Source organism: Brevundimonas sp. (assembly GCF_965279155.1).
Classification (GTDB): domain Bacteria; phylum Pseudomonadota; class Alphaproteobacteria; order Caulobacterales; family Caulobacteraceae; genus Brevundimonas.
Genome location: NZ_OZ257138.1, coordinates 3,106,157 through 3,215,697, shown reverse-complemented (window position 1 = coordinate 3,215,697; position 109,541 = coordinate 3,106,157). Strand labels below are relative to the sequence as shown.

At 66.4% G+C, this 109,541-nt stretch carries 119 protein-coding genes (2 of these 119 running past the window's edge); 62 read left to right on the top strand and 57 right to left on the bottom strand.

The window, feature by feature from the left end:
* The 4 genes from ACQY72_RS15640 to ACQY72_RS15625 all read left to right on the top strand — a co-directional run.
* On the top strand, positions 1–912 hold the 3' portion of the coding sequence (locus tag ACQY72_RS15640; protein WP_428154711.1) for a flagellar basal body P-ring protein FlgI. Its footprint begins 210 nt before the window's first position; 912 of the gene's 1,122 nt are visible here — the last part of the coding sequence; its start codon lies off the left edge, out of view; it ends in the stop codon at positions 910–912.
* A gap of 2 nt (positions 913–914) precedes the next feature.
* On the top strand, positions 915–1,217 hold the full coding sequence (locus ACQY72_RS15635) for a rod-binding protein (RefSeq protein WP_428154710.1): 303 nt from the start codon (positions 915–917) through the stop codon (positions 1,215–1,217).
* Positions 1,214–1,651 (top strand): flagellar basal-body protein FlbY, encoded by a 438-nt coding sequence (locus tag ACQY72_RS15630; protein WP_428154709.1) that lies wholly within the window; start codon positions 1,214–1,216, stop codon positions 1,649–1,651. Before ACQY72_RS15635 ends, ACQY72_RS15630 begins: the two co-directional genes overlap by 4 nt.
* A gap of 117 nt (positions 1,652–1,768) precedes the next feature.
* Complete coding sequence (locus ACQY72_RS15625) at positions 1,769–3,346, top strand: EAL domain-containing protein (RefSeq protein ID WP_428154708.1); 1,578 nt, start codon at positions 1,769–1,771, stop codon at positions 3,344–3,346.
* A gap of 13 nt (positions 3,347–3,359) precedes the next feature.
* Here the strand turns inward: ACQY72_RS15625 and ACQY72_RS15620 are convergent, their stop codons facing one another.
* On the bottom strand, positions 3,360–4,970 hold the full coding sequence (locus tag ACQY72_RS15620; RefSeq protein WP_428154707.1) for an ABC-F family ATP-binding cassette domain-containing protein: 1,611 nt from the start codon (positions 4,968–4,970) through the stop codon (positions 3,360–3,362).
* A gap of 175 nt (positions 4,971–5,145) precedes the next feature.
* On the opposite strand from ACQY72_RS15620, the gene ACQY72_RS15615 reads away from it, so the two are divergent.
* Positions 5,146–5,580, top strand: a complete 435-nt coding sequence (locus ACQY72_RS15615) for a hypothetical protein (RefSeq protein WP_428154706.1) — start codon at positions 5,146–5,148, stop codon at positions 5,578–5,580.
* Between the two features lie 25 nt (positions 5,581–5,605).
* A complete protein-coding gene (locus ACQY72_RS15610) occupies positions 5,606–6,100 on the top strand; it encodes a group III truncated hemoglobin (protein ID WP_428154705.1) in 495 nt (164 codons plus the stop codon).
* A 1-nt stretch (position 6,101) separates the two neighbouring features.
* On the opposite strand, the gene ACQY72_RS15605 is transcribed toward ACQY72_RS15610, so the two are convergent.
* A complete protein-coding gene (locus ACQY72_RS15605; RefSeq protein ID WP_428154703.1) occupies positions 6,102–6,389 on the bottom strand; it encodes a type II toxin-antitoxin system RelE/ParE family toxin in 288 nt (95 codons plus the stop codon).
* On the bottom strand, positions 6,386–6,673 hold the full coding sequence (locus ACQY72_RS15600) for a hypothetical protein (protein ID WP_428154701.1): 288 nt from the start codon (positions 6,671–6,673) through the stop codon (positions 6,386–6,388). Before ACQY72_RS15600 ends, ACQY72_RS15605 begins: the two co-directional genes overlap by 4 nt.
* A 132-nt stretch (positions 6,674–6,805) precedes the next feature.
* Between ACQY72_RS15600 and uvrA the strand changes: the two genes are divergently transcribed.
* Positions 6,806–9,751, top strand: coding sequence for an excinuclease ABC subunit UvrA (gene uvrA / locus ACQY72_RS15595; protein ID WP_428154700.1), 2,946 nt, complete (start codon positions 6,806–6,808; stop codon positions 9,749–9,751).
* Positions 9,752–9,803: 52 nt separating this feature from the next.
* Here the strand turns inward: uvrA and ACQY72_RS15590 are convergent, their stop codons facing one another.
* From ACQY72_RS15590 to flgK, 9 genes are all read right to left on the bottom strand, one after another.
* Positions 9,804–10,685, bottom strand: coding sequence for a hypothetical protein (locus tag ACQY72_RS15590; RefSeq protein ID WP_428154699.1), 882 nt, complete (start codon positions 10,683–10,685; stop codon positions 9,804–9,806).
* Positions 10,686–10,768: 83 nt separating this feature from the next.
* The gene (locus tag ACQY72_RS15585; protein WP_428154698.1) at positions 10,769–11,422 is read right to left on the bottom strand and encodes an ABC-type transport auxiliary lipoprotein family protein; all 654 of its coding nucleotides are present in this window, start codon (positions 11,420–11,422) and stop codon (positions 10,769–10,771) included.
* Positions 11,419–12,357, bottom strand: a complete 939-nt coding sequence (locus ACQY72_RS15580; protein WP_426016216.1) for an MlaD family protein — start codon at positions 12,355–12,357, stop codon at positions 11,419–11,421. The genes ACQY72_RS15585 and ACQY72_RS15580 overlap by 4 nt, the downstream gene beginning before the upstream one ends.
* Before the next feature lie 12 nt (positions 12,358–12,369).
* A complete protein-coding gene (locus ACQY72_RS15575) occupies positions 12,370–13,158 on the bottom strand; it encodes an ABC transporter ATP-binding protein (RefSeq protein ID WP_428154697.1) in 789 nt (262 codons plus the stop codon).
* The gene (locus tag ACQY72_RS15570; protein WP_428154696.1) at positions 13,155–14,270 is read right to left on the bottom strand and encodes an MlaE family ABC transporter permease; all 1,116 of its coding nucleotides are present in this window, start codon (positions 14,268–14,270) and stop codon (positions 13,155–13,157) included. Before ACQY72_RS15570 ends, ACQY72_RS15575 begins: the two co-directional genes overlap by 4 nt.
* Before the next feature lie 230 nt (positions 14,271–14,500).
* The gene (locus tag ACQY72_RS15565; protein ID WP_428154694.1) at positions 14,501–16,063 is read right to left on the bottom strand and encodes a UdgX family uracil-DNA binding protein; all 1,563 of its coding nucleotides are present in this window, start codon (positions 16,061–16,063) and stop codon (positions 14,501–14,503) included.
* Entirely contained in the window at positions 16,063–17,301 is a 1,239-nt protein-coding gene (locus tag ACQY72_RS15560) for a putative DNA modification/repair radical SAM protein (RefSeq protein WP_428154693.1), read from the bottom strand. Before ACQY72_RS15560 ends, ACQY72_RS15565 begins: the two co-directional genes overlap by 1 nt.
* A 66-nt stretch (positions 17,302–17,367) precedes the next feature.
* Complete coding sequence (locus ACQY72_RS15555) at positions 17,368–18,333, bottom strand: flagellin (protein ID WP_428154692.1); 966 nt, start codon at positions 18,331–18,333, stop codon at positions 17,368–17,370.
* Positions 18,330–20,429 (bottom strand): flagellar hook-associated protein FlgK, encoded by a 2,100-nt coding sequence (gene flgK / locus ACQY72_RS15550; protein ID WP_428154690.1) that lies wholly within the window; start codon positions 20,427–20,429, stop codon positions 18,330–18,332. Before flgK ends, ACQY72_RS15555 begins: the two co-directional genes overlap by 4 nt.
* A 417-nt stretch (positions 20,430–20,846) precedes the next feature.
* On the opposite strand from flgK, the gene ACQY72_RS15545 reads away from it, so the two are divergent.
* The 10 genes from ACQY72_RS15545 to ACQY72_RS15500 all read left to right on the top strand — a co-directional run bounded on the left by ACQY72_RS15545 (position 20,847) and on the right by ACQY72_RS15500 (position 33,126).
* The gene (locus ACQY72_RS15545) at positions 20,847–22,820 is read left to right on the top strand and encodes a flagellar hook-length control protein FliK (RefSeq protein ID WP_428154688.1); all 1,974 of its coding nucleotides are present in this window, start codon (positions 20,847–20,849) and stop codon (positions 22,818–22,820) included.
* Between the two features lie 4 nt (positions 22,821–22,824).
* A complete protein-coding gene (locus ACQY72_RS15540; protein WP_428154687.1) occupies positions 22,825–23,553 on the top strand; it encodes a flagellar hook assembly protein FlgD in 729 nt (242 codons plus the stop codon).
* 48 nt (positions 23,554–23,601) lie between these two features.
* Positions 23,602–25,362 (top strand): flagellar hook protein FlgE, encoded by a 1,761-nt coding sequence (gene flgE, locus ACQY72_RS15535; RefSeq protein WP_372694509.1) that lies wholly within the window; start codon positions 23,602–23,604, stop codon positions 25,360–25,362.
* A gap of 172 nt (positions 25,363–25,534) precedes the next feature.
* Entirely contained in the window at positions 25,535–25,819 is a 285-nt protein-coding gene (locus tag ACQY72_RS15530; RefSeq protein ID WP_026108337.1) for a DUF1153 domain-containing protein, read from the top strand.
* Positions 25,820–25,911: 92 nt separating this feature from the next.
* Positions 25,912–26,166: a ribbon-helix-helix domain-containing protein gene (locus ACQY72_RS15525; protein ID WP_428154685.1), complete on the top strand. Its 255-nt coding sequence runs from the start codon at positions 25,912–25,914 to the stop codon at positions 26,164–26,166.
* Positions 26,163–26,489, top strand: a complete 327-nt coding sequence (locus ACQY72_RS15520; protein ID WP_428154683.1) for a type II toxin-antitoxin system RelE/ParE family toxin — start codon at positions 26,163–26,165, stop codon at positions 26,487–26,489. Before ACQY72_RS15525 ends, ACQY72_RS15520 begins: the two co-directional genes overlap by 4 nt.
* 30 nt (positions 26,490–26,519) lie before the next feature.
* Entirely contained in the window at positions 26,520–27,731 is a 1,212-nt protein-coding gene (gene mnmA, locus ACQY72_RS15515) for a tRNA 2-thiouridine(34) synthase MnmA (protein WP_428154681.1), read from the top strand.
* An 85-nt stretch (positions 27,732–27,816) separates the two neighbouring features.
* Positions 27,817–29,742 carry an alpha/beta fold hydrolase gene (locus ACQY72_RS15510; RefSeq protein ID WP_428154679.1) on the top strand — a complete coding sequence of 642 codons (1,926 nt, stop codon included), beginning with the start codon at positions 27,817–27,819 and terminating at the stop codon, positions 29,740–29,742.
* 197 nt (positions 29,743–29,939) lie between these two features.
* Entirely contained in the window at positions 29,940–32,282 is a 2,343-nt protein-coding gene (locus ACQY72_RS15505; protein ID WP_428154677.1) for a TonB-dependent receptor, read from the top strand.
* A 154-nt stretch (positions 32,283–32,436) separates the two neighbouring features.
* Complete coding sequence (locus ACQY72_RS15500; protein ID WP_428154675.1) at positions 32,437–33,126, top strand: response regulator; 690 nt, start codon at positions 32,437–32,439, stop codon at positions 33,124–33,126.
* 6 nt (positions 33,127–33,132) lie between these two features.
* On the opposite strand, the gene ACQY72_RS15495 is transcribed toward ACQY72_RS15500, so the two are convergent.
* From ACQY72_RS15495 to ACQY72_RS15480, 4 genes are all read right to left on the bottom strand, one after another.
* Positions 33,133–33,480, bottom strand: coding sequence for a VOC family protein (locus tag ACQY72_RS15495; protein WP_428154673.1), 348 nt, complete (start codon positions 33,478–33,480; stop codon positions 33,133–33,135).
* A gap of 58 nt (positions 33,481–33,538) precedes the next feature.
* Positions 33,539–34,240 carry a helix-turn-helix transcriptional regulator gene (locus tag ACQY72_RS15490; RefSeq protein ID WP_428154672.1) on the bottom strand — a complete coding sequence of 234 codons (702 nt, stop codon included), beginning with the start codon at positions 34,238–34,240 and terminating at the stop codon, positions 33,539–33,541.
* 85 nt (positions 34,241–34,325) lie between these two features.
* Positions 34,326–34,571, bottom strand: coding sequence for a hypothetical protein (locus ACQY72_RS15485; RefSeq protein WP_428154670.1), 246 nt, complete (start codon positions 34,569–34,571; stop codon positions 34,326–34,328).
* An 18-nt stretch (positions 34,572–34,589) separates the two neighbouring features.
* Positions 34,590–35,078 (bottom strand): winged helix-turn-helix transcriptional regulator, encoded by a 489-nt coding sequence (locus ACQY72_RS15480; protein ID WP_135195212.1) that lies wholly within the window; start codon positions 35,076–35,078, stop codon positions 34,590–34,592.
* A 179-nt stretch (positions 35,079–35,257) separates the two neighbouring features.
* Here ACQY72_RS15480 and ACQY72_RS15475 point away from each other — a divergent pair, with 179 nt between their 5' ends.
* Complete coding sequence (locus ACQY72_RS15475) at positions 35,258–36,106, top strand: thioesterase family protein (RefSeq protein WP_428154669.1); 849 nt, start codon at positions 35,258–35,260, stop codon at positions 36,104–36,106.
* A 56-nt stretch (positions 36,107–36,162) separates the two neighbouring features.
* A complete protein-coding gene (locus ACQY72_RS15470) occupies positions 36,163–36,441 on the top strand; it encodes a hypothetical protein (RefSeq protein WP_428154668.1) in 279 nt (92 codons plus the stop codon).
* A 1-nt stretch (position 36,442) separates the two neighbouring features.
* Here ACQY72_RS15470 and ACQY72_RS15465 read toward each other — a convergent pair whose 3' ends face one another.
* Genes ACQY72_RS15465 through queC form a run of 3 tightly spaced genes read right to left on the bottom strand, consistent with a single transcriptional unit; the run spans position 36,443 to position 38,162 of the window.
* Entirely contained in the window at positions 36,443–36,811 is a 369-nt protein-coding gene (locus ACQY72_RS15465; RefSeq protein WP_428154666.1) for a 6-pyruvoyl trahydropterin synthase family protein, read from the bottom strand.
* Positions 36,811–37,446 (bottom strand): 7-carboxy-7-deazaguanine synthase, encoded by a 636-nt coding sequence (gene queE / locus ACQY72_RS15460; RefSeq protein WP_428156725.1) that lies wholly within the window; start codon positions 37,444–37,446, stop codon positions 36,811–36,813. The genes ACQY72_RS15465 and queE overlap by 1 nt, the downstream gene beginning before the upstream one ends.
* Positions 37,443–38,162 carry a 7-cyano-7-deazaguanine synthase QueC gene (gene queC / locus ACQY72_RS15455; protein ID WP_428154665.1) on the bottom strand — a complete coding sequence of 240 codons (720 nt, stop codon included), beginning with the start codon at positions 38,160–38,162 and terminating at the stop codon, positions 37,443–37,445. Before queC ends, queE begins: the two co-directional genes overlap by 4 nt.
* Before the next feature lie 199 nt (positions 38,163–38,361).
* Between queC and ACQY72_RS15450 the strand changes: the two genes are divergently transcribed.
* Positions 38,362–39,999, top strand: coding sequence for a response regulator (locus tag ACQY72_RS15450; RefSeq protein ID WP_428154663.1), 1,638 nt, complete (start codon positions 38,362–38,364; stop codon positions 39,997–39,999).
* 3 nt (positions 40,000–40,002) lie between these two features.
* Here the strand turns inward: ACQY72_RS15450 and ACQY72_RS15445 are convergent, their stop codons facing one another.
* A complete protein-coding gene (locus ACQY72_RS15445; RefSeq protein ID WP_428154661.1) occupies positions 40,003–41,034 on the bottom strand; it encodes a ligase-associated DNA damage response exonuclease in 1,032 nt (343 codons plus the stop codon).
* A gap of 84 nt (positions 41,035–41,118) precedes the next feature.
* Between ACQY72_RS15445 and ACQY72_RS15440 the strand changes: the two genes are divergently transcribed.
* The 5 genes from ACQY72_RS15440 (at position 41,119) to ACQY72_RS15420 (ending at position 43,701) form a co-directional block, all read left to right on the top strand.
* Positions 41,119–41,571, top strand: coding sequence for a PaaI family thioesterase (locus ACQY72_RS15440; RefSeq protein WP_428154660.1), 453 nt, complete (start codon positions 41,119–41,121; stop codon positions 41,569–41,571).
* Complete coding sequence (locus tag ACQY72_RS15435; RefSeq protein WP_428154658.1) at positions 41,568–41,963, top strand: PaaI family thioesterase; 396 nt, start codon at positions 41,568–41,570, stop codon at positions 41,961–41,963. The genes ACQY72_RS15440 and ACQY72_RS15435 overlap by 4 nt, the downstream gene beginning before the upstream one ends.
* 174 nt (positions 41,964–42,137) lie before the next feature.
* Positions 42,138–42,488 carry a hypothetical protein gene (locus tag ACQY72_RS15430; RefSeq protein WP_428154657.1) on the top strand — a complete coding sequence of 117 codons (351 nt, stop codon included), beginning with the start codon at positions 42,138–42,140 and terminating at the stop codon, positions 42,486–42,488.
* A 91-nt stretch (positions 42,489–42,579) separates the two neighbouring features.
* Entirely contained in the window at positions 42,580–43,023 is a 444-nt protein-coding gene (locus ACQY72_RS15425; RefSeq protein WP_428154656.1) for a hypothetical protein, read from the top strand.
* Between the two features lie 42 nt (positions 43,024–43,065).
* Positions 43,066–43,701 (top strand): S24 family peptidase, encoded by a 636-nt coding sequence (locus tag ACQY72_RS15420; RefSeq protein ID WP_428154654.1) that lies wholly within the window; start codon positions 43,066–43,068, stop codon positions 43,699–43,701.
* A gap of 63 nt (positions 43,702–43,764) precedes the next feature.
* Here ACQY72_RS15420 and ACQY72_RS15415 read toward each other — a convergent pair whose 3' ends face one another.
* From ACQY72_RS15415 to ACQY72_RS15390, 6 genes are all read right to left on the bottom strand, one after another.
* Entirely contained in the window at positions 43,765–44,238 is a 474-nt protein-coding gene (locus ACQY72_RS15415) for an SH3 domain-containing protein (protein WP_428154652.1), read from the bottom strand.
* Positions 44,239–44,332: 94 nt separating this feature from the next.
* A complete protein-coding gene (locus tag ACQY72_RS15410; RefSeq protein WP_428154651.1) occupies positions 44,333–44,704 on the bottom strand; it encodes a hypothetical protein in 372 nt (123 codons plus the stop codon).
* Between the two features lie 61 nt (positions 44,705–44,765).
* On the bottom strand, positions 44,766–46,448 hold the full coding sequence (locus ACQY72_RS15405) for a lysine--tRNA ligase (protein WP_428154649.1): 1,683 nt from the start codon (positions 46,446–46,448) through the stop codon (positions 44,766–44,768).
* Between the two features lie 52 nt (positions 46,449–46,500).
* Complete coding sequence (locus tag ACQY72_RS15400; RefSeq protein ID WP_428154647.1) at positions 46,501–46,857, bottom strand: RidA family protein; 357 nt, start codon at positions 46,855–46,857, stop codon at positions 46,501–46,503.
* 61 nt (positions 46,858–46,918) lie between these two features.
* Positions 46,919–47,395 carry a hypothetical protein gene (locus ACQY72_RS15395; protein ID WP_428154646.1) on the bottom strand — a complete coding sequence of 159 codons (477 nt, stop codon included), beginning with the start codon at positions 47,393–47,395 and terminating at the stop codon, positions 46,919–46,921.
* 30 nt (positions 47,396–47,425) lie between these two features.
* A complete protein-coding gene (locus ACQY72_RS15390; RefSeq protein ID WP_428154644.1) occupies positions 47,426–47,875 on the bottom strand; it encodes an Lrp/AsnC family transcriptional regulator in 450 nt (149 codons plus the stop codon).
* A gap of 132 nt (positions 47,876–48,007) precedes the next feature.
* Here ACQY72_RS15390 and ACQY72_RS15385 point away from each other — a divergent pair, with 132 nt between their 5' ends.
* A complete protein-coding gene (locus ACQY72_RS15385; protein ID WP_428154642.1) occupies positions 48,008–49,294 on the top strand; it encodes a D-amino acid dehydrogenase in 1,287 nt (428 codons plus the stop codon).
* 289 nt (positions 49,295–49,583) lie between these two features.
* Positions 49,584–50,669, top strand: a complete 1,086-nt coding sequence (gene queA / locus ACQY72_RS15380; protein ID WP_428154641.1) for a tRNA preQ1(34) S-adenosylmethionine ribosyltransferase-isomerase QueA — start codon at positions 49,584–49,586, stop codon at positions 50,667–50,669.
* A 7-nt stretch (positions 50,670–50,676) separates the two neighbouring features.
* Here the strand turns inward: queA and pdxH are convergent, their stop codons facing one another.
* Positions 50,677–51,351 (bottom strand): pyridoxamine 5'-phosphate oxidase, encoded by a 675-nt coding sequence (pdxH, locus tag ACQY72_RS15375; protein ID WP_428154640.1) that lies wholly within the window; start codon positions 51,349–51,351, stop codon positions 50,677–50,679.
* A 109-nt stretch (positions 51,352–51,460) separates the two neighbouring features.
* On the opposite strand from pdxH, the gene ACQY72_RS15370 reads away from it, so the two are divergent.
* From ACQY72_RS15370 to ACQY72_RS15360, 3 genes are all read left to right on the top strand, one after another.
* Complete coding sequence (locus ACQY72_RS15370) at positions 51,461–52,195, top strand: DnaJ C-terminal domain-containing protein (protein ID WP_428154639.1); 735 nt, start codon at positions 51,461–51,463, stop codon at positions 52,193–52,195.
* A gap of 8 nt (positions 52,196–52,203) precedes the next feature.
* The gene (aroC, locus tag ACQY72_RS15365; protein WP_428154637.1) at positions 52,204–53,289 is read left to right on the top strand and encodes a chorismate synthase; all 1,086 of its coding nucleotides are present in this window, start codon (positions 52,204–52,206) and stop codon (positions 53,287–53,289) included.
* Between the two features lie 246 nt (positions 53,290–53,535).
* On the top strand, positions 53,536–53,877 hold the full coding sequence (locus tag ACQY72_RS15360; protein WP_428154636.1) for a VOC family protein: 342 nt from the start codon (positions 53,536–53,538) through the stop codon (positions 53,875–53,877).
* 4 nt (positions 53,878–53,881) lie between these two features.
* On the opposite strand, the gene ACQY72_RS15355 is transcribed toward ACQY72_RS15360, so the two are convergent.
* From ACQY72_RS15355 to thiE, 3 genes are all read right to left on the bottom strand, one after another.
* A complete protein-coding gene (locus ACQY72_RS15355; RefSeq protein ID WP_428154635.1) occupies positions 53,882–54,733 on the bottom strand; it encodes a hypothetical protein in 852 nt (283 codons plus the stop codon).
* Positions 54,734–54,776: 43 nt separating this feature from the next.
* Positions 54,777–56,462, bottom strand: a complete 1,686-nt coding sequence (locus tag ACQY72_RS15350) for an ATP-binding protein (protein ID WP_428154634.1) — start codon at positions 56,460–56,462, stop codon at positions 54,777–54,779.
* 63 nt (positions 56,463–56,525) lie between these two features.
* Complete coding sequence (gene thiE, locus ACQY72_RS15345) at positions 56,526–57,179, bottom strand: thiamine phosphate synthase (RefSeq protein WP_428154633.1); 654 nt, start codon at positions 57,177–57,179, stop codon at positions 56,526–56,528.
* A gap of 119 nt (positions 57,180–57,298) precedes the next feature.
* On the opposite strand from thiE, the gene ACQY72_RS15340 reads away from it, so the two are divergent.
* From ACQY72_RS15340 to ACQY72_RS15315, 6 genes are all read left to right on the top strand, one after another.
* Positions 57,299–57,484: a (2Fe-2S)-binding protein gene (locus tag ACQY72_RS15340; RefSeq protein WP_135195182.1), complete on the top strand. Its 186-nt coding sequence runs from the start codon at positions 57,299–57,301 to the stop codon at positions 57,482–57,484.
* Between the two features lie 143 nt (positions 57,485–57,627).
* Complete coding sequence (gene bfr, locus ACQY72_RS15335) at positions 57,628–58,128, top strand: bacterioferritin (protein WP_135195181.1); 501 nt, start codon at positions 57,628–57,630, stop codon at positions 58,126–58,128.
* A 69-nt stretch (positions 58,129–58,197) separates the two neighbouring features.
* The gene (locus ACQY72_RS15330; protein WP_428154631.1) at positions 58,198–58,758 is read left to right on the top strand and encodes a tryptophan-rich sensory protein; all 561 of its coding nucleotides are present in this window, start codon (positions 58,198–58,200) and stop codon (positions 58,756–58,758) included.
* A 99-nt stretch (positions 58,759–58,857) separates the two neighbouring features.
* Positions 58,858–59,424 carry an elongation factor P gene (gene efp, locus ACQY72_RS15325; RefSeq protein WP_346496470.1) on the top strand — a complete coding sequence of 189 codons (567 nt, stop codon included), beginning with the start codon at positions 58,858–58,860 and terminating at the stop codon, positions 59,422–59,424.
* Between the two features lie 103 nt (positions 59,425–59,527).
* Positions 59,528–60,334, top strand: a complete 807-nt coding sequence (locus ACQY72_RS15320) for an inositol monophosphatase family protein (RefSeq protein ID WP_428154629.1) — start codon at positions 59,528–59,530, stop codon at positions 60,332–60,334.
* Positions 60,335–60,555: 221 nt separating this feature from the next.
* Complete coding sequence (locus ACQY72_RS15315; protein WP_428154627.1) at positions 60,556–61,584, top strand: glycerophosphodiester phosphodiesterase; 1,029 nt, start codon at positions 60,556–60,558, stop codon at positions 61,582–61,584.
* 13 nt (positions 61,585–61,597) lie between these two features.
* On the opposite strand, the gene ACQY72_RS15310 is transcribed toward ACQY72_RS15315, so the two are convergent.
* Positions 61,598–63,469: an ABC transporter transmembrane domain-containing protein gene (locus ACQY72_RS15310; RefSeq protein WP_428154626.1), complete on the bottom strand. Its 1,872-nt coding sequence runs from the start codon at positions 63,467–63,469 to the stop codon at positions 61,598–61,600.
* A gap of 134 nt (positions 63,470–63,603) precedes the next feature.
* Between ACQY72_RS15310 and rpmE the strand changes: the two genes are divergently transcribed.
* Both rpmE and ACQY72_RS15300 read left to right on the top strand, forming a co-directional pair.
* Entirely contained in the window at positions 63,604–63,828 is a 225-nt protein-coding gene (rpmE, locus tag ACQY72_RS15305; RefSeq protein WP_267516044.1) for a 50S ribosomal protein L31, read from the top strand.
* Positions 63,829–63,988: 160 nt separating this feature from the next.
* Positions 63,989–65,551: a L,D-transpeptidase family protein gene (locus ACQY72_RS15300; RefSeq protein WP_428154625.1), complete on the top strand. Its 1,563-nt coding sequence runs from the start codon at positions 63,989–63,991 to the stop codon at positions 65,549–65,551.
* Between the two features lie 8 nt (positions 65,552–65,559).
* On the opposite strand, the gene ACQY72_RS15295 is transcribed toward ACQY72_RS15300, so the two are convergent.
* Together ACQY72_RS15295 and ACQY72_RS15290 are read right to left on the bottom strand one after the other, a co-directional pair.
* Complete coding sequence (locus tag ACQY72_RS15295; RefSeq protein WP_372693396.1) at positions 65,560–66,060, bottom strand: DUF1465 family protein; 501 nt, start codon at positions 66,058–66,060, stop codon at positions 65,560–65,562.
* A gap of 109 nt (positions 66,061–66,169) precedes the next feature.
* Positions 66,170–66,373: a DUF1192 domain-containing protein gene (locus ACQY72_RS15290; protein WP_372693397.1), complete on the bottom strand. Its 204-nt coding sequence runs from the start codon at positions 66,371–66,373 to the stop codon at positions 66,170–66,172.
* Positions 66,374–66,460: 87 nt separating this feature from the next.
* On the opposite strand from ACQY72_RS15290, the gene ACQY72_RS15285 reads away from it, so the two are divergent.
* Complete coding sequence (locus ACQY72_RS15285) at positions 66,461–67,432, top strand: NAD(P)H-quinone oxidoreductase (protein ID WP_428154624.1); 972 nt, start codon at positions 66,461–66,463, stop codon at positions 67,430–67,432.
* A 3-nt stretch (positions 67,433–67,435) separates the two neighbouring features.
* On the opposite strand, the gene ACQY72_RS15280 is transcribed toward ACQY72_RS15285, so the two are convergent.
* Entirely contained in the window at positions 67,436–68,083 is a 648-nt protein-coding gene (locus ACQY72_RS15280; protein WP_428154623.1) for a beta/gamma crystallin-related protein, read from the bottom strand.
* A 220-nt stretch (positions 68,084–68,303) separates the two neighbouring features.
* Between ACQY72_RS15280 and ACQY72_RS15275 the strand changes: the two genes are divergently transcribed.
* Positions 68,304–68,969, top strand: coding sequence for a DUF1013 domain-containing protein (locus ACQY72_RS15275; RefSeq protein ID WP_135195170.1), 666 nt, complete (start codon positions 68,304–68,306; stop codon positions 68,967–68,969).
* Positions 68,970–69,043: 74 nt separating this feature from the next.
* Here the strand turns inward: ACQY72_RS15275 and ACQY72_RS15270 are convergent, their stop codons facing one another.
* Positions 69,044–69,217, bottom strand: coding sequence for a YdcH family protein (locus ACQY72_RS15270; RefSeq protein ID WP_159845273.1), 174 nt, complete (start codon positions 69,215–69,217; stop codon positions 69,044–69,046).
* Between the two features lie 115 nt (positions 69,218–69,332).
* Between ACQY72_RS15270 and ACQY72_RS15265 the strand changes: the two genes are divergently transcribed.
* The 7 genes from ACQY72_RS15265 to ACQY72_RS15235 all read left to right on the top strand — a co-directional run bounded on the left by ACQY72_RS15265 (position 69,333) and on the right by ACQY72_RS15235 (position 74,291).
* Positions 69,333–69,932, top strand: coding sequence for a UbiX family flavin prenyltransferase (locus ACQY72_RS15265; protein WP_428154621.1), 600 nt, complete (start codon positions 69,333–69,335; stop codon positions 69,930–69,932).
* A complete protein-coding gene (locus tag ACQY72_RS15260; RefSeq protein WP_428154619.1) occupies positions 69,932–70,396 on the top strand; it encodes a TIGR02444 family protein in 465 nt (154 codons plus the stop codon). The genes ACQY72_RS15265 and ACQY72_RS15260 overlap by 1 nt, the downstream gene beginning before the upstream one ends.
* A 35-nt stretch (positions 70,397–70,431) precedes the next feature.
* The gene (locus ACQY72_RS15255; RefSeq protein WP_159845282.1) at positions 70,432–70,656 is read left to right on the top strand and encodes a YdcH family protein; all 225 of its coding nucleotides are present in this window, start codon (positions 70,432–70,434) and stop codon (positions 70,654–70,656) included.
* A gap of 169 nt (positions 70,657–70,825) precedes the next feature.
* Positions 70,826–71,467 (top strand): M23 family metallopeptidase, encoded by a 642-nt coding sequence (locus tag ACQY72_RS15250; protein WP_428154617.1) that lies wholly within the window; start codon positions 70,826–70,828, stop codon positions 71,465–71,467.
* A gap of 87 nt (positions 71,468–71,554) precedes the next feature.
* On the top strand, positions 71,555–71,902 hold the full coding sequence (locus tag ACQY72_RS15245; RefSeq protein ID WP_428154616.1) for a DUF3060 domain-containing protein: 348 nt from the start codon (positions 71,555–71,557) through the stop codon (positions 71,900–71,902).
* An 86-nt stretch (positions 71,903–71,988) separates the two neighbouring features.
* Positions 71,989–72,936, top strand: a complete 948-nt coding sequence (locus tag ACQY72_RS15240) for an ABC transporter ATP-binding protein (RefSeq protein WP_428154614.1) — start codon at positions 71,989–71,991, stop codon at positions 72,934–72,936.
* Positions 72,933–74,291 carry an ABC transporter permease gene (locus tag ACQY72_RS15235; RefSeq protein ID WP_428154613.1) on the top strand — a complete coding sequence of 453 codons (1,359 nt, stop codon included), beginning with the start codon at positions 72,933–72,935 and terminating at the stop codon, positions 74,289–74,291. Before ACQY72_RS15240 ends, ACQY72_RS15235 begins: the two co-directional genes overlap by 4 nt.
* Positions 74,292–74,617: 326 nt before the next feature.
* On the opposite strand, the gene rpsU is transcribed toward ACQY72_RS15235, so the two are convergent.
* The gene (gene rpsU, locus ACQY72_RS15230) at positions 74,618–74,878 is read right to left on the bottom strand and encodes a 30S ribosomal protein S21 (protein WP_135195633.1); all 261 of its coding nucleotides are present in this window, start codon (positions 74,876–74,878) and stop codon (positions 74,618–74,620) included.
* A gap of 187 nt (positions 74,879–75,065) precedes the next feature.
* Here rpsU and ACQY72_RS15225 point away from each other — a divergent pair, with 187 nt between their 5' ends.
* On the top strand, positions 75,066–75,713 hold the full coding sequence (locus ACQY72_RS15225) for a COQ9 family protein (protein ID WP_428154611.1): 648 nt from the start codon (positions 75,066–75,068) through the stop codon (positions 75,711–75,713).
* 315 nt (positions 75,714–76,028) lie between these two features.
* On the opposite strand, the gene ACQY72_RS15220 is transcribed toward ACQY72_RS15225, so the two are convergent.
* Together ACQY72_RS15220 and purE are read right to left on the bottom strand one after the other, a co-directional pair.
* Positions 76,029–77,102 (bottom strand): 5-(carboxyamino)imidazole ribonucleotide synthase, encoded by a 1,074-nt coding sequence (locus ACQY72_RS15220; RefSeq protein ID WP_428154609.1) that lies wholly within the window; start codon positions 77,100–77,102, stop codon positions 76,029–76,031.
* Positions 77,103–77,594, bottom strand: a complete 492-nt coding sequence (purE, locus tag ACQY72_RS15215; protein ID WP_372693407.1) for a 5-(carboxyamino)imidazole ribonucleotide mutase — start codon at positions 77,592–77,594, stop codon at positions 77,103–77,105.
* 184 nt (positions 77,595–77,778) lie between these two features.
* Here purE and ACQY72_RS15210 point away from each other — a divergent pair, with 184 nt between their 5' ends.
* Positions 77,779–78,342, top strand: coding sequence for a GGDEF domain-containing protein (locus tag ACQY72_RS15210; RefSeq protein WP_428154607.1), 564 nt, complete (start codon positions 77,779–77,781; stop codon positions 78,340–78,342).
* 22 nt (positions 78,343–78,364) lie between these two features.
* Here the strand turns inward: ACQY72_RS15210 and ACQY72_RS15205 are convergent, their stop codons facing one another.
* From ACQY72_RS15205 to ACQY72_RS15195, 3 genes are all read right to left on the bottom strand, one after another.
* Entirely contained in the window at positions 78,365–80,167 is a 1,803-nt protein-coding gene (locus ACQY72_RS15205) for an autotransporter domain-containing protein (protein ID WP_428154606.1), read from the bottom strand.
* 116 nt (positions 80,168–80,283) lie between these two features.
* The gene (gene serA / locus ACQY72_RS15200) at positions 80,284–82,176 is read right to left on the bottom strand and encodes a phosphoglycerate dehydrogenase (RefSeq protein ID WP_428154604.1); all 1,893 of its coding nucleotides are present in this window, start codon (positions 82,174–82,176) and stop codon (positions 80,284–80,286) included.
* Between the two features lie 121 nt (positions 82,177–82,297).
* A complete protein-coding gene (locus ACQY72_RS15195; RefSeq protein ID WP_428154603.1) occupies positions 82,298–82,837 on the bottom strand; it encodes a hypothetical protein in 540 nt (179 codons plus the stop codon).
* Positions 82,838–83,061: 224 nt separating this feature from the next.
* Here ACQY72_RS15195 and ACQY72_RS15190 point away from each other — a divergent pair, with 224 nt between their 5' ends.
* The 3 genes from ACQY72_RS15190 to ACQY72_RS15180 are packed head-to-tail and all read left to right on the top strand — an operon-like array spanning position 83,062 to position 84,603.
* A complete protein-coding gene (locus ACQY72_RS15190; RefSeq protein WP_428154602.1) occupies positions 83,062–83,985 on the top strand; it encodes an Hsp33 family molecular chaperone in 924 nt (307 codons plus the stop codon).
* A gap of 40 nt (positions 83,986–84,025) precedes the next feature.
* Positions 84,026–84,307 (top strand): hypothetical protein, encoded by a 282-nt coding sequence (locus tag ACQY72_RS15185; RefSeq protein ID WP_428154601.1) that lies wholly within the window; start codon positions 84,026–84,028, stop codon positions 84,305–84,307.
* Positions 84,304–84,603 carry a type II toxin-antitoxin system RelE/ParE family toxin gene (locus ACQY72_RS15180; protein WP_428154600.1) on the top strand — a complete coding sequence of 100 codons (300 nt, stop codon included), beginning with the start codon at positions 84,304–84,306 and terminating at the stop codon, positions 84,601–84,603. Before ACQY72_RS15185 ends, ACQY72_RS15180 begins: the two co-directional genes overlap by 4 nt.
* A 4-nt stretch (positions 84,604–84,607) precedes the next feature.
* Here the strand turns inward: ACQY72_RS15180 and phoB are convergent, their stop codons facing one another.
* The 6 genes from phoB to ACQY72_RS15150 form a co-directional block, all read right to left on the bottom strand.
* A complete protein-coding gene (gene phoB / locus ACQY72_RS15175; RefSeq protein ID WP_135195153.1) occupies positions 84,608–85,300 on the bottom strand; it encodes a phosphate regulon transcriptional regulator PhoB in 693 nt (230 codons plus the stop codon).
* Positions 85,301–85,320: 20 nt separating this feature from the next.
* Positions 85,321–86,046 (bottom strand): phosphate signaling complex protein PhoU, encoded by a 726-nt coding sequence (phoU, locus tag ACQY72_RS15170; protein ID WP_346496427.1) that lies wholly within the window; start codon positions 86,044–86,046, stop codon positions 85,321–85,323.
* 4 nt (positions 86,047–86,050) lie between these two features.
* Positions 86,051–87,001 carry a phosphate ABC transporter ATP-binding protein PstB gene (gene pstB / locus ACQY72_RS15165; protein ID WP_428154598.1) on the bottom strand — a complete coding sequence of 317 codons (951 nt, stop codon included), beginning with the start codon at positions 86,999–87,001 and terminating at the stop codon, positions 86,051–86,053.
* Between the two features lie 4 nt (positions 87,002–87,005).
* Positions 87,006–88,310 carry a phosphate ABC transporter permease PstA gene (gene pstA / locus ACQY72_RS15160; RefSeq protein WP_428154596.1) on the bottom strand — a complete coding sequence of 435 codons (1,305 nt, stop codon included), beginning with the start codon at positions 88,308–88,310 and terminating at the stop codon, positions 87,006–87,008.
* Entirely contained in the window at positions 88,303–89,733 is a 1,431-nt protein-coding gene (gene pstC / locus ACQY72_RS15155; protein WP_428154594.1) for a phosphate ABC transporter permease subunit PstC, read from the bottom strand. The genes pstA and pstC overlap by 8 nt, the downstream gene beginning before the upstream one ends.
* A 140-nt stretch (positions 89,734–89,873) precedes the next feature.
* The gene (locus ACQY72_RS15150; protein ID WP_428154592.1) at positions 89,874–91,271 is read right to left on the bottom strand and encodes an ATP-binding protein; all 1,398 of its coding nucleotides are present in this window, start codon (positions 91,269–91,271) and stop codon (positions 89,874–89,876) included.
* Between the two features lie 146 nt (positions 91,272–91,417).
* On the opposite strand from ACQY72_RS15150, the gene ACQY72_RS15145 reads away from it, so the two are divergent.
* The 7 genes from ACQY72_RS15145 (at position 91,418) to ychF (ending at position 97,478) form a co-directional block, all read left to right on the top strand.
* The gene (locus tag ACQY72_RS15145) at positions 91,418–93,706 is read left to right on the top strand and encodes an ATP-binding protein (RefSeq protein WP_428154590.1); all 2,289 of its coding nucleotides are present in this window, start codon (positions 91,418–91,420) and stop codon (positions 93,704–93,706) included.
* A gap of 133 nt (positions 93,707–93,839) precedes the next feature.
* Entirely contained in the window at positions 93,840–94,481 is a 642-nt protein-coding gene (locus ACQY72_RS15140; RefSeq protein WP_372693418.1) for a 50S ribosomal protein L25/general stress protein Ctc, read from the top strand.
* Positions 94,482–94,584: 103 nt separating this feature from the next.
* Entirely contained in the window at positions 94,585–94,824 is a 240-nt protein-coding gene (locus ACQY72_RS15135; protein ID WP_428154588.1) for an antitoxin MazE-like protein, read from the top strand.
* Positions 94,821–95,147, top strand: a complete 327-nt coding sequence (locus ACQY72_RS15130) for a type II toxin-antitoxin system PemK/MazF family toxin (protein WP_428154586.1) — start codon at positions 94,821–94,823, stop codon at positions 95,145–95,147. The genes ACQY72_RS15135 and ACQY72_RS15130 overlap by 4 nt, the downstream gene beginning before the upstream one ends.
* Positions 95,144–95,764: an aminoacyl-tRNA hydrolase gene (gene pth / locus ACQY72_RS15125; RefSeq protein ID WP_428154584.1), complete on the top strand. Its 621-nt coding sequence runs from the start codon at positions 95,144–95,146 to the stop codon at positions 95,762–95,764. Before ACQY72_RS15130 ends, pth begins: the two co-directional genes overlap by 4 nt.
* 52 nt (positions 95,765–95,816) lie before the next feature.
* Positions 95,817–96,314, top strand: a complete 498-nt coding sequence (locus ACQY72_RS15120; protein ID WP_428154582.1) for a copper chaperone PCu(A)C — start codon at positions 95,817–95,819, stop codon at positions 96,312–96,314.
* 69 nt (positions 96,315–96,383) lie between these two features.
* The gene (ychF, locus tag ACQY72_RS15115; RefSeq protein WP_428154580.1) at positions 96,384–97,478 is read left to right on the top strand and encodes a redox-regulated ATPase YchF; all 1,095 of its coding nucleotides are present in this window, start codon (positions 96,384–96,386) and stop codon (positions 97,476–97,478) included.
* Here ychF and ACQY72_RS15110 read toward each other — a convergent pair.
* Positions 97,471–97,989 carry a hypothetical protein gene (locus ACQY72_RS15110; protein WP_428154578.1) on the bottom strand — a complete coding sequence of 173 codons (519 nt, stop codon included), beginning with the start codon at positions 97,987–97,989 and terminating at the stop codon, positions 97,471–97,473. The two genes, ychF and ACQY72_RS15110, sit on opposite strands and share 8 nt — an antisense overlap.
* A gap of 132 nt (positions 97,990–98,121) precedes the next feature.
* Between ACQY72_RS15110 and ACQY72_RS15105 the strand changes: the two genes are divergently transcribed.
* Together ACQY72_RS15105 and ACQY72_RS15100 are read left to right on the top strand one after the other, a co-directional pair.
* The gene (locus ACQY72_RS15105; RefSeq protein WP_428154576.1) at positions 98,122–100,332 is read left to right on the top strand and encodes a TonB-dependent hemoglobin/transferrin/lactoferrin family receptor; all 2,211 of its coding nucleotides are present in this window, start codon (positions 98,122–98,124) and stop codon (positions 100,330–100,332) included.
* Between the two features lie 39 nt (positions 100,333–100,371).
* A complete protein-coding gene (locus ACQY72_RS15100) occupies positions 100,372–101,349 on the top strand; it encodes a DUF6607 family protein (protein WP_428154574.1) in 978 nt (325 codons plus the stop codon).
* A 59-nt stretch (positions 101,350–101,408) separates the two neighbouring features.
* Here the strand turns inward: ACQY72_RS15100 and ACQY72_RS15095 are convergent, their stop codons facing one another.
* Both ACQY72_RS15095 and ACQY72_RS15090 read right to left on the bottom strand, forming a co-directional pair.
* A complete protein-coding gene (locus tag ACQY72_RS15095) occupies positions 101,409–102,842 on the bottom strand; it encodes a hypothetical protein (RefSeq protein ID WP_428154572.1) in 1,434 nt (477 codons plus the stop codon).
* A gap of 72 nt (positions 102,843–102,914) precedes the next feature.
* A complete protein-coding gene (locus ACQY72_RS15090; protein ID WP_428154571.1) occupies positions 102,915–103,904 on the bottom strand; it encodes a helix-turn-helix transcriptional regulator in 990 nt (329 codons plus the stop codon).
* Between the two features lie 91 nt (positions 103,905–103,995).
* On the opposite strand from ACQY72_RS15090, the gene ACQY72_RS15085 reads away from it, so the two are divergent.
* Complete coding sequence (locus ACQY72_RS15085) at positions 103,996–104,235, top strand: hypothetical protein (RefSeq protein WP_428154569.1); 240 nt, start codon at positions 103,996–103,998, stop codon at positions 104,233–104,235.
* A 4-nt stretch (positions 104,236–104,239) separates the two neighbouring features.
* Here the strand turns inward: ACQY72_RS15085 and ACQY72_RS15080 are convergent, their stop codons facing one another.
* The 7 genes from ACQY72_RS15080 to ACQY72_RS15050 form a co-directional block, all read right to left on the bottom strand.
* Entirely contained in the window at positions 104,240–105,346 is a 1,107-nt protein-coding gene (locus tag ACQY72_RS15080) for an acyltransferase family protein (protein ID WP_428154567.1), read from the bottom strand.
* 217 nt (positions 105,347–105,563) lie between these two features.
* On the bottom strand, positions 105,564–106,985 hold the full coding sequence (locus tag ACQY72_RS15075; protein WP_428154566.1) for an NAD(P)(+) transhydrogenase (Re/Si-specific) subunit beta: 1,422 nt from the start codon (positions 106,983–106,985) through the stop codon (positions 105,564–105,566).
* Positions 106,986–106,998: 13 nt separating this feature from the next.
* Positions 106,999–107,265 carry a hypothetical protein gene (locus tag ACQY72_RS15070; RefSeq protein ID WP_372693433.1) on the bottom strand — a complete coding sequence of 89 codons (267 nt, stop codon included), beginning with the start codon at positions 107,263–107,265 and terminating at the stop codon, positions 106,999–107,001.
* Complete coding sequence (locus tag ACQY72_RS15065) at positions 107,262–107,612, bottom strand: NAD(P) transhydrogenase subunit alpha (protein ID WP_428154564.1); 351 nt, start codon at positions 107,610–107,612, stop codon at positions 107,262–107,264. The genes ACQY72_RS15070 and ACQY72_RS15065 overlap by 4 nt, the downstream gene beginning before the upstream one ends.
* A 2-nt stretch (positions 107,613–107,614) precedes the next feature.
* Entirely contained in the window at positions 107,615–108,091 is a 477-nt protein-coding gene (locus ACQY72_RS15060) for a hypothetical protein (protein ID WP_428154562.1), read from the bottom strand.
* Positions 108,088–109,221 carry a Re/Si-specific NAD(P)(+) transhydrogenase subunit alpha gene (locus tag ACQY72_RS15055; protein WP_428154560.1) on the bottom strand — a complete coding sequence of 378 codons (1,134 nt, stop codon included), beginning with the start codon at positions 109,219–109,221 and terminating at the stop codon, positions 108,088–108,090. The genes ACQY72_RS15060 and ACQY72_RS15055 overlap by 4 nt, the downstream gene beginning before the upstream one ends.
* Positions 109,222–109,360: 139 nt before the next feature.
* Positions 109,361–109,541 carry the 3' portion of an aa3-type cytochrome c oxidase subunit IV gene (locus tag ACQY72_RS15050; protein ID WP_428154558.1) on the bottom strand. 92 nt of this gene lie beyond the right edge of the window, so only the last 181 of its 273 coding nucleotides appear in the window; its start codon lies beyond the right edge, outside the window; it ends in the stop codon at positions 109,361–109,363.

The window sequence follows — 109,541 nt, the reverse complement described above, 5'->3', positions numbered from 1 at the left end:
CAGTCGCTGGAAGGCATGACCGAGCGTCTGGGCGTAAACATCCGCGGCGCCAACGCCAACACCAAGAATATGGCCGCCGTCATGGTCACCGCCGACCTGCCGGCCTTCGCCACGCCCGGCTCGCGCGTCGATGTGTCGGTCGCCTCCATGTGCGACGCCAAGAGCCTGCTGGGCGGTTCGCTGGTCGTCACCAGTCTGCAGGGCGCGGATGGTCAGGTCTATGCGGTGGCCCAGGGGTCGGTTCAGACCGGAGCCGTCTCGGCCTCCGGTGGATCGGGTTCCTCGGTCACGCGCGGCGTGCCGACTGCCGGCCGGATCGCCTCCGGCGCGGTGGTCGAACGCGAGACCGGCTTCCAGATGGCCAATATGAACGAGGTGCGCCTGAACCTGCGCAACCCCGATTTCACCACCGCCCAGCGTGTCGCCGCCGTGGTGAACGCCGCCTACCCCGGTTCGGCCCTGGCCGAGAACGGGACCGTGGTCGCCCTGCGCGCGCCGGGGGAACTGGGCATGGCAGGCTTCATCAGCCGGATCGAGAACCTGGCCGTCAGCGTCGACACGCCGGCCAAGGTCATCATCGACGAGGTCAACGGCGTCATCGTCATGGGCGACGCGGTACGCGTCTCTCGGGTGGCCATCGCCCAGGGTAATCTGACCATCTCGGTGGACGAACAGCCGATCGTCAGCCAACCCGCGCCTTTCAGCCAGGGCCAGACCGCCGTCGTGCCCTCTACTCAGGTCAGCGTCGAAGAGGACTTGGGCACCCAGATGCGGATGGTCGGGGGCGGGGCCAACCTGTCCACCCTGGTCAACGGCCTGAACGCCCTGGGCGTCAGCCCGCGCGACATGATCAGCATTCTTCAGGCCATCAAGGCCGCCGGCGCCCTTCAGGCCGACATCGAGGTGATGTGAGCATGAGCGATCTGACCGTCTCCCCCGATCTGTTGCGGCCCGCTGCGGCCGCGCCCACGGCGCCGAACCGCGACAAGATCGAGGAAACCGCCAAGGCCTTCGAGGCCACCTTCATCTCGCAGATGCTGAAGCCGATGTTCGAGGGCATTTCGACCGACGGCCTGTTCGGCGGCGGCCAGGGCGAGGCGACATGGCGCAGCTTCATGCTGGACGAAATGGCCAAGAGCACGGTCAAGGCCGGCGGCATCGGCCTGAGCAACACCGTCATGGCCGAAATGCTGAAGATGCAGGAGGGCAAACAATGAGCGATATGGAACTGGCCCAGGCGCGCGTGCGCCAACTGACCGCGCTGACGCTGCGCCTGACCGAGCGACTGGAGGCCGAGACTTTCGCCTTCGCCGACGGCCGCCCCCAGGACGTGGCCTCGGGCCTGGCCGAAACCCAGGAGATGGCCAATCTCTATCGTCGCGATTCCGCTCACGTAAAGGCGAACCCGGCCTTGCTGAGCGGCGCGCCGCTGGATGACCGCAAGACCCTGATCGACGCCACCCGCGAATTCGACGCCGTGCTGAGCCGCCATGGTCGCGCCGTCGACGCCGCGCGCCAGATTTCCGAGGGCCTCGTCCGCGCCATTGCGGCAGAGGTCACCGCCGCCCGCACGCCGGCCTCCGCCTATGCCGCCGACGGCCGCGCGGCGCTGGGCGATGGACGCGCCGTCGCCATCAACCGGATGGCTTGAATTCCTTTGGTTGCAGAGAAATCTCTCTGAGGTTTTATCGATATCGCAAATGCGGTTCGAGCCTGCGCCTAAGGATTATTGCCTATTTTTTAAGCGACTGCGTGTCAGCATGCTTTCATGACGCTGACCACTCGCCTGCTAGGTTTGGCCTTCGCATCCGCCGACACATTGGTGGAGGTGGACCCGAAGGGCGTTGTCTCCTTTGCGATCGGCGCCGGGGCTGTGGCAGGCGAGGACGCCGGGGCGACCTGGACCGGCCGACCGCTGCTCGATCTGTTGCACGAGGGCGCATCCACACTGACGGCCTTGGGCAAGATGAAGTCCGGCGTCCGCATTCCCTCCACGTCCATTCTCGTGGCGGCAGGACCCGACCGCGTGCGTCGCGCCACGTTCCGGGCCTTCGTCCTGCCGCAGATGGCACCTGCCGTGTCCTGCGCCATATCCTATGAAGGCCCGGCCTTCGCGCTCGAAGATCTTGAAACCCGCCCTCTGCTGGAGGCGGAAGAATTCCTGGCCGACGCCGGGCGGGTGCTTGAGGCCAACACGGACCTGGCCCTGTCCTTCCTGGACATTCGCGGTCTGGAGAATGTCAGCGGCGAAGCCGCCAACCGTCTGAACCGCCGCATCGAGGCGACCCTGCAATCGGCGGCCATCGACGGTTCGGGCGCGGCCCAGCTGACCGGCGTGCGTTTCGCCCTGCTGCGTCCCGCCAACGACCGTCGTGACATCGCCGCCGAGATCATCGAGGCCGGCCGCGCCGAAGGTCTGTCGCTCGGCGCCGAAGCCTTCAGTTCGCCCGTGCCGCCCGGATCGGATTCGCTGTGCGTGCTTCGCGCCATGCGGTTCGCCATCGAGGGTTGCCTCAAGGGCGATGGCCTGATCAATCCGCAGATCGCCTTCGCGGACTCGCTGAAACGCACCTTCCGCGACGCCGAGACCTTCCGCAGCCTGGTCAAGTCGCGCGAGTTCCAGGTCCACTATCAGCCCATCGTCCACCTCGACTCCCGCGCCGTCCACCACTTCGAGGCCCTGACCCGCTTCAACGGAAATACCGGCCCGGCAGACGCCATCCGCATGGCCGAGGAACTGGATCTGATCGAGTCCTTCGATCTGGCCGTCGCGGAAAAGGTGCTGAAACGGATGCGTCAGTCGGGCGCCGGCCTGCTGAAGATGGCGATCAACGTCTCCGGCGCCTCGTTGGGCGACGACACCTATGTCGAACAGCTTCTACGCATGACCGCCGGCGCGCCAGAGGAACGCCGACGCCTGATGGTGGAAGTCACCGAGACCTCGGCCCTCGCCGACATCGAGGCCGCCGACCGTCGCCTGGCCGCCCTGCGCGAAGCCGGCATCAAGGTCTGTATCGACGATTTCGGCGCGGGCGCCGCCGCCTTCGACTATCTGCGAAAGCTCTCGGTCGATGCGGTCAAGATCGACGGCGCCATCGTGCGCGACATCCAGACGGACGAACGGTCCAAGGCCATGTTGCACAGCATCGTGGAGCTGTGCCGCTCGATGAAGCTGGAAACCATCGCAGAAATGATAGAAACCGACGGCGTCGCCGCCGAACTGAAGGCCGCAGGCGTCGAATACGGCCAGGGCTGGTTGTTCGGCCGCGCCGAGGCCGAACCGCGCACACAGCTCACCAGCCCCTCGATGGTCCGCCGCAAGGGCGCCGTCGAGGCCTGGGGCTGATCGCCTAAGCCTGTCACAGGACGACGGTGCGCGTGACCTCCAGCGCGGCCAGAAAGTCCGCATCGTGGCTGACGACGACCAGCGCCCCGTCATAGGCGGTCAGCGCCGCCTCCACGGCGGCGACGGCGTCCAGGTCCAGATGGTTCGTCGGCTCGTCCAGCACCAGCAGTTGCGGCGGCGTCGCGCCGGTCATGACGCACGCCAGGGCCGCCCTCAGCCGTTCGCCGCCTGAAAGGTCGCCGACCCGGCGCTGGGCCGCCGTATTGCGAAACAGGAACCGCGCCAGCGCCGCCTGGGCGTCGTTGACGCTCCCTTGCGGGTTCAGCCGCCGCCACGCCTCGACCAGCGTCTCGTCCGGCTTCAGGATCGCCGCCTCCTGATCCAGCAGAACCGCCCGCACCGGCCGCTCGACGGACCCCGCCGTCGGCTCCAGATCGCCTGTGATCAGCCGCAACAAGGTCGTCTTGCCCGCCCCGTTCGCCCCGGTCACCGCGACCCTCTCCGGCCCGACCAGCCTGAGGTCGATCGGCCCGACGATGGTCCGCCCCTCGGGCGTCGTCCATGACGCTTGATCCAGCATCAGCACCGTTCGCCCGCTCGCCAATCCCGTCGTCGGCATGGGGATGGCCAGCGCCCGCGTGCGCTCCACCCGCTCCTGCGCCGCCGCTAGCACGCCCTGCGCCGCCTCGGCCTGTCGCGTGGCCAGCAGCCGGTCGCGCCCGCCGCTGTTCTCGGCCCGCTCGGCCCGTGCGCCCAGCAGGATTTTGGGCAGGTCGCCCTTGGCCGCCTTGCGCCGCCCCGCCGCGTCGCGCTTCACCTTGGTTTCCGTTCGCCTCTGCGCCTCGGCGCCCGCCCGCGCGACATCGCGCTCGGCCTCGATCAGACCGCGCTCCGCCGCCTCGCGGTCGGCCGCCTTGCGCGCGACATACAGGTCATAGCCGCCGCCGTAGATCGCCACGCCAAGGCCCGACACCTCCACGATCCGGTCCATCCGACGCAACAGGTTGCGGTCATGGCTGACCACCACGGCCCCGCCGTCCCAGCGCCCGATCACCTCCGCGACCAGCGCCCGCGCCTCCACGTCCAGATGATTGGTCGGCTCGTCCAGCAGGATCAGATCCGGCCGAGCCAGCATCAGGCCCGCCAACCTCAACCGCGTCTGCTCGCCCCCGCTCAGGCTGGTGGTCAGTCGATCCAGCGCCACCCCGGACAGCCCCACGGCAGCCAGAGCCTCGCCCAGCCGCACCTCCAGCGTCCAGTCGGCCTCAGCCAGATCGTCGGCCGTCCCCTCGCCGTCCAGCACCCGCGCAATGATGGCCAGGTCTTCTGCGACGCCCAAGGTCTGCGCCGCCGTCTCGTTCGGCGCAGGGTCGTAACGCTGATCCAGCACACCGACCGAGCCGGCGCGCGCCACCGCGCCCTCGGCCGGCGTCGCAGCGCCCGATATAAGGCGCAGGAGCGTGCTCTTGCCCGCGCCATTGCGGCCGACGACGCCCGTGCGTTCGTCGCCGAACGTCAGGCTCAGATTATCGAATAGGGTTACGCCGTCAGGCGTCCTAGCGGCGACCTTGTCGAGTGTCGCGCGTGCGGACGGGGACGCGTTTTGGCTTGGGCTGGTTGGCATTGAGGATCACGAGCAGCATGGCGGACAGGGCGGAACCGGTGGCCAGTGCGATGATCATGATCGTCAAACCTTCTGCAAAACGCGTCAGAACAAGGAGGATGGGTCGTAATCCCGCAATGCGCAAGCCTGGTGTCGAACACGGCCGCGTGAGAAGCTTGGCCGTCAGGAGACATCCATGAAGCCCCTCGCCGCTCTCGCCCTGCTTTCCACCCTGACTTCTGCCGCCTGCGCCACCGCGCCCGATGCCCTGCCCGCGCCTCCAAACTACGCCGCTGTTCCGACCCAGGATCCGACGCCGAACGCCCGTCTCTACGCCGCCTGCCTTGAACAGGCCGCAGCCGCTGGCGCCTATCGCCGCACCGATGACGGGCGCGGCGCCGAGTTCCTGCTGTTCACCTGCACCGGCGCGCCGGCCGCCGCCTTCGCGACTGCCCTTATCCTCTGGAGCGACAGGATCGGCTCGGTGTTCCAGCGCGACGGCCGCACCTTCCGCTCCACCGCCAAGGTCCAAGGTGATCTGTTCGGCGTGGATGCCTGCTCCACCGATGCAGCGGGCACCGATCCCGTCTGCATCCTGTCCTTCAACGCCGGCGATTTCCTCGACCAATAGGCTCGCTCCGGCTAGACGGGCCGCTATGGAAAGCCGTTTCCGCATCGACGATCCCGCCGGCGCCGCCGCCCGCCGCGAGGCCGCCGTCCAGCGCCTGCGTGACGAGACCGGCATAGACGAGGCCATGATCGACGCCCTGGTCGAAGGCTTCTACGCCCGCGTCCGCGACGACGCCCTGATCGGGCCGATCTTCGCCGCCCGCATCGCCGACTGGGCGCCGCACCTGGCGCAGATGAAGTTGTTCTGGTCGTCAATCGCGCTCTCGACCGGCGTCTATCAGGGCCGGCCGATGCCCAAACACCTGCCCCTGCCCATAGACGCACGCCACTTCGACCGCTGGCTGGAGCTGTTCGTCGAGACCGCCTGCGCCCTGTGCCCGCCTGTCGCCGCCAATCACTTCATCGAACGCGCCCGCCGCATCGCCGAAAGCCTGGAACTGGGGATCGCAACAGCCAACGGAGTGATCCTGGCCAAGGGCGAGCGGTTCGCGCGGCCGGCGCAGGTCTGGACGCCAGAATAGGTCAGGCCCGCCAGTTTTCACGAGAGTGGAAGATATGCGAGACGACCACCCGCCGCGCCTCGACCCGATAGATGATGACATAGGCGCCGTCGCCGAACGGCGTCTTAAGTCGCCGGTCCCTATCGTCAATCTTCTGGCCCCTGTCCGGCATATCGGACAGCGATCGCAGCGCTGCCTTCAACACCGCCCGCATTCGCTCGACGGCAGAAGGCGCCGCTTCGGCCAGAAAAGATGTCAGTCGCAGAAGATCCCGTTCCGCAGACGGGAGCACGACGACGACGAACTTCAACGCGCCTTCGCGCGCAGCTTCTCATCCAGGGCGGCGTCAAAAGCGGCCAACGCATCTTCCAGCGGAATGGTCACTCCCGTCCGCTCATATTCCGCCCAGCGTTCGGCGTCCTCCGCGACCCAAGCCGCCGGATATTCGCTGACGCCTGTGATGCTGATATCGCCGATTACGCCTTCCAGCGCTTTCAAGGCATAGGCCGTCGGCTCCACGCCCGCCGCCTCGGCCGCAGCCTTCAGCCGGCGCGCCTGATCTGCGTTCAGATGGATGTCGAAACCATCGGCCATGCCGCGACGATAACCCAGCCCGTCTAGCGCTGCAATGTTCCCACATTGTTCTTGCTTCAATCCTACGATTCATCCCCATATAGCGATGTCGCGCCGGACCCGACCGGCCCTCCTCCGCGTTCTCCGGACAGCATGACCGAAAAGCATAACTTCATCCGCGTTCGCGGCGCCCGCGAGCATAATCTCAAGGGCGTGGACCTCGATATTCCGCGCGAGCAGTTGGTGGTGATGACCGGCCTGTCGGGCTCGGGCAAGTCGTCGCTGGCGTTCGACACCATCTATGCCGAGGGGCAGCGGCGCTACGTCGAGAGCCTGTCGGCCTATGCGCGCCAGTTCCTGGAGCTGATGGGCAAGCCGGACGTGGATTTGATCGAAGGCTTGTCGCCGGCCATTTCCATCGAACAGAAGACGACGTCCAAGAACCCCCGCTCGACCGTCGGAACGGTGACGGAAATCCACGACTACATGCGTCTGCTGTGGGCGCGGGTCGGCGTGCCCTATTCGCCGGCCACCGGCCTGCCGATCGAGAGCCAGACCGTCAGCCAGATGGTCGACAAGCTGGTCGCCCTGCCGGATGGCGAACGCATCTTGCTGCTCGCTCCCGTCGTTCGCGGCCGCAAGGGCGAGTACAAGAAGGAGATCGCCGAATGGCAGCGCCAGGGCTTCCAGCGCCTGAAGATCGACGGGCAGTTCTATCCGATCGACGAGGCGCCGACGCTGGACAAGAAGTTCAAGCACGACATCGACATCGTCGTGGACCGGATCGTCACCAAGCCTGACCAGGAAGCCCGCTACGCCGACAGCCTGCAGACTGCGCTGGGTCTGGCCGACGGCATCGCCAACGCCGAGTGGGCGAGCACAGCCGAGGGCGAAACGGCGCCGCGCAGCCTGCTGTTCTCCGAACGGTTCGCCTGTCCGGTCTCCGGCTTCACGATCAGCGAGATCGAGCCGCGGCTGTTTTCATTCAACAATCCATTCGGCGCCTGCCCGGTCTGCGACGGCTTGGGGGTCAAGCTGGCCTTCGACGCCGGCCTGGTGATCCCGGATCGCGACAAGACCCTGCACAAGGGCGCCGTCGCCCCTTGGGCGCGCGGCCCCTCGCCGCTTTATACCCAGACGCTTCAGTCGCTGAGCCGCCACTACGGCTTCTCGATGGACGTGGCATGGCGCGAACTTCCGGCTCAGGCGCACAAGGCGATTCTGTACGGAACAGGCGCCGAGAAAATCAAATTCACCTACGACGACAACGCCCGCAAATACGAGGTCTCAAAGCCGTTCGAGGGCGTGCTGCCGAACCTTGAACGTCGCTGGCGTGAGACGGACAGCGCCTGGGTGCGCGAGGAACTGGCCCGCTATCAGTCCGAGACGCCGTGCGACGCCTGCCACGGCAAGCGGCTGAAGCCCGAGGCCTTGGCGGTCAAGGTGGGCGCGCAGGACATCGCCGACATCTCCACCCTGTCGATCAAGAAGGCCTACGACTGGGTCCAGGCCCTGCCCGAGGCGTTGAGCGACAAGCAGATGGAGATCGGCCGGCGCATCCTGAAGGAGATCGGCGACCGGCTGCGGTTCCTCAACAACGTCGGCCTCGACTATCTGTCTCTGTCCCGCGCATCCGGCACCCTGTCGGGTGGCGAGAGCCAGCGCATCCGCCTGGCGTCCCAGATCGGCTCGGGCCTGACAGGCGTCCTTTATGTGCTGGACGAACCCTCCATCGGTCTGCACCAGCGCGACAACACGCGCCTGCTGGAAAGCCTGAAGGGGCTGCGCGACCTGGGCAACTCCGTCCTCGTCGTCGAGCATGACGAGGAGGCTATCCTGACCGCCGACTATGTCATCGACATGGGACCGGCCGCCGGCATCCATGGCGGTGAAGTCTGCGCCGAAGGCACGCCGGCCGAGGTCATGGCCAATCCCAAGTCCCTGACCGGCAAATATCTGACCGGCGAACGTGAGATCGAGATCCCCGTCGACGGCCGTCGCCCCATCGACCGCAAGCGAATGCTGAAGATCAGCGGCGCCAGCGGCAACAACCTGAAGAGCGTCACCGGGGAGATTCCCGTCGGGGTCTTCACCTGCATCACCGGCGTGTCCGGCGGCGGCAAATCAACCTTCACCATCGAGACCCTGTACAAGGCCGCCGCGCGCCGCCTGAACAATGCGTCCGAGGCTCCCGCCCCCTTCGACCGGATCGAAGGGCTGGAGCATTTCGACAAGGTCATCGACATCGATCAGTCGCCGATCGGCCGCACGCCGCGCTCGAACCCGGCGACCTACACCGGCGCCTTCGGCCCCATCCGCGACTGGTACGCCGGCCTGCCGGAATCCAAGGCGCGCGGCTACGGTCCCGGCCGGTTCAGCTTCAACGTCAAGGGCGGCCGCTGCGAGGCGTGTCAGGGCGACGGCGTCATCAAGATCGAGATGCACTTCCTGCCCGACGTCTATGTCACCTGCGACGTCTGCAAGGGCAAACGCTACAATCGCGAAACGCTGGAGATCGTGTTCAAGGGCAAGTCCATCTCGGACGTGCTGGACATGACGGTCGAGGAGGCCGCGACCTTCTTCAAGGCCGTGCCGCCGATCCGCGACAAGATGCTGACGCTGGAACGGGTGGGCCTGGGCTACGTCAAGGTGGGCCAGCCGGCGACCACCCTGTCGGGCGGCGAGGCCCAGCGGGTCAAGCTGTCCAAGGAACTGTCGAAACGGGCCACCGGACGGACCCTGTATATCCTCGACGAGCCGACAACCGGCCTGCACTTCGAGGACACCCGCAAACTGTTGGAGGTGCTTCAGGAGCTGGTCGAGGCCGGCAACACCATCGTGGTGATCGAGCACAATCTGGATGTCATCAAGGTCGCCGACTATCTGCTCGACTTCGGCCCCGAAGGCGGCGACGGCGGCGGCGAGATCGTCGCGGTCGGCACGCCCGAACAGGTGGCGGACAACAGCGCCAGCTGGACCGGCAAATACCTCAAGGAGGTGCTGGACCGGCATGAAACCCGGCGCAAGGCGCGGGTCGCGACCTTGGGCGGATCGGTCGGCGAGCCGGCCAGGAAGAAGCGAGCAAAGGCCTCGGCCTAGCCAATGGCCCATCCATCGCCGCCGGACATGGGCGGCGATGGATGAGGAAGGCTCAGCGCGTCTTCAACGCCGCCCAAGCCGCCGAGAACGGGGCGTAGAGCACGGCCAGTTGCAGCGCCGAGAGGAAGGCGTTGACGACCGACGAGACCAGAAGGGCCGGCCAGGCCTGGGCCAGGATTTGCATCGTGCCGACGCCGTCGAATCGGGCCAGGGTCTGGATCCCCCCGGTCATCAGGTCGGTCGCCGCTCCGATGATCATGCCCAGGATGCTGACGATCAGGGACATGATGACCGCGATCACAGCCATGCCCAGCAGTGACCAGAAATGGCCCTTGGTGGCGCCGAAGGATTCGAACAGCGTGATCTTGCGGCGATCCACTGTCATCGGCACGGCCAGGCTGAACTTGATCGCCAGCCAGACGATCAGGGCGAAGACGGCGAAGACCAGCAGCACGCCCGCCAGGATCAGCAGCGGCTGACCCGATGCCGAACCGAAGCCGATGGCGGCGCCCACCAAGGCCATGCCCACGCCGGAGGCGAGACCCACGATGATGCTGACCAGCAGGCTGACGACCAGCACGCGCAACTCGTCCATGCCCACGCGGACATAGCCCCAGCGCGACTCATCAGGACGCAGGACCGACCGGGCGACGGCGGCGCTCAGCACCGTCCCGATCAACAGCCCGGCCGGGGCCGCCCAGGCCAGCGCGCCGGCATAGACCTGACCCAGGGCCTGAAAGTCCGCCATCGACGGATTGGCCGACTGTTCCAACGCCTCGCCCGCCGCCATCAGTGCCGCCCATTTGTCGGCGCCCAGGCCGAACATGACGACATACATCAGCAGATAAACGAGGCCCCAGGCCAAGGCCACGACCGGATGACGACGAACGACCCGAAAGCCTTCGAAGGCGGCGTCGGTGGCGGAAAAACTCATGACAACTCCGGGTCAGATTCGGAGCCAGCCTAGCGCATCCGCACGCCTGCGTCCTGCGGCCCTGAATGAAGGCCGACCGGCCGTCAGTTGGCGGAGCTGATGGTCCAGTCGGCGATCTGGGTATTGATGTCGCGCGTGGCGGTATCGAACGCCGCCACGATGGCCGACACGCGATTGTCGCCAGCCGGCTGGGTCACGGTGAAGACGCGTTCGACCGAACGCCCTTCCTCAGGGCGAATGGTCCCGCCGGACGCGGCGCGCCGTTCAGGCGTGGAGCGCAGCTGCGCGCGCGCCGTCACCACCACGTCCGGCACGGCGCCCGGCGCGGCGTAACGCGCCTCGAACGTCGTGACGGTCACCTGCAGCACAAGGGGCGGCGTGCCGGCTTCGCGACGGCCCAGCACGCGGATCCGGTCGGCGCGGTTGGCGAAGGCGGCCTTCAGGCTGTCGTCGAACAGGGTCGAGGCCGGCGACACCCACCGCGCCCCGCCGATATAGGCCGTCTCCAGACCTGTGACGCCCAGGATGCGGTCATCGCCGGTCGCCTGCGGAAACTCGATGCGGCGGATCGAAACCGTCAGTGGCGCGGGCGTGTCGCCCTCGGCCGACGGCGCCTCGACCGGCAGGCCGAACCGATAATTCTGCACCGGATCCGGGCTCGACAGAAGGGCGCACCCGCTGAGAGCGGTCAGGACGGCCGCCAAGGCGGCCATTCGAAGGACAGGACGAAGGATCACGGCTGCACCTCCAGCTCTTTGGATTGGGGACGACCGATGAAATCGCGCGGGCTGGCGCGGACATCGTCGATCAGGGACTGCAGCGAACGGGTGGCGTCCTGCAGTTCTTCGATCGTGCCGGACAGTTGCGGCAGGCTGTTGGTGGTGAAGTCGCCCAGCGGACGCTCCAACCCGCTGATCGACCGGTTGGCCGATGCGATGGCCGTGCGGGCCTCCGCCGTCGCCGAGTTGATGTTGGCGATGGCCTGGCGACCGTCGGTGTTGATGATCTGACGCGTGTCCACGGCCAAGGCCTGATATTCCTTCACCGCAGCGTTAGCGTTGGTCACGGCCTCTTCCAACTGCTGGAAGATGGCTTTGCGAGCTTCAAGCTCGGTCGTCAGGGATTCCACATTCTTCACGCTGGTCGAGAAGCTGCGGATATTGTCGTCGGACATGACGCGGTTTATCCGGTTCAGCGCATCCACCGTCTGGGCCAGTACCGTGCCCGAACCGCTCAACAGTTCGGCGATGGGCGATGGCTGGCTTTGCAGCACCGGCACGACATTGTCGGGATACTGTTCCTTCAGCAGGGCGCTGTTGGGCGAACCGGCGGTGATCTGGATGTAGTTCAGGCCAGTGATGCCCTGCGGCTCCAGCTGGGCGCGCGAGGTGACGCGCACCGGCGTGGTACCGTCTACGCGAACCCGGGCGATGACCTGATCGCCGCGCTTGGTATCGATGTTCAGGTCCGTGACCTCGCCGACGCGGATGCCGTTGAAATGCACCTCGCCGCCTTCCGACAGGCCGTTCACCGGCCCGTAGAAGACGATGTCGTACATGTCGTAGTCGCTGTTGAACTGAAGCCTGGCCAGCCAGATGGTGAACACGGCCAGCGCCGCCAGAAGGCAGACGGTGGCGATCCCGACCGCGGCGTAATGTGCGTCTCTTTCCATAGTCGGCTCTCCTCAGGCCGCCGTCTTGGTGGCTGCGCGACCGCGCGGCCCCAGGAAGTATTCCTTGATCCACGGATGGTCAGAGCGTTCCAGCTCCTGCACCGTGGCTTTTTCCACGACCCGCTTGTCCGCCAGCACCGCCACCTTGTCACAGATGGCGTACAGCGTATCGAGGTCGTGGGTGATCATGAAGACGGACAGACCCAGGTCGTCCGCCAGTTGCCGGATCAGCTCGTCGAACGCCGCCGCCCCGATGGGATCCAAACCCGCCGTCGGTTCGTCCAGGAAGACCAGTTCCGGGTCCAGCGCCAGCGCCCGCGCCAGGCCGGCGCGCTTCTTCATCCCGCCCGACAGTTCGGCGGGCTTCAGGTGATGATGCTCAGGCTTCAGACCCACCATGGCGATCTTCAGCTCGGCCAGCTCATAGATCACCGCCTTGGGCAGTTTGGTGTGCTCGACCAGGGGCGAGGCGACGTTCTCCAGCACGCTCAGCGACGAGAACAGCGCGCCCTGCTGGAACAGGATGCCGGTGCGGCGTTCGATGTCCGCCGACTGATCGTCGGTCAGGGTCGCGCGGTCGTAGCCCAGCACCTTGACCGACCCGCCCTCGGGCTCCTTCAAGCCGATGATAGTGTTCAGCAGCACGGTCTTGCCCGCGCCCGATCCGCCGACCACGCCCATGACTTCACCGCGCACCAGATCGAGGTCCAGGTTCTCGTGGATGGTTCGATCGCCGAACTGGCTCAGCAGGCCGCGCACCTCGATCAGATTTTCCGTCTCGGCCTTGGGGGCGTCGGTCATATGTTCAGCTCCAGGAAGACCAGAGCGAACACGGCGTCCAGCAGGATGATGGCGAAGATCGCCTGCACCACGGCGGCCGTCACGCGGCGCCCCAGGCTCTCGACATCGCCGGCGACCGACATGCCCTGACGGCAGCCGATGGCGGCGATGACCAGGGCGAAGACTGGCGCCTTCACCAGGCCGACCATCATGTGCTGGGCCATGGTCCCATCCTCGACCAGGCGTTGGAAGAAGAAGGCGGGGCCGAGGTTCAGCGAGGTCCAGCACACCACAAGGCCGCCCATCAGACCGCCGATCATCCCCATGAAGGTCAGCAGCGGCAGCATCAGCACCAGGGACGCCACGCGCGGGATCACCAGGGCCTGGAACGGATTGACGCCCATGACCTGCATGGCGTCGACTTCCTGGTTCATCCGCATGGACCCGATCTCGGCCGCGAATGCGGATGCTGATCGCCCCGCCAGCAGGACCGAGGCGATCACCACCGCGAACTCGCGGAACATGGCCACGCCGATCAGTTGCACCGCAAAAACCTGGGCGCCGAAGTCGGTCAGCAGGTCCACGCCGATGAAGGCGACCACCGCCCCGATGAAGAAGTTGGTGATCATGACGATGGGAATGGCGTCCAACCCAGCCCGCTCGGCCTGACTGACCCAGGCGGGCCAACGGATGCCGCCGGGGTGTTTGGCGGCCTCGACCACCGCCGCCATCAGCCGCCCCAGGAAGGCCAGCGACAGCATGGCCTCGGCGCCGAAATCATAGACGCCCCGGCCGATCTTGGCGAAGGTTCGGATGAAGGCGCTGGGCTGCTTGGGGGCTGGGGCGCTCTCGCGCTCCAGCAGCTCGATCATGTGATAGATGCGGCCGGCCTCGGGCCGATCCTTCCACTGGCTTTTGGACAGACGACCGCTGGAGGCCTGCACTAGGGCCAGGGCGCCGGCCGTGTCGAACCGGCCCAGATCGGCGGTGTCGATGCTGGCGATTTCGCGGCCTTCCAGGTCGCGGCTCAACTCGGTCGGCAGACGGCCGAGCGCCGTCGTCGTCCAGTCGCCGGACAGGCGCAGGTTCGCCGCACCGTCTGCATCCACGATTTCATACTGAGGCTGGCTCATCGGGCCTCGAACGACCGGTCGGACATCGCGATCTTCCCCAAGCCGCCTCTCCAGGCAGCCAAAATCCCTACCGCGCTAATGGTCAAGCCGGCAGACGATGTCAACGCGCGATGACATTCGCGCGGATGTTTGTCGTTCGACCGTGTCGAGACCGCCTCCCCCATTCAATATTCCCCAACCGTCACGCTGACGCTGATGCCAAACGCGGCCGAACGGGATTCGTTCTCGGATCAATCCATACGAAGCCGAACCGCGACCAGATCGTCGATGAACAGCCGACGCGCCTGAGCTTTGGCCTCCGCATCGGGCAGGCGCAGCAAATAGGAGGGGTGGACGGTCATGACCGCGCTCGATCCATCCTCCAGCGCGATCGGCGCGCCGCGTTCCTGCATCACGGCGGGCTTGCGCCCCAACAGCGCCAGACCGGCCGTCGCGCCCAAGGCCAGCACCACCCTGGGCTTGATCAACCGCCGCTCTGCGTCCAGCCACCAACGGCAGGCCTGGACCTCGCCCGCATTCGGCGTCTTGTGCAGACGGCGCTTGCCGCGCGGCTCGTGCTTGAAGTGTTTGACGGCGTTGGTGACATAGACGTCGGATCGGTCGATGCCCGCCTCGGCCAAGGCGGCGTCCAGCACCTGGCCCGCCGGCCCGATGAAGGCGCGGCCGGCCAGATCCTCCTGATCGCCCGGTTGTTCGCCGACGATCATCAACCGCGCCGTCGCCGGTCCCTCGCCGCACACCCCTTGAGTCGCATCGCGATACAGGGGGCAACGGCGGCAGGCCTGAACGCCGTTCACCACATCTGTCAGGCTGTCAGGCACGGCCTCTGCGTCCGGCCGCGCGGCATGGAGGTCAGGCGCCGTCAGGCGCGCGAAACGGGGATTGGGTTCGGGCGCAGGCGCGGCGACCATGGTCTCGGTGCGAACCGACGAGGCGGCGATCAGCTCCGGGATCAGCTCGGCCTCGGGCAGGTTCTTCCAATAGGACTTGGCCATCTCGCCCTGCATGGTCTTCACCTTCAGGCGCGCAGGATTGAAGGTCGAGGCGTAGTAGGTCTTCCAGAAATCCTCGATCTCGTCCTCAGCCGGCGCCATGTCGCGCGTCGCGGGCGGGCCGAACCGCAGGGTCCCGCCGTCCCAGAAGGCCGAGCCGTCCGGCGTCAGGATCGACCACCGCATCGTCGTGAACCGCCGCTGAAAGAAGGGCGCGGTCTTTTCCAGCACCCGGTGCGGCGGCTCGAACCACGCCACCCAGGCCTCGCCGCGATCATCGTGAACCTGACGAAAGCGCACGAAGGCCTTCATCTTGTGCGACGCCCGGCTGACGTTCTTGGCCCGCTCCAACGCGTCGGCCACGTCGCGGTCTGAGATCACCTTGATCAGGTCGGGCTCGTCCCGCAGCCGCCACAGCAGGCGATACATCAGATCGAACCGGTCGACGGATCGGTGCAGGATCAGGCTCTGGGCCAGATCCACGAAGGCGGCAGGGACGGTGAACTCTTTTTCTATCCGCTCATCCCCGCGAAAGCGGGGACCCAGATCTTTGGGAGTTGCCCTCTCCGCGCATGTCCCGCTGCCGATTCCAGCCATCGTGCTTCGCGACAGCACTGGGTCCCCGCTTTCGCGGGGATGAGCGGAATGGGGTGTATCGAACAACCCGCCTTGAGCAGCAGACAGCCCGCCGCGCACGACGAACCGCGCCGCCGCCGGCTCCACCCCAGCCAACCGGAACGCCCGCGCCGCCTTGCGCCAGCCGTCGAAGTCCGTTTCGCCGTCCAGCATCGCCGTCGCCATCAGAACAGGCTCAACTGCTCGGGCGTGCGGCTGGTCACGCGCGCCCTCAGGTCCGCTGCATCGGTCAGCCCGCCCGGTGTCCAGTCTAGCGCCGTGATGAACGGCCGGATCTTGGCCACCGACCGCGTCAGCCGCCCGACATCCTCAAGCCGCAAGGTCCGATAGCGCCGGACCGATACGATCCGGTCCACCGCCTTCACCCCCAGCCCCGGCACCCGCAGCAGCATCTCGCGCGGCGCGCGGTTCACATCGACCGGAAACTGCTCGCGCTTGTTCAGCGCCCAGGCCAGTTTGGGATCGACGGCCAGGTCCAGCATGCCGTCCGACGCCCCCTCGCCGATCTCTGGCGCGGAAAAGCCGTAGAACCGCATCAGCCAATCGGCCTGGTACAGTCGATGCTCGCGCATCAGCGGCGGCTTGGACAGGGGCAGGATGGCGCTGGAATCCGGGATCGGGCTGAAGGCCGAATAATAGACCCGCCGCAATCCATAGCCGCCATACAGCGACGCGCTGCGGTCCAGGATTTCGGTATCCGGGGCGCCGTCGGCGCCGATGATCAACTGGGTGCTCTGGCCGCCCGGCGCGAACTTGGGCGGCTTGATCTTGTCGCGCTTGCCCGGCTTGGCCGCCTCGACGCCCAACCGCACCTGGCTCATCGCCTTCTTGATGACGCCGACGTCCTTTTGCGGGGCAAGTCGGGCCAGGGCCTCGTCGCGCGACAGTTCGATATTGGCCGACAGACGGTCGGCGTACAGGCCCGCCATCTCCACCAGCTTGGGATCGGCCTCGGGGATCAGCTTCAGATGGATATAGCCGCGGAAGTCGTGAACCTCACGCAGGGTCTTGGCCACCAGAACCAGCTGTTCCATCGTATAATCGCCGGATCGAATGATGCCCGACGACAGGAACAGTCCTTCGATATAGTTCCGTTTGTAGAAGTTCAGCGTCAGATCGACGACCTCGTCCACGTCGAACCGCGCCCGCTCCACGTTCGACGACACGCGATTGATGCAATAGGCGCAGTCGTAGATGCAGAAGTTGGTGAGCAGGATCTTCAGCAGGCTGATGCACCGCCCGTCCGGCGTATAGGCGTGGCAGATGCCCATTCCCTCGGTCGAACCAATCCCCTTGCCGCCAACCGAGTTCCGTTTCGACGTTCCCGACGACGAACACGAGGCGTCGTACTTCGCCGCATCAGCGAGAACGGACAGTTTTCGACGCAGATCGAGACGAGCCATTGTTCATGATACGTTCTCAGATCATAAACGGTCCAGCGTCGCCGTTATCTTTTTCGAAAAGGCCGTTTAGCGCAGCAGATTCAACAGCGACGTATTCTTCAGCGAGTTGATGATCTGGGCCGAGGCCTCGATCGCGACCTGGGCCATCTGCAGGTCGGTGATCGCGCGCGCAGGATCATAGCCGGACTTGTCTTGCATCATCTTCTGCAAGGCCGTTTTCTGGTTCTCCTGCGAGTCCAGCGCCGCTTCTACATGGTTCTGCATCAGGCCGTTCTTGGCCGTCTGATTGGTCAGGCCGACGTTCGCCTTGTCCAGTTCGCCCAGCTGCGCCTTCAGGAAGGCGGTGACGTCGGCGTTCGGTTGTCCGGTCAGGGTTCCAGCCCCGGCCGGCGTATAGGTCACCCCGCCCACTGTCACTGGCGTACCGTTCTGGAAGGCCTGGATGTTGCGGAACACCTCGGTCAGCGGCCCGCCGATCTCGCTGGCCAGAAAGCCGGTCTCGACGGTCGTCTTCTCGTCGATGCGTGACTTTTGTTTCAACGTGTCGTTGGCGAAGGTCGAGGCGGTCGACGGCGCCGTCGCCAGATCGGCCATGGTCCCCGCCGTCGCCGGGGCGATGTCGCCCTGACCGCCCGCGAACAGATAGGATCCCTGGTGCTCGGCGTTCAGTCCGCCCTGAACCGTTTGATAGTTCAGGCCCAGCTCGGTCATCAGATTGGTGATATTGCCCGCCGCCATACTGGTGGCGATGGCTTCGCGCGCGCCGGTTCCGCCTTCGTAGACGCGGGTCATGGCCAAGTCCTGCGCGCTCAACCGCGCCGCCACGGCCTCTCCGGTGGAGATGAAGCCGTCCAGACGCGCCTGGGTCGAGGTCAGGCTGGTCAGTTGTTCGGCGCCCCGGCCATAGCCGGACATGTCGGTGGCGATCTTCTCGCTGTCGATCCGCTCCTGGGCCTGTTGCGCGCGGCTTTGCGCATTCATCAGGCTGAGCAGGGCCGACTGGTAGTTCCCGTGGGTCGCGACGCGCGTCATTGCAGGATTCCGATCAGAACGTCGTACATGTCCTTGCTCGCCTGGATAAGGCGCGCAGAGGCGTTATAGGCTTGCTGGAAGGTGGTCATGTTGACCAGTTCCTCGTCCATATTGACCCCTTCGGCCGAGGTGCGACGGCTGTCCGCCTCCTTGGCAAGGGCGGACGCGGTTTCGCTGCGGGTCTTGGCCGCTGAGGCCTTGCCGCCGATCTCGCCGGCGAAGTCTGCGGCATAGGAGGACAGGGTCTTGGTCCCACCCGAGTTCCCACCGGCCGCACCGAAAGCGACGTTTTTCTTGCCCACGTCGCCCAGCACCAGGCCGCCCCGTCCGTCGCTCTTGCTCAGCGCCGGCGTTCCCGCCGCCGCCGACAGGTTCAGTTGCGCCAGGGCCAGTTTGCCGGGATCCTGTTGGATGTCGCTGCGGACCGTATAGGCCTCGGCGCGCGTCGATCCGGTCGCGCCCAGGCCGAACAGTTGCGACATCGACACGCCGGACGGATCCTGGGTCGTGCCGTCCTTGACCACGCTCATGGTGGTGACGGAAGGATCGTAAGCTTTGAACGACAGCTTGCCCACGGCATCCAGACTGAAGGCGCCGTAGCGCCCCACGCCCGTGATCGGATCGTTCAGCGCGCCCAGCATCTCGCCCATCGTGCCCGTCCCAGCCGGGACTGAGACGGTGATGTCGCGTTGCCGCGATCCCGATTCACCGGCGAAACGCAGCGTCAGACTCTCGCCCGGATCGAAGCCGTGTTGCGACGTCAGGGTCAGGCCGGTCTCGTAGAAGCTGGGCGTGTTGGTCGAGACCAGATCGTTCAGGCCGAACCAGTGCGAGAAGCCACGACCGCCTTTGGCGCTGGGCGATGTCGCATCGTCGGCGATGGCGACTCCATTTCCGCCCGCGCCGTCCAGTTGCAGCCGGCCTTCCGAGAAGCTGGCCGTCGCCGCTCCGCTCATCTGGGCGTTCAGCACGCTGAGGAAGGTCGAGGGATCGGCCGCCACGCCATTCACGGTCATCGTGGCGCCGGAGAAGACGATCCGGGCCGAGGCCTGGACTACGCCTGCCGCATTGACCGCCGTGATCGTCGTCGTTCCGGTAAAGCCGGTCAGGGCGTTTTCCAGGGACTGACCCGTGTTGCGTCCGGCCAGCGTAGTCGGCGCAGGCACGCTGCTGTTGGCGTTGTGGGCGCGGTTCAGTTCGTCCGCCAGCTTGGCGGTCAGTTCGCCCAGGCGCGCCGCAGCCGCCGGCGCATCGACATCGCGGATCTCGATCAGACCCTTGATCTGCCCGGACGACACCCCATCCAGCAGGGGCCAGCGCGTGCCGCTCGGCTCGGTGATCATGATGTCGGAGAAGGCCGTCATGGCGCCGACCGTGCCGGCCGCCTGATAGGACAGGGTCGCGGCGCCTTCGCCCACCAGGGTCGTGCCGGCGTTTGTGCGCAGTGTCACACCGCCGTTCGAGCGAGCCTCGACCTTCACATCCATATATTTCGACAGTTCGTTGATCAGGCCGAGTTGTGCGTTCTGGGCGCCGGTCACGTCCTCATTGGTGACCGTGCCGGAGGCGATCGTCTTGTTCAGCTTGGCGATCTGTTCCAGCAGCGGATTGACGGTCTCGATCGCGCTTTGCAGACGGCCGTCCGCTTCCTGGCGCGCGGACTGAATCTGGGCCGCGATGCCCGAGGCCTGGTTGAAGATCGCCTGGGTCTTGTAGATCGTGTCCTGACGCCCTGCGGACGAGGTCGGGCTTTCCGCCAGGGTGGCGTAGCTGGCGAACAGCTTGTCGACCTGGGCGAAGAAGTTGCTGTCGCTGCTGGGATCGCCGAACTGGTTCTGGATCTGATCGTACAGTTCGTAACGCACGGTCTGACGCGCCGCGTCCGACCCCGCGCTCAAACTCGCCGCCTGCAGGAAGCGGTCGGTCGCCAGCCGCACCCGCGTGACATCGACGCCAGAGCCATAGCCGTTGGTGACGGCGGCCGACTGGTCGGCGACCTTGCGGATGTATCCGGGCGTGTCGACGTTGGCGATATTGTCGGCGGTGACGCGCAACTGGGCCTGGGCGGTCTTCAGCCCCGACGTCGCGATGTTCATGATCGAGTTCAGCGACATTAACGCATCTCCCCCGCCCTACCCGGCAACCGCTGCACTGTCGCGCGCAGTTCTTGCCCAGCCACGCGCCGCCCCCACTCATGCAGAGTGTTGTTTTTCAACAGGATCACAGATCGGGCAGCCGTCATGATCGGCAAGACGCGCAAAGGTCGGGCCAACAGCGACAGATGCGGTTTGGAGACTGGGCGCGCGTCGAAGGGCTTTCGTCCACAGCCGGGCAAAAAATGGTGATAGCGCGGCAATAAACGACCGCCGCCATGACGACAGCCCATTGGTCGGTCCGCATTACCCACTGTTTTTGTTCGACTAAGGTCTTGGCCCGACCCTTGCGTTGATGGCGGCGAACCCTTGGGCGCAGCAGGCGCCGACCTTACCCCTCACGAAAGCCGCCGCGCTTCCATGTCGATCGCCTCCGCCCTGTTTGCGCCTGCCGCTCCGGTTTCGACCGGAACGCCGGCTGCCGCCTCGGGCGCAGACATGGCCGATACCGGCCTGTTCTCCAGCAAGATCGCACTGGTCCTGGACGCAGGCCTCGACACTGCGCCAGTCGAGCGGGTCGCGCCCGGTCGTTTGACGACCGCTCAATCCTTCGGCGTCGTCCTGACCCAGGCCGTCGGTGGCGAAACGAACGCCGTCGCGCCTGACCTGATGGTCGAAGCCCCCGTGCCGGCCGCGATCGAGACTGCCGACTCCCAAACCCTGCCCGTCACCTCCGACGAGACGGCGACAGCAACCGAAGACGCCGCGAACGATGACGATGCGGCAAGCATCGCCGTCACGTCCTCACTCTTCCCCACCCCGCAGCCGACGCCACCGGTTGCGCCCCTGACGTCAGCGACGCCGCAGCCGTTGACCGTGGAAGTCTCTGCTGAGCAAGCAATCGAGACCGCACCCTCGACGACGACCTCTGTCGATGTGAAAGCTGCGCAAGGCCTGGCGACGCTCACGCCCGTGTCTTCAACGACAGGATCGTCGGCAGCGCCAACCCGCACCACGACAGATGTCGTTGCATCGGATGTCGTCGCGGCGCCGGCTTCATCGTCGGTCGAGACCAAGACCAAAACGGCTGCTGCCGTCGTCCTACCCGAAGCCGTCCAAGCAGTTGCAGCCGAACTCGGCGATCTCCTAGAGGCCGCGAAGACGGCCCCGTCTCCGACCGGAGCGAAGATTTCGGACAAGACCACAGCCGATAACGACCAAAGCGAACCTGCTCAGTCGGCACCGATGGCCAGCGCGCAGAAACCCTCAGCCGAACCCACACCCGTCGTTCCGCCTGTGACCGATGCTTCAACGCGTCTGGCGGAAGCTGCGACACTGACCCCTGCCACGCCGGACACCGCCAAGGTCGCAGTTCAAACGACACCTGCGGACAACGCCAAGCCGTCCACCCCCTCGCCCGTCGCCCAGGCCATGGCGGCCGCCCAAATCCCGGCGGCCCAGGTTCAGGTCTCGGTTGCTGCGACGCCGTCAAAACCGGCGCCGGCCGTATCGGCCAATATCGCCGCAGCGGTGGTCGTGGCCGAGCTGTCCGCCACATCCGAAACGGCCGCCGCATCAGACCAACCCGCCGATGTCGCATCCAGCGACACGCCGTCTCAGACCCTGCCCGCGCCCACCCAAGCCGCGCCGCCGCTTAAGCCCTCGCGCCACGAACTGGCTCAGCAAACCAGCAACGCCTCCACGGCGCCCGTCTCGGCCGAAACGACCAACACGAAGACGACGGGCGTAGAGACGATGTCTCTGGAGGACACCGACGCCGCCTCGGCCTTGTCAGCCAAACCGACGGCGACGACCGACACGGCCGCCGCCCCCACGCCTCTCGCGGTCGCCCCTACCGCCGCACAGGCGACCAGCGCGGCGCCCACCGATGCCCAGCCCATCCAGCAGGCCGTCGCGCCTGATCGCGACCTGGGCCTCTCGACCCTGTCGCGTGCGACCGTCGAGACCACCACCCAACTCGTCGCCCAGATCGCGCGCCGGCTGGACAGCCGTTCGACCCGGTTCGACATGGTGCTGACGCCGGAAGACCTGGGCCGCGTGGATGTCAGCCTTGAGATCGGCAAGGACGGTCAGCTGTCGGCCCGCCTGGCCTTCGACAATCCCGCCGCCGCCGCCGACCTGAAGGGTCGCGCCGACGAACTGCGTCGCCAGCTTCAGGACGCCGGCTTCCAGGTTGCTGGCGACGCGCTCGACTTCTCGCAACGCGATCCGTCGGCGGGCAACGGCGGCGCCTTCGACCGCCAGCAGCAACGCAACGCCCTGTTCGCCGGCGGCTCTCGCCTGGCGGCCCAGGCCGACATCCCCATCGTCCCGGCGTCCGGCGCCTGGATCAACCATTCCCAGACGCCCGAGCGCGTCGATCTGAAGGTCTGACCCCATGGTCGACGCCGTCACAACCAATGCTGCAGCCAACCGCGTAACGACCGGCACCAAGGGCCTGGCCTCGAACTTCGAGACCTTCCTGACCCTGCTGACCACGCAGATGAAGAACCAGGATCCGCTGTCGCCGCTGGATTCCAACCAGTTCACGGCCCAGTTGACCCAGATGGCCGGGGTCGAGCAGCAGTTGCTGACCAACGACCTGCTGACCAGCCTGCTTTCGGCGCAGTCCGCAGGCGGTCTCGATAACGCCGCCAACTACATCGGCAAGAGCGTGACCGCCGCCTGGACCGCCACCGAGTTCAACGACGGAAAGGCGACCTGGGCCTACGAACTGGGCGCCGACGCCGACAAGGCCACGCTGCAGGTCGTCGACAGCAAGGGCGCCGTCGTCTGGGAAGGCGCCGCGCCCGACAAAAAATCCGGCCTGCATACCTTCAACTGGGACGGCAAGCTGAAGGATGGCGGCACGGCCGAAGACGGCGGCGTCTATACCCTCAAGGTCGCCGCGACCAATGCCGCAGGCGCCAAGGTCGATGCTCAGGCTCTGATCCAGGGCCGGGTGACCGGCGTCGAAATGTACAACGGCGCGCCATATCTGGTGATCGGCGACTCCATCCTTCCGCTTTCGACCGTGATCTCGCTGAACGAGATCAAGGCGCAGGCCGACAACGACACTGACGGTACGGAGAATCCGAACGTCCCCACCGAGGAGGCGGCCGCATGATGCGATCCGCCGCCTTCCCGATGACCTTCATTTAAGGAGCGTTCTTCCATGAGCCTCAACAGTGCAATGCTGGCCGGCGTGTCCGGTCTCGCCGCCAACTCCGCCGCCCTGGCGGCCATTTCCCAGAACATCGCCAACGTCAACACGGTCGGCTACAAGCGCACAGCCAGCGAGTTCCAGACCCTGGTCAACAGCCAGTCCTCATCCGGCGGCAGCTATTCCGCCGGCGGCGTGACCACCAACACTCGGTCGTTCGTCAGCCAGGAAGGTCAGCTTCAGCGCACGACTTCCAGCACCGACCTCGCCGTCAGCGGCCAGGGCTTCTTCGTCACGACGACCCAGGCCGAGAACGTCGGCTCGACCGACACCCGCCTGTTCACCCGCGCGGGCGCCTTCACCGTCGACAAGCAGGGCTATCTGAAGAACAGCGCCGGTCTGTATCTGCAGGGCTGGCCGGTGGATCCCAACGGCGAGATCGCAACTGACCCGTCCGACCTGTCACGCCTGCGCTCGATCAACATCGGCTCCGTTGGCGGCACCGCCGAACCGACCACCCGCGTCCAGATCAACGCCAACCTGCGTTCCAGCCAGGACCCGGCCGCGGCCGCCAGCGCCCAGTCCTACAAGAGCATCCCAGACACGACCTTGCCGACGGCCGGCACGCACGACGTCTCGGTCCGCTACACGCGCACCGGCGCCAATACCCACGATGTGGTCATCAAGTCCGGCACGCAGAGGATCAACGGCGCCGCGACCTTCGACGCGACGACCGGCGCTCTGACCGGCCTGACGGTCACAGGCGCGAACGCAGGCACGGCGACCCCAATCGGCACGCCGCCGACCCAGTTGCAGTTCACGCCCGCGACCGGACCGGCCTACACGGTCAACCTGGCGGACATCGGCCTGGGCAACGCCAACGTCGCCAAGACCAAATACGACCCGTCGGTCAACTCGATGGCGATGTACAACGCGGACGACGACAACCCCGTCGGCGTCAAACCCGACTTCAAGATGAACATCCCGGTCTCGGACTCCAAGGGCGGCCAGCGCAATCTGGAAATCCGCTTCCTGAAGAGCGACGAGCCGAACATCTGGTATTCGGAAATCGTATCCGTGCCGGCCAGCGATGTCGTCACCGGCACGCCTTTCTCCAACGGCCAGATCAAGATCGGCAAGGTCGCCTTCACCCCGTCGGGTCGTCTTGACGTGGAAACGATGAAGACCTGGCCGGCGGGCACGGGTCTGTTCGATGACCCGACCATGGCGACGCTGGACTTCGGCAAGTCGGATCCGAACAACCTGACCATGCCTGCGGGCCAGGTCGCCTGGGCCGACGGTCTGGGCATCGCCGCCCAGGCGGTGACGCTGGACCTTAACACTTCGGCCGGCGGCCTCAGCCAGTTGAACACCGCCTCGGTGGTGCAATCGACCGTCACCAACGGCACGGCCTTCGGCAATCTGAGCGAGATCAAGATCGACGAAGGCGGTTTCGTCACCGCCATCTTCGACAATGGCGTGATGCGTCGCATCGCCCAGGTCGCGGTCGCCACCTTCCCCAGCCCCGACAGCCTTCGTGAAGTGTCCGGCAACGCCTACGCCGTCAGCCTCCAGTCCGGCACCTTCAACCTGAAGGCCGCCGGCACGGGCGGCGCGGGCGAGATCGCGGCCAAGCAGCTGGAGTCCTCGACGGTCGATCTGTCCGCCGAATTCACCGGCCTGATCACCACCCAGAGGGCCTATTCCGCCTCGTCCAAGATCATCACCACGGCCGATGAAATGCTGGCCGAGCTGATCAACATCAAACGCTGATCGGCGAGTAAGTAAGCGTTAGTCTCGATGAATCGTCGCGCAATCAAGGTTGACAGAGTCGTTCGCGGAGGGACGGATTTTATCCGTTCCTTCACCACGACGCTTAAACGGACCTTAGTCGGGGCCGCCTACATTCATGACACTACGGTGTTGGTGAAAGAGGCATAAGCCCATGTTGCAAGAGCGACGCCTGAATAGCAAAGGCGAACAATACGTGGTCGGACCGACTGGCACGCCCCTGACCCTGAACGATCTGCCGCCGTCCAACACGGACCGGTGGGTGATCCGGCGCAAGGCCGAGGTCGTCGCCGCCGTGCGCGGCGGTCTGCTGAGCCTTGACGACGCCCTGGCGAAGTATCGCCTGACGGCTGAAGAATTCCTCGCATGGCAGAAGGCCATCGACAAATGGGGCATGCAGGGTCTGCGCACGACGCGGATCCAGAGCTACCGCTCCTAAGGGTTTCCCCGAAGACGAAGAAGGGCCGCATCCGGCGACGGGTGCGGCCCTTTTCGTTGGAAGCGACGTGATCGATTGGCCAGGACGAGCGAATGTATTACTTTCGTCTTATGGTCGATCTTGCGCTGACGCTGCCCGAACCTCTTGTTCAGTTCATCGACCGCCAGGTCGGTCCGAACGGATTCGCCGACAGGCAAAGCGCTATCGAAGCCGTCGTCGCTGATTGGCGCAATAAGGCGGAACGTCTGGAAGCTTTGGTTCAAGAAGGCCTCGATGCCCTTGACGCTGGCGACTACGAAGAGGTTCACGACATCGAAGCATGGCTTGATGGTTTGGGTCGCGATTGACGGCGATCAACATCACCGCGCCGGCGCGGAAAGATATCGACCGGCTGCTCGCATTAAGCCTCAAATCTTTTGGTGAGACGGCTTCGGATCGATATCGTAGCCTGGTTCTGAGAGGCTTGATCACGATCCGCGACGATCCCAAAGGGCCGAAGGTTCGCACCCTGAATCTGGCCCGTCAGGATGTCCTTTCCCTACATCTCAGATCGATCCAGTCGCAGGTTCGACGGCCACGCCATCGACTGATCTATACGGTCGATAACGAGACGGTCATTGTGCTGCGCGTCCTCCACGACAGAATGGATTTGAACGCCGCTTTTAGCTGAGGCCTCGAAATCGCGCCGGTTCCGCACTAAATGGCCGCAATGACCCTGGTCGAAGACATCTGCGCTATTCCGAACATCGTCCGCACCGACATGGATGCGGCGGTCGAGAGCGCGCGGGCGGCGGTCGGCCTGCCGGTGGGGGCGCGCGTCGTCGCGGCCATGTCGGGCGGCGTGGATTCCACCGTCGTTGCGGCGCTGCTGCACGAGGCCGGCTATGATGTCGTGGGCGTGACGCTGCAGCTCTACGACCACGGCGCGGCGCTGAAGAAGAAGGGCGCCTGCTGCGCGGGCCAGGACATTCACGACGCCCGTCTGGCTGCCGACATGATCGGCATCCCGCATTATGTCCTGGACTATGAAAGCCGGTTCAAGGACGCGGTGATCGACCAGTTTGCGGACAGCTACCTGAAGGGCCAGACGCCGGTCCCCTGCATCCGCTGCAATCAGACGGTCAAGTTCCGCGACCTGCTGGAGGTCGCCCGCGACCTGGGCGCCGAGGCTATGGCGACCGGTCACTACGTCCGCCGCGCCGTCGCCGGCAATCGCTCGCAGATGCGCAAGGCGATCGACCATTCGCGCGACCAGTCCTATTTCCTGTTTGCCACCACCCAGGACCAGCTCGACTATCTGCGCTTCCCCCTGGCCGATCTGGAAAAGCCCCAGGTGCGCGGCGTCGCCGCCGAACTGGGTCTGAAGATCGCGTCCAAGCCGGATAGCCAGGACATCTGTTTCGTCCCCTCGGGCGACTATCGCACCCTGATCGACCGACTGCGTCCGCAGGGTCGCGAGGCGGGTGAGATCGTTCACATGGACGGCCGGGTGCTGGGCGCCCACGCCGGCATCACCGACTACACCATCGGCCAGCGCCGGGGCCTGAACGTCGCCGTGGGCGAGCCGCTGTTCGTGACCAAGTTGGAGCCTGAAACCCGACGCGTCATCGTCGGCCCGCGCGAGGCCTTGCTGACCGCCTCCCTGACGCTGGAAGAAACCAACTGGCTGGGCGACGAGGCCACCATCGTCGAGGCCGCCGAAGCCAACATCCCGGTCCTGGCCCGCGTCCGCTCGACCCGTCAGCCCTCGCCTGCACGCCTGGCGATGATCGACGGCGACGTCCGCATTTTATTCGACACCGGCGAGGAAGGCGTGGCGCCCGGCCAGGCCTGCGCTCTTTACGATCCCGTGGACACCGAACGCGTCCTGGGCGGCGGCTTCATTCGGGATACGACAGCGGTCGTCGCATAGCGGCGGTTCATTAAATCGGAGACAGGCCGCATCCGACGTGATGTTCTGTCGCCTCCTACGGTCATCACACCGACGAGAGGTTCCGATGCGCACCACCGCCTGCCTGGTTTCCGTACTGGCCCTGATGGCCGCCCTTCCCACCGCAGCGACGGCGCAGACCGCCCCGCCGCCAGCCGTCAGCACGGCCGCGCCGACCTATACTGCGGCCCAGTTCTTCGACACCACGACCTACGGCCTGGGCTACGGCGGGGCCAAGGCCTTTTCGCCGGACGGCAAGTCGGTGCTGATCCGGTCGGACAAGACGGGCGTGTTCAACGCCTATGCCCTGCCCATCGCCGGGGGCGAGCCCGTTCAGCTGACCAACTCGACTACCAGCGCCGTCAATCCGGTCACCTACTTCCCCGCCGATGCGCGCATCCTGTTCACCCAGGACGGCGGCGGTGACGAACTGAGCCATCTGTTCGTGCGGACGCCGGACGGGGCGATCATCGACCTGACGCCGGGCGACAAGGTCAAGGCGGACTTCCTGAGCTGGAGCCAGGACGGCAAGACCTTCTTCGTCACGTCGAACGCGCGCGACGCCTCGGCCTTCGACGTCATCGCCTATGACGCGACCACCTATGCGCACCGGATGGTGTTCGAGAACACTGGCGGCTTCTCGCCCGCCGCCCTGTCGCCGGACGGCCGCTGGCTGGTGCTGGACAAGTCGCTGACCAGCGCGAACAATGACCTCTACCTGGTCGATCTGACCGCACCGGGCGAGCCAAAGTTGCTGACCCGGCACGAGGGCAATGTCGCCTATACCGCCTTCGACTTCACGCCGGATTCCAGGGCCGTCCTGATCGGCACGGACCAGAACGGCGAGTTCCAGCAGGCCATTCGCCACGATCTCGCGACCAACACCAACACACCTCTGATCCAGGCGGATTGGGATGTCAGCTTCGTCTTCTATTCGCCGACCGGCCGCTATCGCGTCTCAGGCCTGAACGCCGACGCCAAGACCGAACTGACCCTGCTGGACGCTACGATTGACCAGCCCGTCGCCCTGACCGGCCTGCCCGACGGCGACATCGGCAATGTGCGTTTCAGCGATGACGAGAAGACCATCGCCTTCACCGTCTCTTCCGACACCTCGCCCGCCGATGTCTTCGTCGCAGATCTGACCACCGGCCGGGCCACGCGTCTGACCCACGCCCTGAACCCCGCCATCGACGAGAACGCCCTCGTGGAAGCGACCATCGTCCGCTATCCCGGCGAGGGCGGCGTCATGATCCCGGCTGTGCTGTACAAGCCCAAGGGCGCGTCGGCCGCCAACCCGGCCCCCGCCATCGTCCTGGTTCACGGCGGACCCGGCGGCCAGACCCGGCGCGGCTATTCGGCCATGGTCCAGCATCTGGTGAACCACGGCTATGCGGTGCTGGGGGCCAACAATCGGGGCAGTTCCGGCTACGGCAAGACCTTCTTCCATCTGGACGATAAGAAACACGGCGAGGCCGATCTGCGCGACATCGTCGCCGGCGGCGAATGGCTGCGGCAACAGGACTGGGTCGCCGACGACCAAGTGGCGGTGATGGGCGGATCCTATGGCGGATACATCACCGCCGCCGCCTTGGCTTTCCACCCCGAGGCCTTCGCGGCGGGCGTGGACATCTTCGGCGTCACCAACTGGGTGCGCACGCTGGAGTCGATCCCGCCCTGGTGGGGCGCCCAGCGCATCGCCCTGTATGACGAGATGGGCGATCCGGCGACGGACGCGGAACGCCACCGCCGCATCTCGCCCCTGTTCCACACCGACGGCATCAACAAGCCCCTGCTGGTCGTGCAAGGCGAGAACGACCCGCGCGTGCTCAAGGTCGAGAGCGACGAGCTGGTCGCCGCCGTCCGCGCCAACGGCGTGCCGGTCGAATACGTCGTCTTCCCTAACGAGGGTCACGGCTTCACCCGCCGCGACAATCGCATCACCGCCCAGGACGCCTATCTGACCTTCCTGGACAAATACGTGAGGAAATAGGCCCGACCGACAGAGGGTCGCGCCGATCAGCCGCGCCCCTTTTCTCTGATTGTGGAGAAAGAATGGAGCTGGCGTGGACGCACGCCGAATATTGATCTTTGGTCAGGACATCAAAGATGCATCTGAGTGTTGCAGGCCTGTAAACTGCGCATCGCAATGGCGCCGTAATCCCCGCACCGACTAAGCAGGGGATATAAATGCACCGTCAAACCAAACTGCGCCTTCAGCTGCTGCTGGGGACCGCCCTTCTCGCCGCGCCTGTTTCCGCCCTCGCCCAAACCGCACCTATCCAGACCGCTCCGGCGCCTGTCGACACCGCGCCCGCCGGCCTGGACGACATCGTCGTGACCGCGACCAAGCGCGAGACCAATCTGCAGGACACGCCGATCTCGATCTCGGTGGTCAACTCCGAGGATCTGGCGAACCGCCACGTTCAGAGCCTGATGGACCTCGCCGACGGCAGCGTCCCCGGCCTGCGCATCACGACCTTCGAGGCCCGCCAGTCGGCCCTGACCATCGGCATCCGCGGCATCGTGCCGAACGACGCCAACCAGCCCGCCCGTGAACAGGGCGTCGGCGTCTATGTCGATGGCGTGTATCTGGCGCGTCAGCACGGCCTGGGCGCCGCACTGCTGGACATCGAGCGTGTCGAAGTCCTGAAGGGCCCGCAAGGCACCCTGTTCGGCCGCAACACCGAAGGCGGCGCCCTGTCGCTGGTCACCAAGAAGCCCACCGGCGTGTTCGGCATGCGCGCCGTCGCCGGTGTCGGCAATCTCGACTCGTATAACTCGGAACTGCACGTCGACTTCCCGGCCATCGGCGACTTCGCCTTCAAGGTGGACGGCGTGATCTCGGCCCAGGGCCCGGTGACCGAGAACATCATGTCCGGCGAAGAAGGCTTCGGCGCCTATGACCGTCGCGGCCTGCGCGCCCAGGTCCGCTGGCGCCCCAGCGACAACTTCACCGCCGACCTGGCCGCCGACATCGGCAAGGACAAGAACACCCCGTTCTACAGCCAGCTGCTGAACTTCAACCCCAATGGCCTGAACGTCGTCCCGTTCACCTCGCCGGTCGTTTCGGGCTCGTCCACCGTCGCGTCGGGCAATATCCGTGGCCTGTCGCCGCTGGTCCGCGTCGAGGGCGAAGACCGCATGACCCAGTCGGACATCGGCGTGCCGCAGCAGTGGAGCGTCGACGACACCCGTGGCGCCGACCTGCACCTGTCCTACCGTCCGAACGACGACGTGGAGTTCCGCTCGATCACCGCCTACCGCGACGTCGATGTGGAACAATGGGACAACATCGGCGGCGCCCACCGTCCGCCGATCGGCGTGCCGAACGGCGCCTTCAGCCGCTATTCGCTGGCTGGCTTCTGGCAGCACCAGTTCAGCCAGGAGTTCCAGGCTGTGGGTTCGCTGGGCGACCGCATCGACTATGTCGGCGGCCTCTACTACTTCAAGGAAACCGTTTCGGACGACGCGGCGACGCCGACGACCAACCAGTGGAACGCCGACGGCACGGCCTACACGATCCGCGATCCGCGTCCGACCCAGCGCGGCTTCCGCTCCACTGACCGCGCCTCGACGGCCCACTCCGAGTCCAAGGCCGTCTATGGCCAGGCGACGTGGACCCCGGCGGTTCTGGACGACGCCCTGCACCTGACCGTCGGCGGCCGCTACACCTGGGACGACAAGGACGGCAAGCTGGAGACGGTCAACAACGTCGCCACCAACCTGACCTTCGACACCTCGGTCAACCGCTTCGACCCGCTGATCACCCTGGCCTACGACCTCACCAACCGGATGAACGTCTACGCCAAATACTCGACCGGCTACCGCGCCGGCGGCGCTTCCTCGCGCTCGCTGACCTATCGCTCGTTCCGCCCGGAAGAGGTCAAGGCCTACGAGATCGGCTTCAAGGGCGACATGCTGGACAACCGCGTTCGCCTGAACGCGGCGATCTACGCCATGAACCGCACCGACAGCCAGATCGACTTCAGCCTGATCACCGGCACCCGGAACACGCTGGAAACGGTCAATGCGCCCGGCACGACCAAGATCCGCGGTGTCGAACTCGAAGGTCAGTTCCAGGCCACCGCCAACCTGCGCTTCTCGGCTTCCTACGCCTATACGGACGCCAAGATCCCGGACACGGCCAACCCCTTCTCGGGCGCGATCCAGCAGGTGTTCATCGCCTTCACGCCGGAAAACTCGGGCACCGTCGCCGCTGACTGGGAATCGCCGCTGATGGGCGCCACCCTCCGCGCTCACATCGACGCCAACTACGCCGATGCGTCGCACAGCTTCGAGCAGTTCGCGATCAAGAATGACAAGGCCTTCACGGTCAACGCCCGAGTGGCGGTCGCCGACATCACGACCCGCGACGGCGGTCCGCTGCTGGAAGTGGCCCTGTGGTCGCGCAACCTGCTGGACGAGACCTACGTTTATCGTCGTGACCCGTCGAACCGGGCCACGCTGGGGGACTACGGCAACTTCAACACCCCGCGCACCTTCGGCATCGAACTGCGCGCCTCCTACTAAAGCGTTCCTCCCGAACGACAGCCTGCCCCCTTCCGCCACGGCGGGAGGGGGTTTTTCTTTGTCTGCGTGAAGACTTTGCGACTGCGCGATGAAACTTGTCCGAACGCGTCCGGTTTTGCTGGATTTTAGCGGCCGACAGGGCGATGGCGGCCCGATGAGCAGCTTGATCCTGATCGCTGACGACGACGCAGACAGCGTCGAGGCCCTGGACTCCTGTCTGCGCCGGGAGGGCTTTCGCACGGTCGTCGCCGCCGATGGCCAACAGGCGGCCGACCTGCACGCCGCGCTGAAACCCGATCTGGTCCTGTTGAACATCCGCCTGCCGATCCGCGACGGCTGGGACGTGCTGGGCGAGTTGCGCCGGCGCGGCGAGACGCCCGTGATCATGGTCAGCGACCTGGATCAGGGCGCCAACAAACTGCAGGCCCTGCGGATCGGCGCGGACGACTATGTCGTCAAGCCGTTCAAGCCGATCGAGGTCGTGGCCCGCGCCCAGGCCATCTTGCGTCGCAGCAATGGCGACCGCTCCACAAAGGTGCTGCGCGTCGGCCCGCTGGAGGTGCAGCTTGAAAACTATCTGGCCGCCATCCTGACCCCGGCGGGCAAGCGCCGCCTGGACCTGACCCTGACCGAGTTCCGCATCCTGGCCCATATGGCGCGCGTTCCGCTGCGGGTCTTCAGCCGGGCCGAGATCATGCAGGCCTGTTTCCTCAATCAAGACGTGCTGGAACGCACCATCGACAGCCACGTCAGCCATCTGCGCCGCAAGCTGGATGCCGCCGACGCCGCCGGCCTGCTGACCAATGTGCGCGGTGTCGGCTATCGGCTCGAAACCGAGGTCTGACCGCCCTCACGCGGCGACGGCATAGACCCTGAGGCGGTGACCGTCCGGATCGCCGGCCACGAAGCTGCGGCCCGGCTGCGTATCCATCGGCGGCGTCAGGATGCGAGCACCCCGGTCCCACCAGTCGATATGCGCCTGATCCACCGCCTCGACGCCCTCCAGTGGAAAGTCCACCTCGCAGACCTGCCCGTCGCCGGCCCGCCGCAACAACCCCAGCGCCCGCCCCGAACTCAGCACGAACAGGGCCCGATCCGGCCCCGCCATCACCGGCCGACAGTCGAACAGGCCGGCGTAGAACCGCGCGCTTGTCTCGGGATCCGCGACGGCCAGAAGAATGTCCTCGATCTCGGTCATCGGCCCTGCCCTCGTTTCCAACAGGACTGACCCTAGTCGCCAATGCTGCCAGTTTGCGTCAGCAGCCTTCGGACGATCTCGACCTTTCGTGCGCCTCGCGCCAGGTCTTCATCAGGGCCTGACGTCGGGCTGGATAGCGGGCTTCCATCACCTCGGCCTCGACGATGCGATCCGTTCGGAAACTGCGGAAATCGCCTCGCAATTCGCACCAGGCGATCAGAAGCCGCACCCGGTCGAAGAAGGCCAGGGCGAAGGGCCAGACCACCCGTTCCGACGCCGCGCCCGCTTCGTCGCGATAGCGCAGCCTCAGCCGCCGCTCGGTGCGGATCGCCTTTCTCAACAGCCCCGGATCGACCTGATCCGCCGGGAACGGCGCGCCCGGCACGACCAGCAGGGCTGAGGTCTCCATCTCGTCGCGCAGATCGGGCGGCAGCACCGCCGAAATCCGCCCCAAGGCCGCCAGCGCCGCATCCCGCATGCGTGGGTCCGCCCGATCCGCCACCCAGCGCGAGCCCAGCACCAAGGCCTCGATCTCTTCCGGCGTGAACATCAGCGGCGGCAGCATGAAGCCGGGTTTCAGCACATAGCCGACCCCCGCCTCCCCCTCGATCGTCGCGCCTTGCGCCTGCAAGCTGGCGATGTCGCGGTAAAGGGTGCGCAGGCTGACGCCCATCTCGTCCGCTAACACCTGCCCGCTCACCGGCCGACGATGCCGCCGCAGGACGTTCAGCAGATCAAGAAGGCGTTCGGACCGGGACACCGCGCGACCCTAGCAGACCTACTGCCAGAAAGCGGCAGCAGAGGATGCTTAATTTTGCGGTGCCGCGACGCCGGCATTCGTCATGTCAGGACGAGCCATAAGTGCGGTCTCCGGCCGCGCAATAACGATACATGATGTCGTAGAGCGGCCCGTCTAGGCGGCAAGGATAACATACGCCCGTGCTGGTCCTTCGCACCTCGACATCGCTTTGAGGATTGGTCGAAGACAGCAGCAGCCGGCAGTCGCCTTCTGTCTTATAAACCCACGCACCCGCAACGGCCGCCACGACGACGGCGGTTCCGATCAGCGATGTCATGAGCAGACGGTTCACGACAAAATATCGCCAGGTCTAAGCCGCTTCCTTCGGCATCACGTCCCCGACCGTGGGCCGGTTCTCGGCGCGGGTCAGCAGGATGTCCCGGGGTTTGACGATCTCGTTGCAGCAGCCGCAGGCGATGCGCGGCGTCAGGGTAGAGCCGCAGGTCTTGTGGATCATGTCGATGCCGCTGTCGGCGTCGCCATAGACGTGCTTGGCGCCCCAGCCGTGCAGGGTCACCAGCACGCCATACAGGTCCTTCCCCTTGGCGGTCAGGACATATTCGTTGCGCGGCGGGCGTTCGGAATAAAGCTGCGGCTCCAGCACCCCGTGCTGAACCAGGCTTTTCAGGCGGGCGGCCAGGACGTTGCGCGCCACGCCCAGATTGTCTTGCCACTGTTCGAACCGGCTGACGCCGTTGAAAGCATCGCGGATGACCAGCAGGGTCCAGGGGTCGCCGATCACCTCAAGCGTGGCGGCGATGGAGCAGCTTTGGCGGCTGTAGTCGGCGGTGCGTCCCATGCCGCGAAAGTGACCCCGCGTCAGGCATTTGGCAAGGGTTGCAAATCCGAACGCTCCAGGTCAGTCTTGTTTGGCAACGGACGTGCGACCCCTGCGGTTCGCCGCCTTGTTCCTTCGACTTCGGCGGGAGATCTTCATCAGGTCTTCCGCCGCCTCTTCGCCTGACGCAGGATTGCGCAATGACGCTGCCGATCTCTCTCGACGCCGCCCTGGCTTTTCAGACCCTGGATGACGGCGGCCTGTCCGCTCCGGTGCCGGGCCATTTCTCCAACGGCCCGTCGGGCATGGCGCCGGAGAAGGGCTTTCCGTTCGGGGGACTGCTGGCGGCCCTGTGCGCCCAGTCGATGCGCCAGGGTCTGGCCCTGACCGCGCCCTTGCGCACCCTGTCGGTGCAATACCTGTCGGCGGCCAGGTTCGGCGAGCAGGTGGCCTTTCGCCCACGCCTGCTGCGCGGCGGCCGCAACGTCGTCTATGCGGCGGTCGAGGCTGAACAGGACGGTCGCCTGACCCACCACGCCACCGGCACATACGGACTGGACGGGGCCACGACGCCGGTCACGCCCCTGCACCTGCCGCCCCCGTCACTGGACAGCCTGAACCCCAAGGCGACCATCCATGGCCCGATGGCCCCGCACTTCTCGCAGCATGTCGAATATCGGTTCGACGGCGGCCCCAACATCCTGGGCGGCAACGAAGGCCGGCCCGGCGTCGAGCGCACCTGGATGCGGATGAGGAACGGTCGCCCGCTGGACGAGGTCGGGCTCTGCTACCTGCTGGACGCCCTCTACCCGCCGGCCTGGACCCTGTCGAAGACGCCGGCGGCGATGACGACCGTGGACCTGCGCATCGACATCCTGACCGATCCGACGCCGCAGACGGCGCCCGACGGCTGGGCCTTCTTCGAGTCCAGGATGCTGGACCTGGGCCTGGGCTGGACGGTGGACGAGGCCGCCGCCTGGGGCGCCGACGGAACCCCGCTGGCCCTCTCGCGCCAGCGCCGCAAACTGCTGCCGCAACGCACGGCCTGAAGTCAGCCCTCATTCATGATTATCAGCGACTATTCCAAATCTCTGGAGTCGTCCTCATGCGTCGTCGAAATCGCCTCGTTTCCGTATCTCAAATCGTCGTCGTTCTGGGGGGCTGCCTGATGCTCCAGGGCTGCCTGGTCGGCGCCGTCGTCGGAGGCACTGCGGCGGTCGTCGGCGGCACGGCAAAAGCCACTGGAGCTGTCGTGGGCGCCGGCTTCGACGCCGTCACGACCTCGGACGAGGAAACCAAACTGCGCCGCGAGCGCGAACAGCGCGACTACGACCGCCAGCAACGCCGCTGCGAAGAGCGGCAACGCCAAGGCAAACGCTGCTGATCTAGAGGCTCAGCACACACCGCTCGTTGATCGTCGGCCGCGCCACCTGCACCCGGCACAGGCCGGGCCAGTCGGGCTGCAACGTCTTGACGAACCACAGGCACAGGTTCTCCAGGCTGGGCAGTTCCAAACCCGGATGCTCGTTCAGCATGCCGTGATCCAGCGTCTCCGCCGCCGCCTTCAGCGCCCGGTCCAGCGCGCCCAGGTCGGCGACCCAGCCGTGCTCGGCGTCCAGCACCTCAGACCGCACCGTCGCCTCGACCGTGAAGGAATGGCCGTGAACGCGGCGATAGATGCTGCCTTCAGGCTCGTTGGGGAAATGGTGGGCGGCGTCGAAAGTCGCCTGTTTGGTGATCTCGAAGACGGGCATTAGCGGACGCCGATGTACTTATGGGTCTGGACGCTCAGGCGCCACTGGGGATGGGTCAGGCAGTATTCGATGGCGGCGGCGGTGTTCGCCGCCTGGTCGGGGCCGTCCATCGGCTGGAGCCAGAAGCGTTCGAAATCAAGATGTTCGAAACGGTCCGGCATGGCCTTGGCTTGCGGATAGACCAGCTTCAGCTCCTGCCCCGTGACCTGGATCACATCGGCGTCGGCCTTGGGACTGACGCAGACCCAGTCGATGCCGTCGGGCGACGCCAGGGTGCCGTTGGACTCAATGGCGATCTCGAACCCGCGCGCATGCAGGGCCTCGACCAGAGGAGCATCCAATTGCAGCAAGGGCTCGCCGCCGGTGCAGACGACCAGTTTCGGATCCCCCGCCCTGCCCCGCCACATCGAGGCGACATGGTCGGCCATCAGGTCCGGCGTCCTGAACTTGCCGCCCCCGCCGCCGTCGGTACCGACGAAGTCCGTGTCGCAGAAGCTGCAGACGGCCGTCGCTCGATCCTGCTCACGCCCGCTCCACAGATTGCACCCGGCGAAACGCAGGAAAACCGCAGGCCGTCCCGCCTGTCCGCCCTCGCCCTGCACCGTCAGAAAGACTTCCTTGGCCGAATAGGTCACCGGCTCGCGACCCATTCCGCATGGCCCGCCGCCCGCAACTCGCACGCCGGGCAGTCGCCGCAGCCATAGCCCCAGGTATGCCGATGCGTCCGGTCGCCCCGGTAACAGGTGTGACTGTCCTCGACGATCAGCTCGACCAGTTTGGCTCCGCCCAGCGTATCGGCCAGTTCCCAGGTCTGGGCCTTGGTCAGCCACATCAGCGGCGTGTCGATCACCACCGGCTTGTCCAGCCCCAGCGACAAGGCCCGCGCCATGGCCTCCATGGTCTCGTGGCGGCAATCCGGATAGCCTGAGAAATCCGTCTCGCACATGCCGCCGACCAGCACCTCCAGCCCGCGCCGGTCCGCCAGAGCCGCCGCCGCGACCAGGAAGATCAGGTTACGGCCGGGGACAAAGGTCGTCGGCAAGCCGCGCGCGTCCATCTCGATCTTGCGGTCAGCGGTCAGGGCGCTCTCGGCGATCCGGCCGTATCCGGTCAGGTCCACCACGTGGTCGTCGCCCAGCCGGTCGGCGTACTGCGGCAGGGCCGCCTTCATCCCGGCGCGTACGGCCTGGCGCGCCTCCATCTCGACCATATGGCGCTGGCCATAGTCGAAGCCGACCGTCTCCACCCGGTCGAACCGCTCCAGCGCCCAGGCCAGACAGGTCGCGCTGTCCTGCCCGCCGGAGAACAGGACGAGAGCCGATGTTGGGGTCTTTTCCAGGATGACGCTCATGACGAATCTGCGGTCGGCCGGTCGGCCGCGCGCATGCACAAAGAGATGGGGACCCAGATGGATCAGGCGGGCCTCATACACCAGACCTGGATGCGGCGCAAAATCACCCTTTGCATCGATTTGCATCACGCTGCGCCAGCTTAACCAATCCGCAAGCGATTTTGGGCTTTAGTCCCAACGAGTAGGAGTTCCAGGCAGTATGCCGACCATCGAGACCCTTTCCGAGCGTCCCAAGCCGGTGGCTCCGACGACGCTCGGGTGCGAGGTGCTGGCCCGTTTCGAACGCGAGCCGGACACGCTCGTCATTCCCGTGGTCGATGGAAATCGTCCGGTCGGGCTGGTTGAACGCACCGCCTTCCTGCAAAAAATCGCCGCTCGCTTCGGCCACGCTCTCTACGACCTGCGCCCCATCACCTTCGCCATGGACCCCGAACCTGCCGTGGTCGAGGCCGGCGTCCGTATCGACGCCTTCTGCGACATCATGCTGAAGGGCGGGCCGGCCGCCCTGCTGCGCGGCTTCATCGTCACGCACAACGGCGCCTATCTGGGCGTCGGCACCGCCGCGACTCTGTTGCAGGCCGTCAACACGCGTCAGCGCGAACAGAACGAGGAGCTGGCCGAACAGGCCACGATCCTCAGCGACACACGCGCCCAGGCCATCGCCGCCGCTCGCGCCAAGAGCCAGTTCCTGGCCATCATGAGCCACGAGTTGCGCACGCCGATGAACGGCGTGCTGGCCGTCGCCGAACTGTTGCGTCGTCAGCCGCTGAACGCGGCGGCCCAGGCGCATGTCCAGACCATCGTGGACTCGTCCGAAACCCTGCTGCGTATTCTTCAGGACGCCGTCGACCTGTCCAAGGCCGAAGCGGGCGAGCTGGAACTCAACAGCACGCCCACTGCCCTGCGCGCCGTGATGGACGACATCCAGTCGATGTGGGAGCCGCGCGCCTCTCAGGACGGCGTCACCCTTCTGGTCGGCTACGAAGGCGACACCGAGCTGGCCGCCGTGATCGACGGCACGCGTCTGAAACAGGTATTCAACAATCTGGTCGGCAACGCGCTCAAGTTCGCCCGCAACGGCGTCGTCGAGGCGGGCCTGAAAGCCTGGGTGGAAGGCGAGCGCATCCATATGGAGGCCCGCATCCGCGACGACGGACCGGGCATCGACACCGACCGCGTCGATTCCGTCTTCGAACCCTTCGTCCATGGATCCGGCCCCGACGGCGCAGGCCTGGGCCTGTCGATCTGCCGCCAGGTGATCGACCGCATGGGCGGCCGGATCTGGGCCGAGAACAATAAGGGCCGTGGCGCCACCTTCGCCTTCGACCTGACCGCCCCGCGCGCGGCCGTCGAGGTCGAGGTCCAGTCGAACGTGTCCGACCTGTCCGGGCTGGACCTGAAGTCGGCGCCGCACATCCTGATCGTCGACGACAACGCCACCAACCGCGTCGTGGCCCAGGCCCTGTGCGAGATGTTCGGGTGCAGTTCCGAACTGGCCGAGGATGGCCTTGAGGCGCTTCAGGCTGTTCAGGAAAGTCGCTACGACCTGATCCTGATGGATATCAAGATGCCCCGCATGGACGGTGTTCAGGCGACCCAGGCGATCCGCGCCCTGCCCGGCGCCGTCGGCCGCGTGCCCATTGTGGCCCTGACCGCCAACGCCGACCCGGAAGACGCCAAACACTATCTCTCCATCGGCATGGCCGCTGTGGTCGAAAAACCGATCAAGCCCGAGCGTCTGCGAATGGCGATGAACGCCGCCCTGTCAGCGGCGCAGGAAGAGGCCGGCGACGCCGACCGGCTCTCTGAAGATGAAGGCGACCGGTCAGCCGCCTGATCCTCAGTCCGGGCGGACGTCCAGCGCCTCCTCGTCCTCTTCGTCATAACCGACCAGACGCAGCGCCCGCGCCTTCTGGCCGTTGATCTCGGCCCATCGAAGCAGGCCCTCCTCCCGACCGTGGGTGATCCAGATTTCCTCGGGCTTCAGCTCGGTGAAGGTCGCCGTCAGCTCGTTCCAGTCGGCATGGTCCGACACGACCAGCGGCAGTTCCACGCCCCGTTGACGCGCCCGCGCCTTCACCCCCATCCAGCCCGAGGCGAAGGCTGTGACCGGATCGGCGAACCGCCGCGCCCACCGATCCTGGATAGCGGACGGCGGAGCGATGGCGACCTCACCGCCCAGCGCATTTTTGGGTAGATCCCGCGTCGGCGCGAGCGGCCCCAGATCGACGCCTTCGCGTTCGTAAAGGGCGTTCAGCCGCTCCATCGCGCCGTGGACATAAATGGTTCGGTCCCAGCCCGCCTCGCGCAGCAACCGGATGATCCGCTGGGCCTTGCCCAGCGCATAGGCCCCGACCAGATGCGCCCGCTCTGGAAACTGGCCCAGCGACCGCACCAGTCGCCCGACCTCTTCCTCCGCCGGAGGATGACTGAAGACGGGCAGGCCGAATGTCGCCTCGGAGATGAAGACGTGGCACGGCACGAGCTCGAACGGCGCACAGGTCGGGTCGCGGCGACGCTTGTAGTCGCCCGAGACCACCATGGTCAGCCCCTTCCACCGCACCTCGACCTGGGCAGACCCCAGGACGTGGCCGGCCGGGACCAGCCGCAAGTCCACGCCGTTGATCGCGGTCGCCTTGCCATATTCGACAGACTGGGGCTGACCGGTGAAATCGGCGCCATAGCGCTCGGCCATGATCGCCAGGGTCTGGCGAGTGGCGAGAACCGCACCGTGTCCCGCGCGCGCATGGTCTGCGTGGCCGTGGGTGATGACGGCCCGATCTACCGGCCGAACCGGATCCACGTAGAAGTCTCCCGGCGGACAATAGAGGCCGGCAGGCGTCGGATGCAGCAGGTCTTCGGGGCGGATCATGTTGCGGTAACGCTCTCGACGCCGTCGGGTCGCCGCCTCATACAAGACTATCGGAAAATCGGCTCAAAAGGTTCAGCCCGCACGATGCAAGAGAGCTTCCTCACCACCATCCTGCCGCAACTGGCCGCCGGCGCCGCCCACACCGGCGCGCTGGGTTTCGCCTTCGATGGATTGCATGACGGCGAGCCGCGCATCCGCGTGCCATGGCGCGAGGATCTGGTAGGCGATCCCGACAGCGGCGTCTTCGCCGGCGGCCTGGTCACCACCCTTCTCGACCACATTGGCGGCCTGGCGGTGTGGACGGCGCTCGATACCTTCCAGCCCATCGCCACCCTGGATTTGCGCGTCGATTACATGCGTGCGGCGCGACCGCGTCAGGATCTGATGGCACAGGGGCTCTGCTACCGCCTGACGCCGACCATCGCCTTCGTGCGCGCCTGGGCGTTCGAGGACGATCCCTCAGATCCCGTTGCGGCCGCCCAGTCCGCCTACATCCTCAACCAGACCCGTGAGCGTTCGACCGGAGCCGGCGCATGACCGACATCTTGGACCGAATGCCCTATGCTCGTTTCCTGGGCCTTCAGACCCTGGTCAGCGGCGACGAGATCACCGTGATCATGCCGTTCGCCGACAGGCTGATCGGCAATCCCATGCTGCCCGCTCTGCACGGCGGATCGACGGCCGCCCTGCTGGAAATGACCGCCATGGCCCAGGTGGCGATCATTTTCCCGAGCCCCCGCCTGCCCCGCCCGATCAATGTGACGGTCGCCTATCTGCGCACCGGCCGGCCCATCGATGTCTTCGCCCGCGCCCGCATCAGCCGCGCCGGCCGCCGCGTCGCCCATGTTCAGGCCGAGGCTTGGCAGGAAGAACGTGCACAGCCAATCGCGTCCCTGACGGCCCACTTCCTGCTGGACAACCAGAGCTAGGCGCCGCCGGCCCTGGGGCCGATTCGGCCGAGGTCCCCACAGATGCTGAACTTCACCACCATCCTTATGGCGGCGCTTCAACGCGCGATTGCTGCACCTATGAAGATAGCCCTACCAAGCATGGTTAAGACGTGATAACCATAAGCCTCTCGTAACCTTATCTGAGGGGCTTTCATGGACCGCACTGAAGTCGTCACCAGCGTTGCTGGCGATCTGCATGCTACCGAACTCGCGATTGACGCCGCGATCACCCAGGCGACGACGCTGGTTCAATCCTTCATCGGCGCCCGCGCCGCCCTGTCGCTGTCGCCGGTCAGCGGCACGGTCGCTCAGGCCAAGGCCATGGAAACGATCGCCGCCCTGTCGGCCGCGCGCGAGTCCATCGTGGCCTGCCACGCCGAACTGCAAAAAGACCACCGCCGCCTCGGCTACGGCACCTATGCCGCTGGTCCCGTGGGTAAGCCGGATGACTGGCTGAACCCGCAAGAGCAGATCCGTCCGCAGGGCCATCTGCGCGTGGCGTGAATTCTTGGTAAGCTTAGCTTACCGAGATTTCAGTTTGAGCTGACTTAGGCCATTATCGCCCCTGCGCATTTCTGCGTGGGGGCGATTTCACATGGTGAACATGGTCTACGCCGTCGTCGGCGCGGTCTTCATGGTCGGCATGGCGCTTTTCGCCTTTCTGAAAGGTGGCAAGCCTGAACGCATGGGCGCAGGAGCCTATCTGTTCGCTTGGTTTGCAACGATCGTCATGCAGGAGAACAGCGGCTTCCGTGGCGTTCCCATAGGAATGTTCGCGATCGACTTGGCCCTTTTGACTGCCTTCGTCGCTATCGCCTGGCGGTCTCGTGGATCCTGGCCTGTTTGGGCAAGCGGTCTTCAACTAATCGTCGTGATGTCCCACATCATGATTCTGACGGGGCAGCCTGTATCGATGGCGTCGCTCTATACGGTCATGAATTTCACCGGCTATCTGATCATCGGCTGCATAACCATGGGCACGTTCTGGGCATGGCAGAACCGAAAAGCCGCCACGGCGCACCTAGGTAGAAATTCCTAACTCCCCATCGTATCCTGTGGACGAATCGGTCGCCGGGACGCCATGCCGCTATCGCACGCCAAACTTTGGAAAGCCGTCGACACACTGGCGCGACGCGAGGGCCTGACGCCGTCGGGCTTAGCCCGCCGCGCCGGTCTGGACGCTACCAGCTTCAACCCCTCCAAACGGTTTGGTCCGGGCGATCCTCCGCGTCCGCGCTGGCCATCGACCGAGAGCATGACCCTGGTGCTCCAGGCGACCGGCATATCTCTGTCCGATTTCGCCATCCTTGCCGACGACGCGCCGGAACGTCCGGCAAGCGTGCCGTTGCTGGGCCTGGCCAAGGCAGGACAAGACGGCTTTTTCGACGATGCCGGCCTGCCGATGGGGGAAGGCTGGGACCAGACCGAACTGCCCCGCGCCAGGGACACCCTGTTCAGCCTGAAAATCACCGGCGATTCCATGTCGCCGCTCTATCGCGAGGGCGACCGGGTCATCGTCGATCAGGAGGCGACGCGCGTGCGGCGCGGCGACCGGGTCGTGGCCCGGCTGACGACCGGCGAGACCGTCGCCAAAGAGGTGACCAGCCTGACCAGTCGCGCGGTCACGCTATCCTCCATCAATCCGGAATATCCGCCCCGCGTCGTGCCGCGTCGCGAAATCGAATGGATGGCCCGCATCCTGTGGGTCAGCCAGTAAGGCGCCAGCAGAAAACCCCGCCCGGCGAACCGGACGGGGCTTTCGATGGTCTTAGGTAAAGACTTAGTTGGCCGAGACGTAGTGGGCGTTTACCCAACCACCGCCGGCGATCTGAACCCATTCACCTTGCGAGCCAATGGCGGTGAAGGGCTGGCCGGCCGACAGGGTGCCGGCCTGGCGATAGTTGGTGCCGGGACCGCTGCGGATACGCAGGTTGGACGAGGCGCGATATTGCGAGCCGTTCGACGTGGCTGCTGCACGCGTCCGCTGCTGGTTGCAGCCGATGTACGAGCCGGCCGCGGCGCCAGCGCCTGCGCCGACGATGGTGCCGGCCGTGCGCTCGTTACGCGCCAGGTTGGAACCCACCACGCCGCCGACGACGGCGCCGATCAGGGCGCCCGCACGCTGGCGACCACCGGGGGCGTCGCAGTTGGTCACGCCATTGGCTTGAGCCTGGGCGGCCATCGGTGCGGCCGTCACCATGGCGGCCAGAGCAGCAGCCGTAGCCAGACCGGTCTTGAAAATCTTGTTCGACATAACTCTTCTCCTGTCAGCGCGTTTGCCGATGAGGGGAGAATGCCTGGACGAACCTGAAGGCTCCCGGAGCTTCGCCGTTATTTTCGGTTCATCTTCACGAGCGGGCGCTCCTGCGTCGCTCGATCAACCGACGCGCCGCATTCGTATCCCGCTCGATCAGGTGTTTGCGCCTGACGAACTGGAAGTCCAGCACACGCGCCCACAGATGCAGCAAGCGATCGTGGGTGACGAAGACCGTCACCGCCTCCACCACGGGCGGCGTTCCCCAAGCCTGCGCCAATTTCGCCAGATGCTGGACCGTGGCGTCGTCGGTCATGGGCTCGCATTCGACGATCCAATCCCAGGCGCAGAGCTCGGGTCGCTCGGTGACCAGGCCAACCGTGGCCTCCAGCACCTTGTCGGCCGACCCGGCGGAGACCAGGTCCAGCCACAGGATCCGTGTCTGCTCGTCGATCTCGTAATGCAACGTCGCCTCCCCGGCTACGCGCCCATCCAAAAGCGTACGGGTTAACAATCCTGACGCAAGGTCAAGGTTGCGCCAGTTTCCCGTTCGCCCCCGCCTCGATCAATTCAATCGTCTGCTGCAGACCATAGATGGCAGCGAACGAACCGAAGCGCGGGCCCTGGCTGGCGCCCAGCAGCACCTCGTACAGCGCACCGAACCAGGCCCGCAGCGGCTCGAACGCGTGCGCCTTGCCCACGGCATAGACCTCGGCCTGGATCAGCTCGCCATCGGTCGTGTCCGCAGGCAAAGCCTTTAACCGCCCGGCTAGGTCCAGCAGCGCCGCCTTCTCCTTGTCGTCGGGCAGGCGATACGCCTTCGAGGGCTTCACGAAGTCCTCGTAATAGTTCAGCGCCGATCCCATCAGCCGGTCCAGCAGCGGCTCGTTCTGCGGCGTCGCCTCGGGCAGATATTTGGCGAAATAGGCCCACAGCTGGTCCTTGGTCGAGGCGTTTGCCACGCCAACCAGGTTCAGAAGCAGGGCGAAGGACACCGGCGACGTGTGGGTCGGCGGATCGCCCGCATGGATCGACCAGACGGCGTTGTCGATCCGCTTGGCCGGCTCCTGCGTCTTGTAGCTTTCGATGAAGGCCAGATAGTCGTCGATCGCGCGCGGGATGACGTTGAAGTGCAGGCTCTTGGCCGACTTAGGCGACTGGAACATATACCAGCTCAGGCTCTCGGGCGTGCCGTAGCGCAGCCATTCGTCCATCGTCAGGCCATTGCCCTTGGACTTGGAGATCTTCTTTCCCTCGATGTCGAGGAAGAGCTCGTAGTTGAAGCCTTCCGGCGGCGTGCCCCCCAGAGCGCGGCACAGCTTCGACGACTCGCGCACGCTCTCGATCAGGTCCTTGCCCGACATCTCGTAATCGACGTCCAGCGCGACCCAGCGCATGGCCCAGTCGGGCTTCCACTGCAGCTTTACATGGCCGCCGGTGACCGGAACCTCGGTGCGGTTTCCGGGCTCGCCGGCTGGATCCTCGAAGGTGATGGTTCCCTTCTCGACGTCGCGCGCCAGGGTCGGGACCTGCAGCACATGGCCGGTGATCGGGCTGACCGGCAGGAAGGGCGAATAGGTGGCGCGCCGCTCCTCGCCCAGGGTCGGCAGCATGATGGCCATGACCGCGTCGAACCGCTCCAGCAGCGTCAGCAGCGTCGCGTCGAACCGGCCGGACTTGTAGGTCTCGGTGGAGCTCATGAACTCGTAGTCGAAGCCGAACGAATCCAGGAAGGCCTTCAGCCGCGCATTGTTGTGCGCCCCGAAACTGTCGTGCGTGCCGAACGGATCGCGCACGCGGGTCAGCGACAGGTGCAAATCTTCGCGCAGCATTTCCGGGTTCGGGATGCCCTCGGGCACCTTGCGCAGGCCGTCCATGTCGTCGCTGAAGGCGATCAGGCGCGTCGGCCAATGATCGCCGGTCAGGGCGCGGAAGGCGTTGCGCACCATGGTCGTGCGCGCCACCTCGCCGAAGGTGCCCATGTGGGGCAGGCCCGAGGGACCATAACCGGTCTCAAGGATCACCGGCCGTTGCAGCGCCGGGAAGGTCGCCAGCGCCTCGTCCGCCTTGCCCGCGTCGATCAACAGTTTCGCCGCATCCCGCTCGGCGTCGGTCAGGCGCTTCTTCAGCACATGGGCCAGCAGATTGCGGGCTTGTTCGAACGGCCAGGACTTGGCCTCGCGGGCGAGGGTTTCGAGGTTCTGCAACATGTCGGCGGTTTGCAGTCTGCATACCGCCCGGTCAACCGCTTAGCCGCCGCGATTAGCCCTTCGCGGCCCCCGTTGCAGCAATGACGATCACTTCCACCAGATACTCCGGCGACGCCAGCTGGCTCTCGCCCGTCGCGCGGGCGGGCGGGTTGGCGGTGTCCACCCAGGCGTCCCAGACGCTGTTCATCGCGTCGAAATCGCCGATGTCCGCCAGCCAGATCTGGGCCATCAGGATCTTCGACTTGTCGCTGCCCGCCTCGGCCAGCAACGCTTCGACCTCGGCCAGAGCCGTCTTGGTCTGCGCGATGACGTCGTCGCCCGGCTCTCCGACCTGGCCGGCCAGATAGATGGTGTCGCCGTGGACGACGGCTTCGCTCATGCGGGCGCCGGGCTGGATGCGGGTGATCATGGCGGGTTCCTGTGGAGATGCTGTCGCATCTATCGCCGCCCGCCCCTCGCCTGTCGAGCGCTTAGCGGCGGCTAAACCGGGCGACCGTCAGACCGACGACCAGAGCGCCCGCCCCGACGATCAGGGCGTCCTCGATCAGTCCGCTTCGGGTCTGGCCGATGCGGGCCATGGCCTTCTTGCGACCGGCCAGCGTCAGATAGGCCAACGGCACGGCGGTCGCGACGGCGACGCCGGCGCCCAGCTTTTCCTTGCCGCGCGGCGCCAGCGCCGACCCAGCGATCCCGGCGCTCATCACCCGCGCCAACAGGCCCAGAAAGACCGTGCGGTCGGGCGCCGACTTCATCTTGTCGCCCAGCAGTTCGCCGACGCCCATGGCCAGGGCGCCGAACTTGAACAGCGGCTGGTTCAACAGGAAGACCCGGCCCGGTGTCGGCCTGTGCGCCAACTCGGCCGCCGCGATGGCCGCCATCGGGGTCATGGAACGGGCGCTGGCGACGGCGCCGATGAGTGCGGAGGGCAACAGTTCGGTGATCTTCATGCCGTCTGAACACCGCACGACGACGAGGGTTCAGCCGCGCGCCGCCAGAACGTTTCGGATCGCCAGGCTGGAGTGGATGCGCGACACCCCCGGTAGGCGCGACAGCACATCCTTGTGGATCACCTCATAGGCCGCGATGTCGGGGGCCACGGCCCGCACGATATAGTCCGCCTCGCCCGCCATCAGATAGCAGTCGCGGATTTCGGGATGGTTGCGCACCGCCGCCTCGAACCGGCGCATATGGTCGTCGGTCTGTTTCTCCAGCGTGATCTCGACATAGGCCACCACCCCGTCGTCGGCGTCATTGGCGAGGACGGCCGCATACCCTCGGATCACGCCGCGCTCCTCAAGCCGTCGCACCCGGCGCAGGCACGCCGACGGCGACAGACCGACCGCCGTGGCCAGGTCTGCATTGCTTACGCGGCCATCAGCGCGAAGCCGTTGAAGAATGCGCTGGTCGATGGGATCAAGCAGGGTCACAAGTTTCCGCCTTTCGACCGCAAATAATTGCGCGCAGACCTTATCAGTCGCAGATCATTGCGCAAACAGGCAGGATCATCGAACGATGCGAGGGTAACTTCGCCGACAATCAACACGGTTCGGAAGCGTCACATGCAGGTTCTGGTTCTGGGTTCCGGCGTCATCGGCGTCACCACCGCCTGGTATCTCAGCCAGGCGGGGCATGAGGTGACGGTGGTGGATCGCCAGGCGGGTCCGGCGCTGGAAACCAGCTTCGCCAACGCAGCCCAGATTTCCCCAGGCTATTCCGCGCCCTGGGCCGCGCCATCGATCCCGGTCAAGGCGATGAAATGGCTGCTGATGCGCCACGCCCCGCTGATCGTTCGACCCCGGCTGGACATGGCCATGGTGCGCTGGACGCTGGCCATGCTGCGCAACTGCACCCACGACCGCTATGCGCTGAACAAGAGCCGGATGGTGCGTCTGGCGGAATACAGCCGCGACCAGCTGGACCTGCTGCGCCGCGACACCGGCATCGCCTATGACGGCCGCCAGCAGGGCACGCTTCAGCTGTTCCGCACGGAGAAGCAGCTGGCCGACGTGCACAAGGATGTGGACGTGCTGAAGGCCGCCGGCGTCCCGTGCGAGGTGCTGGACCGCGCCGGCTGCATCGCCGCCGAACCCGGCCTGGGCGCCTCTGATGTCGATTTCGTCGGGGGGCTGCGCCTGCCGCACGACGAGACCGGCGACTGTTTCCTGTTCACCAACGCCCTGGCGAAGCTGGCGGCGGAGCGGGGCGTGGTCTTCCACCACGAGACCGAAATCCACGCCATCACGACCACGGACGGCCGCGCGACCGGCGCCCTGACCAGCAAGGGGGCGATGTCCGCCGATCTGGTCGTCCTGGCGCTCGGTTCCTATTCGCCGATGATGGCCAAGCCTCTGGGCCTCGACCTGCCGGTCTATCCGGTGAAGGGCTATTCGATCACGGCCCGAATCCTGAACGAAGACCGCGCGCCGGTCTCCACCGTGATGGACGAAAGCTACAAGGTGGCGATCACCCGCCTGGGCGACCGCATCCGCGTCGGCGGTATGGCCGAGCTGTCAGGCTACAACAACACCCTGCCCGCCCTGCGTCGCGAGACCCTGGCCCATTCGGTCGGCAGCCTGTTCCCCGGCGGCGGCGATCTGGCGGGCGCCAGCTACTGGTCCGGACTGCGCCCGATGACGCCGGACGGCACGCCCGTCATCGGCGCAACGAAGATCCCAGGCCTGTATCTGAACACCGGCCACGGCACCTTGGGCTGGACCATGTCGTGCGGCTCGGCCCGCGTGCTGGCCGACATGATCGACGGCCGGTCGCCCGAGATCGAGACGCGCGATCTGTCCCTGAACCGCTACGGCGCCTGGGCGGGGGCGTTTGCGCCCGGCTACAACTGACATCAGACGCTGACCGGCGATTTTTACCGTCTAAAGTGTCTAATTCGTCTGAACTCCCGATGTCGGCAACCTGAGACGCGAGCGAGAATTCACCGTCTAAAGTGTCTGAATCGTCTGAACTCACGCTGTCAAAGATCGGCAGCCATCCTAACACGCGGATAGGGCGCGTTAGGGTAAAAGCCGTTCGGGCGACAAATCCCCTTGGCAATCAAGAACCCGTGCGACCGAAATGCGCTGGCAGCGCGTCCCGGCGTGGCGTGGGTCGCCCGACAGCCCTATAGAGCGCGCGATGAAGACCGCCGATTTCGATTTCGACCTGCCTGAAGACCGGATTGCGCTGCGTCCGGCCGATCCGCGAGACTCTGCGCGACTGCTGGTCGTGAAGGGCGGCGCGCTGGAGGATCGGGTCATCCGCGACCTGCCCGACTTCCTGCGACCCGGCGACGCCCTGGTGTTCAACGACACGCGCGTCATCCCCGCCCGTCTGTCGGGCGTGCGCCAGCGTGTCGGGGCGGAGGGCGAGACCCTGACGGTCGAGGTGGAGGCGACGCTGCATCACCGCGACGCCCCCGATGTCTGGTCCGCCTTCATGAAGCCGGGCAAGCGCATCAAGCCGGGCGACCGGATGAGGTTCGGCCTCGCCTCAGACGCCGCCTGCGACCTGGGCCGGCTCGATGCGACGGTGACGGCAAAGGGCGACGACGGCCTGATCACCCTGACGTTCGACTTGTCTGGCCCGGCGCTGGACGGCGCCATCCGCGACGTGGGGGTCATGCCTCTGCCGCCCTATATCGCCGCCAAACGGCCCGAGGACGACCGCGACCGTTCGGACTATCAGACGGTCTTCGCCGAGCATGACGGATCGGTCGCCGCTCCGACCGCCGGCCTGCATTTCACCCCGGCCCTGCTCGACGCCATCCGGGCCAGGGGCGTCTCGACCCACGCGGTGACCCTGCACGTCGGGGCCGGCACCTTCCTGCCGGTCAAGGCCGACGACCTGGCCGATCACAAGATGCACAGCGAATGGGGCGAGGTTTCACCTGAGACCGCCGCCACCCTGAACGCCGTCCATGCGAACGGCGGCCGCATCGTCTGCGTCGGCACCACCAGCTTGCGTCTGCTGGAAAGCGCCACGGCCGAGGACGGCGAAATCCGGCCCTTCCACGGCGACACGGCCATCTTCATCACGCCCGGCTATCGGTTCCGCGCGGTCGACGTGCTGATGACCAACTTCCACCTGCCGAAGTCGACGCTGTTCATGCTGGTCAGCGCCTTTGCGGGCAGCGCGACGATGAAGGCGGCCTACGCCCACGCCATCGCCGATGGCTATCGCTTCTATTCCTACGGCGACGGATCGCTGCTTTTCCGCGACTGATCGCGGATCAGGGCCAAAGACGTCCCGACCGCCAGGCCTCGCCGTCGCGCTCGAACCGCAGCCGGTCATGCAGGCGGAACGGCCGGTCGCGCCAGAACTCGACCGATTGCGGCACGACCCGCCAGCCGGTCCAATGCTCGGGACGCGGCACGTCCTGGCCGTCGAACCGCGCCGTTTCGCGACCCACGGCCTCTTCCAGCACCGTGCGATCCGAAAGGGGCCGAGACTGCTCCGAGGCCCAGGCGCCGATGCGGCTTTCGCGGGCGCGGCTGGCGAAATAGGCGTCGGCCTCTGCCGCCGACACCGGCTCGACCGCGCCGCGCACCCGCACCTGGCGCCGCAGCGACTTCCAGTGGAAGGTCAGGGCGGCGGCGGCGCAGGCCGCTAGCTCCACGCCCTTGGCGCTCTCGCTGTTGGAATAGAAAGTGAAACCTCGCGCATCGACGTCCTTCAGCAGCACGATCCGCGCATCGGGCAGGCCGTCCGCATCGACGGTGGACAGGGTCATGGCGTTGGGATCGTTCGGCTCATGCGCCCGCGCATCGGCCAGCCACTCGACGAAAAGTCCGATGGGTTCGGCGCGCGCGAAAATGGTCTCGTCGCCGTTGGCGGCCAGGGCGGCGGCATAGTCGCGGGCGTATTCCTCACGCGACGGGCTGGGGGGGATCACGGATGCGGTCATGTTGTTGATCTAATCCCTGTGAGCCGTTCTGGAAATGATCGAGGTCAAAACGGCCGTTTGCTCAGCACGGTTAACCGGCCATTGACCCTGATGGGCGAACGGTGACGGGATGAGCGCGCATGGTCACCCCTCCGATGTTTCCGGCGTCCGCGAGGCCCTTTCGACGCTGGGTCTCAGCGGCGATGTCGACGCCGCCGCGCTGAAGACCGCCTTCCGCGCGGCGATCAAGGCGGCGCGCCCCGACCAGGCCGGAGGCGACGCCGAGCGGTTCCGGCGCGTGATCGCCGCCTATCGCCTGATCCAGGCGCATCAGCCCGCCCGGCCGGCCCTGTCCGCGCCTAAGCAGCGTCCCGCGCCGGCGCCCGTGCTGGTGCTCAGCCCAATGCAGGCCATCGCCGGCGCGCGTGTCGAACTGCGGCTGGGCGCGCGGACAGTGCGGGTCACGGCGCCGAAGGGCCTGCGGAGCGGCGATCATCTGCGACTGCGGCGCGGCGCGGCGGACGGCGGCGACCTTTATCTGTCGGTTCTGATCCGGCCCGAGGACGGGCTGTCGGTCGTCGGCGACGACATCTTCATGACCTGGCCCACGGAACAGCGCCTGATGGCCGATGGCGGGCGGGTCGAGATCGAGACCCACGCGGGCACGCGCTCGGCCTGGATCACGGCGGACATGGCCGCGCCGGTGCGGGTCCGACTAAAAGGCCTGGGCCTGCCGGCGCGCGGATCGCGCGAGGCCGGGCATCTGTTCGTGACGCTGACGCCGTCGTCGGATGTGCCGTCGGCGGCGGAAGACCTGCTTTTGCGGTTCACGCGGGTCTGGACGCAGGAGCGTCTGGCGGCATAAGTCACCGCATGTCGCACAATACCTTCGGCCATCTGTTTCGCGTGACCACCTGGGGCGAGAGCCACGGGCCGGCCATCGGCTGCGTCGTGGACGGTTGCCCGCCGATGATCCCGCTGACCGAGGCGGACATCCAGCCGTGGCTGGATCAGCGCAAGCCCGGCGGCAGCCGCTTCGTGACCCAACGCAAGGAAAGCGACACGGCGCGCATCCTGTCGGGTGTGTTCGATGACGGTGACGGCCCGGTCACCACCGGCACGCCGATCTCGATCATGATCGAGAACGAGGACCAGCGGTCCAAGGACTATGGCGAGATCGCCCGCGCCTATCGGCCGGGCCACGCCGACTACGCCTATCAGGCCAAATACGGCGTGCGTGATCACAGGGGCGGCGGACGGTCCTCGGCGCGCGAGACCGCCAGCCGCGTGGCGGCCGGCGCCGTGGCCCGCAAAGTGTTGGGCGAAGGCGTCAGGATTCGCGCAGGCGTGGTCCAGATCGGACCGCACCGGATCGCACCCGATCAAGTGGATTTCGACGCCGTATCCGGCAATCCGCTGTTCGTCGCCTCGGCCGAGGTCGTGCCCGCCTGGGAGGCCTATCTGGACGGCATTCGCAAGGCCGGGTCGTCGGTCGGCGCCGTGGTCGCGCTGGAGGTCACGGGCGTTCCGGCCGGCTGGGGCGCGCCGATCTATGGCAAGCTGGATTCGGAGCTGGCCGCGGCCCTGATGTCGATCAACGCGGCCAAGGGGGTCGAGATCGGCGCCGGCTTCGAGGCCGCCGAACTGACGGGCGAAGAGAATGCCGACGAGATGCGGCTGGACCTGAACAAGCAACCGGTCTTCCTGTCGAACAAGGCGGGCGGCGTGCTGGGCGGGATTTCGACGGGTCAGCCGGTGACGGCGCGCGTGGCGTTCAAGCCCACATCGTCGATCCTGACCCTGCGCCAGACCGTTACGCGCGACGGCGAGGAAACGGACCTGCGCACCAAGGGACGCCATGATCCCTGCGTCGCCCTGCGCGCCGTGCCGGTGGTGGAAGCCATGGTCGCCTGCGTCCTGGCCGACGCCTTTCTGAGGCACCGCGCCCAGATCGGCTGACGGCTTATCGTCTCGGTCTGCGCGCCGAAACGATGGATTGAAGGCTTTGCGGGTGACCGGCTTGCGGTCTGGGCGGCGGCTCGACCGCGCGCTCCTCCTGCCGCATCAGGGCGACGAGGCCCGACAATCCCGTCGTCATCACGATCATCGCCGACTCCTGCAACTGCGAACCGTTTGCAGGTTTGCGCATGTTCGGGCGTCGTGCAAGAGGGATCGGTCGGTGGCGTCGAACTGAGGAGATCAACCGTGCGTGAAGACGGAAAGCTGGACTATCTCGAACTGCCCGCCGCAGACCTGCCTGCGACCAAGGAATTCTACAGCCAGGCGTTCGGCTGGACCTTCGTGGACTACGGCCCGACCTATGCGGCCTTCGATCAGGGGCTGGACGGCGGGTTCGACGCCGATCAGGCCGAACGGACCAAGACGCCCCTGCCCGTGCTGTACGCCCATGATCTGGAAGCCATGCTGGCAAAGGTCGAGGCGGCCGGCGGGCGTATCCTGAAGCCGATCTACGCCTTCCCCGGCGGTCGCCGGTTCCATTTCGTCGATCCGGCCGGGACCGAAATGGCGGTCTGGTCCGAGGGCTGACGGATCAGCGGGCGTCGATGGACTGGCCGATCCGTTCGGCCAGATCCCGGTCGGCGCCGGTGACGCTGGTGATCCAGACGTGGATTTCCTTGGGGGCGGTCGGTCGCTGGAACAGATGCTCCATGGCCAGGCGTCGTCCGCCCTCCGTCACCACCACCGAGGCGCGGCCGCCGGCGCGCACCATCTCGCCGTCATAGATCGGAAACTGCGATGACGGTCCGGCGTAGATCATCAGCAAGGTCTGATCGCCGCGCTGGACACGGTAGATGTTGGCTTCCGCGCCGGCCCTTGCGGGCGTGATTGTCAGTCCGGCCGGCAACTCGATCCTGAACGGCAGGGCCGCGATGGCGGCGGCGTTGAGCGCGGCTGGAGCCGGCGTGGCGGGTGGCGGCGTCGCTGTGACGGGTGCGGGCATCGTGGCTTGCGGTGCAGCGGTGGTCGTCGCCGGGCGCGAGGTCGTGGTTGATGCGGCGGGCAATTGCGACGTGGCAGGCGGCGTGATCCCACGGCTGGGCGTCGGCGCCGGACGAGGCGTCGCAGCCGGGCTTTGACCGATGGGAGGCAGGGCTTGCGTATTGGATGAGCTCGGCGTCTGGGCCGGGCGTTGCGCCGGGGATGTCGTCGGCGCCGGACGAGGCGCCGCCGCTGGGCTCTGACCGATTGGCGGCAGAGTCTGCGTTGTCGTGCGGGCCGGTGTTTGCGCCGGCGTCGAGCTCGCGCTGGACGAGGCTGGCGGCGTCACGGCCGACGGGGGCGCGCTGTTCAGATCGCGCGTCAGGTCCGACGTGGCGCGCTGAGGCGGCGTGGTCGCCTGTCCTGAGATCAAAAGGGCGGCGGCGAGGGCGATGATGGGCATGGCCCGACAATCGCGCGGCCGGGGGCCGACCGCAAGCGCGACCTCACGCCTTGGGCAACAGAGCCCAGAAGGTGGCGCCTTCGCCCGGCGCCGAGATCACGCCGATGGACCCGCCCTGCAACTCCACCAGCCGCTTGGCCAGGGCCAGACCCACGCCGTGACCCTCGACCGTCGAACGCTCCAAGCCCAGGCGGTTGAAGGGTTCGAACAGTTGGGCTTGTTTCTGGATGGACAGGCCGGGGCCGAAGTCGCTGACCTCGATCCGCACACAGTCGTCCTCGCGCAGTGCTCTAAGAATGACGCGCCCGCCGGAACTGCCGTATTTCAAGGCGTTGATCGTCAAATTGGTCACCACCTGCGCCAGACGCTGGGAATCGGCGATGGCGATCAGGCCGTCGCCTTCGCACATCACGTCTATGGCGACCTTGTCGGCGTCCGGTCGCAAGAGGCAGGTGCGACGCACGTCCTCAAGCAGTCCCGGAATGTCGGTCGGGCGCAGTTCCACCCTGACGGCCCCGGATTCGGCCCGCGCCACGTCCAGCAGATCATGGGCCAGGGTTTCGACCTGACGGGCGGTCGCGACCAGCATTTCCGACATCTCGGCCTGCTGGGGCGTGATCGGACCCAGTTGCCCCTGACGCCACAGGTCGCCGATGCCGATGATGCCGGCGACCGGGCTCTTGATCTCGTGCGCGACGTTTGCGAGCAGGCGGGACTTGGCCTCGGACGCCTTCTCCGCGCGCTCGCGACCCAGGCGCGCGCGCTCGGCGAGCAGATCGCGCTCTTCCAGAAGTGAAGCCACCAGCAGAACCGGCATATAGCCGACTAGCACCAGCATCTGCGCCATCAACACCTGTTCGGGCGGCGATCCTTGAGTGTATGGGCCGTGGCCAATCATCGCCCCGCCTACCAACAAGAAGCTGACGACGACGAGGGTGAAGGCTATGCCCGCCACGCCCAAACGCACGGCAATGGCCAGCAGCAGGGGCAGCAGGACAAACCCCATGGGAATGCTGCCCGCGAAAGCGACATAGTAGAAGACGGGAATGAGCCCTACCAGGATGGCGGCCTCGACCATCTTCGCCGGTCTAAGAAGTTTCTTGACTGTGGTGCGCGTCAGCGACAGGCCCATCGAACCGAGGACGGCGATGCCAAGCGCATGGCCGAACCACCAGGTCTGGAACCCCTGCCAGACATCCGCCTGTCCCATCTGATTCAGGATGACCAAACTGGCCAGCGCCGCCGGGATCGGCGCCAGGACGGCGGCGAAGAACAGGAAGCTGACGGCGCCGTTCAGGCTGGACAGGTTCAGTGTCGGCGAGAACCGTCGCGCCAGCATAACCGCAGCCACGATCTCGATCATATTGACGATGGTGAAGGCCAGCGCCAGCGCCGGATTGTTGCCGGCGATGATCTCGCCGATCAGGATGCTGACAGCCATGACGCCAGCAAACGTCATGTCGCTGTTGCGGCCGCGGCTGGTTCGCAACCATACGGCGACCGCGACGCCGCTGGCGCCCCATAGACCTGCGACCAGCCCAGCGGAACGACCATAGGCGATGGCCAGGGCGACGAGGATCGCGACAGCCACGCCCGTCAGCACGGGAACAAGCGGCTGGAAGGGGTGGAGGCCGTCGTTCAGGTCAACCGGCTGCGGGCCAACCTCCGGCGTCGTCGTCGAAGACGAAATCGGCGGGTCGTCGCTGTTGAGCGCGCGGCTCATGATCATGGAACCGTCCCGACCGAATAGAGGCGGGATAAAAGACCACAGGGTTCCTAACATCCCCTGAAGTCAGAACTTCAACCTTTGATTGAATAGCTTGACCGCTTCGGCTGCGCCTTCGCCGTAACCCCAGACGCCGTTGCTGACGGCGACGAAGTCCGCGCCTGCACGCGCCAGCTCGACGGCATTGTCGACGGTGACGCCGCCGATGGCGACGCAAGGTGTCTCGACGGTGTCCTGCCAGACCGTCAGGATTTCCAGCCCCGGACGATGAACGGTCTCTTTCGTGTCGGTGGGATAGAAGGCGCCGAAGGCGACATAGTCCGCCCCGCCCTCAGCCGCGTCCCAGGCCAGGTCGCGGTCGTCGTGGCAGGTGACGCCGATCATGGCGTCCGGCCCTAGAACGCGCCGCGCCTCGGCCAGCGAGCCGTCCTCCTGACCGATATGAACGCCGTCGCACTCTGTTTCGCGCGCCAGGTCCGGTCGGTCGTTCAACAGGACCGCAACGTCATGGCGACGGGCGATGGGGGCCAGCGCCGCGACCGCCGCGCGGATCGTGGCGTCGTCCGCAGGCTTCAGCCGGATCTGCAGGGCGGCGACATCACCCGCGGCCAGGGCCTGATCCAGCGTCTCGGCGAAGGCGCTCAGGTCCGCGATCGCGGGCGGCGTGATCAGATACAGCCGGCAAGGCGGGCGGGCGGGGACGGTGGGTGTTCTGGCCATGCCCGTCCTTGCCTCCCCCCGCGACGATCCGTCAACGTTCGACCTATGCGAACGACTTGCAATCGCCTTAACCCGTGCTATAGCGAACCATTCTCAGTCGATGGAACGTGTAGCGCCTCGTGTACGTCTGCAACTGTAACGGTCTTCGCCAGCGTGATGTCGCCCAGGCCATCGAGGCCGGGGCCTGCCGTCCGCGCGACATCTTTGCGCGCAACCAGTGCCAGGCCCAGTGCGCCAAATGCGTCTGCGAAATGCGTCAGATGATCCAGGACAGCCGCGAAGCGTTCGCACTCGCAGCCGAATAGTCTCGCCGTCTATCGCGGCCGAAAATCACTCGCACTATCAATGTAGTGATAAAAACTCGCAAATAAACAACGCGCGTTTTACTGTGGTATTGCCTGGCTCGACAGACGGCGAACGCGCCGTGGCGAGACCAAGGACCATGGCCATGAAGGGCGACCCCGCAATCCTGCGCACGCTGAACGCAGTGCTCACCAACGAACTGACGGCAGTGAACCAGTATTTCCTGCATGCGCGCATGTTCGAAAGCTGGGGCCTGTCGCACCTCGGGAACGTGATCTACGAAGAATCGATCGGCGAGATGAAGCACGCCGACATGCTGATCAAACGCATCCTCTTCCTCGACGGCCTGCCGAATCTGCAGGATCTGCACAAGCTGAAGGTCGGCGAGGATCCGATCGAATGCCTGGGCGCCGATCTGCAGCTGGAGCTGGACAGCCGCGCCACGACCGCCGCCGCCGTGACCCAGTGCGAGGAAACCCGCGACTACGTCAGCCGCGACCTGCTGATGAAGATCCTGGCCGATACCGAAGAGCACATCGACTTCCTGGAAAACCAGCACAAGCTGATCGAACTGATGGGCGCGCAGAACTATCTGCAGTCGGCCATGAAAGAGATCGTCACCGACAGCGCCGCGACCGGCAACTAAGCTCAGACCTCTGACGGAACTCTGGTCCGCTCCGGTCATTAGCCTTTCAGGGCCAAGCTGGAGCGGACCATGACCGATATCGACGAAGCGATCGACGACGTGCGCGACGCCGCCATGGATCTGTTGAACAGCGAGGGCCGCAGCGCGGGCCATGTCGTCGCCGGCATCGCCCTGACCGTCGGTTTCGCGCTTTTGGCGCACGGCATCGCCTCGGGAGCCATGAAGCCCAGGCGCAATCTGAAACAGGTCCGCAACAAGGACTTGCCGATCACCGAAAAGCCGCGAGGCGCGTTCAGCCTGATCCTGCCCGCCGTCTTCTCGGCCACTACGCTTTCGGCCGTGCGTGTCTGGAACGCTCCGCCGCAGCGCGAGCGCACCACCGCCATGGGCCTGTGGGTCGCGGCGCAGACCGTCAACGCCGTCTGGCTGGGCCTGCGTCCGTCTTCGATGTGGCGTCAGGTGATCGCCGCCATGTCGTCGGCAGGCTTGGCCGCCGCCTTCGCCCATGAGGCGCGCAAACTGGACGAGGGCGCCGGCAAGATGGCGGCTCCGACCGGATCGGGCGTGCGCTTCGGCAACTTCCTGCATCGCAAGGCGGACGACGCGTCGCGCGAGCGCACGCTGCATTAGGCCCGCCTTGCCCTTTCTCGGGGCTTCCTCTAGGGATCGCGCCCTATTCGCCTCGCCCCGAACGGCGCGAGAGCGCAACCCTATTCCCGATGTGACCCCATGAAGATCAACGGCAACACCATCAAGCCCGGCATGGTTCTGCAAGTGAACAACGGCCTGTGGGTCGTCACGAAAGCCAGCCACGTCAAGCCCGGCAAGGGCGGCGCCTTCGCCAACGTCGAGGCCAAGAACCTCGAAACCGGCAACAAGCTGAACGAACGCTTCCGGTCGGAGGACAAGGTCGAGCGCGTCACGCTGGAGCAAAAGGACTTCTCCTATCTGTTCGACAACGGCGACAGCCTGGTCTTCATGGACGACGGCACCTACGAGCAGATCGAACTGCAAAAGGACTGGGTCGGCGAAGACCGCATTCCCTATCTGCAAGAAGGCATGAAGGTCGTCATCGAGATGCACGAAGAGCGTCCGATCGGCCTGTCGCTGCCGGATCAGGTCGTGCTGGAAGTCGCCGAGACCGAGCCGACCGTGAAGGGCCAGACCGCTTCGTCCTCCTACAAGCCCGCCATGGCGTCGAACGGCGTCCGCATCATGATCCCGCCCTATATGTCGGCGGGCGAGCGGATCATCGTCGATACCGCGACCGGCGAATACGTCCGCCGCGCGGACTGATACCGACGACCGGCCTCATTCGGGGCCGTCCCTTTCTTGAACTTCTCCGCATCTCCGGGCCAACCAGCGCCTTTTCAGGACATGCGGACCAGGAGATCCGCCGATGGCCCTCGCTTCCGCCCTGCTCCAAGTCATGCTCGACGCGGTGCGCAAGACCGCCCGCCCCATGCTCCGCGACTTCGGCGAGGTCTCGCAGTTGCAGGTCTCGCGCAAGGGCCCCGGCGACTTCGTCACGGCCGCCGACCTGAAGGCCGAGGACACCCTCTACGAACTGCTGATGAAGGCCCGCCCCGGTTACGGCTTCCTGGGCGAGGAGCGCGGCATGATGGAGGGGACCGACAAGTCCCACACCTGGATCGTCGATCCGATCGACGGCACCACCAACTTCATGCACGCCATGCCCCACTTCGCCATCACGGTGGGCCTAGAGCGCCGCGCGCCGGACGGTTCGTCCGAGATCGTCGCCGGCGTGACCTACAACCCCGTCATGAATGAGCTGTTCTGGGCCGAAAAAGGCAAGGGCTGCTATCTGAACGATCACCGCATCCGCGTCGCCGGTCGTCGCGACCTGTCGGAAAGCCTGGTCGCCACCGGCCTGCCCTTCATCGGCAAGTCGGGCCACGCCCAGGCCATCAAGGACATCCACGCCGTGGGCCAGCGCGTCGCCGGCATGCGCCGTCTGGGCTCGGCTGCGCTGGACTTCGCCTGGGTCGCGGCCGGCCGTTACGACGCCTTCTATGAGCGCAATCTGAAGCCCTGGGACGTGGCGGCAGGCATCCTGTTCGTGACCGAGGCCGGCGGCAAGGTGACGACCATCGAGAACGACGGCGACCCCAAGACGGGTGTTTCCGTCCTGGCGACCAACAGCGAACTGCATCCGCAGCTGCGCAAGGTGCTGCAGGCGTCCTGAAACCGCATAGCCGCCTCTCCCTCCCCGACCGGGGAGGGGCGTCGCGAGGCGATGGGGTGGGGGCGGCAAGGCCAGGGCGCACGGACTGAGGCGATCAGGTCAGTGGGACGTCGCCCGGCCCGGCCCACCCGGCTCCGCTACGCTTCGCCCCCCTCCCCCGCAGGGGGAGGGAGAAACGCCGTCGTCATTCGCTTGTCGCTCCGCGCCCCTACTCATCGGGCATGATCCGCGCCATCGTCACCGCCCTCGCCCTCCTTGTCGGAACGCCCGCCTTGGCCCAGCCCCTGATCATCGCCCACCGCGGCGCGTCCGGCGAACGGCCGGAGCACACGCGCGCAGCCTATGAGCTGGCGGTCGAACAGGGCGCGGACGTGATCGAGCCGGATCTGGTGCTGACCAGGGACGGCGTCTTCGTGGATCGGCACGAGAACGAGATCGGCGGCACGACCGACGTCGGCGACCGGCCCGAGTTCGCAGACCGCAAGACGACCAAGACCATCGACGGGACCGAGACCACCGGCTGGTTCACCGAAGACTTCACCCTGGCCGAACTGAAGACGTTGCGGACCAGGGAGCGGTTGCCGGCGTTTCGACCGGGCAGCGCAGCCTATGACGGACAGGAGCCGATCCTGACCTTCGACGAGGTGGTCGCCATCGCCCGCGCGGCCTCGGCCCGCACCGGACGGACCATCGCTGTGGCGCCGGAGCTGAAGCATCCGACCTATTTCGCCGGGATCGGCCTGCCGATGGAGGACGCCTTCGTCGCCGAGCTGGAAAGGCTGGGCCTGACGGGCGCGGACGCACCCGTAATCATCCAATGCTTCGAGGTCGGGCCGCTGGAGCGGCTGGCGGCGCGCATCGACGCCCCTCTGGCCCAACTAGTCGCCGGCGCGGGTGGACCGGCGGACCGACCGGACATGACCTATGCCCAGATGATCACTCCCGAGGGACTGAAGGCCATGGCCGCCTATGCCGACTGGGTCGCGCCGGAGATGACCCTGGTCCTGCCGCGAGACGCCGAGGGCCGCACGACTGCGGCCAGCGCGCTGGTCATGGACGCCCATACGGCGGGGCTGAAGGTCGTGATCTGGACCCTGCGAGCCGAGAACGCCTTCCTGCCGGCCGAACGGCGGCGGGGCGAAGGCCTGGTCGAGCATGGCGACATGCCAGGCTATGCCGCCGCCTTCGCCGAGGCGGGAGTGGACGCGATCTTCAGCGACTTCCCGGCGCTGGCGCGCGCAGGCCTTTAGTCCAAGCGCAGGCTTAGCCCGCCCGGAACTGCAGTTCCGCCAGCCGGGCATAGAGGCCGCCCTTGGCCACCAGTTGGTCGTGCGTGCCCTCTTCCACCACACGGCCGTCATCCATGACCACGATGCGGTCGGCGCGCAGGACGGTGGCCAGGCGGTGGGCGATAACGATTGTGGTGCGCTCCTCCATGGCCTGATCGAGGGCGACCTGGACCAGGCGTTCGCTTTCGGCGTCCAGGGCGCTGGTGGCCTCGTCCAGCAACAGGATAGGAGCGTCGCGGACCAGGGCGCGGGCGATGGCCAGGCGTTGGCGCTGACCGCCGGACAGGCTCTTGCCGCGCTCGCCCAGGGGGGTGTCGAAACCTTCAGGCAGGGCGTCGATGAAGCCCAGGGCCTGGGCCTTTTCGGCGACGGCGCGCGCCTCTTCCAGGGTGGCGGTCTCGCGGCCGAAGCGGATGTTCTCCAGGGCCGAGCCCGAGAACAGCGGCGTCTCCTGCGACACCCAGGCGAAGCGCTCGCGCACATCGACGGGATCGGCCTGACGCACGTCGACGCCGTCGACCGACACCATGCCGGTTTGCGGATCATAGAAGCGCAGCAGCAGACGGAAGACGGTAGACTTGCCCGCGCCCGACGGGCCGACCAGGGCCACGGTCTCGCCTGGACGCACGGTCAGGCTGAAGCCCTTCAGGGCCGGCAGGTCGGGACGGCCAGGATAGGAGAAGCCGACGGCCGACATCGACACCTCGCCGCGCGGCGGGGACGGCAGGGCCGTGGCGTGGGCCGGAGGTGCGATGTCGGGCACGGCCCGCATCAGCTCCTCGATCCGTTCCATGGCGCCGGCGGCCTTTTGCACGTCACCCCAGCTTTCACCCAACGCGCCCACGGCGCCGGCGGCGAAGACCGACAGCAGCACGAACTGAAGCAAGGCGCCCGGCGACATGACGCCGGCGACCACGTCCTGGGCGCCCAGCCAAAGAACCAGAGTCACGCCGCCGAACATGACGACGATGATCAGGGCGGTCATCCAGGCGCGCGCCTTCATCCGGGTCAGGGATGCGGAGAAGGCGTCCTCGACCGCCGCGCCGAAGCGGGCGATGGCGCTCTTTTCGCGCCCGAAGGCCTGAACCGTCTCGATGGCGTCCACGCTCTCGCCGGCGAAGCCGACGGCGTTGGCGAACCGATCCTGGGACGTGACGGTCAGCTTCCTGACCTTGCGACCGAAGATGAAGATCGGTCCCAAAAGGAAGGGCACGATCAGCAGGACGAAGCCTGTCAGCTTGGGACTGACGAAGAACAGCAAGGCGACGCCGCCGATCAGGGTCAGGAAGTTGCGCAGCGCATAGGAAATGGACGTCGTCATCAACGTCTCGACCAGGGCGATGTCCGTGGTCAGGCGCGACAGCACCTCGCCCGTGCGCATATGGGCGTAGAATGAGGGATCCAGCGTCAGGATGCGGCCGAACAGGCCCTTCCTCACATCGGCGATGACGCGCTCGCCCGTGCGGGTGACGAAATAGTAGCGGGCGGCCGTCGCCAGACCCAAGAACAGGGCGTTGGCGCCCAGCAGCAGGAACCAGATGTTCAGATTGGCGCCGCCGGCCTCGAACCCATGGTCGATGGCGCCGCGCGCCAGGGCGGTCAGACCCAGGGAGGCGGCGGTGGACAGCAACAGCCAGAAGACCGCCATCAGGGCATGGCCCTTGTGCCGCATCGCAAAGGGAATCAGCCGCGCCAGCGGGCGGATGTCGCGGCGCTTGGCGCGCTTGGCGCCCGCCTCGGACATCTGATCGGCCAGCAGGGCCCCGGCGCTGGGCCGGCCCTCCATCGAGGCCACGCCTGAAGCGCGGTTTGCGGAAGGGGCGGCGGCGTTGGATTGGTCGGTCATTGCGCCCGCCTCTTGCCCCGGAACGCCCCCCGGTGTAAACGCCGCCCCTCATTCCCGCCGGATTTCTGGCGGGTTTCTCATTTCACGCGCACAGACGGTCGGCATCGTCATCGCGCAGAGACCGGACGACGACCATGAAAGCGGACACGCACCCCGACTATCACTTCATCAATGTTGTGATGACCGACGGCACTTCCTACCAGACCCGTTCGACCTACGGTAAGGAAGGCGACACGCTGAACCTGGACATCGATCCGTCCACCCACCCGGCCTGGACCGGCGGCAACGCCCACCTGCTGGACCGCGGCGGTCGCGTCTCGCGCTTCAACAACAAGTTCGCCGGCTTCATCAAGAAGTAAGCGCGTCTTGGCTGCGACATGTCGCAGCAAACAGCCTAACAAGGGCGTCGGTCGCAAGGCCGGCGCTTTTTGTTTGGCCGGAACACCGATAATGTGGCGGCGTTCGGGTACCAGGGGCGTTGGCCACGCTGGCCGAAGCATTCGAAGAAGCGGACTGGATATGAATAGACGGCAACTGGGTCTGGGCGTCGCGACGGCGGCCATGGCCCTCGGCTCCACGGCGCGCGCGCAGCAGGTCTTCGTGCAGCGTGGCCCGGAGGCGACCGCCTTCTACAACAGCTTCAACGACCAGATTTCGCGCCTGCCCGCGACCCAGCAGGCGGACGTGCGCGCGTTCTACGAGCTGAACGGCTGGCGGCCAGTCTGGAACGCCGAACGGATGCGCGCCCTGAACGCCGCCGCCGCCCGCGCCGACCGACACGGCCTGTCAGGGGCCGACTATTTCGACTTCGTGGGACTGGCGGCCGATCCGGCCAGCGCCGACCTGCGCACCACCACGGCCGCCATTGGCTATGCGCGCGTCCTGGCCGAGGGGAAGGTGCGGCCCGAGACGGTCGAAGACCTGTGGGAGATGCAGAAGAACCGCGTCGACCTGCCGCGCGGTCTCAGCGACGCCCTGAGCCGCAATGTGCTGGCCAACTGGTACGACGGCCTGGCGCCCACCGACATCGGCTATCAGAACCTGTCGGCCGGCTATGTGCGCTATCGCCGGCTGGCGGCGCAGGGCGGCTGGCCCGCGTTCGCGCCGGGCGGCACCATCGAGCCGGGCAACAGCGATCGCCGCATCCCCGCCCTGATCGAACGGTTGACGGCCGAGGGCGACCTGTCAGCCGCAGACGGCGCGCGACTGAAGGCGCAGGGCCTGACCTACAACGCCGAACTGCAACGTGCGGTGCAGGGCTTCCAGAACCGCCACGGCCTGGGCGCCGACGGCCGCATCGGCACGGGCACGCAGCGTTCGCTGGGCGCATCGGCCGAGGACCGCGCCCGTCAGATCGCCCTGAACCTGGAACGTCGTCGCTGGCTGAAGCGCGATGTCGCGCCCGAGCGGATCGAGGTCAATACCGCCGCCGCCATCATGGTCTATTGGAAGGACGGCAAGCCGGTCCACTCCAACCGCGTCGTGGTCGGCTCGGCCGAGAACCAGACGCCCAGCCTGGAGAAGCCCTTCGCCTCGGTCGTCGCCAATCCGCCCTGGTATGTGCCCGCCGGCATCGCGCGTCGCGAGATTCTGCCCAAGGGGCCGGGCTATCTGGCCGCCAACGACATGTATGTGAAGGACGGCACGGTCATCCAGCGCGCCGGCCCGCGTTCGGCCTTGGGCTATGTGAAGTTCGAACTGCGCGACAGCTACGCCATCTTCCTGCACGACACGCCGTCGAAGGCCGCCTTCAACCTGTCCACGCGCCAGCGCAGCCACGGCTGCGTGCGGGTGCAGAATGCGGTGGAGTTCGCGCGCCTGCTGCTGGCGCCCGACCCGACCAAGCTGGCCCAGTTCGACACGGCCCAGGACACGCGTGAGACAACGCGCGTCACCACCGGGCGCGAGATCTCGGTGCGGCTGCTGTACTGGACCGCCTTCGTGGATGGTCAGGGTCGCGTGGCGTTCCGCGAGGACGTCTATGGCCGCGACGACAAGCTGGCTGAGGCGCTGGGCATCGGCGTGAACCTGCCCAAGCCGGTCGATGACGGCCGGGCCGACGCCAACGACGTCGGACCGTAAAGGGGCGATCAGCCCCGGAAGGCGGCTTCCAGCAGGCCCATCTGGCTGAGAACGGCGTTTTCGGGCGCCGTCTCCTGTGCGTCCGCATACATGCGGCGGTCCAGATACAGGGTGCGGTCGAACAGCTTTTCGGAGCGCACCAGATATTCGATCAGGGCGATGGGCAGTTCAGCGTGGCTGGGCTCCGCCTCAATGCGGCGCTCGTTCAGGCGATAGCGCGGCTCGCAGGCCGTTTCCGGCGTCATGTCGTCCTCGCGCACGGCCCGCTGGACCAGCAGCCACGAGGCGATCTGCATCAGGCGCGTCGTCAGCTTCATGCTCTCGGCCGCATAGGCCAGGGCGGCGGCGCGCGACAGCATCTTGGAATCGCGACGTCCCTCGCCGTCCAGATAGGCGGCAGTCTCTTCGACAAGCTCCATGCCTTCTCGGAAGGTGCGGTCGAACAGCTCCGAACGGGCGAAATCGCGCACGGTACGGCTGCGGTCAGCGAAGGACGGAGCGGAGGTCATTTGAGCTTTGATCATTAGGAAAATGCAATTCCGTCCTGCAATCGGCCCCTGACGGAACCGTTCGCACGAAAGATGCAACGCTCATGCCATGCCGGCGTGCCATTCGCGATCAGGAACCGAAGTTGAAAAGGGCGTCAGCGGCGTTTTTCTTGGAGCGTTTGGCCTCGATGGCGCGGCGGGCGCGGCCGACCTCGTCGTCCAGAGCCGCGATCCGCTCTTCCAGATCCTCGATGGAATAGACGTCCAGATCCTCGCGCGACAGGGCGCGAAGGGGTTCGCCGCGTTGCGGGCGGGGTTCAATATCTTCGAACATCGTCGTCGCCTTCCGCGCTGTCATGGCCAAGGCGGCCCAGGACCCTTATCTGAACGCCCGGATACGGACGAATGCAAGGGAAGTGCGATGCGCGCAGTCGAGATCGAAGGCGGTTCTGGCCCGGCCGAGGCGCTGAAGATCGCCGAACGCCCCGATCCCGTCGCCGGGCCGGGGCAGGTGCTGATCCGTGTGCGGGCGGCGGGCGTCAACCGGCCCGACCTGTTGCAGCGAAACGGCGGATACCCTCCTCCCCCCGGTGCGTCGGACGTGCTGGGCCTTGAGATCGCAGGCGAGGTCGCAGGCGTCGGCGAAGGTGTGACCCGCTGGCGCGTCGGCGATCGGGTCTGCGCCCTGCTGGGCGGCGGCGGCTATGCCGAGCAGGCGGTGGTTGATGCGCGGCATGTCTTGCCGATTCCCAAGGGTCTCGATTTCGTCCAGGCGGCCGTGTTGCCCGAGACCGTCTTCACCGTCTTCGCCAATGTGTTCGAGGGCGGTAGGCTGAAGGCCGGCGAGACCTTGCTGATCCACGGCGCGACCAGCGGCATCGGCGTGACGGCGATTCAGATGGCGAAGGCGGCCGGCGCGAAGGTGATCGCCACCTCACGCGGGGCGGACAAGGCCAGGGCGGCGAAAGCGTTGGGCGCCGATATCAGCCTGGACGCCTCGGCCGACGATCTGGAAGCGCAGATCAAGGCGGCGGGCGGGGCCGATGTGGTTCTGGACATGGTGGGGCGCGACTACGCCGCCCTGAACCTGAACAGCCTGAACGCCGGAGGACGGTGGGTCGTCATCGCGTCCCTGACCGGCGCCAAGGTCGAGATGGATCTGCAGCGGATCATGCTGAAACGATTGACGCTGACAGGATCGACGCTACGTAGCCGTCCCGCCGACGAAAAGGCCCGGCTGGCCGCCGCCGTCGAGACGACGGTCTGGCCTTGGGTGGCGTCCGGCGCGGTCAGACCGCCGGTTCAGGCGGTCTTCTCTTTGGAGCAGGCTGCCGATGCGCACGCCGAACTGGAGGCTGGCGGGCACATCGGCAAGATCGTTCTGACCGTTTGAGGCCTAGTAGCGCCCGCCGCCGCGCACGGGGCGCATGGATGAGATGCTGTCGTTGAAGCCGCCGCTCAGATTGCGAACATCGCCTTCGACGACGCGGCAACGGCCCCGGAACTCGGCATCGGTGCAGACTTCCCAACGCCCCTGGACGCGGACCGAGCTGATCCGGTCGTTGAACGGGGTGCGGCCCAGGTTGCGATCCTCGCTGGTGAACTCGCGCGAGGCGCCGCGGAAGTTGGAGTTTTCATAGACGGTGATGGACGAACGGCCCCAGCCGCCGCCGTTGCCGCCGCCCCAACCCGGACCACCGTTGCCCGGACCGCCATTGCCAGGTCCCCAACCACCGCCAGGTCCGCCGTTGCCGGGGCCGCCGGGACGACCGGGCTGATTGCCCTCGTAGTCGCCACGGAAACGACCGCAGATCAGAAGGCCGTTGTCGTTGTTGATCTCTTCGTTGCCGCATCGCGTCAGCTCGATCGAGGTGCCGCGCATCTGGCCGCGCATATCGCGGCAGTCGGCGTAAAGCCGACCCTGGTTTACATAGGCTTCGGTGCAACTCTGAGCGTAGCCGCCTCGCGGAGCGACGCGTTGCTGTTGCGGCTCGACCGGGGACGACATGGCGGCCGCAAGGGCCGCAGCGAATAACAAGGACATGGTGGTTCTCCTCTCCACAGGCTGTAAGCCTTCACTACCGCGAAGGTTGCGACGGCGCACATGAACCTTTGCTGTATGTGATTGTCGGGCGGCGTTTTCTTTTCAGGCGAATAGGCCTATATCGAAACCCTACGCGCCCGGTCGAAAGGCCGGGCGCCGTCGTATTCAACGCCAGCCGAAGCCCCATTCGGCGGCTTAACAACACCGGGACGAACGCCCCATGAGCGACATTCTGATGCCGAAGGCCACTGCGGTCTGGCTGGTCGACAACACCTCCCTCAGCTTCGAGCAGATCGCCGATTTCTGCGGCCTGCACCCGCTGGAAGTCCGTGGCATCGCCGACGGCGACGTGGCGCGCGACATCCGCGGCGTCGATCCCGTCACGGGCGGCCAGCTGACGCGCGAAGAGCTGGACAAGGCCCAGGGCGACGAGAACTATCGGATGAAGGCCATCGTCAGCCGTCACGCCGAACTGATGAAGTCGGCCAAGCCGGCCCCGAAATACACGCCGGTCTCGCGTCGCCAGGACCGCCCGGACGCCATCGCCTGGTTCGTACGCAATCACCCGGAAGTGACCGACGCCCAGATCGCCAAAATGCTGGGCACGACCAAGTCCACCATCGAAAGCGTGCGCAACCGCACCCACTGGAACAGCGCCAACATCAAGCCCGTCGATCCCGTGACCCTGGGCCTGGTCGGCCAGCTGGCCCTGGACGAAATCGTCAAGAAGGCCGCCGACAAGAAGACCAAGGACGACCTCAAGAAGGGCGGCGGCACCATCCAGCCGGTCGAACAGGTCGAGGCCGAGCCCGAGTTCGTGCCGGAAGCCCGTCAGCGCCCGACGGCAGAGCCGACCGCAGCCTCGGTGTTCGGCACCAAGGACTGATCCTCGCTTCACGAAACGAAAACGGCCCCGGAGAGCGATCTCCGGGGCCGTCGCCGTTTTCGGGAGGTGGGACGCTAGTGCGCCCGCGCCTCCAGACTGGTGATTTCTTCCTTCAGCCGAAGCTTCTTCTGCTTCAGCGCCCTGACCTGCAACGGATCCGTGGACGGGCGGGTAAGCTCCTTCTGGATGGTCTCATCCAGACTACGATGACGATTACCCAGTTCGCGAATACGAGCCTCGATGGTCATGGCTTGCGCCTCCTCAGGTTAGGGACCAGTAGAGTGAGCGCCCGGTTTGGCGAGCTGTGTAATCACTTTCCAGTGACAGCCCGTCTCGCCGGACCCACGGAGGCTGACCCCAAAAATGGTCGATGATGTGAACGGAGCCATACGGAACCCGCCCGCCCGGATAGTGGTCGGAATTTCAGGGGCGTCCGGAGCGATCTACGGCGCGCGCATGCTGGACGCGCTGAACGACCTGGGGGTCGAGAGCCATCTGGTGGTGACCAAGGCCGCCCTGCTGACCTTGTCGCAGGAGACGGATCTGTCGCCCGACGACCTGACGTCCAAGGCGTCCGTCGTTCACAAACTGGCCGATGTGGGCGCGACCATCGCCTCCGGCTCGTTCCGCACACTGGGCATGATCGTGGCGCCCTGCTCGGTCAAGACGATGAGCGAGATCGCCACGGGCGTGACCTCGACCCTGCTGACGCGCGCAGCGGACGTGACGTTGAAGGAGCGGCGGCCGCTGGTGCTGATGGTGCGCGAGACGCCGTTCCACCTGGGCCACCTGCGCACCATGACGGCCCTGACGGAGATGGGCGTGATCATCGCCCCGCCCCTGCCCGCCTTCTACGCCAAGCCCGCGTCGATTCTGGAGATGGTGGATCAGTCGGTGGGACGGACGCTGGATCTGTTCGGCCTGGATTGGGGCGCGGTGCGCCGCTGGGAAGGCCTGAAATAATGCGGCTGTGGGACTGGGCGGTCGCCGCCTATGCCGCTCCGGGGGTCGGCGAGGCGTGCCTGGCGTTGCAGGACAGCCATGAGCAGAACGTGCCTGTGCTGTTGTGGTCCGCCTGGGTCGCCGCGACCGGCCGCAAGCCGGATGCGGAGACCATCGAGGCCGCCTGCGACACCGCCCGCGCCTGGGACAGCGTCGTCGTCGCACCCTTGCGTTCTGTGCGTCGCACGCTGAAGGCCCCCATTCCCGACATCGACGACGGCCCGCGTGAAGCCGTTCGAAACCGCATAAAGGCGCTGGAGCTTGAGGCGGAAAGACACCTGCTGGAAGCGTTGGAGGCGCTCGCGCCCGAACCCGCCGGCCCGGCCCGGCCGGCCATCGACGCCCTGGTCGCCACGGCGCGGGTCTGGGCCCAAGTCACGCCGCGACCGGCGCTGATCCGCCTTGCCGACGCCCTTCCGGCCTGACGACGGCTTGGCTATAAGCGTCCGGGGATGACACGATGAACGACGACCTTCCAGACATCAGCGAAGAGGAAGCGGCGCTGCACGCCCGCGTCAAACTGCTGCGCCAGGAGCACGCCGATCTGGACGCGTCCATCGACGCCCTGAGCCTGGCCGCCGTTCCCGACCAGCTGATGTTGGCCCGGCTGAAGCGCAAGAAGCTGGCGCTGAAGGACGAGATCGTGAAGATCGAAGACGAGATCCTGCCGGACATCATCGCCTGATCAGGCGCGGCAAGGCGCGGGTTCCGCCGTGCGACCATCCGCCGCCCTGCCGCAGCCCCAAAGTCGCCCCAGCCGATAGGCATAAGCCGTCCTTTCCACGGAACGCCGTGCGCCGTCGGGCGCCGCGTGCCTTCATTCCAGAGCGTAAAGACGCTGGAGACGCCGCCGAATGCGACGCCTGCTAAACAACGCGCCATTGGCGCGGTGCAAAACCCTCTTGATCCATTCCGGCCAGACGGCCGCCTTCGCTTCGGTCGCCGTCTTCGCCGCCGCCGCCGCGCCAAATGCTGCGCGCGAAGCCGCAACGCCGCCGCCCGCCCAGATCGCCATCCCCGTCGCCCCGCCGGTCAAGGCGGAGGTCGAAAAGGCTGGTCCGATCACGCGCCAGATCGCCTTTTCCGCCCCCGTACGCGGCTATGCGATCAACTCCCCCTTCGGTTTGCGCAAACTGGCCATCGAGGCCAAGGCCCGTGCGCACAAGGGGGTCGACATCGCCGCCCCGAAAGGCACGACCGTCTTCACCGCCGCCGAGGGTGAGGTCGTCCGCACGGGCTATGACCCCGAGGGCTATGGCAATTTCATCGAGGTGCGCCACCCCAATGGCATGAGCACCCTGTATGGCCACCTCAGCCGCATCGACGTGGCCAACGGCGACGCCGTGACGATGGGCCAGCGCATCGGCCTGGTCGGCTCCACCGGCTATTCCACCGGGCCGCACCTGCATTTCGAAGTCCGCCGAGACGGCGCCCAGGTGAACCCGACCAAGGTCGTCGACCGTCATTTCGAAGTGACCGTGAAGCCCAAGGTCTGACGGGCGCGGAATGCTGCGCTCGCTGAAGGGATCGAACGATCCAGACGGGCGTTCATCCGTCTCCTGCAGCTCAGCTTGTGAGATCAAATGACGCTCATCGCCCTCGCCATTCTCGCCGCCGTCGCCCAAGGCCAAGTCGGCACGTCCAGCCGCGACGCCGACAAGATCGAAATTTCCGGCGTCGGACAGACCAGCACCATCGCCTGCGAAGGCCGGTCGGTTCAGGTTGACGGAGCGGGCAACGTTCTGACGTTCACGGGCGAATGCGCCGGGCTTGAGTTGGCCGGAACGGACAATCAAGTCACGATCGACCTCAAGCCCAACGCTCGGATCGTCGTCGAGGGCACGAGCCAAACCGTGCGTTGGCGTTCGAGCGCACAACCCCGCCAAAGCATTCAAGGCGTAGACAACCAGGTCATCCGTCTTCAGGACTGAAGGCGGGGCCGCCCACATCCGACGATTGCCGCTGGCCTCCGCGTCGCCTCGCTTGCTAGGCTGACCGTCAAAAGATGGGGGGCGACATGGCGGCGTTGACGCTGGACGGCGTAGGCAAGCGATACGGCGATTTCGACGCCGTGCGTGATCTGAGCTTTCAGGTCGAGAAGGGTTTGATCTGCGGTTTTCTGGGGCCGAACGGGGCAGGCAAGACCTCGACCTTGCGGATGATTCTGGGGCTGCAGCCGGCGACCTCGGGACGGATCGAAATCCTGGGCGCCGACGACGGGCGCAAGGTGCGCGACCGGATCGGTTTCCTTCCCGAGGAACGCGGGCTTTACAAGAAGATGACCCCCGTCGAGGCCATTAGCTTCTTCGGCGCCCTGAAGGGCCTGCCGGTCGCCGAAGGCAAGAAGCGCGCGAAGGCCATGCTGGAGCAGCAGGGTCTGGGCGCCGCGCAGAAAAAGAAGATGAAGGAGCTGTCCAAGGGGATGGCGCAGAAGGTGCAGCTGATCGCCTCGGTCGTGCATCAGCCCGAGTTCGTGATCCTGGACGAGCCCTTCTCGGGCCTGGACCCGATGAACCAGCAGGGTCTGGAAGCCATGATCCGCGACCTGGCGGCGAACGGCGCCACGGTCCTGTTCTCGACCCACGTGATGCAGCACGCCGAGCGTCTGTGCGATAAGGTCGTGCTGCTGGCGCGCGGTCGCAAGGCGTTCGAGGGCACGGTGGATCAGGCCAGGACCACCTCGCCCCGCTTCCTCGATCTGGAGGGCGCGATCAGCGCGCAGGCCGCCGCCGCCCTGCCCGGCGTGGCGGGCGTCGAGACGGTGTCCGACGAAGACGGCGTGCGCCGGTTGAAGATCGCCCTGTCGCCTGGCGCGGGCGGTCAGGAGACCTTGAAAACAGCCTTCCTGAACGGTCTGGACGTGCGCGGTTTCGCGCTGAAGGAGCCGACGCTGCACGACGCCTTCATCGGCCTGACCGGCGACCATCCCGATCAACCCGCTGCACCTGCGGAGGCCGTCCGATGAACCGCACCCTGCTGATCGCGCGACGCGAATATGTCGCCTACGCCAAGACCGTCGGCTTTTGGCTGTCGCTGCTGGCGTTTCCGCTGTTCGCGGTGCTGGGCGGGGGCATTCCCCTGCTGATCCGTTCGGCAGAGCCGATCAAGGCGGTGGCGGTGATCGAGGAAGGGCCGGCCGCGACGGGCCTGGCCGCCGCCGTCCGCGCCTCGCTGCAATCCGATCTGGACCGCCAGAACGAACGCCTGCGCGAGGCCGCCGAAAAGGGTCAGGCCGGCGCCGGGCGCGCCGTGGCCTCCATCAGCGGGCCCAAGATCCGTCTGGTCGCCGCCCCGCCCGCCATCGCCGATGCGACCGGCCCGGCGCGCGACGCCGCCATCAAGGCGGCGCTGGACAAGGCGGCGCCCAAGGACCGCCGCCTGGACGCCGTGGTCTTCCTGAACCGCATAGATGGCAAGCCCGCCGCCCAGGTCTGGACCGCTCGCGCCACCGACAACGACGTGTCCAGCTTCGTTCGCACGGCCCTGCGCGACGCGCGACGCACCGAACTGCTGACCGCCGCCGGCGTCGCGCCGGCCGTGGCCCAGGAGGTCCAGACCTTCCGGCCCGAGGTGAAGGCCTTTTCGCCCAACGCCGCCAGCGGGGGCGAGGTGTCGATGCGTGACCGGATTCCGTCCTTCATCGGCCTGGGCGCAGGGTTCCTGCTGTGGTCGTTGGTGATCACGGGCGCGTCCATCCTGCTGAACAGCGTGATGGAAGAGAAATCGAACAAGATCCTGGAGGTGCTGCTGTCCTCGGCGTCTGCGACCGAGATCCTGACGGGCAAGGTGCTGGGCGTGGCGCTGCTGACGCTGACCGTCATGGGGGTGTGGGGCGGGATCGGGACGTTCAGCCTGCTGTCGGCCTCGCCCGAGACGGCGGCGACGATCGGCGAAGTGCTGCTGCACGACGGCCTGATCTTCTATTTCATCGCCTATATGGTCGGCGGATACCTGATGTATGCGGTGCTGTTCGCGGCCATAGGCGCCTTCTGCGAGACGCCGCGCGACGCCCAGACGCTGATGGGGCCGATCATGATGATCCTGGTCGTGCCGATCCTGGTCATGCAGATGGCCCTGACCAGCCCGGACGCGCCTGTGGTGAAGGTGCTGTCATGGATCCCCTTCTTCACCCCTTTCCTTATGAGCGCCCGCGCGCCCAGCGATCCGCCGCTGGTGGAGGTGATTCTGACGCTGGTGGGCATGTTCGCCACCGCCGCCCTGATGGTCTGGATCGCAGGGCGCGCTTTCCGTGCGGGGGCGCTGTCAGACGTGAAGTTGAGCTGGAAGAGCTTCGGCCGGGCGATCACCGGACGGACGTAGGAATCTCTTCCCTTTCGTCATTCTCCGGCAAGCCGCGTCTTCGCGGCGCAGACCGGGGAACCCAGCGGCGCCGAAGGCGATGCGTCCACCGCAGGGTGCGGGAAGATCGCATCCGCGACAGGTTCGCGCTCCCGCGCGCCGCTGGGTTCCGGGTCTTCGCTATGCTTCGCCCGGAATGACGAAACGAGCGTGTGAGCACCAGCCCCTCCACCACGCTACGCGCGGGCCCCCTCCGCGCTTCGCGGGGAGGAGACAAAGAAAAAGGCCGCTTCCCGAAGGAGGCGGCCTCAAATCTTTTGGCTTGCGCCAAACCCTAAGCGTGGGCCTTACCGGCTGCCGCCACCGGCGCCAGCGCCGGGAACGCGCGGCTTCGGCGCGGGCAGCAGGCCCTCGCGCTGCATGCGCTTGCGGGCCAGCTTGCGAGCGCGACGGATCGCCTCGGCCTTTTGACGGGCGCGCTTTTCCGACGGCTTTTCGTAATGCACGTGGCGCTTCATTTCACGGAAGCTGCCTTCGCGTTGCATCTTCTTCTTTAGGGCTTTGAGCGCTTGATCGACGTTATTATCGCGAACGAAAATCTGTACCAGGTTGAACTCTCCTTTGGCCGCCCGCCGCGTCCTGTGAGGGAGACGGGCGAACAAATAAAATCGTCTTCCGAAAGTTAAGGCTCTCGGATGAAGGCGCGCTGATACACCAGCCGCCCGCACCTGTCCAGATCGTCGCGACCATTCTTCAAGGCTCGAAACCCCGGCGCGACAGGCGTATGATCAGGCCATGATCGACACGACAGACTGGGCCGACCGGACCGAACAGACCGTGCTGGACGCCGCCATCGCCCGCGCGCCGGCCCTGGGCTGGAACGCGCGTCTGGTGCGGGAAGCGTGCGAGGCGTGCGGCCTGTCGCGCGGCGACGAGGAGCTGCTGCTGCCCAACGGCGCGCGCGATCTCGCCGCCCTGCTGTCGCGCCGCCATGATGACCGTGCCTTGGCGGCCCTGGGCCAGATCGACGCCAAGTCGCTGAAGATTCGCGAGCGAATCGCCCGCGCCGTGTCCGAACGAATGGAGGCCGGCGCCGCCGACCTGGAGGCCACGCGCAGCTGCGCCGCCTTCCTCGCCCTGCCCGTCCATGCCGACCTGGGGCTGAAACTGGCCTGGGAGAGCGCGGACCATCTGTGGCGTTGGGCCGGGGACGAGGCGACCGACTGGAACCACTATTCGAAGCGCACCATCCTGTCGGGCATCCTGATCCCCGCCCTGACCATGCGCTGGTTCGACGGACGCGAGGCGGCGGAAGCCTTCGTCGCGCGGCGAATCGAAAACGTCATGGCGTTCGAAAAGTGGAAGGCGGGCAAGGACTTCGACGCGCCGTTCAGGAAAGTGAGCGATGCGCTGAGCCGGATGCGGTATGGGGCGCGGGGTTAGACGTCAGTCGGCTTCCGTAATTGACCGACTGACCCGTGCCTTCCGGGTCCAAGGCCAAAAAGCTAACGCAACCAGAAACCACACCAATAGCGCCAAGGTAGGCACCCCTACTGCCGCGATTACAAAGAAAACAAGCCTCCCGGCGATGGACTGAGGAATATATACGCCTTCGCTCATCGAAAAGATGGCGATCAGCAGCGCCAAACCTAGAACGAGAGCGCGCCACATCACGAACGTGCCTTTGATATTCTCTCGCCAAGTTTGTTTGACGTCACTCAAGGCGATAGTGTCGGGCTCAGTCTCCACAACGGTATTCTACAACACCCGATTCACGTGCGCCATCTTGCGGCCCGGGCGGGCCTCAGCCTTGCCGTAGAGGTGCAGGCGTTCGTCGGACTTAGCCGACAGCTTGCGCCAGTCCTCGACCTCTTCGCCCAGCAGGTTGGTCATTTCGATGCGGGCGTGGGCGGTCGTCGGGCCCAGCGGCCAGCCGGTCACGGCGCGGATGTGCTGTTCGAACTGGTCGCAGACGCAGCCGTCCTGGGTCCAGTGGCCGGTGTTATGGACGCGCGGAGCGATCTCGTTGACCAGCAGGACGTCCTCTCCCAGGTCGAACAGTTCGACGCCCACCACGCCGACATAGTCCAACCCATCGAGAATCGCCTCGGCGATGGCGCGGGCGCGAACCTGGGTCTTTTCGTCCACGGCGGCGGGGGCCAGGGTGGTGCGCAGGACGCCGCCCTCGTGCCGGTTCTCGCCCAGCGGATAGACCGCCATATGGCCGTCCCAGTCGCGGGCGGCGATGACCGACAGTTCGCGCACGAAGGTCGCCTTGGCTTCCAGAATGGCCGGACGGCCGCCCAGGCTTTCCAGGGCGGCGGGCGCATCCTCGATGGCGTGAATCCAGACCTGGCCCTTGCCGTCATAGCCTTCGCGGCGGGTCTTCAGCAGAGCCGGCACGCCCAGGGTCGTCAGGCCGACAACCAGATCGTCCAGCGTATCGACGACGACAAAGGCGACCGTCGGGGCACCGACGACGTTGAGGAAGGTCTTCTCGTCCACCCGATCCTGCGACACGCGCAGCGCGGTCGGCCCCGGCGCAACCAGGGCGCCGGCCTCGGCCAGGCGTTCGATGGAATCGGCGGGGACGTTTTCGAACTCGAAAGTGACCACGTCGGCGGCGCGGCCCAGGGCGGTCAGGGCGTCGGGATCGTCATAGGCGGCGACGATCTGGTGCGCCGAGACGCGGCCCGCCGGGCTGTCGGCCTCGGGGTCCAGAATGACGACGTCGAAGCCCAGGCGCGAAGCGGCTTGGCTCAACATCCGGCCCAGCTGGCCTCCGCCGATGATTCCGAGGGTCGAACCGGGGGGAAGCGGAAGATCTGGCACTCAGTCCTCGACGGTTTCGGCGATGGAATCGGTCTGGGCGGTGCGGAAGGCGGCCAGGCGTTGCGCCAGCCCTTCGTCCGACAGGGCCAGGATCTGGGCGGCCAGAATGCCGGCGTTGGCGGCGCCCGCCTCGCCGATGGCCAGGGTCGCTACGGGCACGCCGGCCGGCATCTGCACAATGGACAGCAGGCTATCCATGCCCTTCAGGGCCTTAGACTGGACTGGCACGCCCAGCACCGGCAGTTCGGTCATGGAGGCGGCCATGCCCGGCAGGTGGGCGGCGCCCCCGGCGCCGGCGATGATGATCTTGTATCCTGCGGCCTTGGCGCCCGTGGCGAACTCGACCAGGCGCTGGGGCGTGCGGTGCGCGCTGACGACCGTGGCCTGCCAGGCGACGCCCAGTTGGTCCAGGCGGTCGGCGGCCAGCTTCATGGTCGGCCAGTCGGACCGGCTGCCCATAATGATCGCCACCGGCGGTGCGGAAGTCGCCATGTCTGTAAGGCCCCTCGCGGAAAGGCGCCCGTTACAGCACGCGGGTGACGCCCGCAACCGCAAGCGGGCGGTTTCAAGCCTCATAGGCCCTTATTGTCGGCCTTCAATGTCGGCGGATCACGCTCTACCATCGTTCGACCGTGCGACGCAGACTGAGTCGCGCCTTCGGAGCCATCCCTGCGCCGTGACCGACGTGGCCGAACACGACCTGACCGCTGAGATCGAGCGCCTGCGCGTCGAGCTGGAAGCGTGGAAGACGCGCGCCGCCGCCGCCGAGGCCGCCGCCGACCACGATGTGTTGACGCCCGCCCTGAACCGGCGCGGTTTCGTCGCCGCCCTGCATCGCACCATGGCCTATTGCCAGCGGCACGGGGTGCCGGCGGTGCTGCTGTATCTGGACATGGACGGGTTCAAGAGCGTCAACGACCGGCTGGGCCATGCCGCCGGCGATGCGGCCCTGGTGGCGGTGGCGGAGCTGTTCCTGGCCAATCTGCGCGAGTCGGACGCCGTGGGTCGGCTGGGCGGCGACGAGTTCGCGCTGCTGATGCTGCACGCGGGCTACGAAGAGGGCCGGGCCAAGGCGCGCCAACTGTCCGAGGCCTTGAAGAGCGAAGGCTTCGTCTGGGGCGGGCAAAAGACCGAACTGGGCGGTTCGTTCGGCGTGCGGGCCTGGGACGGCCATACCGACGCCGAGACCTGGCTGACCGAGGCCGACGCCGCCATGTGGGTGCGCAAGAAGGGGCGCTGAGGCCCCTTCCCGAGCCTTTTGTCTACAACGGCAAGGTCAGCTGAATGCCGCCCAGGTGACTGTCGGCGTGGTCGCCGAAGCGGCCGCGATAGGCCACCGTCACCTTGACCGGCCCGACCGAACCCTCGACGCCCGCAGACGCCAGGAACTGACCGCCGAACGGATCGTCGATTTCGCGGGACTGCACCTGGGCCGGGTTGTTGAAGATGCCCACGCGCACCGGGTCGGAACTGTCGTCCAGGGCGTCGCGATAGCCGCCCTCGGCGAACACGCCGAACCGGCCCATCTCGGCCTCGGCGCGCAAGGCGACCTCGCCGGTCAGGGCCTTCACCGTGCGGTCGCCATACTGATACTGGGCCGCGACGCCCTGCTCATAATAGCTGTCCACGTCGCTGGAGACATAGGCCAGGGCCGCGCGGGGCGACAGGGCGATGCCGCCCATGTCGAACCACATCCCGCCCTGAAGCCGCGCGCCGGTGCTGAACGCCCGCGTCTCGGCCGTGTGGACGATAGGCGCCAGGCTGGTGAGCCGTTCGATGTCGTCGATATTGTCGCGCGCCACGCCGACGGCAGCGTTGACGAAGACGTCGCCCGAGCGCCAGCCGCCATAGACGTCCAGGCCGAAGCTCTCGACGTTGAACTTCAGCGCCTGGCTATCGACGTCCGTGGTACGAGCCGTTCCCGCCAGGCCGAAGCGCCAGTTGGCCGAGGGTCCGGCCTCCAGCGCGATCCGCCCGCCCCAGCCGTCGCTGGACGATTCAGTGACCGAGCCGCGCGCATCGGTATCGACGCTGTCGATCAGGGCCGCCGTGGTGATCGACACCCCAGCCTCCCAGGCCTCGCGGCCCGACAGAGCTTCGCTGGCGGCGTCCAGGGCATCCTCGCGGTGACGATAGGTGGTCTCGCCCTGCAGGGTCGATTGGGCGCCGATGTCGCCATAGTAGAGGTAGTCGGTCGCCAGTCGGGCGATGATCCGGTGCCCCGCCGCCGTCGGGTGGACGCCGTCGAAGTAGAAATAGCTGTCGGGGTTCGAGCAGACCGTCACCCCGTTGAAGCAGGGCTGGGTGATGTTGGTGATGCCGAACTGGCCCGGATTGGCGGCCAGGGTATCGCCGACCTTGAACAGGTCCATCATGATGATGTTGCTGCCCGGGCGAGCGGCGGCCGTGGTCGTCAGCCCCGTCTGAAGGGCGGTGTTGAAGGTGGTGACGGCGAAGTCGGCCAGGGGCGCGGCGGTCGTGCCGCGGAACTGAGGCGTCAGGCTGAGCTTGGGCAGGTTGGTGACTAGGATGGTCCCCGCGCCGGCGCCCGCCACGGTGTTGACCAGGCTGTTGACGTTGGCGGCCGCAGTCGTGGCGACTGGCGTGATGGCGGCGACCGGGCTGGCGGAGGCGCCGGCGGCGGGCAGGCCCTGGAAGATGTCGTTCGCGCCGCCCAGGACGCTGACCAGATCGGTCGAGCTGAACCGGCCGCCCGAGGCGGTGTAGCGCGACAGCTGGTTCAACATGCCGAACGGCACGCCGGCCGAGGAGTCGGTGCGAGAGCCGCCGAAGGCGTAGTTGATGCTGCCGGTCACGGAGCCGTTGAAGTTGGCGGCGTTGAAGCCCAGCAGCTCCACAAACGTCGGCCCATTCGAGAATCGACGGGCATAGGGCGGCGACGGCGGCTGGGTCCCGCCCGAAATCAGGAACAGGTTGCCGTTGTCGCTGAGGCTGTCGCCGAAGACGACGAGACGGTTGTAGGTCTGGGCCGAGGCTGAACCTGCAAAGGCGCAGGCGGCGAGCGCCAGAGCGGCGACGGCGCCGCCGGTGAGATAGCGTGACATATGAATCCTCCCGCAGCCGTCATGGTTCGCGGCCGTTGAACCGGAGGATGCGCCAGTCGGCGCAAAGCGCAAGATGCCGCTACGTCAGTCTTCGGAAGATATTTGGGACAGACGCATCACTGCAACGTGCGGAACTTCAGCGTGCCCGGCACCGTCTTGAGCTCGCGCAAGGCTTCGGGATCGTAGTCGCGGTCGACATCAGTGATGACATAGCCCGTGCGCTCGTCCGTCTTCAGGTGTTGACCCAGAATATTCAGACCCGCCGACGCCAGCGCACGGTTCAGTTCGGCCAGGACGCCCGGCTGGTTCCTGTGGATGTGCAGGATGCGGTGAGTGCCGGACACCTCGGCCAACTGCACGTTCGGCAGGTTGACGCTGAAGGTCGTGTCGCCGCGATTGAGATAGCCCAGCAGCCGCTCGGCCGCGAACTCGGCGATGGCCTCCTGCGCCTCCTCGGTCGAGCCGCCGATGTGGGGCGTCAGGATCATGTTGGGCAGGCCCTGCAACGGGCTTTCGAACGGATCGGCGTTGGTGCGCGGCTCTTCCGGGAAGACGTCCACGGCGGCGCCGGCGACGCGGCCCGAGCCCATGGCCTGGGACAGGGCGCCGACATCGACCACATGGCCGCGCGACAGGTTCAGGAACAGCGCGCCTTCCTTCATCCTGGCGAACTGGGCCGCACCGAAGATGTTGGCGTTGTCCTTGCGGCCATCGACATGCAGGGTGACTACGTCGCTCTCGCCCAGCAGGGCGTCCAGCGAACGCATCCGCCGGGCATTGCCCAGAGCCAGCCGCTCTGACAGGTCGTAGAACAGCACCCGCATCCCCAGGTTCTCGGCCAGCACCGACAACTGGCTGCCGATGGCGCCATAGCCGACGATGCCCAGGGTCTTGCCGCGCAGTTCCTTGGAGCCCGTGGCGGACTTGTTCCACTTGCCGACATGCATGGCGGCCGACTTGTCCGCCACGTCGCGCATCAGGACGATCATCAGACCGATGGCCAGTTCGACGACCGAGCGGGTGTTCGAATAGGGGGCGTTGAACACCGCCACGCCGTGATCCGACGCTGCGTCCAGATCGATCTGGTTGGTGCCGATGCAGAAGGCGGCGACGGCCATCAGACGGTCGGCCTCTTCCAGCACCCGGCGGCTGACCGTGGTCTTGGAACGGAGGCCCAGCACGTGCACGCCCTTGATCGCGGCGATAAGGTCGTCCTCGTCCAGAGCGCCCTTGACCGTCTCGACCGAATAGCCCGCCTCCTCCAGCCGCTCGACGGCGGCGGGGTGGATGTTTTCCAGCAGCAACATCTTCATGCGGCTGCGCGGAAAGGACCAGCGGCCGACCAGGCCCTCGGCGTGCAGCACCTCGTCCAGGGACGCGGCCTCGGCGTCGGCGACCTGAACCACCGGCGTGCGGCGCACCACCTCGGTGAAGGCGTAGAAGGCGTCGGCGGCGCCGGCGATCTTGACCTCGGCGTCGTTCCAGCCGTCACCGATCATGACCACCCGGCCCGACAGGTTCAGGGCATGGATGGCGGCCGGCTTGCCGTTGGCGTGCGACAGAGGATTAGCGTCGTCCACGCCGATCACGCGGTCGTCGGCGTCATAGACCAGGTCGTTGCACAGGATGCGGTCGGGCGAGACGCCCAACTCTTCCGCCACCGGCGCGATCACCTCGCGGAAGCCGCCGGAGAGGATGATCACCTTGCCCTTGTTCTGCTGGAAGAAGTTCAGGTTGCGGCGGACGGACGCCGTCAGATGATCCGAGGCCGTCAGCGCCAGCGCCGCGACATGGGCGCGCGTAAGAGGCAGCAGGGCCAGACGACGGCGCAAAGCCTCGCCGAACTCCAGCTCTCCGGCCATGGCCTGATCGGTCAGGGCTGCGATCTGCGCACGCGTCTCGGCCGCGCCCGGCGCATCGGCCAATGCGATGTCGGCCAGGGCCTCAAGGGTCTCGAAATCGACCAGGGTCGAATCGAAGTCGAAGATCAGGGTGGGGCGAGCGCTCATGGCCGGCGTCTTAGCGGCCTTCGCGCCTGCGGCAAAGCCAAGCCGTGCTGATGATTGGGCTCAGTTGCGCTTAAACCTTGCCGCCCGTCGCGATTTTCACACGGCGGGCGGCAAGAAAATGTCAGAAGTGAACGATACGGCGCACGCGGCTGTCGGGACGACGGCTTTCCAGCACGGCCGCGCCGATGGCGGCGGCTATGGTGGCGACGGCCAGAATCGCCCCGCCCTCGCGCGCATGATCGCGAGCATAGGCGCCGGCATCGTCTGCATAACGACGCGCCGTCTTGCCCTGCTTCTTCAACGCCTTTTTGGAGCCCTTGCGGGCCGATCGGAACCAATCATCGGCCCGATCACGCGCATCGTAGGCGGCATCAGCGGCACGATGGCGTGCGTCGCGCGACAGTTCGCTGGCGCGTTCGCCCGCATCTTCGGCCCGGTGGCGGAAGGCGTCGACGGCGTCATGGAAGCGATCGCGCAGTTCCGATGTGTCCACCCAGCCGCGCGGATCGATACGGGTCTTGATACGCTGATAGCGGGTCGGACCGCTGCGTTGCGTCAGATAGACGACCGCGACGGCGCCCAGGACGATGGCGGCAAGGCTGCCGGCGGTGATGCCGGGATGTTTGCGAATCTCTTCGATCGGATCGATATCGCGGATCATCGGCGGAACCTCTTCAGTGATTGGCGTGGTGATGGGCGGAGCGACGGCTCCGCTTGAGCCAAAAGAGCGAACCGCGCTGGAAACGGTTCCGTCGTATCGCCGAGGCAGAAGAAATCATCGCGCAGAACGACGTGCCGCGCCGCAACGGATGAACCTCTTATCATCGGGCCTTCGGGCGCCTAAATAGCCGCGATCCCGAAATGACGTCGCCAAAGGACCTCGCCGTGACCGATCACGCGCCTCACACCCCCGTTTCCGATGATCTGGCCGCCGCCTTCCAGATCGAGGGCTGGCCCGTGCGTGGTCGCCTGGTCCGCCTGGGCGCGACCATCGACAAGATTCTGGCCGCCCACGCCTATCCCGAGCCGGTCGCCGCCCTGCTGGGCGAGGCCTGCGCCCTGGCGGCCCTGATCGGCTCCAGCCTGAAGTTCGAAGGTCGGCTGCTGGTCCAGGCCCAGGGCGACGGGCCGGTGCGCTATGTCGTCGCCGACTATGGCACCGACGGGTCCTTGCGCGGCTATTGCCGCTACGACGAGGCCGAGGTCGCCGAGGCGTCCAGCGGGTTCGCGCGTCCCGGCGCCCGGTCCTTGCTGGGCCAGGGCGTCTTCATCATGACGCTGGATCGCGGCCCCGACTTCGAACGCACTCAGGGGATCACGCCGATCGAGGGCGAGAGCCTGTCGCTGGCGGCCGAGCATTATTTCCAGCAGTCGGAACAGGTGCCAACCAAGGTGCGGCTGGCCGTCGGTCAGGTCCAGACCGAGACGGGCTCGCAATGGCGGGCCGGCGGGGCGATGATCCAGATCATCGCCGGCGACGACGCACGCGGCTCGACGCAAGAGGTCTGGGACCGCACCCGCGCCCTGTTCGGCACCCTGGGCGACGACGAACTGGTCGATCCGACCATCTCGCCCGAGACCCTGCTGTTCCGGCTGTTCCACGAGGACGGCGTTCGGCTGGAGGGCGCGCGCGAACTGACGGCCGTTTGTCGTTGTTCTCGCGGCCGCATCGCCTCGGTCCTGGCCTCTTTCGACCCGGCCGAACGCGCCGAGATGCTGGAAGACGATGGCAAGATCCACGTCACCTGCGAATACTGCGCCACGGTCTATGCGCTGGACCCCGACGAAGTGGTCGCCGAGCAGATCTGAGCCGGTAGCGGCATGGGCGGTTTCATGAGAGGATCGCACCATGGCCGCCACACGCAAGATCACCGTCGAATTGCCCGAGGAGACAGCGCGCGAGATCGACGCAAAGGTCGCCTCGGGCTTTTCCGAAACCGCCGAAGCCTATGTGCTGGAGAGCGTGGCGAGCTACCTGCTCGGTCAGGACCCGGATATCGCAACCTGGGTGCGTGAGGAAGTCAGACCCGCCTATGACGCGTGGAAGTCAGGCGACGAGCCGGGCATTCCGGCCGAAGGGGCTTTCGACGGAGTGCAGGCCCGCCATCTCGCCCGAAAGGCCGCCGGTTGAAGCCTTGGCGCCTGGTCTTTTCAAGGCGCGCCCTTGCCGACCTCGACGCCATCTACGACTGGGTCGCTGAAAACGCAGGGCGGAAGACCGCCGACCGTTACGCGGAAAGACTTCGGTCGTTCAGCCTTCGCCTGATGCACTATCCCATGCGTGCGGAAGTCCGGGACGATATCTTACCCGGCGTGCGTCTGATCGGCTTCGAGAAAAGCGTGACCCTGGTGTTTGTCGTTGATGAAGACAAAGGCGAGGTTCGTATTTTGCGCCTGCTCTATCGCGGACAGCAGATCGAAATCTGAAAGATCAGCCTTCCAGATCCAGCGAATAGCCCGCCGAGCGGACCGTGCGGATCGGGTTGGCGCTTTCGTCGGCGATGGCCAGGGCCTTGCGCAGCCGGCCGACATGGACATCGACGGTGCGGGCCTCGACATAGACGTCGGAGCCCCAGACGGCGTCCAGCAGCTGTTCGCGGCTGAACACCCGGCCGGGATGCTGCATGAAGTGGTCCAGCAGGCGGAACTCGGTCGGGCCGAGATGCACTTCCTGGCCCGAACGCTTCACGCGGTGCGAGACGCGATCGATGATGATATCGCCATGGTTCAGGCGGTCGTCGGCCAGACCCGGACGGATGCGGCGCAGAACGGCGCGGATGCGGGCGATCAGTTCGACCATCGAGAAGGGCTTGGTCAGATAGTCGTCGGCGCCGGTGTCCAGGCCCCGAACCCGGTCGCTCTCCTCGCCGCGCGCCGTCAGCATGATGATCGGCAGGTTGCGGGTCTCGGCCTTGCCGCGAATGCGGCGGCAGACCTCGATGCCCGACAGTTTGGGCAGCATCCAGTCCAGCAAGACCAGGTCGGGCAGGCGCTCGTCGATCTGGAGCATGCCCTCCTCGCCGTCGGCGGCGACGGCGACGTCGTAGCCTTCCTTTTCGAGGTTGTACTGAAGAAGGGTCGCCAGCGCGTCCTCGTCTTCCATCACAAGGATATAGGGCTGCACGTCGGGTCTCCGGTCTCAGGTCAATGAGTCGAAAGGTTCGGCGTCGGATCGGAATCCTCGGCCGTGGGCTGGGCGCGCGGGCGTTCGCCCACGATGTCTTCGCCCGTGATCTCGTAGTGGACGGTCTCGGCGATGTTGGTCGCGTGGTCGCCGATCCGTTCCAGGTTCTTGGCCATGAAAAGCAGATGGGTGCAGGCGCCGATCGTGCGCGGATCGCCCATCATGTAGGTCAGCAGTTCGCGGAACAGGGCGTTGTAGTGCTCGTCCACCTCGTCGTCGGTCTGCCAGACGGCGACGGCGCGATCCAGTTCCGACGCCGTGTAGGCGTCCAGAACATCCCGCAGGCGGGTCGAAACCAGTCGGCCCATCCGTTCGATCGAACGGGTCAGCGGCTGCATCGGCTCGCCCTCGGCCAGGATCAGCGCGCGCTTGGCGATGTTCTTGGCCAGGTCGCCGGTGCGCTCCAGATCGGTGGCGATCTTCATGGCGCCCAAGGTGCGGCGCAGGTCGCTGGCGACCGGCTGGCGCAGGGCGATCAGGCGAATGGCCTTCTTCTCGATGTCCCGGTGCAGGGCGTCGAGCTTCAGGTCGCGCTCGACCACGGCGCGGGCCAGGGCGATATCGCGCCGGGCGACGGAATCGATGGCGTCAGCCACCTGGGCCTCGGCGAGGCCGCCCATGCGGGCGACCTCGGCCGTGATCTGATTCAGCTCGTCGCCGTAGGCTTTGACCGTGTGCTGGTTCATCGGATTAGCCGAAGCGTCCCGTGATATAGTCGAGCGTGCGCCGTTCGCGTGGATTCTGGAAGATGTCTTCCGTATCCCCGGTCTCGACCAGACGGCCCATGTGGAAGAAGGCGGTGCGTTGCGACACCCGCGCGGCCTGGGCCATCGAGTGGGTGACGATGACGATGCAGAACCGCTCGCGCAGTTCGTCGATCAGTTCCTCGATCCGCGCCGTGGCGATGGGGTCCAAGGCCGAGCAGGGCTCGTCCATCAGGATGACTTCGGGGTTCACGGCGATGGCGCGGGCGATGACCAGACGCTGCTGCTGACCGCCAGACAGGCCCATGGCCGACGATTGCAGGCGGTCGGCGACCTCTTCCCACAGTCCGGCGCGCTTCAAGGCCTTTTCGACCACGTCGTCCATCTCGGCCTTGGACGAGACCAGGCCGTGGATTTTCGGGCCGTAGGCGACGTTTTCGTAGATCGACTTCGGGAAGGGGTTCGGGCGCTGGAACACCATGCCGACGCGGGCGCGCAGCAGCACCGGGTCGATGGAGCGGTCGTTGATGTCCTCGTCATCCATCGCGATCCGGCCGGTGACCTTGCAGCCCGCGATGGTGTCGTTCATGCGGTTCATCGTCCGCAGGAAGGTCGACTTGCCGCAACCCGAAGGGCCGATCAGGGCCGTGACGGTCTTGTCCGGGATATCCAGCGAGACGTCGTACAGCGCCTGCTTGCCTTCATAGAAGACAGACACGTCGCGCGCGGCGATCTTGATCGGGCCGACCGGCGGGCTGTCCACGACGGTGGCGTTCGACACGGGCGTCGCGTCTTCGAGACGCGGCTCGGCGGCGGCGCGGGCTTTGGACGGCGTGACTTCGGGCAGGACCTGGCCGCCCATGCGCGGGGTCTCGGTCGGATCGACCGGACCGGCGCCGGTCTGGTCTTCGGCGGAGCGGAAAATACGGAATTTCATTCTCTTACCACCGGCGCTCGAAGCGCCGCCTCAGGATGATGGCCGCCGCGTTCATGATGATCATGAAGACCAGCAGGACGATGATCGCCGCGGCGGTGCGTTCGTGGAACGCCCGCTCCGAGGCGTTCTCCCAGATGTAGATCAGCGAAGGCAGCGCCCCGACCGGCTGGTCGATGGCCGCCGGCACGCCGGGCACGAAGCTGACCATGCCGATCAGCAGCAGCGGCGCGGTCTCGCCCAGGGCGTGGGCCATTGAGATGATGGCGCCAGTCATGACGCCGGGCATGGCCAGCGGCAGAACGTGGCTGAACACCGTCTGCGTCTTGGAGGCGCCCATGGCCAGGGCGGCCTCGCGGATCGACGGCGGCACCGCTTTCAGGGCCGAGCGGGTGGCGATGACCAGGGTCGGGAGCGCCATCAGGGCCAGGACCAGACCGCCGACGATCGGACTGGCGCGCGGCAGATGCATCCAGTTGATGAACAGGGCCAGGCCCAGCAGGCCGTAGACGATCGACGGCACGGCCGCGAGGTTGTTGATGTTGACCTCGATGATGTCCGTCAGCCTGTTCTTGGGCGCGAACTCTTCCAGCCAGATGGCTGCGCCGACGCCCAGCGGAATGGCGATCAGGGCCGTGACCATCAGCATCAGGGCCGAGCCGACCACCGCGCCCAACACGCCCGCCAGTTCCGGCTGGGTCGAGTCGCCATTGGTGAACAGGGCGGTGTTGAAGTGCGAGCCGATCACGCCTTCGGTCTGCATCCGGTCCAGCCAGGCGATCTGCTGGTCGGTCAGGCGGCGCTGGTCCTCAGGGGTCTCCCTGGAGATTTCACCCTTCAGATACAGGTCGGCGTCGTCGGACAGAGGGACGGCCAGGGGCACCGTCTCGCCGATGACTTCGCTGCGTTTCGAGACTAGGTCGGCGGCGACGAACTTCAGTTCAGACGAAAACAGACGCTTCATCTGTGCAGCCCTGGTTCCGGCGGCGTCGTCCTGAACGCCCATGCGGGCCAGTTGCTGCTCGGCCGCCAATTGCTCGAAGTTGGAGCCTTGCGGGTAGGCGCGATCGATGCGGGCCGGGTCCATATAGACCGGCACGGTCACCGTATGGGTATAGAAGGCGGTGTGGCCCTGTTCGACGATGCGGACCAAGAGGACCGCTAGGAACAGCATGGCGGCGGCGATGGCCAGGCGGCCATACCACTTGAAGCGGGCTTCCTTGGCGTGCCGACGCTTCAGGCCCGCGCGCAGACGATCCAGCCGCCCCTTGGCGGCGACGCCGTCGATCCGGTCGGGGGTCGCGTCAGTCATATTGTTCCCGATAGGTCTGGACGATCCGGTGGGCGATGATGTTCAGCACCAGGGTCACGAGGAACAGGGTCAGGCCCAGGCCGAAGGCTGACAAGGTCTTGGCGCTGTTGAACTCCTGGTCGCCGGTCAGCAGGGTCACGATCTGCACGGTGACGGTGGTCACGGTGTCCAGCGGATTGAAGGTCAGGTTGGCGGCCAGGCCCGCGGCCATGGTCACGATCATGGTTTCGCCGATGGCCCGCGACACGGCCAGCAACAGCGCGCCGGCGACGCCCGGAAGAGCTGCAGGCATCAGGACCCGCTTCACCGTTTCGGACTTGGTGGCGCCCATGGCGAATGAACCGTCACGCAGCGACTGAGGCACGGCGTTCAGGATGTCGTCGGACAGGGACGAGACGAACGGGATCAGCATGATGCCCATCACGGCGCCGGCCGTCAGGGCCATCTGGTTCTGAACCAGCGACAGATACTGGCCCAGTCCGTCCAGAGGCCCGCCGATCAGGAAGAGGCCAATCTCGTTGAAGAAGACCCGCAGCAACGGCCCCACTGTCAGGGCGGCGAAGAAGCCATAGACGACGGTCGGCACGCCGGCCAGAATCTCCAGTAGCGGCTTGATCACCGCGCGGGTCGTACGGCCGGCGTATTCCGACAGATAGATGGCCGACAGCAGGCCGATCGGCGCGGCGACGCACATAGCGATCACCATGATCAGCAGGGTGCCGGCGAACAGGGGCACGGCCCCGAAGGCGCCCGACGACCCGACCTGATCGGCGCGGATGGCGATCTGGGGGCTCCACTGGGTCCCGAACAGAAAGTCGAGGATCGGCACCTTCTGGAAGAAGCGGAAGCTGTCGAAGGCCAGAGAGGCGATGATGCCGAGGGTCGTCAGGACGGCGATGGCCGAGCAGACGAACAGGGCGCCGTAGATCCAGCCCTCGACCCGGTTGCGGGCGCGGATGTTGGGCTTGATCTGGGTCAGGGCGAACAGGCCACCCAGGATGGCGGCCAGAATGGCGGCGACCCCGCCGCCCCAGGACAGGGTGCGCTCGATGCGGACCATGCGGCGCGCCTCGACCGGCAGATGCTCGGCCAGCGGGCGCTCCCAGATCTGCAGGGCAGGCTCGCCGCGACCGACGCGGTGGGCGTCGGCGAAGAAGGCGTCGCGGCGGAAGTGTTCCAGAGCGGCGACGGCGTCAGGCGTGCCGACGGCGGTCAGTTGGCGCTGCAACGGTGCAGAGAAGACCGAGGCCAGGATCAGCACCAGCAGGGCGGGCGCAGCAACCCAGATCAGCGCATAGGCGCCGTGCTGGCCGGGCCGGGAATGAGGTTTGGCGCCGACCGCGCGACGACGCGCGAGCTCGCGTCCGCCGAGGAAGGCGGCCGCGCTCAGCGCGATGAGGATCAGCAGGTAAATCCAGATCATTCAGAAGTCCGAAGCGCCGTGCGCGAATCGGCGACGGTCCTGAACATCGGGACCAACGCGGCGCGACTACTGCCTGTGAATGGTCAGCGGATTACGACGGGTCGATGACAGTTGGGTGACACCGACGGGCCCTCGCGGCTCTAGCGCCGCTCGACCGGCTGGGGGAACCAGGCGGTGAAGGCCGCGCCCATGCCGGGCGCGCTTTCGACGACCAGGCCGCCCTGGTGCCGATTGATGATGTGCTTGACGATGGCCAGCCCCAGGCCGGTCCCCTGCCGTTCGCCGCTCTTCTGGCCCTCGACCCGATAGAAGCGCTCGGTCAGGCGTGGCAGGTGTTCACGCGCCATGCCGGGTCCATGATCCCGCACCGTCACGGCGGCGTATGAGATCCCGGACGCCCGGTCAGGCGTGACCAGCGGCAGCCGCGTCGCGCCGGGCATGCGCGACGCCCACGCCTCGTCGAACGACAGGTCCGAACGGACCGAAATCTCGACCGTCCCGCTTCGTGACGAATATTTGACGGCGTTGTCGAGCAGGTTCTGCACGACCTGCAGGATCTCGTCGCGATCCCCGCTGATCGACGCCCTCGCCTCCCCCTGGTCCAAGGCGATGACGATCTCCTTTTCGCGCGTCAGCACGCTGATAGCGTCCACCACGTCCGAGGCGGCGCGGTCCAGATCGACCCGGCCCGACGGCGGAATATGCTCGTTCAGTTCGATGCGGCTGAGCGACAGCAGATCCGCCACTAGACGACCCATCCGGTCCGCTTGAGCCGACATGATGTCCAGGAATCGGTCCCGCGCAGCGACGTCGTCGCGGGCATGGCCCTTCAGCGTCTCGATGAAGCCGCTCAGCGAGGCTAGCGGCGTGCGCAACTCGTGGCTGGCATTGGCGAGGAAATCGACGCGCATCATCTCGGTGCGCCGGGCGTCGGTCTCGTCGCGCAGGATCAGCAGGGCCAGTTCCGCACCCGGCGCCGCGCCTATCTCGACCGACAAGGGGCGCGTCCAGGCGCGCCAGCGTCGATCCCTCTGACCGCCCGTCGCATAGTCGGTGGTGCGCGCCGTGCCGCCGAACAGGGCCTCGTCCACCGCCTCCAGCACGCCGGGTTCGCGAATGACCTGAACCAGCAGCGCGCCCTGACGCTGGATGCGCAGCAGGTCGCGCGCTGCGCCATTGGCCATGACGATGCGTCGGCCGGCGATGTCGTCCGGCTCGCCCCCGCTGACGACCAGCACCGGGTCGTCCAGCGCCTCGAACACCCGGTCCAGTAGGTCGCCCGTCACAATATCCGTCGAAGACTCCGCCTGCCCGCCGTCACTTGCGGCGGGAGCGGTCTCCGCCGTTTCCGACACGTTCAAAAGCCAAGCCGAAGCCGCCACGACCACGGCCCCGCCGACCAGCCAGTTCGCCAGCTCGGGATGCAGGATCGCCAGGATCAGCAAAATCACGATGGCGATGCCGATGCTGGCGCCCACCGTCCATAGCCGCGAGGTGGAAACCGGCGCGACGGGCGATGGCGAGACTTCGTAAGGCATGGAGGGAGAGCGACCTCGTTCTGGAACGCGTTTTGCGATCCTTGCACGGATTCTGTGACGGCGCGCCGACAGCCTGCTGATTGAGTAAGCTTCGCCGCACGGTTTATTTAGGATTTTCTGCGACTGTGTCCCCAAGGGGAGGCCTCGTGGACCGCATCATCTTTTGCATCACGCACGATCACGACTGGCGGATCACTGTGTTCGCAGCCCTGATCTGCCTGGTCGGTCTAGGCGTTTCGACCCACTTCATGGAGCGGAAGCGGACTCGCGATCCTGCTCGACGTCGCCGCTCGGCCATTCTGGCGACCGTAGTCGGCGCCCTGTCGATCTGGGCGACCCATTTCGTGGCCATGCAGGGATTCGTCGCCGGTGTGCCGGTGCGCTACGATCTGTTTCTGACATTGGCTTCGCTCGGCGTCGCTCTTGCCATGATCGGCCTGACGATCGGCTCCACGATGATGGGCAAGGGGCGGATCTGGCGCGTCCTGGCCGCCGTGATCGCCGTCGCAGGCGTCGGCGCCATGCATTATCTCGGCATGGCCGCGATCAAGGGCCCGGCGCATATCATTTGGGATTCCGGCCTGGTCGCCACGTCCATAATCGCGGCGATGATCGTCGGCTGCACGACCGCCTTCTTCTATCGTCGCGGCGGGGCCATACGGTTGCTGGTCACCACCACAGGCCTGTCGATGACCGTGATCGTGCTTCATTTCGTCGGCATGGCGGCGATCAGCATCACGCCCGACCCTACGGTCATGATGGATCAAGGCATATCGTCCGAGGCCATGCGCGTGCTGCTGGGCGCCATCCTGCTGCTGATCTGCGGCATCGCCGGCGCCCTTGGCGTCATGGCCTATATGTCGCGCGCGACCGCGCTGCGCCGCATTCGCGAGGCGGTGGACGCCATGCCCGACGGGCTGGGCTTCTATGATTCGAAGGACCGGCTGGTCCTGTGGAACGCTCGCTACGCCGAGGTGAACCCCGAGCTTGAACCTCACCTCATCGTCGGCCTGTCCTTCCGCGAGGCCTTGCGGATCGGCATCGACGAAGGCCGCTACGCCGAGGCGCTGGGGCGCGAGGAGGAATGGCTGAACGAACGGATGCAGGCGCGGCGTCATCTGTCGTCCAACAGCGAGCAGCAGGTCGCCGGCGGCCGCTGGCTGCGCATCCAGGACCGGCGCACCTCGGAAGGCGGCACGGTCACGGTCTGCAACGACATCACCGACCTGAAACGCGACGCTCAGGCTTTGGCCGAGGCGCGCGACGCCGCCGAGGCCGCCAACGTCGCCAAGAGCCAGTTCCTGGCCAATATGAGCCACGAGATTCGCACGCCCCTGAATGGCGTGATCGGTCTGTCTCAGGCCTTGTCCAAGACCGAACTGACGCCGGACCAGCGCGAGATGCTGGATCTGATGCAGGCGTCGGGCAAGACGCTGCAGACCCTGCTCAGCGACATCCTGGATCTGGCGCGCGTCGAATCGGGCAAGCTGGAGCTGACCGAGGACGCCTTCGAACTGGCGACCGTCGTGCGTGAGGCGGCTCAGTTGTATGCCGAGAACGCCCGCGAGAAGCACCTGGACTTTCACGTCGACATCGATCTGGAGGACGATGTGTGGGTGCTGGGCGACGCCGTTCGCCTGAAACAGGTGCTGACCAATCTGATTTCCAATGCGGTGAAGTTCACCAGCCAGGGCTTCGTCGGGCTGATCGTCCAGCGCGGCCTGGATCAAGACCGGCGGCCGGTGCTGCGCTTCACTGTCGAGGACAGCGGCATCGGCTTCGACGCCGCGACCCGCAGCCGGTTGTTCAACCGATTCGAACAGGCGGACGGCGGTATCACGCGCAAGTTCGGCGGCTCGGGCCTGGGCCTGTCCATCTGCCGTCAGCTGGCGGAAATGATGGGCGGCGACCTGGGATGCGAAAGCGAGCCGGGCGGCGGGGCCGCCTTCATCTTGACCCTGCCGCTGAGGCAATGCGAAGCCCCCAAGAGCCGGGAGCCTATGGCTGTGGAGACCTATGCCGACGACGATCAGCGCGCGGTGCGGGTGCTGGTGGCGGACGACCATCCGACCAACCGCCGCGTCATCGAACTGATTCTCGCCCAGACCTCGGCCCAGATCGTGATCGCGGAGAACGGCGCCCAGGCGCTGGAAGCCTTCCGCGCCGATGCGTTCGACCTGGTGTTGATGGACATGCAGATGCCGATCATGGACGGGCTGACGGCGACGCAGGAGATTCGTCTGCACGAGACGACGATGGGGCTAGGCCGCACGCCCATCGTCATGCTGACCGCCAACGCCATGCCCGAACACGTCGCCGCCGGACGCGCGGCGGGCGCCGACCACCATCTGGCCAAGCCGTTCAACGCCGCCGAACTGCTAGGCATCGTCGCGGCGCCCGTTTCGCTGCTGAAGGACCGGGCGCAAGCGGCTTGAGCGGACCTTTGACGGTTGCGCCATGGGCTTGATGCGTGTAATAGCCCGCGCTCTTGAATTCGAGGGTTCATCACCCCCGCCGCGAGAGCCTACGAGTTGGCGCGGCGTTTCCGTTGTTGTTGAGGCGAGCCACATGGCCGAGATCATTCTGAACGTGGACGTCCGCGATGGCGTCGGCACTGGCGGCGCTCGCGCTGCGCGTCGCGCTGGTTTCGTGCCGGGCGTCCTGTACGGCGGCGAGCAAGCCCCCGTCGCCATTTCGGTGAACGAGAAGGACTTCCGCAAGTCCCTCTACACCGGCAAGCTGCTGGGCCACCTGGTGACCCTGAAGTATGGCGACGAGACCCAGCCGGTCATCGCCAAGGACGTGCAGTTCGACCCCGTGTCGGACCGTCCCCTGCACTTCGACCTGATGCGCGTCGACGCCAAGGCCCCGGTCAAGATCGAAGTCGCGGTCCACTTCGCGAACGCCGACGAGGCTCCGTTCTCGCGTCAGGGCGGTTCGCTGGAAGTCGTGCGTCACGCCGTCGAGATCCTGGTCCGCGCCGACCAGATCCCGGAAGAACTGGTTGTCGACCTGGCCAAGGCCGAGATCGGCGACACCATCCGCATGTCGGACATCAACCTGCCCAAGGGCGCGGAAGCCACCATCACCGACCGTGACTTCGTGATCGCCACGATCAAGATCTCGTCCGCCGCTCTGTCGGAAGCCGCCGACGAAGCCGCTGACGCCGCCGAAGCCGAAGTCGCTCCGGTCGAGAAGACCGAAGACTGATCCTTCGTCTCTTCGAGAAGATTGCGCCCCGCCCGGTTCGCCGCGGCGGGGCTTTTCTTTGCCCAAGGTTGCGCGGTCGCAGGTGGCGCGCTACCTTTTCGGCATGAACCTGCACACGGCGCGGCCGGACAAGTACAAGCGCTATCGTGAGCGCAAGAAGGCCGCCGGCCTTAAGCAGGTCCGCGTTTGGGCGCTGGACCCCGACGCCCCCGGATTTCGTGAACGCCTGATGGCGGATCAGGTCCGCATACGCGATAGCGAAAGCGAACGCGCCACCGTTGCCTTCATCGAGGCCATGTTGATGCAGGATCTTTCCGAGGACGATGCGACGGAAGCCTATTGAATCGCGGCGACATCATCACCGTCGCGGTGTCAGGCGACCACGGCAAGCCTAGACCCGCCGTCGTGGTCCAGGCCGATATCGTGCAAACCGGCACGATCCTGGTTTGTCTGATGACCAGCGACACGGAAAAGACCGCTCCCTATCGTCTCATGCTGCAACCCACGCCTGGCAATGGCTTGAGAAAGCCAAGCCTTGTTCAGGCGGACAAGATGTATCCAATCGCTCTCGCACGTTGCGGCGACGTGATCGGCTGCCTCGACCAAACGGAACGCGCCATGCTCGACCTTCATCTGCTTTTCGTTCTGGGGCTGGGCGTGGAATGATCATCATCGCTGGGCTCGGCAATCCGGGCGGCAAATACGAGAAGAACCGCCACAACATCGGTTTCATGGCCGCCGACGAGATTTCGCGTCGCTGGCGCTTCGGTCCCGAGCGGGCCAAGTTCCAGTCGATCGTCAGCGAGGGCCAGGTCGAGACGGCCGATGGCCCGGTCAAGGTGCTGCTGATGAAGCCCCAGACCTATATGAACGAGAGCGGCCGTGCTGTCGGCGAGGCGGCGCGCTTCTACAAAATCAAGCCGTCCGAGATCATCGTCTTCCACGACGAGATCGACCTGGCGCCGGGCCGTTTTCGTATGAAGACCGGCGGCGGCGCGGCCGGTCAGAACGGCGTCCGTTCGCTGATCAGCCACCTGGGCGCCGACTTCCGCCGCGCACGTATGGGCATCGGCCATCCAGGCGAGAAGGAATTGGTCATGCCCCACGTCCTGGGCGACTTCCACAAGGCCGAACAGCCGTGGCTGGATGCGATGCTCCAGGCCTGCGCCGACGCCCTGCCCTTCGCCGCCGCCGGCGACGACGAACGCTATCAGGGCGAGGTCCTGCGCCTCGCGCCCGCCCCCAAGTTCAGCCCGCGCCAGGTCGCGCGCGGCGAGCTTTGACAGATCTGTTCGCCGTGTTTGCCCGACCCGACCATTCGAAAGACCCGACGCCATGAAGACCAAACTCGCCCTCGCCGCCATCGCTGTGTCCCTTGCGGCCTGCAACCCACCCGAACAGGCCAAGGCGCCCGCAGGGGATGCGGCCGCTCCCGTCGCGGCCGCCGCCGTGACCGCAACCGACGCCTGGTGCCGCCCCTCGCCGAACGGGGTAAACGCCGGAGGCTGCTATGTCACCCTGACCGCAGCGACCGACGATCGGCTGACAGGCGGATCCACCCCTCGCGCCGGGTCGCTTCAGGTGCATGAGATGAAGACCGAGAACGGCATGATGAAGATGGCCGAACTGACGGCGGGTCTGCCTTTGCCAGCCGGTCAGGCCGTAGCCTTGGCGCCCGGCGGAAATCACCTGATGCTGATCGAATTGACCGCCCCGCTGGTCGCAGGCGAAACCGTGCCTCTGACCTTCCAGTTCGCCTCGGCCCCGGCGATCACGGTGCAGGCGGAAGTGCGTCAACCGGCCATGGCGGGCATGGATCACAGCGCCCACTGAAGCCTTTTGCAGCGCGAGCCTGACAAACGGGATCGAACCCGCTAAAGGCTCGCGCTCACGAGGAATACCATGGCTCTTAAAGTCGCGATCGTCGGCCTGCCCAACGTCGGCAAGTCCACCCTGTTCAACGCCCTGACCAAGACGGCGGCGGCCCAGGCGGCCAACTATCCGTTCTGCACCATCGAGCCGAACACCGGCGACGTGGCGGTGCCGGAGCCGCGTCTGGACGCCTTGGCCGAGATCGCCGGGTCCAAGGAGATCATCCCCTCACGCATCACTTTCGTGGACATCGCCGGCTTGGTGCGCGGCGCGTCCAAGGGCGAGGGTTTGGGCAACCAATTCCTGGCCAATATCCGCGACTGCGACGCCGTGGCCTTCGTGGCCCGCTGCTTCGTCGATGACGACATCACCCACGTCGAGGACCGTATCGATCCGATCGCCGATCTGGAGATCATCGAGACCGAGCTGATGCTGGCCGACATGGAGAGCCTGGAGCGCCGCCGGCCCCAGCTCGAAAAGCGCGCCAAGGGCGGCGACAAGGAATCGGGCCTGACCCTGAAGCTGGTCGATCTGGCCTTGGCCCAGCTGAACGCCGGCAAGCCCGCCCGCACCGCCGACGTGTCCAAAGACGACGCCAAGGCCTGGCACATGCTGCAACTGCTGACCGCCCTGCCCGCTCTCTATGTGTCGAACGTCGAGGAAGGTTCGGCCGACAAGGGCAACGACCTGTCCGACAAGGTCGCGGCCCGCGCCGCCCAGGACAACGCCAATTCGGTCGTCATCTCGGCCCAGATCGAATCCGAGATCGCCGTGCTGGACGACGAGGAGCAGAAGGAGTTCCTGGAAACCCTGGGTCTGGAAGAGCCCGGCCTGAACCGCCTGATCCGCGAGGCCTACAAGCTGCTGGGTCTGCAGACCTATTTCACGGTCGGCCCCAAGGAAGCCCGCGCTTGGACCATCCCCGTCGGCGCCACCGGCCCCCAGGCGGCCGGCGTGATCCACACCGACTTCGAGAAGGGCTTCATCCGCGCCGAAACCATCGCCTATGACGACTTCGTCGCTTTGCGCGGCGAGGCCAAGGCGCGCGAGGCCGGCAAGCTGCGCGCCGAAGGCAAGACCTATGTCGTCAAGGACGGCGACGTGATGAACTTCCTGTTCAACTAGGCGGCGCGGCGGGCGGGGTCTCGGCCCCGTCCGGCTTCATCATCTTTTCCAGTGGATTGGCGGGATCGGGCGCACGCGGCGAGCCGGGGCAGCGCGCCAGTTTCACCGTCGTCATGTCCCGGTCGATGTATGTCAGGTTCATCACGTCGCCGGTCGTTGTCATATGCACACGCTCGGTCTTGGCCTGGCCCTGGGTCGCGCACCGCAAAGCCGCGACATAGCCCGAACCCGTCTCGTCGATGCTGGCGATGTCGCAGTTGTGTCCATAGGCTTCGAACCGCAGCGGCGTCAGGGTGATCGGGCTGCGCTCGCCCTGAGGCCGGGCGCACCATTGCGGATTGGCCGCCCACACCCCCACGAAACTACGCGGCCCACGCGACGCCAGAGACGACGGCCCCTTTGCCTCGACTTGCTGCATCGCATCGGGCGTGCGCAGCGGTGCAGCCGGCTCGTTGGGCGGATTGACCTGCTGATCGCCGCAGGCGGCCAGGGCGACTATGGCGGCCACCATCGGGAATAGGGCTGTTTTCATCACGCCACAACGTCACGGCCAAGGTTCGGGTTCAAATCCGCACAGTCATTGCGGTTGATTCTGATAGTCGTTCGCAGTAACACGCCCGCCAGTTATCAAGCGGGGCCATTCATGCGTAACCTTCTCCTCCTCTCCACAGCCGCAGCCGCCTTCGGTTCGGCCCTGATCGTCCAGCCCGCGCGCGCCGAAGCGCCTGCCGCCACGCCGGCGGCCGAAGTCGATCCCGTCGTGGTCATCGGCACGCGCTCGCAGCGTCTGGCCTCCAATACGCCGGCGACGGTCAGCGTCATCGACGCCGCCCAGATCGAAACGATGCTGGCGACCGACATCAAGGACCTGATCCGGTTCGAGCCGGGCGTCAGCGTTCCCACCTCCCCTGCGCGTTTCAGCCTGGCCCTGTCCGGCGCAGGCCGCGACGCAAACTCCGGCTTCACCATTCGCGGCATGGGCGGCGACCGGGTGCTGATCATCAACGACGGCGTGCGTGTGCCCAACGGCTTCTCCTTCGGAGCCCAGGCGGTCGGTCGGGGCGGTTACAACGACCTGGACCTGGTCAAATCGGTCGAGATCCTGCGCGGCCCGGCCTCGGCGCTTTACGGCTCTGACGGCGTCGCCGGCGCCGTGGCCTTCACGACCAAGGACCCGTCCGACTTCCTGATCGGCGACCAGACCTTCGGCGCGCGCGGCCGCGTGGCCTATAACTCCGCCGACGAAGGCTGGACCGAGGGCGTGGCCCTCGCGGGTCGGTCGGGATCGCTGTCGGGCCTGTTGGCCTATACGCGTCGCGATGCGCAGGAGACCGAGAACAAGGGCTCGGTCGGCGGCGTCGGCGCGACCCGCACCGCACCGAACCCCCAGGACTTCAGCTCCAACGCCATACTGGGCAAACTGGTGTGGGAGGTGAACCCGAACCACACGCTGCGCCTGACCTATGACCATCTGGATTCGGAGATGGACGGCGACGCGCTGAGCAGCCGCTCGGCGACCGTTCTGGCCGTCACCGCCAAGGACGAAACCCAGCGCGACCGCGTCAGCGCGGACTGGCGCTTCCAGGACTTCGCCGGCCTCAGCGACGGCTCGGTCTCCTTGTACTGGCAGGACGCCACCACGCGTCAGTATACGTTCGAGGACCGCATCCCTGCGGTGGACCGCGTCCGCGACACCACCTTCGACAACACCGTCTATGGCTTCGCCGCCCAGGGCGCCCGCGTCTTCGGCGAGGGCGGCCAGGTTCAGCACCGCGTCACCGTCGGCGGCGACTGGTCGATGACCAAACAGGAAGGCATCCGCGACGGCGTGACCCCGCCGGTCGGCGAGACCTTCCCCATCCGCGCCTTCCCCAAAACCGAGTTCCAGTTGGCTGGCCTGTTCGTGCAGGACGAGATCGAGCTGCTGGACGGCGCGCTCAGCATCATCCCGGCCGTGCGCTATGACTGGTATGATCTGTCACCCAAGGTCGACGCCCAGTTCCCGGCGGCGGCTTCGGGCCAGAGCGACGATCACATCTCGCCCAAGCTGGGCGTGGTCTATTGGACCGGGGCGCACCTGGGCGTCTTCGCCAACTATAGCCTGGGCTTCCGCGCGCCGTCGCCGATGCAGGTGAACAACTTCTTCGAGAACCCCGTCTTCGGCTATCGCTCGATCCCGAACCCCAACCTGTCGCCCGAGACCAGCGAGAGCTTCGAGGCCGGTTTCCGTCTGCGCGACATCGACGTGGCGGGCGGCAAGATGCGGCTGAACACCACTGCCTTCGCCACCCACTATGACGACTTCATCGATCAGGTGGTGGTCAGCGGCACGGGCGTCCCCGGCGTCGATCCGCTGGTCTATCAGTACGTCAACCTGACCGAGGTGGACATCCGTGGCCTGGAGGCGCGCGCCGACATCTACTGGGACAATGGCTTCAGCCTGATCGGCTCGGCCGCATACGCCGAGGGCGAACAGACGACCGACGGACGTCGCTCCGAGCTGGGCAGCAGCGATCCGGTCAAGGTGGTCGCCGGCGTGAACTATGCCGCTCGGTCGGGCGTCTGGGGCGGTTCGGCGACGGTGACGTGGTCGGGCAAGAAGGACGACGCGACCTATGGCGGTCTGTCGTGTGGATCGGCCTGCTATCTGGGCGACAGCTTCACCCTGCTGGACCTGACGGCCTATTGGAACGTGACGGAGCGGGCGACGCTGCGGGCCGGCGCCTTCAACGTGTTCGACGAGACCTATGGCTGGTGGAGCGATGTGCGCGGCCTGTCCGCCGCCTCGACCGTCAAGGACGCCTACACCCAGCCGGGCCGCAACTTCGGCGTCTCCCTGACCCTGCGTCTGTAAGCGACCATGAAATCTTCCCACACCTCAAGGAGCCGCCCGATGCGCGCCATATTGATCGCCGCCGCCCTGCTGACGGCCACCGCCCCGACCGCACAGGCGTCGGACGCCGCCGCCCCGACCGCACAGGCCTCTGCGCCCGCCAGCGCCTTCGAACGGGATCGCCAGTCGATCCTGGCCCAGGCCGGCCAGTACCGCGTCCATTTCGACATGCGCGAAAACGTCAGCTTCCGCGCCGACTACGACCCATTGGAAGAGAAGCTGTCGGGCGGGAGCGAGATCGTCCGCGTCGTCTATGACAAGGGCGACCGCATCAGCCTGCAGCACATCCTGGTGATGGAGCATGAGGGCCAGGTCATGGTCATCAAACACTGGCGCCACGACTGGGTCTATCAGCCCCAAACGGTCCTGACCTATGCCGGGCCGAACCAGTGGACCCTGACGGCGGTGCCCGAAGCCGAGCGCGCGGGCGCCTGGTCCCAGACGGTTTGGCAGACTGACGATTCGCCCCGTTACGGCGGCGTCGGCCGTTGGACCTATGACAACGGCCTGTCTGCCTGGACCTCGAACGCCACGTGGAGGCCGCTGGCGCGTCGCGATGCGGTGCGCAACCCGGTCTATGATCGCTATATGGGGACCAACCGCCACATCCTGACGCCGGACGGCTGGGTCCATATCCAGGACAATATGAAGATGTCGGGCAAGGCCGGCGGCGAGCCTGTCGCCATCGTCCAGGAAGACGTCATCAACACCTATGACCGGTCCACCAGCTATTCGCCCCAGGCCGGCGACGACTACTGGACCAAAACGCAGGGCTTCTGGTCCGCCGTGCGGGACGCCTGGGACGCCGCCATCGCCGCCCATAATGGCGTCCATCTGCAGGAGATCGGCGAGACGGGTTCGGTCACCGGCACGCCGCTGATGGACCTGGCGCAACAGATCGCGGATGGCGAAACCACCGAGGCCGAGGCCGTCGCCAAGGCCCGCGTCCTGATCACCGAGGCCACGACGCCGCGCTGACCATCCCCAAGCGCGGAGCGTGAGACGGCGGCCGGTATCTCCGGTCGCCGTTTTTCGTTTCAGCTCAGGACGATGCGGCCATCAACGAGGCGGAAGGCCACGCCGGTGCGTTGGAACAGGCGCGCGATGACGGCCGACGGATCGGCCGCCCCCTGATCCAGCAACCGTTCCACATCCCCGCGCAGCGACGGATCGCGCGATGTCCGCGTCAGGGCCGTCAGCCATTCCTCGCGGCTCAGCACGCCGTCCGGCTGGCGCAGAAGGGGTTTCAGGAAGTCGAGCCAGTCCCCGCCCGTCCTTTGTTTCTGCGCGCCCTCTGCCGCCATGGCGAAGACGGCGCCGCACGCATAATAGGCGCGGTGTTCGCCCCGCGCGCCCGCCTGGGCGACCGGCTTCTTGGCCAGGTTCACACAATCATCTACCTCGGACTGAAGCTCGCTGCGGTCGTCATAGGCGGGGTCCAGACGCTTCAGCGCCCGCACCGCCATCAGGTCGGCGCCGCCCTCGGTGATCCAGGCCTCGTCGGCGAACTGATAGCGGACGGTCTGGCCCAGCCAGAAATGCGCCGCCTCATGGCCGATGAACCAGCGCGACCGCTCCATGATGTCGGGCTGGGCCGTGGTCACCCCGCGCCCCTCGAACGACATGACGATCAGACCGGGCAGGACGCTGCCGCCCATGCTGGTCATCTGTTCGGTCGGACCGTTCCAGGCCACCATGACGATGGGGGTGTCGCCGCCCGAACCCGGCGCACCCAGCCGGTCGCGGTAATATTGGCCGACACGCGGGGCGAAACCGCGAATCTCCTCGCCGATCCACGGCGGCAGGTTGGGGTCGATCACGGTCGACAACCCCTCGCCAGGCGTCACCGTCGCCTCGCCCAGCAGGACATAGCTGCGCTCGTCCATCGTGGTCAGTTGGTCATGCCGACGCCCATTGAACAGCACCGGCCCATTGTCGTCGCGCCAGGTCACCCGCGACGATCCACCATCCAGCGTCACCCGGTTGAGGTCGTCCGGCACATCCTCCGCCGCCTGGGCCGACGGCAGGGCGAAGACATCCAGTTGCCGCGTCGGCAGGGCGACCGCGCCGTTGGAGAACAGCAGGGTCGGATATTCGGCCTCCAGGTCCACCGCCTGGGGCCTGACGCGGAACCGCACCTCGCGCGGCACCGGGCCGCCGTCCGTGCTGCGAATGATGTCGTAGTGACCGCGCCGCTCCATCACCACGCCCGGCGTCTGCACCGTCCATTGGCGCGGCCGCCATGGCTGGCGCGAATCCGTCTCCAGCGCCGAATCCATGAAGGCCCAGACCGGAACGTCGCGACCGAAGCGATAGTCGATGTTCAGATGGTCGCCGTTGCGGGTCACGGTCACCTGGGGTGCGCTTTCATCCAGAACGGCTTGCCGCGAAACGGTCGGACCGGCCGCGCAGGCGCCTCCCATAAGAAGAACAACGGCGATGGCGGACGAAGCGAAGGCGTGGACGCGCAAGGGCGATCTCCTGAAGGATGGTCGGCGCGAAGCCTAGCGGTGCTGAACGCGCCGCGTCAGCTTACGGTTTCGTCAGGCTGACGCCCGTTCCAGGGCGCGACCCGCCGCCGCCAGTTCCCCGGCCATGACGGCCTTCAGCCGCTCGGGCGCCAGGATCTGCGCCTGCTCGCCCCAGGTGAACAGGTGCCAGGCCAGTTCGCGCATGCCCGAGGCGCGGAACCGCACGACGACCGCGCCGTCCGACTGATCCTCGAAACTCTGGGTCGGATGCCAGCGCCAGCTCTTCGCCTCGGCCGCGCCCTGGGGCGTAATCCGCAGCACGACGTCCTCGATCTCGTCCTGATAGATGCCGAAGGACTGGCTGGCGAAGACGCCCAGGTCGAAATCGGCGGGCGGGACGGCCAGCCCCTCCTGAGGGGCGACGTGGCTCATACGGTCCAGGCGGAAGGTCTGGATGCGGCCCGTCTCGCGGTCGGCGGCGACCAGATAGTTGGCGCGGCCGAACATGACGCCGCACGGCGCGACGCTACGCCGACGCGGTTCGGCCCCCGGGCGCGAATAGGTGAAGCCCAGCGGCTGCTGCGCCAGCACGGCGCCGCGAATGGCGGTCAGCATGGCCTCGTCCGCCGAGGGGCGCGGCCCGGCCTGAACGGCGATGGTCTCGGCCCGGACCAGGGCCTCAAGGTCCGGCGCCATCCGGTTCAGTGTGGTGGACCGCATCGCCGCCTTCAGCTTGCGCTCCAGTCCCTCCAGCGCCGTCGCCCGCGCCGGTTCGCCTGCGGCCCGCAGGGCGGACGCCGCCTTGGACAGTTCCAGCATCTCGGTCGCCGTCGGCGCCTGTTCGAAGGCCGACAGGCCGCCCCGGATACGCCAGCGTTTCGACGGCGGGTCCGACACCTCGTCCACCTGGGGAAACAGCATCATCACCGCGTCGCGCATCCGTTCGGCGGTGCGGCGGCCGACACGCATGTCGCGCGCCATTTCGTCGATGGACAGGCCTTCGGCGCTGGCGGCCATGCGCCGCGCCAGTTCGATCACCATCGCCGCCTTGTCGTGTCTCACCGTCGCCGCCGATCCATACGTCCGTTTCTGACGCAACAGTGCTTCATAACCCAATCATCGACAAGAGGCCGTCGCTTCAGGAGATCACATCATGGCTCGTTTCCAACCTACCCCTTCGCCTGCTCATTCGGCGATCAACGCCAGCCGCTACATCATCGTGCCGTGCGAGGCCGACGGCTCGTCCGACCTCGCCGTGATCTGGGACCGGCTGGAGGAACAGGTGGTCGACGTCATCTCGGCCGCCGCCAGCAGCCGCTATTCGGACGAGGACATGCTGTGGGACGAAGGCCGTGCAGGCGAGATGCAGTCGGAATGGCGGATGGCGGCCTAAAGGTTCAGGCCGCTTTCGGCTTGGTCCAGCGGTCGATCATCCTCTGCGCCGGCTGTTCGACCAGTCGGTGCGCGACGACCGCGACCGCCACGATGAAGCCGAACATGGCGACGGCGAACAGGTCGTTCAGCCAGACCGAGCCGAAATCGATGCGTCGCACCGGCACCCAGTCCAGCTTCCTGGCCACGATCATCATCACGGTCAGGATGAACATGTGGACCATGTAGATGGAAAACGACCACCGCCCCAGGGTGACCAACGCCGGATGATCCAGCACGCGTGACAGCGCGCCGTCCTCGCCCGCGAAGACCCAGATCAGGACCACGAAGACCAGGGTGACGGCCACGGTGATCGGCCCCTGAGCATAGCCGATGAAGACGCAGGCCGCCACGATGGCCGCGACCTCCAGCACCGTCGCGGCGCCGCCCTTGAGGCGGGGAATGCGCGTCCAAAGCCCCTGCAGCAGACAGCCCAGGAAAAAGCCGTAGACGGCGCGCGGCACGGCGAAGTCATAGGTCGTGTTCATCCAGCGCCGGGCGTAGCTGACAACCAGCACGCCCCCGATGATCGCCAGAACCAGACCGATCCAGCGGAACCGTTTCGGCGCGACCAGCACCAGGCCGGCGAAGATCAGATAGCAGGCCCATTCGGCGCTGAGCGTCCAGGCCGGCCCGTTCCAGGTCAGATAGGGATGCACATGCCAGGCCTGGATCAGCGCCAGGTTAGTGAAGATCGCCTCGATCGACCGGTCCCGCGTGAACGGCGGCGCGCTGTCGAAATAAAACACCAGCCGCGCCAGCTCCAGCCCGACGAAGGCCGCCAGCATCAGCAAGTGCAGCGGCCAGATCCGCCCGAACCGCCGCACCATGAACCGCCCGGCGTCCCGCCCCGACGTCAACCGGTTCGCATAGGCGTGGGCGATGACGAAGCCCGACAGCACGAAGAAATAATCGACGAACAGATAAGAGTGCTGGATGAAACCCCAATCGCGCCAATGGCTTGCCACCGGCATATGGAACATCACCACAAGGATGGCGCACACCCCACGCAGGGAATCCAAGGCCTCGAAACGGCGGTGGGCGACGGGGGCGGGTTTGGACAGGGCGTTCACGGACGCGTGATAGCGCCGGTCAAGGTTACGCGATAGGGGTTTCGGCGATGGGCGAGATGATGGGCGGCGCCAACGATCTCCGACGCCCCCTCTTCCTGCCCGTCATCCTAGGCCTTGTGCCTAGGATCCAGACTCCCTGTGCTCGACGCCGTGCCCAGCGGAAAAGCTCGTGTTTATGGATCCTAGGCACAAGGCCTAGGATGACGACCGTGGGAGATCACAGCCCCTTCACGATCCCCTCGACCATCTTCTTGGCGTCGGCGAACAGCATCATGGTGTTGTCGCGGAAGAACAGCTCGTTCTCGACGCCGGCGTAGCCCGAGCCCATGCCGCGCTTGATGAACAGGACCGTGCCGGCCTTTTCAACGTCCAGGATAGGCATGCCGTAGATGGCGCTGGTGGGGTCGGTCTTGGCGGCGGGGTTGGTGACGTCGTTGGCGCCGATGACGAAGGCGACGTCGGCGGTGGCGAACTCGGCGTTGATGTCCTCCAGCTCGAACACCTCGTCATAGGGGACGTTGGCCTCGGCCAGAAGCACGTTCATATGGCCCGGCATCCGGCCGGCGACGGGGTGGATGGCGTATTTCACCTCGACACCCTCCTCCTTCAGCTTGTCGGCCATTTCGCGAAGGGCATGCTGGGCCTGGGCCACGGCCATGCCGTAGCCGGGGACGATGATGACCTTGGACGCGTTCTTCATGATGAAGGCGGCGTCCTCGGCCGAGCCCTGTTTGACCGGCCGCGTCTCCTTGGCGCCGGCGGGACCGGCCGCCGCGTCCGCGCCGCCGAAACCGCCCAGGATGACGCTGATGAAGCTGCGGTTCATGCCCTTGCACATGATGTAGCTGAGGATCGCGCCCGACGACCCGACCAGGGCGCCGGTGATGATCAGGGCGATGTTCTCCAGCGTGAAGCCCAGGGCCGCCGCCGCCCAGCCGGAATAGGAGTTCAGCATCGAGACCACCACCGGCATGTCGGCCCCGCCGATGGGGATGATCAGGGTCGCGCCCAGGATCAGGGCGATCAGGAAGACGCCCCAGAAGGCCCAGGTCGCCGCGCCGTTGGTGCCGATCAGAATACCGATCAGCAAGACCAGCCCTAGCGCCAGGCCGACGTTGATCAGATGCCGAGCGGGGAGGATGATCGGCGCGCCGCTCATGTTGCCGTTCAGCTTGGCGAAGGCGATGACCGAGCCGGTGAAGGTGATGGCCCCGATGGCGACGCCGAGGGACAGCTCGATGATCGACAGGGTCTTGATGCCCGTCCCGTCGTCGGTGAGGATTCCGAAGGCCTCAGGCGCATAGACAGCGCCGATGGCGACTAGGCAGGCGGCCATGCCGACCAGGCTGTGGAAGGCGGCGACCAGTTGCGGCATGTCGGTCATGGCGACCCGCTTGGCGATCAGGGCGCCGGTCCCGCCGCCGACGATGACCCCGCCCGCGATCAGGGCCAGGGTCACGGTGTCCAACGCGCCCGTCGTGCCGAGCGTCAGCAGGGTCACGCCAATGGCCAGGGCCATGCCGATCATGCCGAAGGTGTTGCCCTGGCGGCTGGTCTCGGGGCTGGACAGCCCCCGCAGCGACAGGATGAACAGGACGCCCGAAACCAGATAGGCCAGTGCAGCCAGCGATGCGTTCATCACGCCCCTCCCCTCAAGACGTGCGCGCCAGCCGCCACAGGGCGGCGGCGATGAACAACGGGCCGATGAAGAACAGGGCCCATTCGAAGACGCCCAACGGCCGGTCCTGGGTCACGACCCGGACCAGAATGGCCGAAAACACAAGGGCGATGCCGCAGTCATGTAGCCGCTGGCGCTTGATCGGAACCTTGGTCCCGAACCAGCCGTACAGCCACAGGCCGAAACCGACGCCGGTGGCGACCCAGGAGCCGGTGATGGCGATCTGCGCGGCGTCCGTCACGAAGACGCCTCAGAGGACGCGGCCTTGGGCGCCGGCCGCTCCTTCTTCTTGTACATGGCCAGCATCCGCCGCGTGACCATGAAGCCGCCGAAGATGTTGACGCTGGCCAGGGTCACGGCCAGCACGCCCGCCCCCTTGGCGATCCAGGCGCTGGGGCCGGTCGCGTCGCCCGACACGGCCGCCGCCGCGATCAGGCCGCCGACGATGATGACGCTGGAAATGGCGTTGGTCACGGCCATAAGCGGCGTGTGCAGGGCCGGCGTCACGCTCCAGACGACATAATAGCCGACGAAGATCGCCAGCACGAAGATGGCCAGGCGGAAGACGGTGGGGTCGACGTGTTCCATGGTCAGTTTCCCTGCGAACTATGAGAAGCGGCTGGATCGTTCGACGGCTCGAAGCCCATGCGACGCGCCAACAAGACCCAAGCGCCGATGGCCGGTACGATCAGAATCATCGCAACGACGCTCCAAGAAAGCAGAGTCAGGGCAACGCCGGCTGTCAGGCCCACGCAGATCCCGACGTGGATAGGAAACGTCCTCATGGCGTAAAGCGGTCCAGCATCGGCAGGCGGAGCAGGATTGCGCGGCGGGGCGCACAATGTCGCGAGACGCGGCGCAACGACTGACGCCAAGGCGCCGAGAACGAAGATGCCGACGACAAAGGCAGCCAACTGGCCGAGCAATGGAAGCGCATCGCGGAGATAGTCCCAGATAGACGCACCCGAATGATTTGCAGCAAACTGCTCCCAATCAAGGGACACCATATTCCCGAGAACGAGCAGCCAGATCACGCCAAAGAAGAGTTTGCCCGCACGGGATTTCATCCCCTCACCCCTTCATGCACGACGGCCCCGGCATTGGTGACCACCGCCGCCTTCAGGATTTCATCCTCCAGATCGACCGCCAGAACGCCGTCCTTAATCAGCAGGCCGACGAAGGCGGACAGGTTGCGGGCGTAGAGGTCGCTGGCGTCGGCTGCGATGCGGCCGGGCAGGTTGGCCCAGCCGACGATGGTGACGCCGTTCGCGGTGGTCACGACCTCGTTCAGCTTGGAGCCCTCAACATTGCCGCCCGCCTCGACCGCCAGGTCGATGATGACCGAGCCGGGCTTCATCGAGGCGACGTGCGCCGCCGTCAGCAGCACCGGCGCCGCCCGACCGGGGATCAGGGCCGTCGTGATGACGATGTCCTGCTTGAGCACGTGGGTCGCGGTCAGTTCGGCCTGTTTGGCCTGGTATTCCGCCGACATCGGCTTGGCGTAGCCGCCGGCGGTCTGGGCGTTCTTGAACTCCTCGTCCTCGACGGCCAGGAATTTGGCGCCCAGGCTTTCGACTTGTTCCTTGGTGGCCGGGCGGACGTCGGTTGCGGTGACGACGGCGCCCAAACGACGCGCAGTGGCGATGGCCTGAAGTCCGGCGACGCCCACGCCCATGATGAAACATTTGGCCGGGGCGACCGTGCCGGCCGCCGTCATCATCATCGGGAAGCCCTTGCCATAGGCGTAGGCCGCCTCGATCACCGCACGGTATCCGGCCAGGTTCGCCTGGGACGACAGCACGTCCATGACCTGGGCGCGGGTGATGCGGGGCACGAACTCCATGGCGAAGGCGGTGGCGTTCGCGCCGGTCAGGGCCTCGACTGTCGCCTTGTCGCGATAAGCATCCAGCATGGCGACGACGATCGCGCCGGGCTTCAGCGCGCTGGTCTCCTGGGCCGTGGGGCCGCGCACCTTCAGCACGATGTCGGCGCCGTCCAGCACGGCGCGGGTATCCGGCTTCACCGTCGCGCCGGCGGCCGCGTAGTCCGCGTCGGGAATGGAGGAGCCCAGGCCCGTCCCGGCCTCGACCGTGACGGTGGCGCCCAGGGCGATCAGCTTCTTGACCGTCTCGGGCGTGACGGCGCAGCGCGTCTCGCCTTCGCGACGTTCACGGGTGACGGCGATAGCGACGGCCAAGCGAATCCCCTCGTTCTTTTCGTTGAACGAAGGTTAGGCCGTTCCGGCGCAAGCCGTCAAAGCACGGTTATGCCAAAGCTTGGCCAGGTCGCGTGATTTCAGACCGCCGCAGCGGTAAATCGCGCAACCGATGAAGAGATCAGTGCGCGGCGTCCGGCTTGGACTTCAGCGCCACGAAGCCGGCGCCGCCCAGAACCACCGCGCCGATGACGGCGGCGATGAAGCTGCCGCCCGGATGGAACCAGAGGGTCAGGAACAGCAGGAGGACCGCGATGCCCAGGCTGCCCCACTTGGCCAGGTTCAGGAACAGGCTGTAGGTC

What these genes read in the sequence shown, in the direction of transcription:
- ACQY72_RS15635 (WP_428154710.1), top strand. Translation starts at nt 915, where the DNA reads ATGAGCGATCTGACCGTCTCCCCCGATCTGTTGCGGCCCGCTGCGGCC.
- ACQY72_RS15630 (WP_428154709.1), top strand. Translation starts at nt 1,214, where the DNA reads ATGAGCGATATGGAACTGGCCCAGGCGCGCGTGCGCCAACTGACCGCG.
- ACQY72_RS15625 (WP_428154708.1), top strand. Translation starts at nt 1,769, where the DNA reads ATGACGCTGACCACTCGCCTGCTAGGTTTGGCCTTCGCATCCGCCGAC.
- ACQY72_RS15620 (WP_428154707.1), bottom strand. Translation starts at nt 4,970, where the DNA reads ATGCCAACCAGCCCAAGCCAAAACGCGTCCCCGTCCGCACGCGCGACA.
- ACQY72_RS15615 (WP_428154706.1), top strand. Translation starts at nt 5,146, where the DNA reads ATGAAGCCCCTCGCCGCTCTCGCCCTGCTTTCCACCCTGACTTCTGCC.
- ACQY72_RS15610 (WP_428154705.1), top strand. Translation starts at nt 5,606, where the DNA reads ATGGAAAGCCGTTTCCGCATCGACGATCCCGCCGGCGCCGCCGCCCGC.
- ACQY72_RS15600 (WP_428154701.1), bottom strand. Translation starts at nt 6,673, where the DNA reads ATGGCCGATGGTTTCGACATCCATCTGAACGCAGATCAGGCGCGCCGG.
- uvrA (WP_428154700.1), top strand. Translation starts at nt 6,806, where the DNA reads ATGACCGAAAAGCATAACTTCATCCGCGTTCGCGGCGCCCGCGAGCAT.
- ACQY72_RS15590 (WP_428154699.1), bottom strand. Translation starts at nt 10,685, where the DNA reads ATGAGTTTTTCCGCCACCGACGCCGCCTTCGAAGGCTTTCGGGTCGTT.
- ACQY72_RS15580 (WP_426016216.1), bottom strand. Translation starts at nt 12,357, where the DNA reads ATGGAAAGAGACGCACATTACGCCGCGGTCGGGATCGCCACCGTCTGC.
- ACQY72_RS15575 (WP_428154697.1), bottom strand. Translation starts at nt 13,158, where the DNA reads ATGACCGACGCCCCCAAGGCCGAGACGGAAAATCTGATCGAGGTGCGC.
- ACQY72_RS15570 (WP_428154696.1), bottom strand. Translation starts at nt 14,270, where the DNA reads ATGAGCCAGCCTCAGTATGAAATCGTGGATGCAGACGGTGCGGCGAAC.
- ACQY72_RS15565 (WP_428154694.1), bottom strand. Translation starts at nt 16,063, where the DNA reads ATGGCGACGGCGATGCTGGACGGCGAAACGGACTTCGACGGCTGGCGC.
- ACQY72_RS15560 (WP_428154693.1), bottom strand. Translation starts at nt 17,301, where the DNA reads ATGGCTCGTCTCGATCTGCGTCGAAAACTGTCCGTTCTCGCTGATGCG.
- ACQY72_RS15555 (WP_428154692.1), bottom strand. Translation starts at nt 18,333, where the DNA reads ATGACGCGCGTCGCGACCCACGGGAACTACCAGTCGGCCCTGCTCAGC.
- flgK (WP_428154690.1), bottom strand. Translation starts at nt 20,429, where the DNA reads ATGAACATCGCGACGTCGGGGCTGAAGACCGCCCAGGCCCAGTTGCGC.
- ACQY72_RS15545 (WP_428154688.1), top strand. Translation starts at nt 20,847, where the DNA reads ATGTCGATCGCCTCCGCCCTGTTTGCGCCTGCCGCTCCGGTTTCGACC.
- ACQY72_RS15540 (WP_428154687.1), top strand. Translation starts at nt 22,825, where the DNA reads ATGGTCGACGCCGTCACAACCAATGCTGCAGCCAACCGCGTAACGACC.
- flgE (WP_372694509.1), top strand. Translation starts at nt 23,602, where the DNA reads ATGAGCCTCAACAGTGCAATGCTGGCCGGCGTGTCCGGTCTCGCCGCC.
- ACQY72_RS15530 (WP_026108337.1), top strand. Translation starts at nt 25,535, where the DNA reads ATGTTGCAAGAGCGACGCCTGAATAGCAAAGGCGAACAATACGTGGTC.
- ACQY72_RS15525 (WP_428154685.1), top strand. Translation starts at nt 25,912, where the DNA reads ATGTATTACTTTCGTCTTATGGTCGATCTTGCGCTGACGCTGCCCGAA.
- mnmA (WP_428154681.1), top strand. Translation starts at nt 26,520, where the DNA reads ATGGCCGCAATGACCCTGGTCGAAGACATCTGCGCTATTCCGAACATC.
- ACQY72_RS15510 (WP_428154679.1), top strand. Translation starts at nt 27,817, where the DNA reads ATGCGCACCACCGCCTGCCTGGTTTCCGTACTGGCCCTGATGGCCGCC.
- ACQY72_RS15505 (WP_428154677.1), top strand. Translation starts at nt 29,940, where the DNA reads ATGCACCGTCAAACCAAACTGCGCCTTCAGCTGCTGCTGGGGACCGCC.
- ACQY72_RS15500 (WP_428154675.1), top strand. Translation starts at nt 32,437, where the DNA reads ATGAGCAGCTTGATCCTGATCGCTGACGACGACGCAGACAGCGTCGAG.
- ACQY72_RS15495 (WP_428154673.1), bottom strand. Translation starts at nt 33,480, where the DNA reads ATGACCGAGATCGAGGACATTCTTCTGGCCGTCGCGGATCCCGAGACA.
- ACQY72_RS15480 (WP_135195212.1), bottom strand. Translation starts at nt 35,078, where the DNA reads ATGGGACGCACCGCCGACTACAGCCGCCAAAGCTGCTCCATCGCCGCC.
- ACQY72_RS15475 (WP_428154669.1), top strand. Translation starts at nt 35,258, where the DNA reads ATGACGCTGCCGATCTCTCTCGACGCCGCCCTGGCTTTTCAGACCCTG.
- ACQY72_RS15470 (WP_428154668.1), top strand. Translation starts at nt 36,163, where the DNA reads ATGCGTCGTCGAAATCGCCTCGTTTCCGTATCTCAAATCGTCGTCGTT.
- ACQY72_RS15465 (WP_428154666.1), bottom strand. Translation starts at nt 36,811, where the DNA reads ATGCCCGTCTTCGAGATCACCAAACAGGCGACTTTCGACGCCGCCCAC.
- queC (WP_428154665.1), bottom strand. Translation starts at nt 38,162, where the DNA reads ATGAGCGTCATCCTGGAAAAGACCCCAACATCGGCTCTCGTCCTGTTC.
- ACQY72_RS15450 (WP_428154663.1), top strand. Translation starts at nt 38,362, where the DNA reads ATGCCGACCATCGAGACCCTTTCCGAGCGTCCCAAGCCGGTGGCTCCG.
- ACQY72_RS15445 (WP_428154661.1), bottom strand. Translation starts at nt 41,034, where the DNA reads ATGATCCGCCCCGAAGACCTGCTGCATCCGACGCCTGCCGGCCTCTAT.
- ACQY72_RS15440 (WP_428154660.1), top strand. Translation starts at nt 41,119, where the DNA reads ATGCAAGAGAGCTTCCTCACCACCATCCTGCCGCAACTGGCCGCCGGC.
- ACQY72_RS15435 (WP_428154658.1), top strand. Translation starts at nt 41,568, where the DNA reads ATGACCGACATCTTGGACCGAATGCCCTATGCTCGTTTCCTGGGCCTT.
- ACQY72_RS15430 (WP_428154657.1), top strand. Translation starts at nt 42,138, where the DNA reads ATGGACCGCACTGAAGTCGTCACCAGCGTTGCTGGCGATCTGCATGCT.
- ACQY72_RS15425 (WP_428154656.1), top strand. Translation starts at nt 42,580, where the DNA reads ATGGTGAACATGGTCTACGCCGTCGTCGGCGCGGTCTTCATGGTCGGC.
- ACQY72_RS15420 (WP_428154654.1), top strand. Translation starts at nt 43,066, where the DNA reads ATGCCGCTATCGCACGCCAAACTTTGGAAAGCCGTCGACACACTGGCG.
- ACQY72_RS15415 (WP_428154652.1), bottom strand. Translation starts at nt 44,238, where the DNA reads ATGTCGAACAAGATTTTCAAGACCGGTCTGGCTACGGCTGCTGCTCTG.
- ACQY72_RS15405 (WP_428154649.1), bottom strand. Translation starts at nt 46,448, where the DNA reads ATGTTGCAGAACCTCGAAACCCTCGCCCGCGAGGCCAAGTCCTGGCCG.
- ACQY72_RS15400 (WP_428154647.1), bottom strand. Translation starts at nt 46,857, where the DNA reads ATGATCACCCGCATCCAGCCCGGCGCCCGCATGAGCGAAGCCGTCGTC.
- ACQY72_RS15395 (WP_428154646.1), bottom strand. Translation starts at nt 47,395, where the DNA reads ATGAAGATCACCGAACTGTTGCCCTCCGCACTCATCGGCGCCGTCGCC.
- ACQY72_RS15385 (WP_428154642.1), top strand. Translation starts at nt 48,008, where the DNA reads ATGCAGGTTCTGGTTCTGGGTTCCGGCGTCATCGGCGTCACCACCGCC.
- queA (WP_428154641.1), top strand. Translation starts at nt 49,584, where the DNA reads ATGAAGACCGCCGATTTCGATTTCGACCTGCCTGAAGACCGGATTGCG.
- pdxH (WP_428154640.1), bottom strand. Translation starts at nt 51,351, where the DNA reads ATGACCGCATCCGTGATCCCCCCCAGCCCGTCGCGTGAGGAATACGCC.
- ACQY72_RS15370 (WP_428154639.1), top strand. Translation starts at nt 51,461, where the DNA reads ATGAGCGCGCATGGTCACCCCTCCGATGTTTCCGGCGTCCGCGAGGCC.
- aroC (WP_428154637.1), top strand. Translation starts at nt 52,204, where the DNA reads ATGTCGCACAATACCTTCGGCCATCTGTTTCGCGTGACCACCTGGGGC.
- ACQY72_RS15355 (WP_428154635.1), bottom strand. Translation starts at nt 54,733, where the DNA reads ATGCCCATCATCGCCCTCGCCGCCGCCCTTTTGATCTCAGGACAGGCG.
- ACQY72_RS15350 (WP_428154634.1), bottom strand. Translation starts at nt 56,462, where the DNA reads ATGATCATGAGCCGCGCGCTCAACAGCGACGACCCGCCGATTTCGTCT.
- thiE (WP_428154633.1), bottom strand. Translation starts at nt 57,179, where the DNA reads ATGGCCAGAACACCCACCGTCCCCGCCCGCCCGCCTTGCCGGCTGTAT.
- bfr (WP_135195181.1), top strand. Translation starts at nt 57,628, where the DNA reads ATGAAGGGCGACCCCGCAATCCTGCGCACGCTGAACGCAGTGCTCACC.
- ACQY72_RS15330 (WP_428154631.1), top strand. Translation starts at nt 58,198, where the DNA reads ATGACCGATATCGACGAAGCGATCGACGACGTGCGCGACGCCGCCATG.
- efp (WP_346496470.1), top strand. Translation starts at nt 58,858, where the DNA reads ATGAAGATCAACGGCAACACCATCAAGCCCGGCATGGTTCTGCAAGTG.
- ACQY72_RS15320 (WP_428154629.1), top strand. Translation starts at nt 59,528, where the DNA reads ATGGCCCTCGCTTCCGCCCTGCTCCAAGTCATGCTCGACGCGGTGCGC.
- ACQY72_RS15315 (WP_428154627.1), top strand. Translation starts at nt 60,556, where the DNA reads ATGATCCGCGCCATCGTCACCGCCCTCGCCCTCCTTGTCGGAACGCCC.
- ACQY72_RS15310 (WP_428154626.1), bottom strand. Translation starts at nt 63,469, where the DNA reads ATGACCGACCAATCCAACGCCGCCGCCCCTTCCGCAAACCGCGCTTCA.
- rpmE (WP_267516044.1), top strand. Translation starts at nt 63,604, where the DNA reads ATGAAAGCGGACACGCACCCCGACTATCACTTCATCAATGTTGTGATG.
- ACQY72_RS15300 (WP_428154625.1), top strand. Translation starts at nt 63,989, where the DNA reads ATGAATAGACGGCAACTGGGTCTGGGCGTCGCGACGGCGGCCATGGCC.
- ACQY72_RS15295 (WP_372693396.1), bottom strand. Translation starts at nt 66,060, where the DNA reads ATGACCTCCGCTCCGTCCTTCGCTGACCGCAGCCGTACCGTGCGCGAT.
- ACQY72_RS15290 (WP_372693397.1), bottom strand. Translation starts at nt 66,373, where the DNA reads ATGTTCGAAGATATTGAACCCCGCCCGCAACGCGGCGAACCCCTTCGC.
- ACQY72_RS15285 (WP_428154624.1), top strand. Translation starts at nt 66,461, where the DNA reads ATGCGCGCAGTCGAGATCGAAGGCGGTTCTGGCCCGGCCGAGGCGCTG.
- ACQY72_RS15280 (WP_428154623.1), bottom strand. Translation starts at nt 68,083, where the DNA reads ATGTCCTTGTTATTCGCTGCGGCCCTTGCGGCCGCCATGTCGTCCCCG.
- ACQY72_RS15275 (WP_135195170.1), top strand. Translation starts at nt 68,304, where the DNA reads ATGAGCGACATTCTGATGCCGAAGGCCACTGCGGTCTGGCTGGTCGAC.
- ACQY72_RS15270 (WP_159845273.1), bottom strand. Translation starts at nt 69,217, where the DNA reads ATGACCATCGAGGCTCGTATTCGCGAACTGGGTAATCGTCATCGTAGT.
- ACQY72_RS15265 (WP_428154621.1), top strand. Translation starts at nt 69,333, where the DNA reads ATGGTCGATGATGTGAACGGAGCCATACGGAACCCGCCCGCCCGGATA.
- ACQY72_RS15260 (WP_428154619.1), top strand. Translation starts at nt 69,932, where the DNA reads ATGCGGCTGTGGGACTGGGCGGTCGCCGCCTATGCCGCTCCGGGGGTC.
- ACQY72_RS15255 (WP_159845282.1), top strand. Translation starts at nt 70,432, where the DNA reads ATGAACGACGACCTTCCAGACATCAGCGAAGAGGAAGCGGCGCTGCAC.
- ACQY72_RS15250 (WP_428154617.1), top strand. Translation starts at nt 70,826, where the DNA reads ATGCGACGCCTGCTAAACAACGCGCCATTGGCGCGGTGCAAAACCCTC.
- ACQY72_RS15245 (WP_428154616.1), top strand. Translation starts at nt 71,555, where the DNA reads ATGACGCTCATCGCCCTCGCCATTCTCGCCGCCGTCGCCCAAGGCCAA.
- ACQY72_RS15240 (WP_428154614.1), top strand. Translation starts at nt 71,989, where the DNA reads ATGGCGGCGTTGACGCTGGACGGCGTAGGCAAGCGATACGGCGATTTC.
- ACQY72_RS15235 (WP_428154613.1), top strand. Translation starts at nt 72,933, where the DNA reads ATGAACCGCACCCTGCTGATCGCGCGACGCGAATATGTCGCCTACGCC.
- ACQY72_RS15225 (WP_428154611.1), top strand. Translation starts at nt 75,066, where the DNA reads ATGATCGACACGACAGACTGGGCCGACCGGACCGAACAGACCGTGCTG.
- purE (WP_372693407.1), bottom strand. Translation starts at nt 77,594, where the DNA reads ATGGCGACTTCCGCACCGCCGGTGGCGATCATTATGGGCAGCCGGTCC.
- ACQY72_RS15205 (WP_428154606.1), bottom strand. Translation starts at nt 80,167, where the DNA reads ATGTCACGCTATCTCACCGGCGGCGCCGTCGCCGCTCTGGCGCTCGCC.
- serA (WP_428154604.1), bottom strand. Translation starts at nt 82,176, where the DNA reads ATGAGCGCTCGCCCCACCCTGATCTTCGACTTCGATTCGACCCTGGTC.
- ACQY72_RS15195 (WP_428154603.1), bottom strand. Translation starts at nt 82,837, where the DNA reads ATGATCCGCGATATCGATCCGATCGAAGAGATTCGCAAACATCCCGGC.
- ACQY72_RS15185 (WP_428154601.1), top strand. Translation starts at nt 84,026, where the DNA reads ATGGCCGCCACACGCAAGATCACCGTCGAATTGCCCGAGGAGACAGCG.
- phoU (WP_346496427.1), bottom strand. Translation starts at nt 86,046, where the DNA reads ATGAACCAGCACACGGTCAAAGCCTACGGCGACGAGCTGAATCAGATC.
- pstB (WP_428154598.1), bottom strand. Translation starts at nt 87,001, where the DNA reads ATGAAATTCCGTATTTTCCGCTCCGCCGAAGACCAGACCGGCGCCGGT.
- pstA (WP_428154596.1), bottom strand. Translation starts at nt 88,310, where the DNA reads ATGACTGACGCGACCCCCGACCGGATCGACGGCGTCGCCGCCAAGGGG.
- pstC (WP_428154594.1), bottom strand. Translation starts at nt 89,733, where the DNA reads ATGATCTGGATTTACCTGCTGATCCTCATCGCGCTGAGCGCGGCCGCC.
- ACQY72_RS15150 (WP_428154592.1), bottom strand. Translation starts at nt 91,271, where the DNA reads ATGCCTTACGAAGTCTCGCCATCGCCCGTCGCGCCGGTTTCCACCTCG.
- ACQY72_RS15140 (WP_372693418.1), top strand. Translation starts at nt 93,840, where the DNA reads ATGGCCGAGATCATTCTGAACGTGGACGTCCGCGATGGCGTCGGCACT.
- ACQY72_RS15135 (WP_428154588.1), top strand. Translation starts at nt 94,585, where the DNA reads ATGAACCTGCACACGGCGCGGCCGGACAAGTACAAGCGCTATCGTGAG.
- pth (WP_428154584.1), top strand. Translation starts at nt 95,144, where the DNA reads ATGATCATCATCGCTGGGCTCGGCAATCCGGGCGGCAAATACGAGAAG.
- ACQY72_RS15120 (WP_428154582.1), top strand. Translation starts at nt 95,817, where the DNA reads ATGAAGACCAAACTCGCCCTCGCCGCCATCGCTGTGTCCCTTGCGGCC.
- ychF (WP_428154580.1), top strand. Translation starts at nt 96,384, where the DNA reads ATGGCTCTTAAAGTCGCGATCGTCGGCCTGCCCAACGTCGGCAAGTCC.
- ACQY72_RS15110 (WP_428154578.1), bottom strand. Translation starts at nt 97,989, where the DNA reads ATGGTGGCCGCCATAGTCGCCCTGGCCGCCTGCGGCGATCAGCAGGTC.
- ACQY72_RS15105 (WP_428154576.1), top strand. Translation starts at nt 98,122, where the DNA reads ATGCGTAACCTTCTCCTCCTCTCCACAGCCGCAGCCGCCTTCGGTTCG.
- ACQY72_RS15100 (WP_428154574.1), top strand. Translation starts at nt 100,372, where the DNA reads ATGCGCGCCATATTGATCGCCGCCGCCCTGCTGACGGCCACCGCCCCG.
- ACQY72_RS15085 (WP_428154569.1), top strand. Translation starts at nt 103,996, where the DNA reads ATGGCTCGTTTCCAACCTACCCCTTCGCCTGCTCATTCGGCGATCAAC.
- ACQY72_RS15075 (WP_428154566.1), bottom strand. Translation starts at nt 106,985, where the DNA reads ATGAACGCATCGCTGGCTGCACTGGCCTATCTGGTTTCGGGCGTCCTG.
- ACQY72_RS15065 (WP_428154564.1), bottom strand. Translation starts at nt 107,612, where the DNA reads ATGGAACACGTCGACCCCACCGTCTTCCGCCTGGCCATCTTCGTGCTG.
- ACQY72_RS15060 (WP_428154562.1), bottom strand. Translation starts at nt 108,091, where the DNA reads ATGAAATCCCGTGCGGGCAAACTCTTCTTTGGCGTGATCTGGCTGCTC.